At 67.3% G+C, this 107,956-nt stretch carries 113 protein-coding genes, 2 tRNA genes, 1 other RNA gene and 1 riboswitch (1 of these 117 cut by a window edge); of the genes, 62 read left to right on the forward strand and 54 right to left on the reverse strand.

Annotation, left to right across the window (positions count from 1 at the left end; genetic code table 11):
* Positions 1-216, forward strand: a 216-nt coding sequence (locus AC3A5T_RS08605; protein ID WP_487628205.1) for a hypothetical protein, incomplete at its 5' end; no start/stop codon positions are given.
* Between the two features lie 333 nt (positions 217-549).
* Here AC3A5T_RS08605 and AC3A5T_RS08610 read toward each other — a convergent pair.
* The 3 genes from AC3A5T_RS08610 to AC3A5T_RS08620 all read right to left on the reverse strand — a co-directional run bounded on the left by AC3A5T_RS08610 (position 550) and on the right by AC3A5T_RS08620 (position 4,733).
* The gene (locus tag AC3A5T_RS08610) at positions 550-1,272 is read right to left on the reverse strand and encodes a carbonic anhydrase (RefSeq protein WP_487628206.1); all 723 of its coding nucleotides are present in this window, start codon (positions 1,270-1,272) and stop codon (positions 550-552) included.
* A gap of 173 nt (positions 1,273-1,445) precedes the next feature.
* Entirely contained in the window at positions 1,446-2,546 is a 1,101-nt protein-coding gene (locus AC3A5T_RS08615; protein ID WP_232135726.1) for a Glu/Leu/Phe/Val dehydrogenase dimerization domain-containing protein, read from the reverse strand.
* 624 nt (positions 2,547-3,170) lie between these two features.
* A complete protein-coding gene (locus AC3A5T_RS08620; protein WP_487628207.1) occupies positions 3,171-4,733 on the reverse strand; it encodes a phospholipase D family protein in 1,563 nt (520 codons plus the stop codon).
* Positions 4,734-4,942: 209 nt separating this feature from the next.
* Between AC3A5T_RS08620 and AC3A5T_RS08625 the strand changes: the two genes are divergently transcribed.
* Both AC3A5T_RS08625 and AC3A5T_RS08630 read left to right on the forward strand, forming a co-directional pair.
* The gene (locus AC3A5T_RS08625; protein ID WP_487628208.1) at positions 4,943-7,012 is read left to right on the forward strand and encodes a C1 family peptidase; all 2,070 of its coding nucleotides are present in this window, start codon (positions 4,943-4,945) and stop codon (positions 7,010-7,012) included.
* Positions 7,013-7,497: 485 nt separating this feature from the next.
* Entirely contained in the window at positions 7,498-8,058 is a 561-nt protein-coding gene (locus tag AC3A5T_RS08630) for a DUF488 domain-containing protein (RefSeq protein ID WP_487628209.1), read from the forward strand.
* Between the two features lie 10 nt (positions 8,059-8,068).
* On the opposite strand, the gene AC3A5T_RS08635 is transcribed toward AC3A5T_RS08630, so the two are convergent.
* Positions 8,069-8,263: a hypothetical protein gene (locus AC3A5T_RS08635; RefSeq protein ID WP_232135723.1), complete on the reverse strand. Its 195-nt coding sequence runs from the start codon at positions 8,261-8,263 to the stop codon at positions 8,069-8,071.
* Positions 8,264-8,815: 552 nt separating this feature from the next.
* On the opposite strand from AC3A5T_RS08635, the gene AC3A5T_RS08640 reads away from it, so the two are divergent.
* The 11 genes from AC3A5T_RS08640 (at position 8,816) to AC3A5T_RS08690 (ending at position 21,043) form a co-directional block, all read left to right on the forward strand.
* Positions 8,816-12,547: a methylmalonyl-CoA mutase family protein gene (locus AC3A5T_RS08640; RefSeq protein ID WP_487628210.1), complete on the forward strand. Its 3,732-nt coding sequence runs from the start codon at positions 8,816-8,818 to the stop codon at positions 12,545-12,547.
* A gap of 59 nt (positions 12,548-12,606) precedes the next feature.
* Positions 12,607-13,719, forward strand: coding sequence for a ParA family protein (locus tag AC3A5T_RS08645; RefSeq protein WP_487628211.1), 1,113 nt, complete (start codon positions 12,607-12,609; stop codon positions 13,717-13,719).
* Positions 13,716-14,411, forward strand: coding sequence for a RelA/SpoT domain-containing protein (locus AC3A5T_RS08650; RefSeq protein WP_487628212.1), 696 nt, complete (start codon positions 13,716-13,718; stop codon positions 14,409-14,411). Before AC3A5T_RS08645 ends, AC3A5T_RS08650 begins: the two co-directional genes overlap by 4 nt.
* Before the next feature lie 102 nt (positions 14,412-14,513).
* Entirely contained in the window at positions 14,514-15,104 is a 591-nt protein-coding gene (locus AC3A5T_RS08655; protein ID WP_487628213.1) for a restriction endonuclease, read from the forward strand.
* Between the two features lie 419 nt (positions 15,105-15,523).
* Positions 15,524-16,012, forward strand: coding sequence for a hypothetical protein (locus AC3A5T_RS08660; RefSeq protein ID WP_487628214.1), 489 nt, complete (start codon positions 15,524-15,526; stop codon positions 16,010-16,012).
* A 177-nt stretch (positions 16,013-16,189) separates the two neighbouring features.
* Positions 16,190-16,468 carry a restriction endonuclease gene (locus tag AC3A5T_RS08665; protein WP_487628524.1) on the forward strand — a complete coding sequence of 93 codons (279 nt, stop codon included), beginning with the start codon at positions 16,190-16,192 and terminating at the stop codon, positions 16,466-16,468.
* Between the two features lie 5 nt (positions 16,469-16,473).
* Positions 16,474-18,102 carry a hypothetical protein gene (locus tag AC3A5T_RS08670; protein ID WP_487628215.1) on the forward strand — a complete coding sequence of 543 codons (1,629 nt, stop codon included), beginning with the start codon at positions 16,474-16,476 and terminating at the stop codon, positions 18,100-18,102.
* A 90-nt stretch (positions 18,103-18,192) separates the two neighbouring features.
* A complete protein-coding gene (locus tag AC3A5T_RS08675; RefSeq protein WP_487628216.1) occupies positions 18,193-19,089 on the forward strand; it encodes a restriction endonuclease in 897 nt (298 codons plus the stop codon).
* 60 nt (positions 19,090-19,149) lie between these two features.
* Complete coding sequence (locus tag AC3A5T_RS08680; protein ID WP_487628217.1) at positions 19,150-19,476, forward strand: hypothetical protein; 327 nt, start codon at positions 19,150-19,152, stop codon at positions 19,474-19,476.
* On the forward strand, positions 19,473-20,276 hold the full coding sequence (locus tag AC3A5T_RS08685; protein ID WP_487628218.1) for a hypothetical protein: 804 nt from the start codon (positions 19,473-19,475) through the stop codon (positions 20,274-20,276). Before AC3A5T_RS08680 ends, AC3A5T_RS08685 begins: the two co-directional genes overlap by 4 nt.
* Positions 20,277-20,509: 233 nt before the next feature.
* Complete coding sequence (locus AC3A5T_RS08690; protein ID WP_487628219.1) at positions 20,510-21,043, forward strand: hypothetical protein; 534 nt, start codon at positions 20,510-20,512, stop codon at positions 21,041-21,043.
* Positions 21,044-21,061: 18 nt separating this feature from the next.
* Here the strand turns inward: AC3A5T_RS08690 and AC3A5T_RS08695 are convergent, their stop codons facing one another.
* A complete protein-coding gene (locus AC3A5T_RS08695) occupies positions 21,062-21,304 on the reverse strand; it encodes a hypothetical protein (protein WP_487628220.1) in 243 nt (80 codons plus the stop codon).
* Positions 21,305-21,701: 397 nt separating this feature from the next.
* On the opposite strand from AC3A5T_RS08695, the gene AC3A5T_RS08700 reads away from it, so the two are divergent.
* The 5 genes from AC3A5T_RS08700 (at position 21,702) to AC3A5T_RS08720 (ending at position 26,149) form a co-directional block, all read left to right on the forward strand.
* Positions 21,702-21,971 (forward strand): hemolysin XhlA family protein, encoded by a 270-nt coding sequence (locus tag AC3A5T_RS08700; RefSeq protein ID WP_232135700.1) that lies wholly within the window; start codon positions 21,702-21,704, stop codon positions 21,969-21,971.
* Positions 21,972-22,071: 100 nt separating this feature from the next.
* Positions 22,072-22,752, forward strand: a complete 681-nt coding sequence (locus tag AC3A5T_RS08705; RefSeq protein WP_487628221.1) for a hypothetical protein — start codon at positions 22,072-22,074, stop codon at positions 22,750-22,752.
* Positions 22,753-22,952: 200 nt separating this feature from the next.
* Complete coding sequence (locus tag AC3A5T_RS08710) at positions 22,953-23,324, forward strand: YajD family HNH nuclease (protein WP_487628222.1); 372 nt, start codon at positions 22,953-22,955, stop codon at positions 23,322-23,324.
* A gap of 138 nt (positions 23,325-23,462) precedes the next feature.
* Positions 23,463-25,094, forward strand: a complete 1,632-nt coding sequence (locus AC3A5T_RS08715; protein WP_487628223.1) for a diguanylate cyclase domain-containing protein — start codon at positions 23,463-23,465, stop codon at positions 25,092-25,094.
* Positions 25,095-25,135: 41 nt separating this feature from the next.
* On the forward strand, positions 25,136-26,149 hold the full coding sequence (locus AC3A5T_RS08720) for an alpha/beta hydrolase (RefSeq protein WP_487628224.1): 1,014 nt from the start codon (positions 25,136-25,138) through the stop codon (positions 26,147-26,149).
* A 73-nt stretch (positions 26,150-26,222) separates the two neighbouring features.
* On the opposite strand, the gene AC3A5T_RS08725 is transcribed toward AC3A5T_RS08720, so the two are convergent.
* Positions 26,223-26,786 (reverse strand): FMN-dependent NADH-azoreductase, encoded by a 564-nt coding sequence (locus tag AC3A5T_RS08725; RefSeq protein ID WP_487628225.1) that lies wholly within the window; start codon positions 26,784-26,786, stop codon positions 26,223-26,225.
* Positions 26,787-26,876: 90 nt separating this feature from the next.
* On the opposite strand from AC3A5T_RS08725, the gene AC3A5T_RS08730 reads away from it, so the two are divergent.
* The 5 genes from AC3A5T_RS08730 to AC3A5T_RS08750 all read left to right on the forward strand — a co-directional run bounded on the left by AC3A5T_RS08730 (position 26,877) and on the right by AC3A5T_RS08750 (position 31,606).
* Positions 26,877-27,269 (forward strand): winged helix-turn-helix transcriptional regulator, encoded by a 393-nt coding sequence (locus AC3A5T_RS08730; RefSeq protein ID WP_487628226.1) that lies wholly within the window; start codon positions 26,877-26,879, stop codon positions 27,267-27,269.
* A 305-nt stretch (positions 27,270-27,574) separates the two neighbouring features.
* The gene (locus AC3A5T_RS08735) at positions 27,575-27,940 is read left to right on the forward strand and encodes a FecR family protein (RefSeq protein WP_487628227.1); all 366 of its coding nucleotides are present in this window, start codon (positions 27,575-27,577) and stop codon (positions 27,938-27,940) included.
* Positions 27,941-27,942: 2 nt separating this feature from the next.
* Complete coding sequence (locus tag AC3A5T_RS08740; RefSeq protein ID WP_487628228.1) at positions 27,943-28,554, forward strand: OmpA family protein; 612 nt, start codon at positions 27,943-27,945, stop codon at positions 28,552-28,554.
* A 43-nt stretch (positions 28,555-28,597) separates the two neighbouring features.
* Positions 28,598-30,706, forward strand: a complete 2,109-nt coding sequence (locus AC3A5T_RS08745; protein WP_487628229.1) for a CHASE2 domain-containing protein — start codon at positions 28,598-28,600, stop codon at positions 30,704-30,706.
* A 24-nt stretch (positions 30,707-30,730) separates the two neighbouring features.
* Positions 30,731-31,606, forward strand: coding sequence for a class I SAM-dependent methyltransferase (locus AC3A5T_RS08750; protein WP_487628230.1), 876 nt, complete (start codon positions 30,731-30,733; stop codon positions 31,604-31,606).
* Between the two features lie 39 nt (positions 31,607-31,645).
* On the opposite strand, the gene AC3A5T_RS08755 is transcribed toward AC3A5T_RS08750, so the two are convergent.
* The 3 genes from AC3A5T_RS08755 to AC3A5T_RS08765 all read right to left on the reverse strand — a co-directional run bounded on the left by AC3A5T_RS08755 (position 31,646) and on the right by AC3A5T_RS08765 (position 34,498).
* Positions 31,646-32,086, reverse strand: a complete 441-nt coding sequence (locus tag AC3A5T_RS08755) for an FKBP-type peptidyl-prolyl cis-trans isomerase (protein ID WP_487628231.1) — start codon at positions 32,084-32,086, stop codon at positions 31,646-31,648.
* 98 nt (positions 32,087-32,184) lie between these two features.
* A complete protein-coding gene (locus AC3A5T_RS08760) occupies positions 32,185-33,033 on the reverse strand; it encodes an ion transporter (protein ID WP_487628232.1) in 849 nt (282 codons plus the stop codon).
* A 139-nt stretch (positions 33,034-33,172) separates the two neighbouring features.
* Positions 33,173-34,498: a hypothetical protein gene (locus tag AC3A5T_RS08765; protein ID WP_487628233.1), complete on the reverse strand. Its 1,326-nt coding sequence runs from the start codon at positions 34,496-34,498 to the stop codon at positions 33,173-33,175.
* Positions 34,499-34,809: 311 nt separating this feature from the next.
* On the opposite strand from AC3A5T_RS08765, the gene AC3A5T_RS08770 reads away from it, so the two are divergent.
* The 4 genes from AC3A5T_RS08770 (at position 34,810) to AC3A5T_RS08785 (ending at position 40,364) form a co-directional block, all read left to right on the forward strand.
* Positions 34,810-37,143 carry a S9 family peptidase gene (locus tag AC3A5T_RS08770; RefSeq protein WP_487628234.1) on the forward strand — a complete coding sequence of 778 codons (2,334 nt, stop codon included), beginning with the start codon at positions 34,810-34,812 and terminating at the stop codon, positions 37,141-37,143.
* 119 nt (positions 37,144-37,262) lie between these two features.
* Positions 37,263-38,372, forward strand: a complete 1,110-nt coding sequence (locus AC3A5T_RS08775) for a DUF4474 domain-containing protein (protein WP_487628235.1) — start codon at positions 37,263-37,265, stop codon at positions 38,370-38,372.
* A gap of 340 nt (positions 38,373-38,712) precedes the next feature.
* Entirely contained in the window at positions 38,713-39,630 is a 918-nt protein-coding gene (locus AC3A5T_RS08780; protein WP_487628236.1) for an ATP-binding cassette domain-containing protein, read from the forward strand.
* The gene (locus AC3A5T_RS08785; protein ID WP_487628237.1) at positions 39,627-40,364 is read left to right on the forward strand and encodes an ABC transporter permease; all 738 of its coding nucleotides are present in this window, start codon (positions 39,627-39,629) and stop codon (positions 40,362-40,364) included. The genes AC3A5T_RS08780 and AC3A5T_RS08785 overlap by 4 nt, the downstream gene beginning before the upstream one ends.
* 45 nt (positions 40,365-40,409) lie before the next feature.
* On the opposite strand, the gene AC3A5T_RS08790 is transcribed toward AC3A5T_RS08785, so the two are convergent.
* Positions 40,410-40,841, reverse strand: a complete 432-nt coding sequence (locus AC3A5T_RS08790) for a VOC family protein (RefSeq protein ID WP_487628238.1) — start codon at positions 40,839-40,841, stop codon at positions 40,410-40,412.
* A 197-nt stretch (positions 40,842-41,038) separates the two neighbouring features.
* On the opposite strand from AC3A5T_RS08790, the gene AC3A5T_RS08795 reads away from it, so the two are divergent.
* The 6 genes from AC3A5T_RS08795 to AC3A5T_RS08820 all read left to right on the forward strand — a co-directional run bounded on the left by AC3A5T_RS08795 (position 41,039) and on the right by AC3A5T_RS08820 (position 46,675).
* On the forward strand, positions 41,039-41,857 hold the full coding sequence (locus tag AC3A5T_RS08795; protein ID WP_487628239.1) for a DUF5694 domain-containing protein: 819 nt from the start codon (positions 41,039-41,041) through the stop codon (positions 41,855-41,857).
* A 227-nt stretch (positions 41,858-42,084) separates the two neighbouring features.
* Positions 42,085-42,285: a hypothetical protein gene (locus tag AC3A5T_RS08800; RefSeq protein WP_332077102.1), complete on the forward strand. Its 201-nt coding sequence runs from the start codon at positions 42,085-42,087 to the stop codon at positions 42,283-42,285.
* 81 nt (positions 42,286-42,366) lie between these two features.
* Entirely contained in the window at positions 42,367-43,245 is an 879-nt protein-coding gene (yihG, locus tag AC3A5T_RS08805) for a 1-acylglycerol-3-phosphate O-acyltransferase, YihG family (RefSeq protein ID WP_487628240.1), read from the forward strand.
* Positions 43,246-43,376: 131 nt separating this feature from the next.
* Positions 43,377-44,699, forward strand: a complete 1,323-nt coding sequence (locus AC3A5T_RS08810) for a PQQ-dependent sugar dehydrogenase (protein WP_487628241.1) — start codon at positions 43,377-43,379, stop codon at positions 44,697-44,699.
* Between the two features lie 115 nt (positions 44,700-44,814).
* A complete protein-coding gene (locus AC3A5T_RS08815) occupies positions 44,815-45,690 on the forward strand; it encodes an ABC transporter substrate-binding protein (RefSeq protein WP_487628242.1) in 876 nt (291 codons plus the stop codon).
* Between the two features lie 31 nt (positions 45,691-45,721).
* Positions 45,722-46,675, forward strand: a complete 954-nt coding sequence (locus AC3A5T_RS08820; RefSeq protein ID WP_487628243.1) for a D-2-hydroxyacid dehydrogenase family protein — start codon at positions 45,722-45,724, stop codon at positions 46,673-46,675.
* 70 nt (positions 46,676-46,745) lie between these two features.
* Here the strand turns inward: AC3A5T_RS08820 and AC3A5T_RS08825 are convergent, their stop codons facing one another.
* The 5 genes from AC3A5T_RS08825 to AC3A5T_RS08845 all read right to left on the reverse strand — a co-directional run bounded on the left by AC3A5T_RS08825 (position 46,746) and on the right by AC3A5T_RS08845 (position 50,910).
* Positions 46,746-47,027, reverse strand: coding sequence for a hypothetical protein (locus tag AC3A5T_RS08825; RefSeq protein ID WP_487628244.1), 282 nt, complete (start codon positions 47,025-47,027; stop codon positions 46,746-46,748).
* 201 nt (positions 47,028-47,228) lie between these two features.
* Positions 47,229-48,071, reverse strand: coding sequence for a CHAD domain-containing protein (locus tag AC3A5T_RS08830; RefSeq protein ID WP_487628245.1), 843 nt, complete (start codon positions 48,069-48,071; stop codon positions 47,229-47,231).
* A gap of 62 nt (positions 48,072-48,133) precedes the next feature.
* Positions 48,134-48,424 (reverse strand): hypothetical protein, encoded by a 291-nt coding sequence (locus AC3A5T_RS08835; RefSeq protein WP_487628246.1) that lies wholly within the window; start codon positions 48,422-48,424, stop codon positions 48,134-48,136.
* The gene (locus AC3A5T_RS08840; protein WP_487628247.1) at positions 48,421-49,737 is read right to left on the reverse strand and encodes a TFIIB-type zinc ribbon-containing protein; all 1,317 of its coding nucleotides are present in this window, start codon (positions 49,735-49,737) and stop codon (positions 48,421-48,423) included. The genes AC3A5T_RS08835 and AC3A5T_RS08840 overlap by 4 nt, the downstream gene beginning before the upstream one ends.
* Before the next feature lie 21 nt (positions 49,738-49,758).
* Entirely contained in the window at positions 49,759-50,910 is a 1,152-nt protein-coding gene (locus AC3A5T_RS08845) for an SPFH domain-containing protein (RefSeq protein WP_487628248.1), read from the reverse strand.
* Between the two features lie 216 nt (positions 50,911-51,126).
* Here AC3A5T_RS08845 and AC3A5T_RS08850 point away from each other — a divergent pair, with 216 nt between their 5' ends.
* Positions 51,127-53,241, forward strand: coding sequence for a prolyl oligopeptidase family serine peptidase (locus AC3A5T_RS08850; RefSeq protein WP_487628249.1), 2,115 nt, complete (start codon positions 51,127-51,129; stop codon positions 53,239-53,241).
* Between the two features lie 61 nt (positions 53,242-53,302).
* Here AC3A5T_RS08850 and AC3A5T_RS08855 read toward each other — a convergent pair whose 3' ends face one another.
* From AC3A5T_RS08855 to AC3A5T_RS08875, 5 genes are all read right to left on the reverse strand, one after another.
* Positions 53,303-53,782 carry a VOC family protein gene (locus tag AC3A5T_RS08855; protein WP_487628250.1) on the reverse strand — a complete coding sequence of 160 codons (480 nt, stop codon included), beginning with the start codon at positions 53,780-53,782 and terminating at the stop codon, positions 53,303-53,305.
* Positions 53,783-53,848: 66 nt separating this feature from the next.
* Positions 53,849-54,196 (reverse strand): DUF3325 domain-containing protein, encoded by a 348-nt coding sequence (locus tag AC3A5T_RS08860; RefSeq protein WP_487628251.1) that lies wholly within the window; start codon positions 54,194-54,196, stop codon positions 53,849-53,851.
* Positions 54,189-55,877, reverse strand: a complete 1,689-nt coding sequence (locus AC3A5T_RS08865; protein ID WP_487628252.1) for a PepSY-associated TM helix domain-containing protein — start codon at positions 55,875-55,877, stop codon at positions 54,189-54,191. The genes AC3A5T_RS08860 and AC3A5T_RS08865 overlap by 8 nt, the downstream gene beginning before the upstream one ends.
* Positions 55,877-56,188 (reverse strand): iron uptake protein, encoded by a 312-nt coding sequence (locus tag AC3A5T_RS08870; protein ID WP_487628253.1) that lies wholly within the window; start codon positions 56,186-56,188, stop codon positions 55,877-55,879. Before AC3A5T_RS08870 ends, AC3A5T_RS08865 begins: the two co-directional genes overlap by 1 nt.
* A 49-nt stretch (positions 56,189-56,237) precedes the next feature.
* Entirely contained in the window at positions 56,238-58,406 is a 2,169-nt protein-coding gene (locus AC3A5T_RS08875; protein WP_487628254.1) for a TonB-dependent siderophore receptor, read from the reverse strand.
* Positions 58,407-58,746: 340 nt separating this feature from the next.
* Here AC3A5T_RS08875 and AC3A5T_RS08880 point away from each other — a divergent pair, with 340 nt between their 5' ends.
* The 3 genes from AC3A5T_RS08880 to AC3A5T_RS08890 all read left to right on the forward strand — a co-directional run bounded on the left by AC3A5T_RS08880 (position 58,747) and on the right by AC3A5T_RS08890 (position 60,449).
* Positions 58,747-59,325 carry a lipocalin family protein gene (locus tag AC3A5T_RS08880; protein WP_487628255.1) on the forward strand — a complete coding sequence of 193 codons (579 nt, stop codon included), beginning with the start codon at positions 58,747-58,749 and terminating at the stop codon, positions 59,323-59,325.
* 96 nt (positions 59,326-59,421) lie between these two features.
* Complete coding sequence (locus tag AC3A5T_RS08885; protein ID WP_332077127.1) at positions 59,422-60,015, forward strand: hypothetical protein; 594 nt, start codon at positions 59,422-59,424, stop codon at positions 60,013-60,015.
* A 158-nt stretch (positions 60,016-60,173) separates the two neighbouring features.
* Positions 60,174-60,449, forward strand: a complete 276-nt coding sequence (locus AC3A5T_RS08890) for a hypothetical protein (protein WP_487628256.1) — start codon at positions 60,174-60,176, stop codon at positions 60,447-60,449.
* A gap of 110 nt (positions 60,450-60,559) precedes the next feature.
* Here the strand turns inward: AC3A5T_RS08890 and AC3A5T_RS08895 are convergent, their stop codons facing one another.
* Positions 60,560-60,901 carry a nuclear transport factor 2 family protein gene (locus AC3A5T_RS08895; protein WP_332077129.1) on the reverse strand — a complete coding sequence of 114 codons (342 nt, stop codon included), beginning with the start codon at positions 60,899-60,901 and terminating at the stop codon, positions 60,560-60,562.
* 224 nt (positions 60,902-61,125) lie between these two features.
* Positions 61,126-61,848: an rRNA pseudouridine synthase gene (locus AC3A5T_RS08900; RefSeq protein ID WP_487628257.1), complete on the reverse strand. Its 723-nt coding sequence runs from the start codon at positions 61,846-61,848 to the stop codon at positions 61,126-61,128.
* 167 nt (positions 61,849-62,015) lie between these two features.
* Here AC3A5T_RS08900 and AC3A5T_RS08905 point away from each other — a divergent pair, with 167 nt between their 5' ends.
* Positions 62,016-62,504, forward strand: coding sequence for a hypothetical protein (locus AC3A5T_RS08905; protein ID WP_487628258.1), 489 nt, complete (start codon positions 62,016-62,018; stop codon positions 62,502-62,504).
* Between the two features lie 139 nt (positions 62,505-62,643).
* Positions 62,644-63,114: a YehS family protein gene (locus AC3A5T_RS08910; protein ID WP_232135638.1), complete on the forward strand. Its 471-nt coding sequence runs from the start codon at positions 62,644-62,646 to the stop codon at positions 63,112-63,114.
* Between the two features lie 18 nt (positions 63,115-63,132).
* Here the strand turns inward: AC3A5T_RS08910 and AC3A5T_RS08915 are convergent, their stop codons facing one another.
* The 7 genes from AC3A5T_RS08915 to AC3A5T_RS08945 form a co-directional block, all read right to left on the reverse strand.
* A complete protein-coding gene (locus AC3A5T_RS08915) occupies positions 63,133-64,350 on the reverse strand; it encodes a serine hydrolase domain-containing protein (protein ID WP_487628259.1) in 1,218 nt (405 codons plus the stop codon).
* A gap of 96 nt (positions 64,351-64,446) precedes the next feature.
* Positions 64,447-65,040 carry a tRNA (pseudouridine(54)-N(1))-methyltransferase TrmY gene (gene trmY / locus AC3A5T_RS08920; protein WP_487628260.1) on the reverse strand — a complete coding sequence of 198 codons (594 nt, stop codon included), beginning with the start codon at positions 65,038-65,040 and terminating at the stop codon, positions 64,447-64,449.
* 152 nt (positions 65,041-65,192) lie between these two features.
* Positions 65,193-65,345: a hypothetical protein gene (locus AC3A5T_RS08925; RefSeq protein ID WP_487628261.1), complete on the reverse strand. Its 153-nt coding sequence runs from the start codon at positions 65,343-65,345 to the stop codon at positions 65,193-65,195.
* Positions 65,346-65,478: 133 nt separating this feature from the next.
* Positions 65,479-66,306 carry a ParB N-terminal domain-containing protein gene (locus AC3A5T_RS08930; RefSeq protein ID WP_487628262.1) on the reverse strand — a complete coding sequence of 276 codons (828 nt, stop codon included), beginning with the start codon at positions 66,304-66,306 and terminating at the stop codon, positions 65,479-65,481.
* 171 nt (positions 66,307-66,477) lie between these two features.
* Positions 66,478-66,963 carry a DUF4126 family protein gene (locus AC3A5T_RS08935; RefSeq protein WP_332077137.1) on the reverse strand — a complete coding sequence of 162 codons (486 nt, stop codon included), beginning with the start codon at positions 66,961-66,963 and terminating at the stop codon, positions 66,478-66,480.
* An 85-nt stretch (positions 66,964-67,048) separates the two neighbouring features.
* Positions 67,049-68,005, reverse strand: coding sequence for a DMT family transporter (locus AC3A5T_RS08940; RefSeq protein ID WP_487628263.1), 957 nt, complete (start codon positions 68,003-68,005; stop codon positions 67,049-67,051).
* Between the two features lie 70 nt (positions 68,006-68,075).
* A complete protein-coding gene (locus AC3A5T_RS08945) occupies positions 68,076-68,819 on the reverse strand; it encodes a helix-turn-helix domain-containing protein (protein WP_487628264.1) in 744 nt (247 codons plus the stop codon).
* A 149-nt stretch (positions 68,820-68,968) separates the two neighbouring features.
* Between AC3A5T_RS08945 and AC3A5T_RS08950 the strand changes: the two genes are divergently transcribed.
* Positions 68,969-69,190 carry a hypervirulence associated TUDOR domain-containing protein gene (locus AC3A5T_RS08950; protein WP_487628265.1) on the forward strand — a complete coding sequence of 74 codons (222 nt, stop codon included), beginning with the start codon at positions 68,969-68,971 and terminating at the stop codon, positions 69,188-69,190.
* Entirely contained in the window at positions 69,187-69,516 is a 330-nt protein-coding gene (locus AC3A5T_RS08955; RefSeq protein WP_487628266.1) for a DUF3140 domain-containing protein, read from the forward strand. Before AC3A5T_RS08950 ends, AC3A5T_RS08955 begins: the two co-directional genes overlap by 4 nt.
* 38 nt (positions 69,517-69,554) lie before the next feature.
* Here AC3A5T_RS08955 and AC3A5T_RS08960 read toward each other — a convergent pair whose 3' ends face one another.
* The 3 genes from AC3A5T_RS08960 to AC3A5T_RS08970 form a co-directional block, all read right to left on the reverse strand.
* Complete coding sequence (locus AC3A5T_RS08960; RefSeq protein WP_487628267.1) at positions 69,555-69,926, reverse strand: hypothetical protein; 372 nt, start codon at positions 69,924-69,926, stop codon at positions 69,555-69,557.
* Positions 69,927-70,007: 81 nt separating this feature from the next.
* The gene (gene rlmF / locus AC3A5T_RS08965) at positions 70,008-70,970 is read right to left on the reverse strand and encodes a 23S rRNA (adenine(1618)-N(6))-methyltransferase RlmF (protein ID WP_487628268.1); all 963 of its coding nucleotides are present in this window, start codon (positions 70,968-70,970) and stop codon (positions 70,008-70,010) included.
* A gap of 95 nt (positions 70,971-71,065) precedes the next feature.
* Positions 71,066-71,554 carry a YaiI/YqxD family protein gene (locus tag AC3A5T_RS08970; RefSeq protein ID WP_487628269.1) on the reverse strand — a complete coding sequence of 163 codons (489 nt, stop codon included), beginning with the start codon at positions 71,552-71,554 and terminating at the stop codon, positions 71,066-71,068.
* A gap of 216 nt (positions 71,555-71,770) precedes the next feature.
* Here AC3A5T_RS08970 and AC3A5T_RS08975 point away from each other — a divergent pair, with 216 nt between their 5' ends.
* The 3 genes from AC3A5T_RS08975 to AC3A5T_RS08985 all read left to right on the forward strand — a co-directional run bounded on the left by AC3A5T_RS08975 (position 71,771) and on the right by AC3A5T_RS08985 (position 74,567).
* Positions 71,771-72,244: an FKBP-type peptidyl-prolyl cis-trans isomerase gene (locus tag AC3A5T_RS08975; RefSeq protein ID WP_487628270.1), complete on the forward strand. Its 474-nt coding sequence runs from the start codon at positions 71,771-71,773 to the stop codon at positions 72,242-72,244.
* Positions 72,245-72,452: 208 nt separating this feature from the next.
* Positions 72,453-73,823, forward strand: coding sequence for a putative bifunctional diguanylate cyclase/phosphodiesterase (locus AC3A5T_RS08980; protein WP_487628271.1), 1,371 nt, complete (start codon positions 72,453-72,455; stop codon positions 73,821-73,823).
* Between the two features lie 54 nt (positions 73,824-73,877).
* The gene (locus AC3A5T_RS08985) at positions 73,878-74,567 is read left to right on the forward strand and encodes a glutathione S-transferase family protein (protein WP_487628272.1); all 690 of its coding nucleotides are present in this window, start codon (positions 73,878-73,880) and stop codon (positions 74,565-74,567) included.
* Positions 74,568-74,596: 29 nt separating this feature from the next.
* Here the strand turns inward: AC3A5T_RS08985 and AC3A5T_RS08990 are convergent, their stop codons facing one another.
* The 8 genes from AC3A5T_RS08990 to AC3A5T_RS09025 all read right to left on the reverse strand — a co-directional run bounded on the left by AC3A5T_RS08990 (position 74,597) and on the right by AC3A5T_RS09025 (position 80,414).
* Positions 74,597-75,265: a TenA family protein gene (locus AC3A5T_RS08990; RefSeq protein WP_487628273.1), complete on the reverse strand. Its 669-nt coding sequence runs from the start codon at positions 75,263-75,265 to the stop codon at positions 74,597-74,599.
* Complete coding sequence (locus AC3A5T_RS08995) at positions 75,265-75,915, reverse strand: TenA family protein (protein ID WP_487628274.1); 651 nt, start codon at positions 75,913-75,915, stop codon at positions 75,265-75,267. The genes AC3A5T_RS08990 and AC3A5T_RS08995 overlap by 1 nt, the downstream gene beginning before the upstream one ends.
* Positions 75,916-76,055: 140 nt before the next feature.
* Complete coding sequence (locus AC3A5T_RS09000; RefSeq protein ID WP_487628275.1) at positions 76,056-77,153, reverse strand: zinc-binding metallopeptidase family protein; 1,098 nt, start codon at positions 77,151-77,153, stop codon at positions 76,056-76,058.
* A gap of 18 nt (positions 77,154-77,171) precedes the next feature.
* Positions 77,172-78,002 (reverse strand): transglutaminase domain-containing protein, encoded by an 831-nt coding sequence (locus AC3A5T_RS09005; protein ID WP_487628276.1) that lies wholly within the window; start codon positions 78,000-78,002, stop codon positions 77,172-77,174.
* A gap of 211 nt (positions 78,003-78,213) precedes the next feature.
* A tRNA-Val gene (locus AC3A5T_RS09010) sits at positions 78,214-78,288 on the reverse strand.
* A gap of 347 nt (positions 78,289-78,635) precedes the next feature.
* Positions 78,636-79,487: a hypothetical protein gene (locus AC3A5T_RS09015; protein ID WP_487628277.1), complete on the reverse strand. Its 852-nt coding sequence runs from the start codon at positions 79,485-79,487 to the stop codon at positions 78,636-78,638.
* Positions 79,488-79,518: 31 nt separating this feature from the next.
* On the reverse strand, positions 79,519-80,145 hold the full coding sequence (locus AC3A5T_RS09020; RefSeq protein WP_487628278.1) for a TetR/AcrR family transcriptional regulator: 627 nt from the start codon (positions 80,143-80,145) through the stop codon (positions 79,519-79,521).
* 11 nt (positions 80,146-80,156) lie between these two features.
* Positions 80,157-80,414 carry an acyl-CoA-binding protein gene (locus AC3A5T_RS09025; RefSeq protein ID WP_487628279.1) on the reverse strand — a complete coding sequence of 86 codons (258 nt, stop codon included), beginning with the start codon at positions 80,412-80,414 and terminating at the stop codon, positions 80,157-80,159.
* A gap of 141 nt (positions 80,415-80,555) precedes the next feature.
* On the opposite strand from AC3A5T_RS09025, the gene AC3A5T_RS09030 reads away from it, so the two are divergent.
* Complete coding sequence (locus AC3A5T_RS09030; protein WP_487628280.1) at positions 80,556-82,544, forward strand: SDR family oxidoreductase; 1,989 nt, start codon at positions 80,556-80,558, stop codon at positions 82,542-82,544.
* A 22-nt stretch (positions 82,545-82,566) separates the two neighbouring features.
* On the opposite strand, the gene AC3A5T_RS09035 is transcribed toward AC3A5T_RS09030, so the two are convergent.
* The 3 genes from AC3A5T_RS09035 to AC3A5T_RS09045 form a co-directional block, all read right to left on the reverse strand.
* On the reverse strand, positions 82,567-83,484 hold the full coding sequence (locus AC3A5T_RS09035; RefSeq protein ID WP_487628281.1) for a restriction endonuclease: 918 nt from the start codon (positions 83,482-83,484) through the stop codon (positions 82,567-82,569).
* A 196-nt stretch (positions 83,485-83,680) separates the two neighbouring features.
* Positions 83,681-84,283: a phasin family protein gene (locus tag AC3A5T_RS09040; RefSeq protein WP_487628282.1), complete on the reverse strand. Its 603-nt coding sequence runs from the start codon at positions 84,281-84,283 to the stop codon at positions 83,681-83,683.
* 71 nt (positions 84,284-84,354) lie between these two features.
* Positions 84,355-85,584 (reverse strand): patatin-like phospholipase family protein, encoded by a 1,230-nt coding sequence (locus AC3A5T_RS09045; protein WP_487628283.1) that lies wholly within the window; start codon positions 85,582-85,584, stop codon positions 84,355-84,357.
* A gap of 87 nt (positions 85,585-85,671) precedes the next feature.
* Here AC3A5T_RS09045 and AC3A5T_RS09050 point away from each other — a divergent pair, with 87 nt between their 5' ends.
* Entirely contained in the window at positions 85,672-86,391 is a 720-nt protein-coding gene (locus tag AC3A5T_RS09050; RefSeq protein ID WP_487628284.1) for a DUF8198 family protein, read from the forward strand.
* A gap of 1 nt (position 86,392) precedes the next feature.
* Here the strand turns inward: AC3A5T_RS09050 and AC3A5T_RS09055 are convergent, their stop codons facing one another.
* Positions 86,393-86,665: a polyhydroxyalkanoic acid system family protein gene (locus AC3A5T_RS09055; RefSeq protein WP_332077161.1), complete on the reverse strand. Its 273-nt coding sequence runs from the start codon at positions 86,663-86,665 to the stop codon at positions 86,393-86,395.
* Positions 86,666-86,770: 105 nt separating this feature from the next.
* Here AC3A5T_RS09055 and AC3A5T_RS09060 point away from each other — a divergent pair, with 105 nt between their 5' ends.
* Positions 86,771-87,574: an FHA domain-containing protein gene (locus AC3A5T_RS09060; RefSeq protein ID WP_487628285.1), complete on the forward strand. Its 804-nt coding sequence runs from the start codon at positions 86,771-86,773 to the stop codon at positions 87,572-87,574.
* 96 nt (positions 87,575-87,670) lie between these two features.
* Here AC3A5T_RS09060 and AC3A5T_RS09065 read toward each other — a convergent pair whose 3' ends face one another.
* Positions 87,671-88,360, reverse strand: coding sequence for a protein-methionine-sulfoxide reductase heme-binding subunit MsrQ (locus AC3A5T_RS09065; RefSeq protein WP_487628525.1), 690 nt, complete (start codon positions 88,358-88,360; stop codon positions 87,671-87,673).
* Positions 88,357-89,325 (reverse strand): protein-methionine-sulfoxide reductase catalytic subunit MsrP, encoded by a 969-nt coding sequence (gene msrP, locus AC3A5T_RS09070; RefSeq protein ID WP_487628286.1) that lies wholly within the window; start codon positions 89,323-89,325, stop codon positions 88,357-88,359. Before msrP ends, AC3A5T_RS09065 begins: the two co-directional genes overlap by 4 nt.
* Before the next feature lie 132 nt (positions 89,326-89,457).
* Here msrP and serC point away from each other — a divergent pair, with 132 nt between their 5' ends.
* Genes serC through aroA form a run of 3 tightly spaced genes read left to right on the forward strand, consistent with a single transcriptional unit; the run spans position 89,458 to position 93,039 of the window.
* Positions 89,458-90,558 carry a phosphoserine transaminase gene (serC, locus tag AC3A5T_RS09075; RefSeq protein ID WP_487628287.1) on the forward strand — a complete coding sequence of 367 codons (1,101 nt, stop codon included), beginning with the start codon at positions 89,458-89,460 and terminating at the stop codon, positions 90,556-90,558.
* Positions 90,551-91,729: a prephenate dehydratase gene (pheA, locus tag AC3A5T_RS09080; protein ID WP_487628288.1), complete on the forward strand. Its 1,179-nt coding sequence runs from the start codon at positions 90,551-90,553 to the stop codon at positions 91,727-91,729. Before serC ends, pheA begins: the two co-directional genes overlap by 8 nt.
* Positions 91,726-93,039 (forward strand): 3-phosphoshikimate 1-carboxyvinyltransferase, encoded by a 1,314-nt coding sequence (gene aroA, locus AC3A5T_RS09085; protein WP_487628289.1) that lies wholly within the window; start codon positions 91,726-91,728, stop codon positions 93,037-93,039. The genes pheA and aroA overlap by 4 nt, the downstream gene beginning before the upstream one ends.
* A gap of 163 nt (positions 93,040-93,202) precedes the next feature.
* On the opposite strand, the gene AC3A5T_RS09090 is transcribed toward aroA, so the two are convergent.
* A complete protein-coding gene (locus AC3A5T_RS09090; RefSeq protein WP_332077172.1) occupies positions 93,203-93,739 on the reverse strand; it encodes an energy transducer TonB in 537 nt (178 codons plus the stop codon).
* A gap of 82 nt (positions 93,740-93,821) precedes the next feature.
* On the reverse strand, positions 93,822-94,496 hold the full coding sequence (locus tag AC3A5T_RS09095; protein WP_487628290.1) for an energy transducer TonB: 675 nt from the start codon (positions 94,494-94,496) through the stop codon (positions 93,822-93,824).
* 137 nt (positions 94,497-94,633) lie between these two features.
* On the opposite strand from AC3A5T_RS09095, the gene serS reads away from it, so the two are divergent.
* From serS to AC3A5T_RS09115, 4 genes are all read left to right on the forward strand, one after another.
* Positions 94,634-95,914 (forward strand): serine--tRNA ligase, encoded by a 1,281-nt coding sequence (serS, locus tag AC3A5T_RS09100; protein WP_487628291.1) that lies wholly within the window; start codon positions 94,634-94,636, stop codon positions 95,912-95,914.
* 123 nt (positions 95,915-96,037) lie between these two features.
* Positions 96,038-97,039, forward strand: a complete 1,002-nt coding sequence (locus tag AC3A5T_RS09105) for a LysR family transcriptional regulator (protein WP_232135567.1) — start codon at positions 96,038-96,040, stop codon at positions 97,037-97,039.
* A 97-nt stretch (positions 97,040-97,136) separates the two neighbouring features.
* Positions 97,137-97,226: transfer RNA gene (locus AC3A5T_RS09110), tRNA-Ser, on the forward strand.
* 181 nt (positions 97,227-97,407) lie between these two features.
* Positions 97,408-97,917, forward strand: a complete 510-nt coding sequence (locus AC3A5T_RS09115) for a hypothetical protein (RefSeq protein ID WP_487628292.1) — start codon at positions 97,408-97,410, stop codon at positions 97,915-97,917.
* Between the two features lie 55 nt (positions 97,918-97,972).
* Here AC3A5T_RS09115 and AC3A5T_RS09120 read toward each other — a convergent pair whose 3' ends face one another.
* Together AC3A5T_RS09120 and mntP are read right to left on the reverse strand one after the other, a co-directional pair.
* Complete coding sequence (locus AC3A5T_RS09120) at positions 97,973-98,470, reverse strand: hypothetical protein (protein WP_487628293.1); 498 nt, start codon at positions 98,468-98,470, stop codon at positions 97,973-97,975.
* Between the two features lie 74 nt (positions 98,471-98,544).
* Positions 98,545-99,138, reverse strand: a complete 594-nt coding sequence (mntP, locus tag AC3A5T_RS09125) for a manganese efflux pump MntP (protein WP_487628294.1) — start codon at positions 99,136-99,138, stop codon at positions 98,545-98,547.
* Positions 99,139-99,154: 16 nt separating this feature from the next.
* Positions 99,155-99,319, reverse strand: a riboswitch (yybP-ykoY riboswitch).
* A gap of 200 nt (positions 99,320-99,519) precedes the next feature.
* Here mntP and ssrA point away from each other — a divergent pair.
* Both ssrA and AC3A5T_RS09135 read left to right on the forward strand, forming a co-directional pair.
* Positions 99,520-99,873: a transfer-messenger RNA gene (ssrA, locus tag AC3A5T_RS09130) on the forward strand.
* Positions 99,874-99,986: 113 nt separating this feature from the next.
* Positions 99,987-102,146 carry a CHASE domain-containing protein gene (locus AC3A5T_RS09135; protein ID WP_487628295.1) on the forward strand — a complete coding sequence of 720 codons (2,160 nt, stop codon included), beginning with the start codon at positions 99,987-99,989 and terminating at the stop codon, positions 102,144-102,146.
* 36 nt (positions 102,147-102,182) lie between these two features.
* On the opposite strand, the gene smpB is transcribed toward AC3A5T_RS09135, so the two are convergent.
* Positions 102,183-102,683, reverse strand: a complete 501-nt coding sequence (gene smpB / locus AC3A5T_RS09140; RefSeq protein ID WP_159681861.1) for an SsrA-binding protein SmpB — start codon at positions 102,681-102,683, stop codon at positions 102,183-102,185.
* 38 nt (positions 102,684-102,721) lie between these two features.
* Here smpB and AC3A5T_RS09145 point away from each other — a divergent pair, with 38 nt between their 5' ends.
* Positions 102,722-103,156 carry a type II toxin-antitoxin system RatA family toxin gene (locus AC3A5T_RS09145; protein WP_487628296.1) on the forward strand — a complete coding sequence of 145 codons (435 nt, stop codon included), beginning with the start codon at positions 102,722-102,724 and terminating at the stop codon, positions 103,154-103,156.
* Entirely contained in the window at positions 103,153-103,431 is a 279-nt protein-coding gene (locus AC3A5T_RS09150; RefSeq protein WP_487628297.1) for an RnfH family protein, read from the forward strand. Before AC3A5T_RS09145 ends, AC3A5T_RS09150 begins: the two co-directional genes overlap by 4 nt.
* A 20-nt stretch (positions 103,432-103,451) precedes the next feature.
* Here AC3A5T_RS09150 and AC3A5T_RS09155 read toward each other — a convergent pair whose 3' ends face one another.
* The gene (locus tag AC3A5T_RS09155) at positions 103,452-103,838 is read right to left on the reverse strand and encodes an outer membrane protein assembly factor BamE (protein ID WP_332077182.1); all 387 of its coding nucleotides are present in this window, start codon (positions 103,836-103,838) and stop codon (positions 103,452-103,454) included.
* A 133-nt stretch (positions 103,839-103,971) separates the two neighbouring features.
* Between AC3A5T_RS09155 and fur the strand changes: the two genes are divergently transcribed.
* Positions 103,972-104,376 (forward strand): ferric iron uptake transcriptional regulator, encoded by a 405-nt coding sequence (gene fur / locus AC3A5T_RS09160; RefSeq protein ID WP_232115395.1) that lies wholly within the window; start codon positions 103,972-103,974, stop codon positions 104,374-104,376.
* A gap of 36 nt (positions 104,377-104,412) precedes the next feature.
* Here fur and AC3A5T_RS09165 read toward each other — a convergent pair whose 3' ends face one another.
* Entirely contained in the window at positions 104,413-104,808 is a 396-nt protein-coding gene (locus AC3A5T_RS09165; protein WP_487628298.1) for a GFA family protein, read from the reverse strand.
* 4 nt (positions 104,809-104,812) lie between these two features.
* Entirely contained in the window at positions 104,813-106,480 is a 1,668-nt protein-coding gene (recN, locus tag AC3A5T_RS09170) for a DNA repair protein RecN (RefSeq protein WP_487628299.1), read from the reverse strand.
* A 146-nt stretch (positions 106,481-106,626) separates the two neighbouring features.
* Between recN and hrcA the strand changes: the two genes are divergently transcribed.
* On the forward strand, positions 106,627-107,667 hold the full coding sequence (gene hrcA, locus AC3A5T_RS09175; protein ID WP_487628300.1) for a heat-inducible transcriptional repressor HrcA: 1,041 nt from the start codon (positions 106,627-106,629) through the stop codon (positions 107,665-107,667).
* A 64-nt stretch (positions 107,668-107,731) separates the two neighbouring features.
* Positions 107,732-107,956, forward strand: the beginning of a protein-coding gene (grpE, locus tag AC3A5T_RS09180) for a nucleotide exchange factor GrpE (protein WP_487628301.1). It continues 306 nt past the right edge of the window; only the first 225 of its 531 coding nucleotides appear in the window; its start codon is at positions 107,732-107,734; the stop codon falls past the right edge of the window.

Below are 107,956 nucleotides of genomic sequence, written 5' to 3' on the forward strand. Positions count from 1 at the left end.
TCGTCGAGCGGATTCGATCTGCAGGCGAGCTTCACCGGTATCGAGGCGTGGGCGCCGATCGCAGGATTCGCACCGGCGCGCTCGGGTGGGCTCGTGGGTCTCGGCTTCGAATCCTGGCTGACGCCGCGTGCGCGGATGCTGCTGGGTGTCGATCAGCGCTTCGGTCCGCGGGGGAGCGACCGGATGGCGTCGATGCGGGTTGCGGTGGGGTTTTAGTTCCAATTGCGCCGAGAAAGGGCCACCTCCGGGTGGCCTTTTCTTTGAGGGTGCGATGCTGCGGAAGTATTGCTGCACACGGAATTTTTGCAGCACCTCTCCCTTTGGGAGAGGTCGACGCGCGCCGCGCGTCGGGTGAGGGCAAGCGAGCCACCAGCCTCGTGACTTTCGCTGGCGATCTTGCCGATGCAGTTTTCACGATCGATCGCAGGCGCAACCTACGTATTCTCTTTCCTTCTCCATCCCTCACCCGGCGCGCCTCGCGCGTCGACCTCTCCCAGAGGGAGGGGTGCTGAGCGGGAAGGGCGAGGCCGCGCATGAGCGCGCCAGCACTCAATGCGCGGCGTAATGGATCAGCGGACGTTCGTTGAGCGGCTGGACCTTGCGGTTGTTGTGGCTGTAGCGGGCATTGAAGCCGGCGATCTGGGTGGCCGACAGCGTCACAGGCGTGTCGAGCACATACCACTCGACGTTCTCGGTCAGCGGCGGGGTGGTGAGCGAGCCCAAGTAGTGGTGATAGCTCTTGTCGCGCGGCAGCATGATCGCGATGTCTTCGCGTTCGATCTCGCCTTCGCGTGCATCGCCGAGCGCTTCCAGCACTTCGCCGGCGAGTTTGTTGGCGTCGCCTTCGCGGTACATCACGCCGACCACAGCGAGACGGCCGTCCTTCGCCTTGAACACGAAGTGGCCTTCGAGCGGGAACGATTCGCCGTCGATCGTGTGTTCGCTCGCGGCGTGGAAGTGGAATTGCATCAGTTCGAAATGGCGTCCGCGGATCAGCGCGTCAGGGCCGTGCGCTTCCACTTCGACCGAATGGCCGTTGTCGACGACGCGCAGCGCGGCTTCGGTGTCGCGCAGTTCGATCGCCTGGGCTTCTTCCATGTCGCCTTCGGTTGCGACGGTACGTTGGATGTCGATCGGCGACTGGCCCAGCGACGCGGGGTACTGCCACGTCTCTTGCCGCTCGTAGTCATACTGCTGGGCGGACACGAACGCGGGTGCAAGCAACGCGGCAATGGCGACGACGAGGACGCGGGAACGGGACGAACGCAGCATCGAACTCTCCGGAAGGATGGCGTCGCGCGACGCCGGCGCGTCAGGCTACACCGGCGATTGTGATGCAGCGTATGCGCGGGTCGACATCGCCAGATCCGGCAAGCCACACGCGTCCCGCCAAGAAAAACGCCACCCGAAGGTGGCGTTTTCATGACAGCTGCGGGGCGGCCGGATCAGCCGCCGCGTACGCGGCCCTGGAAGCGGGGCTGGGCGCGGCCCAGCGGCAGCTTCAGCTTGCCCATGGTCTCGATGCGTTCCTCGGCGAGCCGGTCGGCGGCCATGTAGGTCGGCACGCCGTCGCGCTCGGAGATCTCGAAGATGCGCGTCAGGTTGTGGTAGATCGTGCGCATCATGCGCATCGCGCGTTCGCGGTTGTAGCCGTCGATTTCCAGCGAGATGTTCATCACGCCACCCGCGTTGACCGCGTAGTCGGGCGCGTAGAGGATGCCGCGCTTCTCCACTTCGTCGCCGATCGCGTTGTTGGCGAGCTGGTTGTTCGCCGCGCCGCAGATGATCTTGGCCTTCAGGCGCGGCAGCGTCTTCTCGTTGACCGTGCCGCCCAGCGCGCACGGCGAGTAGACATCGGCGTCGACATCGTAGATCTCGTCCAGGCCCACGGCCTCGGCGCCGTATTCGCCGACCGCACGTGCCACGCGATCCTTGTTGATGTCGGTGACGAACACCTTCGCGCCGCGCTCGGACAGCAGCTTCACGAACTCGATGCCGACATGGCCCAGGCCCTGCACGGCGTAGCTGTAGTTGCCCACGTCCTCGTTGCCGAACTTGCGGTTGAGCGAGGCCAGCAGGCCCTGCATCGTGCCGTAGGCGGTGAACGGCGACGGATCGCCCGAACCACCGTGGACCTGGTGCACGCCGGTGACGAACTGGGTCTCGCGATAGACGAGTTCCATGTCGTTGACGTCGATGCCGACGTCCTCGGCGGTGATGTAACGGCCGCCCAGCGACTCGACGAACTGGCCGAACGCGCGGAACAGGCCTTCCGACTTGTCGGCGGCCGGGTCACCGATGATCACGGCCTTGCCGCCGCCGAGATTCAGGCCGGCGACCGCGTTCTTGTAAGTCATGCCGCGCGACAGGCGCAGCACGTCGTTGAGCGCGTCCTGCTCGGAGTCGTACGGCCACATGCGGGTGCCGCCCAGCGCCGGACCCAGCACGGTGTTGTGGATCGCGATGATCGCCTTCAGACCCACGTCCTTGTTGTGGCAGAACACGACCTGCTCGTGGCCGTAGGTGTCGAGGTGCTCGAAAATCATTCAAAACTCCGTCACGGGCGTTGGGCCCGACGTCTGGTGGCAGGAGGCGGCGTGGGGGCTGTGCGGGTCGGTCTAGGCGACCGGATGGGTCCGGCAGGGCCGCAGGGTGTGAGTGACCGCGGCATTTTACGCCCCTGTCCGGGCAATTGGTTGAAGGTGCAACTGCCGGGTCGGAAGGGCTTCAGGATCAAGTGGTTGCGGGGGGTTGGGCGTTGTCCGCTCGGCTCGCTAAAGATCTGGTTGACTGCAAAGCCGTCTGGGTCGCGATGTGCTTGGAGCCGTCATCCCGGCGAAGGCCGGAAAGGCTCTACAACAGCGCGTAGCGCTGGTCATCCAGCGGCTTTCACTCTGCTGACCTCACGAATCTGCGGGCAGCCTTGCCGCCTTATTCAAACACCGCTCGGCTGCTGCAACCGGCTATCAAGTCACTGGATGACCAGCGCTACGCGCTGTTGTAGAGCCTTTCCGGCGTTCGCCGGGATGACGAGCGCAAAAAGGCGACGCCCTTACAGGAAGACGATGTCCTTCCAACTCGCCTGTCTGCGGCTCGCATAGCCTGACGGTTCGCCCCCACCCAACCCTCCCCCGCAAGCGGGGGAGGGCTTCAAGCGGCAGGGGCGAGCGCTACAGCTGCGACTCGATCGGCAGCCAGCGCACCACGCTCGCGCTCACGCGTTGCAGACGGGTGCTGTCGGGCTCCCGCTTCAGGGGGACGGGCGGGTCTTCGGCGCGGTCGAGCCAGCGCGTGTCGCCTTCGCCGTTGAGGTAGACCCAGTAGCTCATGCCGGGCGCGGTCAGGTGCCGGTATTCCTCGAACAGGGCGGCGCCCAGTGCGGGGTCGTCGAACAGCACGCCCATCTCGGTGTTGAGATTGGCCGAGCGCGGGTCGAGGTTGAACGAGCCGACGAAGCCGCGCCGCCCGTCGACCAGGATCGCCTTGGTGTGCAGGCTGGCGCCGCTGCTGCCGAACAGGCTGCTCGCGGCTTTCGCTTCCGCCTGGCTGCGGGCTTCGAACAGATGCACGCCGCCTTCGAGCAGCGTCGTGCGGTAGCGCACGTAGCCACCGTGCACGGCGACCACGTCGTTCGCCGCCAGCGAGTTCGTCACCACCGACACGTGCACGCCGCGCTGGGCGAGGTGGACGAGTCCCTGGGTGCCCTGCACGCCGGGGACGAAGTAGGGCGAGATCAGCAGCGCGGACCGGTCAGCCTCGACGATATCGCCGACCAGACGTTCGACCAGCCAGTCCTCGCGATCGTCGCCGCGCCATTTGATCGGCGGGTCGGACAGGATCTGGATGTCCTCGCTCCAGATCGGCGTCAGGGCCTGCGAGAAATAGCCGCGCACGCTTGGGGAGAGTTCCATCGCGTCCAGATACCGGCGTGCTTCCGCGCTGCCCGCTTCTTCCTGGATCTGTGCCAGCACCGCGCGGATCGTCGATTTGGGCTTTCGGTTGAGCGCCTCGATCGGAATCGCCGCTTCGCTGTTCCAGAAGTCGTCGAAGATCGCGCTCGCATCCGCCACGGCCGGGCCGAACAGCACCATGTCGAGGTCGTGGAAATTGAACTCCTCGGCCGCGCTGAAATACTCCACGCCCACGTTGCGCCCGCCGACCACCGCCACACGCCCGTCGGCGATCCACGCCTTGTTGTGCATGCGGTGGTTCACGCCCCAGGCGCGCTGCACCATTTCCAGCAGGCGCATCACGCCGGTGCGGTTGCGGAACGGGTTGTAGACGCGCAGCTCGATGTTCTCGTGCGAGTCCATCGCCAGCAGCGTGGCGTCCATTTTTCCGATGCCCATGTCGTCGAGCAGGATGCGCACGCGCACCCCGCGCTCGGCGGCCTTCCAGGCTTCGTTGGCGAGCATCCGGCCGGTCAGGTCGTCGTGCCAGATGTAGTACTGCAGATCGAGACTGCGCCCGGCCTGGCGGGCGGAGATCGCGCGGGCGGCGTAGGCGTCCACGCCGTCGGGCAGCATGATCGCGCCGGTCTTGCCGGCGTGGCGCGCCAGGAGCGGCGCCAGTTCGCGGTCCAGCGGCGTGGCGTCATCGGACAGGGGCAGCGTCTGGCTCGGCCTGCCGGTCGCCGGCGGCAACAGGTGGTCGGCCACGAAGATGCTGCTCACCGCCATCACCAGCAGGGTGAACAGCCCCCAGCCGATCAGCTTCTTGACGCGCTTCTTCATGTGCAAGGGCTCGAGGTCATCCGGACAAGCATCGCAGATGCGCCGCCTGCGCGCCTTCGCACACCCCGTCGCGGCGGTTGCGACCGTGACGGCGCAGCCTGGACGCCATCGCGACCGTCATTGATCCGTTGCACACTGCGGCGGGGGATCCGTCGCTGTCCGCCCGGCAGGCCCGGGCGCGTTCGATATCTGCGAACCACGGAGGCTTCATGGCAACCAGGAAGACCACGCGCAGCGCGGCGCGCAAGGCGATCACCCCGCGTCTGCTCGATGCACGTCCCGACACCGCGGACTTCCGCGACCGCATGTTCGAACCCACGCTGGTCGATGTGCCCAGCGAGATGCCGCTGTCGCGATTCGTCGCACTGCGCGTGCCGGTGCTCGACCAGGGCGAGGAGGGCGCCTGCACCGCCTACGGTCTGGCGACAGTCGCGCACACCTTGCTGCGCCGCCGCCGGCCCGACCCGGTCACGCTGCGCATGAGCACGCGCATGCTCTACGACATGGCCCGCCGCTACGACGAGTGGGAAGGCGAGGACTACGACGGCTCCAGCTGCCGGGGCGCGATGAAGGGCTGGCACCGCCACGGCGTCTGCGCCGAAGATTGCTGGCCCGATGCCGCAGGCCCGCTGCACGAGGTCTACACCGAAGAACGCGCGCGCGCCGCGCAGGAACATCCGCTCGGGGCCTACTACCGCGTCAACCACAAGGACCTCGTGGCGATGCACGCCGCGTTCGCGGAAGTCGGCGTGCTCTACGCCTCGGCCGCCGTGCATGCCGACTGGATGACGCCGCCGGCATCTGGTGTCATCGAGTGGACCGAGCAGCCGATCGCCGGCTACCACGCGTTCGCGATCGTCGGCTACGACCGCGACGGTTTCTGGATCCAGAACTCCTGGGGCACCGGCTGGGGCAAGCGCGGTTTCGGATGGATCAGCTACGACGAATGGCTGCAGCGCGGCACCGATGTCTGGGTCGCGCGCCTCGCCGTGCCGGTGCGCCTGCAGCGCGTGCAGGCCGTGGCCGCCAGCAACTCGGCGCTGGCGCGGCAGTCGAACGGCTACTCGCAGGCCGACCTGCGCCCGCACATCGTGAGCCTCGGCAACGACGGCCGCCTGCGCACCAGCGGTCGCTTCGGCACCAGCCAGGACGCGGTGCGCAATCTCATCCGCGAGGATCTGCCGCGCATCACGCAGGACTGGCCGAAGAAGCGCGTGATGCTCTACGCGCACGGCGGCCTCGTGCCGGAGCAGGCCGCGATCCAGCGCGTCGCCGATCTGCGCGAGTTGATGCTGCCGCAGCAGATCTATCCGCTGTGCTTCGTCTGGAAGACGGACTTCTGGAGCACGCTCGGCAACATCCTTCGCGATGCGGTGCGCCCGCGCAGCGAAGGCCTGATGGACAAGGCCAAGGGCGTGCTGCTGGACCGCATCGACGACACCATCGAACCGCTGGCGCGCGCGCTCGGCGGCAAGGCGATGTGGAACGAGATGAAGGAGAACGCGCTGCTCGCGACGACGGCCGTCATCCGCAACGGCGATCAGCTCACCGAAGCCGGCGGCGCCGCGCAGGTGGCGCGCCTGCTCGGCGAATGGATGCAGGCCGATCCGGGCGTCGAACTGCATCTCGTCGGCCACAGCGCCGGCTCGATTCTGCTCGCGCCGCTGGCGCAACTGCTCACGGCCGACGGTCTCGTGTCCACCGGCCCAGCCGCGAGCATGCAGGGTATCGGCCAACGCATCGCCAGCCTCAATCTGTGGGCACCGGCGATGACGATGGCGCTGTTCGAACAGAGCTTCGCGCCCGCGCTCGCTTCGGGGACGATCGCGCACGCCGGGCTGTTCACCCTGAGCGATCGCGCCGAACAGGACGACCACTGCGCCCGCGTCTACAACAAGTCGCTGCTGTACCTCGTCGCCCACGCGTTCGAGGAACGCGCCCGCAGCTGGGTACGCCGCGAGCACCGCAACGGCACACCGCTGCTGGGCATGGCGCGCTTCATCGAATCGAACAGCGCGATCCGCGACCTGCTGGCGACCGGCAAGCTCGACTGGATCCAGGCCCCGGTGCAGGGCGATCCCACGCATGCGGCGGATGGCAGTGCGTCGACGAGCCACGGCGGCTTCGACGATGACCCCGCGACGCTGCAGGCCACGCTATGCAGGATCCTAGGCGAGCGCAGCACCACGGCGCCGGTGCGGATTCACCGGTCGGAATCAGGGCTGGCGGATTGCCGGGCGCGGTTGAGTGAGGCGTTGGAGCCGGTGGGACGGGGGTGATTCGGGCGGTCTGACCCGGTGCACGACTCTCTGGGGCCCGGCGTGACCAGACATGCGTCTGTTGAGAGCCGCCGTGGGGCGGGGTGAGAGGTGGTTATCTGGCGCTTGAGCCTTCAGAGCGAAGATCAACTGGATGACCAATCCTTCAGCTGTCGAAAGGTTTTTTCGCGTGCGATTGGATGACGGTGTGAGGTCTGCGTGCCCCGGTAGCGCCGCACACTGCGCGAAAGTCAGAATGGATCCCAGCTTTCGCTGGGATGACGGGCCAAAGCGGCAGTCTTCCGCTTAAGCCGTCGCCCCAGCGGAAGCTGGGGCCCATTTTGATCTTTGTGTGCAGATGCATCGGCGCACGGCGTTCGCGTCAAGAAGCAGGAAGATTTGTTCGACGTCGATCAATGTACGTCGGCCATCGCAGCTCATCTGACTGACGCCCGCCAAACATATCGTCGAGTCAAATGGCACACCCGCAAAAGATCTCCCTCGCCGTGCCCAGTCCCTTTCCACGCCCCAACGCCGACACCCTCTGGACCATCGGTCACTCGACGCGGTCCTGGGACGATTTCCTCGCACTGCTCATCCACTGGCGCATCGAGGCCATCGTCGACGTGCGGCGGTTTCCCGGGTCGCGCCGCTATCCGTGGTTCGCGAGCGAAACGATGGCCGAGCAGTTGTCGGCATCGCACATCGACTACCACTGGCTCCCGCAGCTCGGCGGTCGTCGCCGCGCGCAGCCCAACTCGCCGAACGGCGCCTGGCGCAGTGCCGCGTTCCAGGGCTATGCCGATCACATGACCAGCGACGAGTTCGCGGACGGTCTGTCGCAGACGCTCCCCGTCGCCGCGCAACACCGCACCGCGCTGATGTGCGCCGAGGCGTTGTGGTGGGGCTGCCACCGGCGCCTGATCGCCGATCTGCTGACCCATCGCGGTGTCGAGGTCTGCCACATTCTCGATATCGGCAAGGTGCAGCCACACGTGATGCATCCGGACGCGCGGCCCGCGGGCGCGAATCTCGTCTATCCGCCGGCGCAGGCCGGGTTGTTCTGAGGCGGGTGGATCAGGGCGTGTCGAGAGAAGCCTGCAACGCGGTCGCCAATGCGGCATCGCCGCTGACCAGATCGGTCCAGCGCAGCTCGAGGCCCTTGCGTTTTCCCTTGGGAACGAGCTTCAGGCCATCGGGATCGATGGTGAGCGAGTAGGCGTCTTCGCCGATACGGACTTCGCGCTTGAGGGGCTTGTCGAGTGGGGTCATGGGGACGCTCCGAGAGGCGGATCTGGATGCTGCGCCTGATGCTGTCGAGAGCAGGCAAGGGTGGCGGCGCCCCATGTCCGTGCGGAAGGCGCTGGGCCCAGGCGTGCGCCGGGGCGACGGGATGGTTTTTGGGTTTTGCCGATACCGCGATTAGCTGATACCTGGCCGCATGCCGATGCAGTGAGGGTGCTCCTACGAACGATCGCACGTTCCGAGGGCGCGGCGCCCCGGCGCGAGCTGAAGATCAAGAAGATCAAAATGGGCCCCAGCGTTCGCTGGGGCGACGGCTGAAGATCCCCAGTGCGAAGCCGTCATCCCAGCGAAAGCTGGGATCCATTTTGATTTTGTGCGCCACGCTCACAGGGCAAAGTAGGCGACCTCAAGACCCGTCGCCCCGGCGCACGCCGGGGCCCAGCGACTCTGCGCTCCAGCCCGACCAGCCGAACACCCCACAAACCCCGAAAAATGCCGCACCGCAGCATATTTTCAGCCGAAACAGCTCCCCGGCCACCGCTACAATCGACGCATCTTTTGTCCCCGCAGGAGCGCGCCATGAGCACGCCGGCCAACCAGCTTCCCGACCGTCAGCCCGAATCTTCCCCGCTGCGCTTCGTTACTGCCGCCAGCCTGTTCGACGGGCACGACGCGGCCATCAACATCATGCGGCGGCTCATCCAGTCGCAGGGCGCGGAGGTCATCCATCTGGGCCACAACCGCAGCGTCGAGGACGTGGTGCGTGCGGCGCTGCAGGAAGACGCCGACGGCATCGCGCTGTCGAGCTATCAGGGTGGGCACGTCGAATACTTCAAGTACATGGTCGACATGCTGAAAGAACGCGGCGCCGGCCATATCCGCGTGTTCGGTGGCGGTGGCGGCACGATCACGCCGGAGGAAATCCGCGAGCTGCAGGGCTACGGCGTGGAGCGCATCTATCACCCGAACGACGGCATGAAGATGGGCCTCGTCGAAATGATCGAGGACGTCGTCAACCGCGCCGCGACCGCGCGCGATGCCGCTGTCCGTGACGATTCCAGCCACGCGCCCGACATCGACGACGAAATCGGCCTGGGCCGCGTGCTGTCCGCGCTCGAGGACGGCAGCATCGGCGAGAACGAACTCGCCAAACTGCGCAAGACTTGGCAGCTGGCCGGCGGCAAGACGCCGGTCATCGGCATCACCGGCACCGGCGGCGCGGGCAAGTCCTCGGTCACCGACGAACTGCTCAATCGCTTTCTCGCCAGCTTCCCGCAGATGCGCATCGCGGTGATCTCGGTCGATCCCACGCGTCGTCGCAGCGGCGGCGCGCTGCTCGGCGACCGCATCCGCATGAACTCGCTGCGCAGCCATCGCGTCTACATGCGCTCGATGGCCACGCGTCGCCAGAACGTCGCCACCAATGCGGTGCTCAAGGACTGCATCGGCTTCCTCAAGAGCCTCGCCTATGACCTGGTGATCGTGGAAACCGCCGGTATCGGCCAGTCGGATTCGGAGATCGTCGATCTCGTCGATTTCCCGATGTACGTCATGACCAGCGACTACGGCGCGGCCAGCCAGCTCGAGAAGATCGACATGATCGATTACGCCGAGCTGATCGTCCTCAACAAGTACGACAAGCGCGGCGCCGAGGACGCCCTGCGCGATATCCGCAAGCAGTGGAAGCGCAACCGCGTCGCGTTCCAGACCGCCGATGCCGACGTGCCGGTGTATCCCACCATCGCCAGCCAGTTCAACGATCCGGGCGTGACCTGGATGTTCGACAACCTGTGCCGCCTGCTGCGCGAGAAGACCGGCGCCGGCAACGCAGGCCAGTGCAGCTTCCAGCCCGGCCTCGACACCTCGCTCAAGGAACCGCGCGCCACCGTGCTGATCCCCGGCGCGCGCGTGCGCTATCTGGCCGAGATCGCCGAATCCGGCCGCCGCATCAACAGCGACATCGAGCGCCAGGCCGAAGCCGCCGATCGCGCCCAGGCCATGTGGCAGGCGCTGCAGGAACTGGGCGACGCCCAGCTGCCGAAGGCGCTCGATCTCTACCACTCCGATGACGTCGCGCCCGAGCGTGCCGCCGCGCCTGCGCCCGTCAACGGCGCGGGTGGCGTTGCGCCTGCCGCCGTCGTCGACAGCCCATCCCCCGCAGTCCCCGCCGACCCCGTCCAGGCCGGCACCGCGCCTGACCCCAACACCGCGCGCGAACTCAGCACCTCTCCCTCCGGGAGAGGTCGAGCCGCAGGTGCGGGTGAGGGAGGGGCCTTCGCAGCCACCCCCGTCGACCGCTCCCTCCTCACCCTGCGCCAGCGCTACAACGACGCCATCCAGGCGCTCAGCAGCGAATCGCTGAAACTCCTGCGCGACTGGCCGCAGCGCCTGAAGTCCATCACCGACGAATTCACCGAGTACCAGGTGCGCGACAAGTCGATCAAGGTCGACAACTACCGCGACTCGCTGAGCCACCAGAAGATCCCCAAGATCGCCGCGCCCACCTACAAGAGCTGGGGCGAGCTGCTGACCTTCCTGGGCAAGGAAAACCTGCCGGGCAGCTATCCCTACACCGGCGGCGTGTACCCGTACCGCCGCACCGGCGAAGACCCGATCCGCATGTTCGCGGGCGAGGGCACGCCCGAGCGCACCAACCGCCGCTTCCATTACCTCTCCGTCGGCCAGCCGGCCGCGCGCCTGTCCACCGCCTTCGACAGCGTCACCCTGTACGGCGAAGACCCCGCGCCGCGCCCGGACATCTACGGCAAGATCGGCAACTCGGGCGTCAACATCCCCACGCTCGACGACATGAAGAAGCTCTATTCCGGCTTCGACCTGTGTGCGCCCACTACGTCGGTGTCGATGACCATCAACGGCCCCGCGCCGATGATCCTGGCGATGTTCATGAACTGCGCCATCGACCAGCAGGTGGAGAAGTACCTCAAGGCGGACGACGCCCGCTGGCAGGAGGCGGAAAGCCGTCTCGCCAAACTCTTCGAAGGCCGCGAGCGCCCGCGCTATCACGGCGAGCTGCCGCCCACCAATGACGGCCTGGGCCTGGGCCTGCTGGGCGTCTCCGGCGACCAGATGGTGGACGCCGACACCTACGCCGACATCAAGGCACGCACCCTCGCCACCGTGCGCGGCACCGTGCAGGCCGACATCCTCAAAGAGGACCAGGCCCAGAACACCTGCATCTTCAGCACCGAGTTCGCGTTGCGGATGATGGGCGATATCCAGCAGTATTTCGTCGATCGCAAGGTCCGCAATTTCTACTCGGTCAGCATCTCCGGCTATCACATCGCCGAAGCCGGCGCGAACCCGATCAGCCAGCTCGCTTTCACCCTGAGCAACGGCTTCACCATCGTCGAGTACTACCTCGCGCGCGGCATGCGCGTGGACGACTTCGCGCCCAACCTGTCCTTCTTCTTCTCCAACGGCATGGACCCGGAATACACCGTCATCGGCCGCGTCGCCCGCCGCATCTGGGCGCGCGCCATGCGTGAGCGCTACGGCGCCAACGAACGCAGCCAGATGATGAAGTACCACATCCAGACCAGCGGCCGGTCCCTGCACGCGCAGGAGATCCAGTTCAACGACATCCGCACCACCTTGCAGGCGCTCTACGCCCTGTTCGACAACTGCAACAGCCTGCACACCAACGCCTACGACGAGGCCATCACCACGCCCACCGAAGAAAGCGTGCGCCGCGCCGTGGCCATTCAGATGATCATCAACAAGGAGATGGGGCTCAACTTCATCGAGAACCCCTGGCAGGGCAGCTTCGCCGTCGACTACCTCACCGACATCGTGGAAGAGGCCGTCTACAAGGAGTTCGAAGCCATCAGCGAGCGCGGCGGCGTGCTGGGCGCCATGGACACCATGTACCAGCGCGGCAAGATCCAGGAAGAGTCCATGTACTACGAGCACAAGAAGCACGACGGCTCGTTGCCCCTGGTGGGCGTGAACATGTTCCTGCCCAAGGAACACGCCGGCGAGATCGCCACCGAGATCGAGCTGATCCGCAGCACCGAAGAAGAGAAGGGCCAGCAGATCGAGAACGTCCGCAACTGGCAGCAAGGCCGCAACGCCCTCGCGCCGAAGGGCGAGACCTCACACGCCCATCAGGCCGATGCCGACGAACAGGCGCCGATGGTCCACGACGGGCACGGTCTGGCGTATCTTCAGAACGCCGCGCGGGAGCGGCGGAACGTGTTCGAAGCGCTGATGGAAGCGGTGAAGACGCATAGCCTGGGGCAGATCAGCCATGCGTTGTATGACGTGGGTGGGGAGTATCGAAGGAACATGTAGGCAGTAGCGTCGGAAAAGGTGCTGCGGTAGTTGTTAGGAAACTAACTCTTGGACGAGTAATGAAAATAGTCTCGGTATTTAATAATAAGGGTGGTGTCGGCAAGACAACGCTTACCTATCATCTGGCGCATGCGCTCGCTGAGAAAGGTAATAGGGTTCTGTTAGTGGATGCTGATCCGCAATGCAATCTAACGATATACTCAATGTCCGTCGAAGATATCCATGGAATATGGGAGGCGGAAGACGAGTGTATCGGGATGGGGGTGAGCGAATTCTCGAAGAAAAAAGGTTTTTCGAACTTGGCATCGCTGCAGAAAAGTGTTCGATCGCTGCATTTTCTCTTGCAGCCGACGATAGATGGTGTTGGCGAGTATGAAAAGCTTCCTCCGCCTAAAAAAATAACCCCGTCGCTTCATATAGTCCCCGGAAGGCTTTCTCTTCATGAGTTTGAAGAGAAGATATCCTCTCGCTGGAGTGATGCGTACAGAGGCGACTCTCTTGCAATCCGCACCGTGACTAGGATTAGAAACATCTGCGAGGAGTACGCCAAGAGATACAAGTACGACTACGTAATAATCGACACATCGCCTAGTCTTGGTGCGATGAATAAAACCATCATATCTACTGTTGATGGGTTTATAGTTCCGGCTGCCCCGGATATGTTCTCGCTATATGGGATTAGGAATATCGGGGCGAGCTTGAACAAATGGAGAGAGGAGTTCTCAATTATATACAAACTCATCTCCAGCGAGAAAAGAAAACTTTTCCCGAAGGACTTTGTTCAGTTCCTCGGATACACAATATATAACGCAAAGAAGTACACAAAAACAGATACGAAGTGGAACCTCGCTCAAGCACATCTTAAGTACGCACTTCAAATTCCGACAATCATCAATAAGTACATTGGTGAAGATTTGCGGGAGGCAGTTCCGGGTTCCGAAATAGCTGAGCCAATCGGAGGTGAATCGATTATGCATAGTCATAATACTTTCCCCGCCATGGCTCAGCACTATCGAGTCCCTATGTGGCAAATCCCATCGCTTAAGAAGATAGACAAAGATGACAGAAATACCGTAAACGGTCAGCGATCTGGGATTATCGAAACGCAGGAGCATTATTCGGAATTTGCTGATTCGCTCATCGAGAGAATAAATAGGCTGGAAGCCAAATGACTACAGAGGCGGAGATTGAGGCCATTGTCGAAAAGTACAGGGACAAGAAGAAGGTTATCGGGCTTTTTCTCGATAACGTCGAAGGCGCGTTCCGTACAGATATCGGTCTGAATGATGGGGTGCCAGCTCCTATCCATTCTATGAAAAAAAGACTGAAGGACGAGGGGCATCTCAAGAAAAAAGTGGCAAAGAAGATTGCCGACGGCGTGAGGGATATTAGCGCTGAGAATTTATTCTCACAGGTAACCGATCTTGCAGGGCTGCGCGTTCTGCATCTGTACCAAGATCAATTTGAATTTATTCATAATTTTATTGCTCAAAAGGTTAAAAAGAAAACTTGGAAGCTAGTTGAAAGGCCTGTTGCGTACACTTGGGATCCCGAGTCGATAGAGTATTTTAAGAAGTTCAAGCTAAGAACTGAGCTGAAGTCTTCTTACTACACAAGTGTTCACTACTTGGTCTCGCCTGGTAATGACGAGGATAACGAACTCGTTTGTGAGATTCAGGTGCGAACTCTGTTCGAAGAGGCTTGGGGAGAAATAGATCACTCCATCAATTACCCGGACCGGACGACCAAGCTGGCGAGTAAAGAACAGTTGCGCGTTCTGTCGAAGCTCGTTTCTACAGGATCAAGGCTCGCTGACTCCATATTCAAGGTCCATCTACAGCCGGAAAATCGTGAAGAGGGATAACTTGATCGGGGGAAGACGTCAGATTCACCTATCCAGGATGACGCCGCGCGAGCGGTGACGTAGGCCAGTCAGGGGGACGGCATGCGACAAGGATTGAAGCGGGTGGCGCATCGCCGTGACGATGCGCTGACAGGGGTGCGGTGGGACCGGCTGGAGCATCTGCTCGCCGCGTACTACCGGGATGCGGGGTATCAGGTCACGCACGTGGGAACGGGCGGTACTGACGGCCGGTTCGACGGCGGTGTCGATCTGGAGCTGCGACGCGACGGGCGGCTGTTGCTGGTGCAGGTCAAACATTGGAACGCCTGCCAGGTGCCGCACAACGACGTGCATCAGCTGATCGGCGTAATGGTCAATGCCGGAGCCGACGGCGCCATCGTCGTGACCAGCGGCGAGTTCACCCGCGCCGCTATCGAGGCCGCCACCAGAAACGACCAGGTCCAGCTGATCGACGGCGATGAACTCCGCGCCATGCTCGGCCCGCTGCCGAACGCGCCGCTTGCTGCAACCTGCACCGCAGACACGCTCGCCGCCCAGGTCGGCGAACACCTGTTGAACGCCGCCCTCGGCCGTGCCGTGCCTGCCGGACGCAGGGCTGCGAAGTCGTATGCAAACGCCACCGGCATTGCGCTGCTGCTGAAGTTCGCCGCGCTTTGTAGGAATAACGGTGCCAGGTTCACTTATCTAGGATAACGCCGCGCGAGCGGCGACGTAGGCCAGTCAGGGGGGACGGCATGCGACAGGGATTGAAGCGGGTGGCGCATCGTCGGGACGATGCGCTAACAGAAGTGCGGTGGGACCGGCTGGAGCGATCTGATCGCCGCGTATTGCCGGGAAGGTGGCCATCAGGTCAAGGATCTGGGGACGGGCGCATCGGCGGGACAGCTCGATGGCGCGTGGACTTGAAGCTGTGGAGTGGGGCGGCGAAGTACGTCTTCATTCTGAGACATTTTTCTCGCGCTTAGCCGTGGCGACGGCCTACGTGCCGCTCCCGAAGCAACTTGTGCGTCCTGCCTGAGGCCAAAATACGCTTAACTGCTTCGTCATCAGAGAATTCAGTTGTCACTGTGTGGAAAGCAAACATTAAAAGGGGTTGAGTGATGGTGGCTCTGATGCATCTTCTGGATCGAGTGGAGAAATTTAGAGGTATTGCATATCTAGCTATTGTCAGCAGTGTTGTTGCGCTTCCTTTTCTAGTAGTTATGAAGTTCAGGCCCGATCTTGTCCTGGAGCTTGACGGCTTTAAGTTGATTATACTTGTCTTGTCGATCGGCCTCCCTCCTTTTTTTGTAGCTGCTATATCGTTCATGGCGTCGGATGTCATAGAATCTTTGGAAAGGGTTGATTTGGATAAACTCGCTCCTGCGTGGCTACTAGGTGGCGCGGTTGTTTGTCATGTATTGCACCCGTTGGCATTTCTGATTGGCGGTGGATCTCTTACAAATTATTTGTCCTGGCTCGCGCTTTTAAGCGCTGTTGGTTTAGCGCTTCTTCTTTTCTTGGGGCTAGCTTTAAGGTTAGTACGCAGAACAAAAGTCAGCTCGCGAAAGAATGCTCAGGATATTGGTAGCATCCCGGGAGATGCAGGCGTCAAGAGCTGACGTTGATAGATTGGAGTTACCGGATAACCGGGATCAGGTTCACTTATTTAGGATGACGCCGCGCAAGCGGCGACGTAGGGCGGTCAGGGGACGGCATGCGATAGGGATTGAAGCGGGTGGCGCATCGTCGAGACGATGCGCTAACAGGGGTGCGGTGGTACCGGCTGGAGCGATCTGATCGCCGCGTATTGCCGGGAAGCGGGCTATCAGGTCGAGCACGTGGGAACCGGCGCATCGGCTGGTCGGTTCGATGGCGGCGTCGATCTGAAGCTGCAGCGCGACGGGCGGGTCGTTCTGGTACAGGTGAAGCACTGGAACGCCTACAAGGTGCCGCACAACGAGGTGCATCAGCTGACCGGGCTACAGGGAAAGCGCGTCACGAGCGTGGATGTGTCGCCCGCTGATGGACGCCCGCTCAAGAGGCGGGTTTCAAGGAATTCTCATCAATGGAGTTGAAGCGCATGAATGAGCGGCTCGCTTTCACTTGCAGTCCATCCGGATCCCGATCCGGCTTTGCACGCATCGCACAGATTGCATTGGCCAGCGTTGTGCTCATGGTCGGTACGTTTGGACCTGCATCCGCCGGTCCGCAGGCGCTGCCTGCGATTCCCGAAACGCCGCGCGATGCGCAGTTCGTCGGTGTGCCCGGGGCATGGCGCGACTACCTGATTGGCGTGCGCGCGGCCCGGCAGATCGAGGCGCCGTTGGCACGGTGCCTGGCATGGCCCGATCTGCCAGACAATCAATGGCCTGAAGGTCACGCGGCGGCGCACTGCCGGTATCACTTTTCCGACGGACCGTCGCCCACGCAGGCAGCCGCGCTGCTCGAGGCGGGTGACGTGCAGACGCTCGAACGCCTGATGGCTGAGATGGCGGCCGGGCACGGTCAGCGCGAAGACGCGGAGCGCGTGCATACCTTCTTCCACGATCTGGCGGACATGCCCGCCGCGGCGCGCGATCGGCTGACGTCTCGCTGGGTGGACGCCGCGCCGCGGAGCGCATACGCGGCCATGGCGCGTGGGCGTCACTTTGCGAAACAGGGATGGGAGGCGCGCGGCACTGCATTGGCGCCCCAGACGAGCGAGGCGCAGTTCGCCGGCATGCGGGCCGGTTTCATCGAGGCGATCCCGTTCTACCGTCGAGCCGTTGAGCTCGATCCTGATCTGACGCACGCGTACATCGGCATGATGGAGATTGCGAAAGCCGTGTCGGATGCGGAGCTCGAAGCCTGGGCCTTCGCGCGCGCGCAGCTCGCGGGCCCGGCATGCGCAGAAGTCGCGGTTTCACGAATGGGAGCGCTGCAGCCTCGATGGGGTGGTTCGCTGCAGGAGATGGAGCGTTACGCGGAGATGTTGTCACCGCGGGCCACAGCATTTCCGCTACTGGCCAATTCGCTGGTCGAGCCTTACAACGAGCTGACGCTCAGGGAAATCGCCGCCAATCGATACACACAGCAGGCGGCGGATATCGCCGATGTGGCAACGCGGATGGCATCCAACGAGGACGCACTCGCGCGTGCAGCGCAGTTGAGCATGCATCGATCCGACGGGTCGCCGGTCGATGACGTGAAGGGACTTGCGTTGTTGCTGCAACGTGAGCGGTTTGAACACTTGACGCCCTGGCAGGCGCGTGAAGTGGCAAGCAGGCTGCTGCGCGTGGAGCCGGAATGGACGTACGCAACGATCACCGATGCCGTCGCACGCGATCCCGAGAGCGCGTATGGCCACTATCTGTTGGGCGCCGCCAGTTACAACGTGGGCAGGTTCGAGCAGGCGGATCGGCATTATCAGCTCGCCCGCCTCGACGTACGCCAGGAGCAGACCGTGCTCCGCGAACTCGTAACGATGTGGATGTTCGACGCCGGCTTGCCGGCCGACGCGGCAATGGCCAAGGCAGGGCCGTACCTCGACACGTTGCTGGCGAAGTTTCCCCGCGACGGTCGTGCGCACCTGTGGGAGTGGTCACGGCGCGAGTATTTCGGCGAACCGCCTCCGCGACAGTGGTTTCTGGATTTCCTTGCGGTGGCCGATCCGAAGGATCCCGTCCAGGTGCAGGCGATTGAGACCATCAAGCGGAAACTCGCCGAGTAAGGCCGATCTCCGCATGAGGCATCGAACAGGGCAGCTGCACGCACCTAAAAGACGCCGCGCAAACGACGACCAGTCAGGCAGGGAGACGGCATGCGACAGGGATTGAAGCGGGTAGCGCATCGCCGTGACGATGCGCTGACAGGGGTGCGGTGGGACCGGCTGGAGCATTTGCTCGCCGCGTATTACCGGGATGCGGGCTATCAGGTCGAGCACGTGGGAACCGGCGCATCGGCTGGTCGGTTCGATGGCGGCATCGATCTGAAGCTGCAACGCGAAGGTCGGGTCGTGCTCGTGCAGGTCAAGCACTGGAACGCCTACAAGGTGCCGCACAACGAGGTGCATCAGCTGATCGGGCTGATGGTCAACGCGCGCGCCGATGCCGCGATCCTCGTGACCAGCGGTGAGTTCACCAAGGCCGCTATTGAGGCGGCGACCCGCAACGGGCTGGTGCAGCTGATCGACGGCGACGAACTCCGCGCCATGCTGGGGCCATTGCCGGAAGCGCCGCCCGCAACACGCACCGCCGACAGTCTGGCCGCGCAGGTCGGAGAACATCTGCTGCACGCTGCAATGGATCGCGCCTTGCCGGCTGGTCGCAAGGCGGCAACGTCCTGGGCCAAAGCCACCGCCGCGACGCTGGCGCTGAAGGGCTTTGCCCTGGTCGTGATGTTGCTGGTCGCCTACCAGGTCATCCAAGCGCTCAGTCGGAATCTCGACCAAAGCCTGCAGGCCGTCGGCCGACCTGCGACGGCGGCCATCCAGCGTCCCGTACCTGCGCCGCAGTTCGTGCCGTCGCGCTCGGCCGTCGCGTCTACGCCTGCAGTCGCGAGCTTCTGCATCGATCATGATCCGCGCACTGGTGCCAGCGTCGACCGCTGCGCCGAACACGCCGCACGCCCGAAACCGAGCCTTGCAGAAGTGCGCGAGTCGCAGCGCAAGGCAGATGCCGCGATGGAGGTGCTGCGCGCTTCGACACCCGAAATGTGAGAACGGACTCCGCGCCTCCGGTTCACCGGGCGCATCACAGCACTTCACCCAGGAAACGCAATGAACGCACATGCAGAGCAGGGTCACATCGCAGCATCCTCGGCCACGGAGGGCCGTGGCGCCATCGGCAAGTTCTTCGACACGTTGGTTGGCACGATTTTCATCGTGCTGCTAGCCGCTGGCTTGATTGCGCTGACCTCAACGTGGCAATCGAGCGATCTTCTGTTTGAGGGCGCGGATCGCGTGCTGGTTACCCGGACCAGCTGGTGGGGGTTGCAGCGCGAGGTGACGGTTCTCGAGGCGTCCCAGATCGACGGCTGGACCATCCTCAAAGAGAACGGCGATCGGGTTCCGATGCGCAGCCAGTCCATGAGGCTCCCCAGATGATGGGATTGTCCCGCGTTGATCAGTCCGCTGCGCTCGCTTGCCGGCACGTGCGCACGGCGATTCTGGTCGGGGCACTGCTGGTGTGCTGGCCCGCGCTTGCCCGCGACGATTCGAAGATCAGCGATGCGGACGCCAACGCATCGGCTGAAGCGTCAGGCCGGACGATCTACACGCATTACCGCGCGATCGAAGCGGTGCGCGCGGCGATGGATGCCGACCAGACCATGCGCGAGGACGATCGCGTGGCAGGTGAGATCACCCTGGGCTACGGGGGGCAGATCCACGTCACCGTGCTGGATGACGCATCCGCTGCGCTCTATCGGGCAGCGGTCTCGACCGACGGCGTACTCGCGGCGCCAATCGAGGCACTGCCGGCTCCGGCCGGGCTGTCCTCGAATGAGCGGGCTGCCGCGCAGGCCCGCACGACGGCATTGGCATTCGATTCGCCGCGATGCGGGGAGGCTTACGACACGGTGGTGCTGCCGTCGAGCGTGGAGGCGCAGTGGGTGGCCTTCTTGATTCCGCGACCTTCGCAAGGCGTGGTGCGGCTGGGCGGCTCGACCCGTGTGGAAACGGAAGGCGATGTGGCGACGGCGTGGCGCCCCTACACGCGGAGCTGCATTGATCTCAATCCGGCACCCAACGCGGTCGCCATGATCGTCACGCATCTGCTCGACCCGACTCCGACCGAGATCCACGTGTTCTGGAGTCTCTGGAAGGGGAAGCCGTTCTACGTCACCACTGTAAAGAACGGCCTCTGGAAAGTTGAAGACGGCCGTATCACCGCCGTCGAAGACTGATCGGCTTTGTTTTGCGGCCGAATCGATTTGACTCACCCATGCCGTATCCAGCAACGGGGTCAAGTTCACTCATCTAGGATGACGCCGCGCGAGCGGCGACGTAGGCCGGTCAGGGGACGACATGCGGCCGGCAATATAGGGGGCAAGTCCACTTATAAGTAGTGAGCCACTAGCTTGAATCACGTGACCTAAATGCTTTGCTCAACCGGGCCAAACTAGAACTGAGCCAGCACATGCCTAAGTTCAAAGCCTTTGCGCATCGAAAGTTGGATGTCATGGAGATCGCGCTCTACCTCTACCTCGCGGCCGCTATCGCGATGCCCGTATTGGGCATCGACCTGACCGGTCTTGTGCACGAAGCACTGCTCCCGGATCAAGCGAGGTTCCAAGCTCTTTGGTCGCGAAATCGTGCCCTCGACTACATGCCAAGCTTGTTCTTTGGGATGTTTTTTCTGTATGTGCCGGTGCTGCTTGCAAATCTTGCATGGTTTCGAAGGCGCTTGACCTGGACCGCTCCCAGCACGGTGCCAATGGAGTATTGGCGGCTGTCGTTGGCGTGTTTGGTTTTGGGCGCAGGCGCGCCGGTGATGCTGTTTCTGGCGCTTGGCGTCGGTTCGGCAACCAGTTTAAGAACGGCCGCGTTTCTTGAGTTCGCATCGCGTAGTGATCTAACTGTGGCAGCAATTTTCTTTCTGACTTTCTGGATATCGGCGCTGCTTCTTCCCGGGGCCTATTTCTTTCTCAGATTGGCTCGGTATTACCGATGACAGCGGGCAAGAACGAGGTCAGGTTTCTTTATCCGTCTCGGTTGGTCGAGGAGCAGGTCGGACGCCTGCGAAGCGCTTCGTCTTGACTTCGACCATGGTGCGGAAGTCGTCGCGGCCCCAAGCGCGCTGTTGCTGCAGGTAGTCGCGGATCGCGGTGAGGTCCTCTCCGGTCACAACTTCATCGAGCATGTCCTGCCAGCGTCGTACGCGAACGAGCGGATCGGAATCGAATGCCAGCCATGCCGGGTGGGGCGTCAGCATCGAACCGTTGCGTGGGCCCAGTGGGCAGCGCAACTGGACCAGCGCCAGGCGGCCGCATCGTCGGTGATTCGGGCGCGTACCGGATTGAGTTCGATGTAGCGCTGGCAGGTCAGCACGCAGCGCGCCGCCCCGGGTGCGGCGCGTGCATCGGTGAAATCCGCAGAGGGCTGGCCGGTCGAACGATCGGAGAGTCGCGGAAGTGACCCTGACCCCGCCTAGCTTCCTGTCCGAAGCACACAACACAACACGTTATTTCCAGCATCTAGGGCACGCCCTAGGTCAGTCATCAGGCAAATTTCACATCTCGTCCACGTACTCCAATTTCGCCTGAAGACGCGCGGAATCTGCGGCAAAAACGCCGCTATATTCCGGACTCCCCCGAAGCAGGAGAACTGAAATGTCGCTCATCCAACAGCATAAGAAGACGGCACAAATGGTCGGCGTGGCACTGGTCGCGGCCGTGGGGCTTGGTGGCTGTGCCACGTACAAGGACGACTTCGCACGCATCGATACGCGCCTCGATACCCTCGACTCGCGGGTGCAGGGTGCGGCCCAGAGCGCGGAATCCGCCAACCAGTCGGCAACGCAGGCCAATCAGCGTCTGGATACGATGGAACGTCGCGTCCAGCAGCTGGAAACAGCGCCGCGTCGCACGCCGCGCGGTTGATCTGATCGGACCGGGACCCGTTGGCCTGCCGGCTACGGGTCCCGGTGTGTCACCCGTCTTTTCGAGGAGTTGTCCCATCGCCACGTCCACACAACCTGCGATGCGGGTCTTCCACGCAGCGCTGTTGCTCGCGTTGTCATCCGCCAGCGTCGGCGTGGCCATGGCCGAGGACGCCGTGGCGCCACAGGCCGCCTCGGCCAACCAGCTTCCGCCCGGCCAGGCGGTCTCCGACACGGTGATCGAGCTTGCGGGCTGGGTCATCGCCGCCAATGACAACCACGGCTATCCGTTCATGGTGATGGACAAGGCCGCAGCGCAGGTGCTGGTGTTCGGCGGCGACGGCAAGCTGCAGGGCGCAGCGCCCGGGCTGTTCGGTTCGGCGGTTGGCGATCATGCGGCGCCCGGCATTGCCGGTCTTGCGCTGCGCGAAATTCCGGGGCGGGATCGCACCACGCCGGCCGGTCGTTTCTTGGGTGGCTATGGTCCGTCGATTGACGCCGGGCGCGTGCTCTGGGTGGACTACGATTCGGCGGTCTCGCTGCACCCCACCGCGAGTGGCACCCCGGCCGAACGACGCGGGGAACGCCTCGCATCGCCGACGCCGGACGACAACCGCGTCACCCACGGTTGCATCAACGTCGACACCGGCTTCTACGAGCTGGTTGTCCAGCCGACATTCGAGAAGGGCGGCGTGTTCTACATCCTGCCGGACAAGGATTCGCTGGCGGAGACCTTCCCGGATTTTGCGCAGAGTCGCGAGGCGGGGAAGGGCGGCGACTGATTCGGACAGCTGTGCGTGGTGTTTGGCGCAATTTAAGAACGATCGCGATCGACTTGGCGTAAAGCACCACGCGGATTGGGGCCGCAGGTCTCCGAAACGATCGAGCGCAATTCGCAGGGCATGTGTGAGAACGCGCTGCGTCGGAACGCAGTTCCGCAGAACGCGTGAACCTGGCGCCGTTGCGGCGCTAGACTCCGCGCATGCCTAGTCCCGACCCGTCCAAGCTCGATCGCATCGTCGCGGAGGCCCGCCGCAGTGCCGAGCAGCGCAACGCCGGCTATCGCGAGCGGGCGCTGAAGATGTACCCGTGGATCTGCGGCCGCTGCGCGCGCGAGTTCACGCGCGTCAATCTGCGTGAGCTGACGGTGCATCACCGCAACCACAACCACGACGACAATGCGGCCGATGGCAGCAACTGGGAGTTGCTTTGCGTGTACTGCCACGACAACGAGCATTCCCGTCAGCTCGACCACACCGGCGTGAGCGCACGGAACGCGGAGGATGCGCCCGCCGCGGCGACGTCGAACCCGTTCGCGGATCTGAAGGCGCGGCTCGAGAAAACGCGCACCTGAGTACATCGCGCTCGCCGCGCGGGAAAGCGACTGCTGCGAAATCCCGGATCAGCCGGGTTGAGTGGATCCCAGGCGTCGCGGTTCCCGGGTGCGCGTCGCTGGACCGGGCGTGCGTCCTTCGGTGACCATAGCGCGCCCATGCCTGCCGATCCCACGCCGTCCGCGCACCTGCTGCGCCTGTTGCCCGACGCGGTCGTGCAGACGGATGCGCGCTGGACGGTCACCTATCTCAATCCCGCCTGGCAGACGCTGACGGGCCACGCGGTTGCCGATGCGCTGGGCAGCTCCCTGCTGGATTTCGTGCACCCCGACGACGACCCGACGCTGCGTTCCGGCATGCCGGTGTTCCGGCTGCGGCTCGCGGACGGGACGTATCGATGGATGCGGCTGCAGTTGCAGCCCGAGACCGATGCGGCGGATCGGGTGATCAGTCGTCAGGGCGTGCTGCTGGAAGTGGCCGATGTCACCGAGCAGGTGCTGGTGGAAGTGCGCCAGCGCTTCCTGCGCTTGCTGGAGACCATCGACGGCGTGGTCTGGGAAGCCGAACGCGGTGTGGGCAACACGTTTTTGAGTCCGCAGGTCGAACGCTTGTTCGGCTTCACGGTGGAGCAGTGGCGCGCCGACCCGGGCTTCTGGCGCTCGCGCGTGCATCCCGACGATCTGCAGGCGGCACTGGCGATCGACAACGCCGCCTACGACGCGACGCACAGCTACGCGTACGAGATGAGTTACCGCCTGATCACGCGCTCGGGCGAGGTCGTCTGGGTGCGCGACCTGTGCCGGACGGTGGTGGAGGCGGGGCGCCCGAACCGCATGATCGGCCTGATGATCGACGTGACCCGGCAGAAGCAGGCCGAGCTCGAACTGCTGCGCTCCGACGAGCGCTACGCGCTGGCGACGCGCGGGTCCAACGACGGCATCTGGGACTGGGATCTGCGCACGGATGTGCTGCACGTGTCCGGACGCTTCAACGGCATCCTCGGGCTGGACGCGACCGGACCCGTCCACGCGGACGGCTGGCACTTCCTGCAGTCGCGCATCGATCCCGACGATCGCGCACGCGTGGAGTCGGCCTACCGCCGGCATCTGGCCGGAGACAGTCCGAACTTTTCCGTGGACTTCCGCGCCTGGCACGGCTCGGGGCGTCTGGTGTGGGTGAACTGGCGCGGCGTGGCCCGTTTCGAGGACGGTGTCGCGGTGCGCATGGCGGGCTCGTTGAGCGATCTGGCCGAACGCGGCAGTTCCTACGACGCGCTGACCAATCTGCCGGGGCGGCCGCTGTTCCGCGATCGTCTCGATCACGCGATCGCGCTGCACCGCGAAGGGCTCGCGGCGGGCGAGGGTGCAGCGGCGCAGAGCCACACCACGATGTTCGCGGTGCTGATGCTCGATCTCGACGGGTTCAAGGCGGTCAACGACACCCACGGCCACCACGTCGGCGACCAGTTGCTGCAGCAGGTGGCGCGACGGCTGGAAAGTTGCGTGCGCGCGGTCGATCTTGTCGCGCGCATGAGCGGTGACGAGTTCATCGTACTGCTGGAGTCCGTCGATTCCGCCGGCGCAGCCGAACGCGCGCGGCAGATTGCGACGGCGCTCGCGTTGCCCTACACGATCGGCGCGACCGCCGTGCACAGCAGCGCCAGCATCGGACTGGTGAGCAGCCATCCCCAGTTGGCGACCAGCGACGACTATCTGCGCGCGGCAGATGCCGCCATGTACGAGGCCAAGAGCAGTGCCTTGGGGATCAGTGTGTTCGAGGCGGGGCAGTAACGGTGCCGGGGTCGCTTGCAAGGTTGCGAAAGGAGGGTGCAATGAAACGTGCAATCCGGATTCTGCTCGGGTTCGGCGGGGCGATGCTCGCCAGCGTGCTGCCGGTTTATGGCACAGCGCAGGTAGTACCGGGTGCGCCTTCAACTGAAGTGCCGGCGCCCAACGGCACGCAGGCGGCCGCGCCATCGATGGCGTACTGGCGGGAGGTGCCGCTGTGGCCGGACGATTCGCCGGTGCTGCAGGCGGGGATCGCAGCGCTGGCGCACGAGTCGTGGGCGCTCACCCATCCCAGCATGCTCGTCTACCGGCAGGCGGCGCGTGTACCGGGTGCCGCCGTGCTCGTGTTTCCGGGCGGTGGTTACAAGGCGCTGGGCATCGGCCCGAACAGCAGCTTGGGGCTGTACGGATCGGATGTCTGCAAGTGGCTGATCGATGCCGGCATCACCTGCGTGCTCGTGAAGTACCGCGTGCCCAACACGGGTTGCAACTGGAACCCGGTGACGAAGCGGCACGAGTCGCCGGCCATTCCGATGGCGCTGCAGGATGCGCAGCGGGCGATGTCGCTGGTCCGCCATCACGCGGCCGAGTGGGGCGTCGATCCGGACCGTATCGGCGTGATGGGTTTCTCCGCCGGCGGCAATCTTGCCGTGCTGTCGAGCACGGCGTTCGCATCCCGCACGTATGCACCGGCCGACGCCGCGGACGCGGTCAGCCTGCGGCCCGACTTCGCGATTCCGGTCTACGCCGGACACATGACGATGGAACACAAGAATCTGCGGCCCAAGGATTCGCCCGCGGCGCGAGCACTCAATACCGACATCGTGGTGTCCGCAGCCGTGCCGCCGACGTTGCTCATCCACGCGAAGGACGATGCCGTCGACCCGGTCGCGTATTCGGAGGTCTACGACCAGGCGTTGCGCGAGGCCGGTGGGAACGTGACGCTCATCCGCTACGAAACCGGCGGTCACGCGTTCGGCGTGCGCCGGAACGGCACGGACAGCGACCGGTGGACGCAGGATGCGATGCGCTGGCTGGATGACATCGGCATGCGGTAAGCGGTGAGTACGCTGGTGCGATGCGTTCGTCACCGCGCCAGCTTCGATGCGCGTCCCACTGGCGCGTCCTGCTTCAAGCCGCCAATGCGTCGATCGACGACCGGGCATCTGCCATCGCCGCGTCTTTCGCATCCGGCCCCAGCAGCAGGCCTTCGGCGATGACGAACTCGGGCGAGATGCCGATGAAGCCGAAGATCGTCCGCAGCCAGTTCTCGGTGTGTTCCTGCCCGGCGGCAGGCGCGTCTCCGGCGTAGCGGTTGCCGCGCGCGATCGCGACGATGACGCGCGTGTCGCCCGCCAGCCCCACCGCGCCAGTCTCGCCGTAGCGGAACGTGCGGCCCGCGACCAGGATGCGATCGATCCAGGCCTTGAGCTGGCTGGGCACCGCGAAGTTGTACATCGGCGCACCGATCACGACGATGTCGGCGGCCAGGAACTGTGCCAGCGCGGAATCCGGCGCATCGGCCTCGGGGGCGGCGGCCAGGGTGAAGTGGTCGAGCGGGTCGGTGGCCAGGTCGCGGTAGGTGATGGCGAGCGTGGGATCAGCGGCCTTGAGCCTTGAGACGATGTCGGCGGTGAGTCGGCGGCTGACGGAAGCGTCGCCGGTAATGGCGCTGTCGAGATGCAGTAGTTTCATTGTGTGCCTCGGTTACGATTTGTGCCCGGGGCGACGATGCGCTACAAGATGAGCCTCCACAAGACGGCACACGCCGGTAACCGGAGGCACATGGGTGTGACCGACCCGCCCGCACACACCGTCGAAAGCTGCATGCACGTCAGCGACGTGCTGGCGCGTGTGGGCAGCAAGTGGAGCATCCTCGTCATCGCGAAGCTCGGGCAGGGGCCGCAGCGCTTCAACGCACTCAAGCGCGAGATCACCGGCATCTCGCAACGCATGTTGACGCTGACGGTGCGTGGCCTGGAACGCGACGGGCTGATCCTGCGCACCGTGACCCCAAGCATTCCGCCGCGGGTGGATTACGCGCTCACCGATCTGGGCCGCTCGCTGCTGGCGCCGGTGCAGGCGCTCGGGGAGTGGGCGATTGCCAATCGCGCGGTGGTCGAAGCGGCGCGGCACACGTTCGATGCGCAGCATCCGGACGCCGGCAGCCACGACTGAGCGGTCGGCGCGCGCCGACGATGCGTGCGGGCAGAATCCGACGCCCGGTCAAGTCGTTCGCGATTGCGCACGCCGGTGAAATCGTCATCACAAACGGCCTCTGTAGCATCCTGCTCCGCAGCCGTTAACGATTTCAAGACGGTGCTGCATGGCTTGGGGAACGGGCCACGCGGCACCGCCCGGCGCGCTGCCGCCGACCGGGCGTACACACAATCAGGGGAACACCGATGTCGAAGGTATTGGCTTTGCTGGCTGCCGCATGGCTGGCGTGCAGCGCTTTGCCCGTCTCCGCGACGGATCAGCACGTGGGACTGGTGAAAGGCGTCTCCGGCAGCGTCAGCATCGTGCAAGCCAGCGCCACGCGCGCCGCGGAAGCGGGCACCCAACTGCAGGTGGCCGATCGCATCGTCACGGCGCCGGGTGCGACGGCATCGATCGTGTTCCGCGACGGGACGATGCTCACGCTCGGCGGCGGCGCGGATGTCCACGTGCGCGACTACGTGTTCGAGCCGAAGGCCAACCGCTACGCGTTCTCGGTCTACATGGGGCAGGGTTCGGCGATCTACGAGTCCGGCAAGATCGGCCGCCTGGCGCCGGAGTCGGTGAAGGTGGAGACGCCGCAGGCCACGGTGGGCGTGCGCGGCACGCGGTTTCTGATCGAGGCGAACTGAGCATGGCGAACGTCTGCCGCGGCCAATGGCACGTCTTCGTGCTGCTCGTGATGGCCGCATGCCTGTCCGCCTGTTCCGCTGCGCCCACGCGCGTGACCCTGCTGCCCGACCAGGACGGCAAGGTCGGCGCGGTAGTGGTGCACAACGCGCATGGACAGCAGCGGCTCGACCAGGCCTACGGCCGCGTCGACGCCGGCACGTCGGCTGCGCCCGCGCAGGCGAAGGCCGACTCGCGCGAGGCCTTCGAGACGAAACACCGCGCGCTCCTCGATGCGCAGCCCACGCCGCCGCTGAGCTTCGTGCTGAATTTCCTGTTCGACAGCATGGAGCTCACGCCCGAGTCCCGGCGGAAGCTGCCCGAGGTGCTGGAAGCGGTGCGCAACCGCCTGCCGACCGAAGTCACGGTGTTCGGCTATGCCGATTCCGCCGGCGCACCCGCCTACAACCTGCAGCTGTCGGCCGAACGCGCACGCGCGGTGGCCGCGTTGCTGCGGAAGATCGATCCGGAGCTGCCGATGCAGCTGGACTGGTTCGGCGACAAGTCGCCGCTGGTGCCCACGCCGCCCGGCAAGCCCGAGCCACGCAACCGTCGCGCGGAGATCCTGATCCTGTGAGGCAAGCGGCCATCCGGCCCGAGGCACGACCGGAGCGCATGCGATGCGCCGTGTAGACGCGCGCGCCCAGCCGCCGGGCATCGCGGCCGGACAGAGTCGGCGGCAGGACCTGCTGTTGCTGGTGCTCGGCGTGTTGATCGCCGTGGCGATCGGCGTGGCGGGGCTGCTGCGCGCCGCACCGGTCGAACGCCTCGACAACGCCGCGCTCGACACGTTGATGCGTGCGACCGCGACCGGCATGCCGGCACCGGACACGGTGGTCGTCGACATCGACGACGTCAGCCTGTCGGCGGTCGGCCAATGGCCGTGGCCGCGCTACCGCCTCGCGGCGCTGGTGGAGCGCATCGCCGCCGAGCGCCCGTCGGCGATCGCGCTGGATGTGCTGCTGCCCGAGGCGGACCGGGTGTCGCTGGCCGACATCCAGAAGACCTTCCAGCGCGATTTCGGCCTCGATGTCGCCATCACCGGCGTACCCGAAGGCCTGCTCGACAACGATGGCTACCTGGGCCAGGCGATGGCTGATGCCGGCGTGGTCGGCGCGCGCTATTTCTACTTCGATCACGGCACCGGCGAGACCACGCCCACGCGTCCCGGCGTGGGGTTCGAGGGGGCGCTGGATACGCTGGCGCTCGACAGCGCACATGGCGTGCTGGACAACGTCGACGCGATCGGCGCGCAGACCCGCGTCAGCGGCTTCGTCAACATGCAGGTCGACGGCGATGGGGTACTGCGGCGCCTGCCGCTGCTGATCGAGTATCGCGGCGTACTGCATCCGAGCCTGGCGCTGGCCACCACGATGCAGGCGTTGGGCGTGTCGTCCGGCGAAGTGGTGACCGGTCGCGATGGCCCCTCGCTCGTGCTTGGATCGCACGTGGTGCCGATCGATCGCAGCGGCGATGCGCTGCTGCGCTTCGATGGCCCGCCGTCGGACTACGCCAGCGTCTCGGCCGTGGACGTGCTGGCGGGACGACTTGCACCGGAATATCTGCGCGGCAAGGTGGTCGTCATCGGGTCGTCGGCCGTGGGCCTGGGCGATCGCCACGTCACCGCCTTGAGTCGCGCGTTCTCGGGTTCGAAAGTGCAGTCGGCGCTGATGCAGAACATGTTCGAAGGGCGCGTGTTGCGATCGCCGGAGTGGGGCGCCGGCGCGGCGCTCGCGCTTGGACTGGTGATCGCGTTGCTGCAGGGCGGTCTGCTCGTCGCGGGGCGCAGCCTGTTGACGGTGGCGATCGTGACGCTGGGCATGATGCTCGCGCTCGGCGCACTGGCGGTCGCCGGTTTCAAATCCTTCGGCCTCGTGCTGCCCGTTGCCGCGCCTGCGCTGGTCGGGTCGACCGTGCTGATCGCGGCCTCCGTGATCCGGTTCTGGGCGCAGCAGCGCCATGCGCGGCGTTGGCGGCGGCAGCTCGAGAACGCGCGGCAGGTCACGATCGAATCGATGTCGGCGGTCGCCGAAACGCGCGACCCCGAGACCGGTGCGCACATCAAGCGCACCCAGCACTACGTGCGCGCCATCGCGCAGCGCCTGCGCGACACTGGCCGCTACGCCGACGTGCTGACCGACGCCTACATCGACCTGCTGTTCCTGTCGGCGCCGCTGCACGACATCGGCAAGGTCGGCGTGCCCGACCACATCCTGCTCAAGCCGGGTCCGCTGACCGAAGCGGAATGGGTGTTGATGCGCCGGCATGCCGAGTTCGGTCGCACCATCATCCTCAGCACGTCGCGCCATATCGAAGGCGACAACTTCCTGTCGGTGGCGGCGGAGATCGCGGCCACGCATCACGAGAAGTGGGACGGCTCCGGCTACCCGGCCGGCCTGAAAGGCCCGGCGATTCCGCTGTCGGGCCGCATCATGGCGGTGGCCGACGTCTACGACGCCCTCGTCAATCGACGCTGCTACAAGCCACCGTTCCCGCACGCGCAGGCGATGGCGATGATGGGCGAACTGCGCGGCGCGACCTTCGACCCGGCCGTGCTCGATGCCTTCTTCGAGATCGAAGACGAGATCACCCGCATCGCCGGCGAGTTCCGCGACGAGGCCGCAGCGGCGGCGGCCGGTGGCGGCGCGCATGTCGGCAGCGATGCGTTCTACGACGGCTCGGACGCCGGCCTCGGCTTTGCGACGCCGGCGTTGGCGGTACAGGACTGACGGTCCGGCCGGTGCCGCGCCGGCGTGGATCCGCGCGGCGAGCGGCATGTGCGCGACGCAAACGGCATCACCGCGCAATGGCGGCCTCGGGTGCAGGCTCGAATCCTCGGCATCACCGCAGCTGACCGGAACCCTGCCATGCGCCAGATCACGACATTCGCGCTACTCACGCTGATGGTGTGCACGGGGCCGGCGTGCTCTGCGCCGCCGCCTGCGCAATCGACCGCAACACCGACCGCCGCAGCCGTTGCCGAGAACGCGCCGACGTACGGTTCCGTGCGACGCAGCGCGGACGGCATCGGCAAGACCTATCAGGGGCGCGAAATTTCGGCCGTCATGGGCTGGCAGGGCGCCGCGTGGCTGGAGCGCGAGGAACGCGAGCGCGAGGAGCGCGGCAGCCTGCTGTTGCAGGAACTGGCGCTGGAGCCGGGCATAGCGATCGCGGATGTCGGCGCGGGCACCGGCTACTACGCGCGTCGCATGGCGCCGTTGGTGGCGCCCGGCGGCACGATCTACGCGGTGGACGTGCAGCCGCAGATGGTGGCGATGCTCACACAGCTGGCCGCACAGCCGGGACTCGACAATCTCGTGCCGGTGCAGGCCAGCGCCACCGATCCCGGACTAGCGCCGGAGTCGATCGATCTTGCGCTGATGGTCGACGTCTATCACGAGCTGGAATACCCGCACGAGGTGCTCCAGTCGCTGGTGCACGCATTGCGGCCCGGCGGGCGAGTGGTGTTCGTCGAGTACCGCGCCGAAGACGACGACGTGCCGATCAAGCCGCTGCACAAGATGAGCGAAGCGCAGATCCGCAAGGAAGCGGCACTGCATCCGCTGGTCTGGGAGCGCACCGCCGACATATTGCCGTGGCAGCACGTGGTGGTGTTCCGCAAGCGCTGAAAACCGCGCGGTCCCAGCGCGTGCGGATGCGCACGTCGCTTACTTGCGCACGTCCAGCAATTCCACCTCGAACACCAGCGACGCGCCCGGCGGAATCACGCCGCCTGCGCCGCTGTCGCCGTAGCCGAGCCAGGCCGGAATGTGCAGCTCGCGCGTACCGCCCGGCCGCATGCCGGCGACGCCTTCGTCCCAGCCGCGAATGACGCGACCGGCGCCGAGTTCGAACACGAAGGGCTGGCCGCGATCGTGCGAACTGTCGAACTGCGCGCCCCGCTTGTCAGTGGCGTTCTGGTCGTAGAGCCAGCCGGTGTAGTGCACGGTGACCGTATCGCCGGTTGCCGCAGGCGCGCCGTCGCCCGCCGTCACGTCGATGCGCTGCAGTTCGGGCACGTCGCCACCGGTGTAGGGCGGCGGGCTGCCGCAAGCGGCGAGCAGCAGGACGGACAGGCAGACGATGTGGCGGAGCGATCGGCGGGTCATGGGATTCGGCGTTGCGGACAAGCCTGGCAGGGTAGCCCAAGGCGACGAACACGATGCGGTCCCGTCCACGCACGTGCCATCAACATTCCCTCGACGCATTAGTGCGATCCGCGCGTTTCCAGCAGCGCACGCAGCTCGCGGATTTCGCCACGCAGTGCGCGCACTTCCGTCTGCAGTTCGGCTTCGATGTGATCCTGGGTGCGGTCGATCGCATCCAGCGTGTCGTCGTGCTCCGCCTTCGATACGGTCTGCATCGCATCGACGATGACGCCGATGAAGAGGTTGAGCATGGTGAAGCTGGCGACGAGGATGAAGGGAATGAAGAACGCCCAGGCGTAGGGGAACTCGGCCATCATCGGACGCGTCGTGCCGGTGGACCAGCTGTCGAGCGTCATGATCTCGAACAGCGAATACAGCGAGCGGCCGATATTGCCGAAACGATCCGGATACGCGCCACCGAACAGGTTGGTCGCGATCACCGCGCACACGTAATAGATGATCAGCAACACCGCGCCGATCGACAGCAGCCCTGGCACGGCGCCGAGCAGGGCGCCGACCACGCGGCGCATTGACGGCACGATGGTCAGCACGCGCAACACGCGCAGCACACGCAATGCACGCAGCACCGAGAACGGGCCGGTGGCCGGTACGAGCGCGATCGCGACGACGGCGAAGTCGAACAGGCTCCACGGATCGCGGAAGAACTGCGCGCGGTGCACATACAGGCGGATCGCGATCTCGATGACGAAGACCGTCAAGATCGCGCTGTCGACGGCGCGGATCACATCGCCGGCCGCGGCCATGATCCCCGGCGAGGTTTCCAGGCCCAGCAGCACGGCGTTGACGATGATCAGCGCCAGAATGCCCGTCTGCACGCGCGGGTGGACGATGCAGGCGTGCAGTCGGCCACGCAGGCCGGAATGCGGAAATGGTCGGGTCTCGCGCATGGCGTCTCCAGAAGGCGCGGTGCGAAAACCGGCGGGTCGGAACGGACAACAGAGCGGACCCATTGGAATGTCGCATCGGCGATGCGTCAAGTTCGCGGGGGCACCTGCAACGTCCTTTCGCGCCTGTATCTGCACCCGGTCAGCGTGGCGATGCAGACGCCTCGCGCACAAGCGTCATGTCGCCTGCGCGCGGTCCGGGCGCCACGTTCCAGCGCGGCGCCAGGGTCAGCGTCCAGCCTTCGCCGCGTCTGCCATCCCCGTCGCGCGGCAGCGCCACGGTCGCACGCGTGTAATCGGCGTGGATCAGCGCCGCACCGCCCTCGACGACGTCGAGCGCGCCCCAGGTGTCGGTCAGCCGCAGAGTCGGGTAGACGGTGCCGATGTCGTCGAGCGCGGCAAGCGTCTGCGGATTGAACTGGACATTCATGTGCTGCAGCGGCAACACGAGCACCGGGCCGTCCACGATCGTCGCGCGCCAGTGCGACACCCGGGCCAGACGCTCCCGGTCACGCGCGTCCTCAGCGCTGCGCAGGCTGCCATCGGCGTCGTAACGGCGCTGGCGGGCATCGAGATCGGCGAGCGCCGCGACGTCGATGCGGAGCGCCTGCGCGAGCAGGATGCCGAGGTCGGCATCCGCGCCGAGTCGGCTGCGCCACACGGGATCGGCGTCGTCGAGCAGCAGTCCGTAGGCCGGACCGCTGGCATACGCGAACGAACGCACGAAGCTGGGTGCGCCGATGAACCGGGCGAGGTCGAAAACGGCGAACGCGCGGCGCTCCTCGTCGCGCGCCAGGCCCAGGCGCACACCGGTGTACTCGGCGATGCCTTCGTTGATTTCTAGCGCCGCTTCTTCAACGGCCGCATCGGCGAACAGACGACGGCGTTCGGCGCGGAACGCGAGCGCATCGCCGACGTGCGCACGGCGGACATCGGCGTCGACCGCCAGCGCCGCACGGGCGAGCGCGCGCCATTCGAGTTGCAGCAGATAGCGGCCGTCCCGCGTGTCGAGATGGCGGTTGCCGGCTTCTTTGCGCGTGAGGCCGAGCGTCGGCTGGATGCGGTGGAACATCTCGTGCATCAGCAGCACGCGCAGCAGGCTCGATTCCAGCGGCACTGGCCACAGCAGTTGCGTCCAGTCCGAGCCCGACCACTCCACGCGCGTATTCGCGAGAATCGCCGTCTCCGGCAACGTGCCGACGAAGACGCCCTCCTGCTCGACGAGCACACCGCCGGGATCCTGACGGTTCGCGATGACCGCACGATCCGCGGGATCGACGACGAGGATCGGGCCGCACAGCGATTCGCCCCACAGCGTGCCGCCGTCGCGCTCGCACAGCGTGTCCGCCGTCTCGAAGACGCGAACCGCGCCGTCGCGATCGGGCGCGGCCTGCACGGGCGGCGCGACGGCGCACGCCAGCAGGCACGTCAGGGCGGCAAGGGGATGCAGCGGATGCGGACGGGACATGGCGTTATCGTGCGGCGTGGTCGTGCGGAGCATAGCCAAGCCGAGCATCCTGATAGAAGTGCGCGCGGGTAGAGGGATCACACCGCACGTCGTCGCGGCGTGCCCTGCTGCTGCAAGGCATGCAGACACCACGCATGTCGTACGTTCGGCACATCGCAGCATGCCCGCTTTCGGTTACGGTGCCGGACACCCTTGATTACCGGGAATTCCGCGCAATGGCGTCAGCAATGTTCCGTTCGATGGTGTCCTGTATCGCGCTCGTTCTGCTGCCCGTGGTGGGCGCAGCGGCGTCATCGCACTCGCAAGCAGAGATGTCGGACGCCTATGCCCGAGCTGCGCGTGTGCTCGACGGCAACCTCGCCGGCGAGATGCGCAATGCGCGCGTAGTGCCGCACTGGATCGAGGGTGGCGACCGCTTCTGGTACCGGCGCGACGGCGCTGATGGTGTGGAATGGGTGATCGTCACCGCATCGACCGGCGAACGCGTGCCCGCCTTCGATGCAGGACGCCTGCGGGAGGCGGTCGTGCGCGCGGTGAATGGCACCGCGCTGCCCGATGACCTGCCGGTGACCGGCATCACTGCGACGGATGTCACGCTCACGCTCGCGGGTCGCAGCGTGCGTTGCATGCTGGCGGATTACGTCTGCACCGGTACTGCAGTGCCTGCGACGCCTGGTGTCCTGTGGTCGCCGGATGGCGAGCACGGCGTAGTCGTGCGCGAGCACAATTTGTGGCTGCAGTCGCGCGACGCCGCCAAGCCGGTGCAACTGACCCACGATGGCGTCGAACATTTTGCGTACGGCACGCCGCCGGGCACGTCGCTGTTCGCGATTCCACGCATGCGTGCGCGCCAGCCGCTGCCGCCGTCCGGGCTGAATTGGTCGCCAGACGGCAAGCGCCTGATCAGCCTGCGCGTCGACGAGCGCAATGTGCGGCCGTATCCCTTCGTCGAATCCGTGCCGCAGGACGGCAGCCACGGTCCGAAGCTCTGGTTACCGCGGATTCCATTGCTCGGTGATGCCGAACGCGGCATGCCCGAGGTCGTGGTACTGGACGTCGCGACCCGGGCTGCAACAGCCGTGCGGCTGCCGGATGGCTGGCAATTCGCGCAGACCGTTTTCCACTGGTCCCAAGACGGTCGACGCGCCTGGGGCCTCGCCGCGACGCGCGCGCAAAGTGAGATCGCACTGGCGGAAATCGATCTGATCAACGGTGCAGTGCGCCTGGTCGTGCGTGAGCAGACGCAGGGGATCGGTCGCTTCAATGCTTTCGTCTACAGCCCGCCGAACGTGCGGATTCTCGAAGACAGCAACGAAGCGGTGTGGTTCTCCGAACGCGACGGATGGGGGCAGCTCTATCTGTACGACCTCGCGACCGGCGCGCTGACGCGCCAGCTGACCAGTGGCCAGCGCACGGTCCGTGACCTCATCGACGTCGACGTGGCGCAGCGACACCTGTTCTTCACTGCAGGCGGCACCGACGCGGATCCAGATCCGTACCAGGTGCATCTGCACGCGGTATCGCTCGATGGCGGCGCGGCGCGACTGCTCACGCCGGAAGCGGGCGTGCACGCCGTCGGGCGTACGCCGATCGGCAATGGCGTTCCCGGCTCCGGTTCGACTGCGGGCCTGTCGCCCGATGGCAAATGGCTGGTCGACACCTGGTCGAGCTTCGAGCAGCCACCGGTGACGGTGCTGCGTTCGGCGGTGGATGGCCAGGTGGTGCGCACGCTGGAAACCGCTGACGTGTCGGCGCTGATCGACGCCGGCTGGCGCGCGCCGACGCGGGTCAAGCTGCTGTCCGCCGATGGCCGTACGCCGATCTGGGGCTCGGTCTACTTCCCGCGCGACATGCAGACGGGGCTCAAGTACCCGGTGATCGATGCGATCTATGCCGGGCCCCAGGTGATCAACGCTGCGCCGGCCTACGAGGAAGCCGTCGCCGCGTTGAATCCGCGTGCGCGGGCCAGCCTGGCGGAACTCGGCTTCATCGTGGTCACCATCGATGCACGCGGCACGCCCGGCCGCTCCAAGGCCTTCAACAATTTCAGCTACGAGGCATTCGCGGAACCGGCGCTTGCAGACCACGTCGCCGGCATTCGCCAGCTGGCCGCGCGCTACGGCACCTTCGATCTCGACCGGGTCGGCATCTACGGCCATTCGTTCGGCGGCTACACGTCCGCGCGCGGCATCCTGAGCTATCCGGATTTCTTCAAGGTCGCGGTCTCCTCTGCCGGCCCGCACAATTTCCAGGGGTTCTACTCGGTCGAAGGCCTGTTCCCGGCACCTGATTACGGCAATGGGCGCGTAGCCGCGCCCGATCCGCAGGCGATCCCGCTGAACTACGCGCCGCTCGATTCGTTGCCGCTGGCGTCGCAGCTCAAAGGCAAACTGCTGCTGGTCTACGGTGAGCTCGATGAGAACGCGCCACCGACCACCACCCTGCAGCTGATCGACGCGTTGACCAGGGCCAACAAGCCGTACGACCTGCTGTATCTGCCCAACCGCGACCACGGCTTTTTCCGGACCGACGCGTACTACACGCAACGGATGTGGGATTACTTCGTCGAGCATCTGCTGGGCGAGACGCCACCGACCGACTTCACGCTGGAACTGAAAGCGCCGGTGTCGACCAGCGGTTTCTGACTGGTCGGACGCGACGGGGCAGAAGATGCATCCACTCGGGCGGTCTAGGGTCCGCCCGAGTGATGCACCGTCGCGCGCAACGCTACGCTCGACGTGTCGCCGCCTGTTGGACCGTCCCCATGAATGCGATCGTTGATGCCGTCCGTGATTTCGTCCAGACGACTGCCCAGACCTACCAGAGCGCTGTCCAGCCCAGGATCGATGCGCTGGGCGAGGCTTTCGGACAGATGGTGGAGGACGCGGTGGTCAGTGGCGTGCAGTCGCTGGCGTCGGATCCTCTGGGTTACGCCGTTGACGCCTACCTGCTTCCGCCCACAGTCGCCGCGACAGTGTTGGCGCCCGCGTTCGAAGTCGGCGCCGCCGTCCACCAGGCCGGCGGTCCCGGCGCGGTGGCTTTGAATCTGGCACTCCACGGGCGCAATGAGGCCGTGCGCATCCAGCATGAGCTGCAGCAGAATCCGGCCGGCTTCGTCGACTGGCTGCTGGGTCCCGAGGGGCCGAAGGTCTCCGACGTCACGGCGCAGGTGCCGGGTCTTCAGAGCGCGATCGGCAATGCGATGGACATCGCCATGGGCAACCGCTGGATCGCGGGGCCGGTGGGACAGGCGTTCGGCTTCGAATACGACGCGCGCAACGACATCTACACGACCAACGAAACGTCGATCCAGAGCTACGGCGGTTTCCACGACATCTACGACCAGGCCGGCAAGGGACTCGGCATGGATCTCGACGAGAGCGTCATGATTTTCACCGTCGGCGATGTCGAATACCGGCTGGAGCTGTGGAAGGGGGATTACGGCGCAGGCGGGGCATTCGGTGGCGAGATCGCGCTGTACACCAACGGTGCCGGCGATCGTGGCGCGCTGGGCGATCAGCTCGAAAAGATCGACGGGTACTACTCGGCCGCGAATGGCGACAACCAGATCGGCATGTCGCAGACGATCTACAACACCGAGACCGGCGAGGTGTATTTCACCAGCACCGGCGATGAAACGCAGTTCTGGAATCTCGCGATCCGCACCGATCCCGCTGTGAACCACGAGAACCTCGGCCAGCGTGGCGAGCTGACCCTGCCTGCGGACATGTCCCCGGGCGAGCAGTCCGCACTGGCGGATGCGATCGTCGAACAGCTGGAAAGCAAGGACGGCATCGAGGACGTGCAGGTCCAACAGAATGCGGACGGCTCGACCTCGATCTCCTACGACTGGAGCGGCGAAGGCGATCGCTGAGTGGAACCCGGCGCGCTGGCGCCAGTTGCGAACGCGTTGAGTCAGCAATGACTCGGCCGGATTGACGCGCCGGATGTCGACTCGGCATCCATCAGACCACCTGCGGCTCCTGTATCGATCGAACCCCGGCGCTTGGCGCAGGTGGGTTCTGCAACTGTGCACTCGCCCATCGATCTGCGGATTGCACGCCTCCAGCGAATGCGTCATCGACGTGTGTCCAGACGGACCTGCAGACGGGGATGCCGCACGCGATGAACCAAATCCCGCACGCGCGGTCTGATCTGGTGCCTCGCATGCGTGAGGCCTCTGATCTGTCGTGTCCACGGAAGGATGTGCCTCCATGTCGCTTGCGATCGAACTGCGTGCCGTCGACAAGTCCTTCGGGCACCACCCTGTGCTGCGGCAACTCGATCTGCAGGTGCCCGAACGCAGTGTGTTCGCGTTTCTCGGCAACAACGGGCATGGCAAGTCGACGACGATCCGCCTGATCGCCGGTCTCGCGCATGCCGATGCCGGCAGCGTGCAGGTGCTGGGCCGCGACATCCGGCGCGAACGGGTACAGGTGCTCGCCGACATGGGCTGCCTGATCGGAGCCCCCAGCGCGTACCCCAATCTCACCGCCCACGAATTCCTGTCGATCGCGACGCGCCTCAAGCGTCTGCCCGCCACCGAGATCGGCCGCGTGCTGGACGTCGTCGGGTTGCAAGTCGACCGGCGTCAGCGCATCGCGCATTTCTCGCTCGGCATGAAGCGGCGGCTCGCGCTCGCGTTCGCGCTGGTCGGCAAGCCGCGCCTGCTGGTACTCGACGAGCCGAACAACGGCCTCGATCCGGACGGCATGCAGGACATGCGCCGTCTGCTGTCGACACTGCCCGAGCGCGCCGGCTGCACGATCTTCTTCTCCAGCCATCTGCTGGACGAGGTGGAGAAGACCGCGACCCACATGGCGGTGCTGCGATCCGGCTCGGTGCGGCTGCAGGCGTCGATCCGCGATCTGACCCGTGCATTGCCCAGTGTGCTGTCGCTGGATGTCGATGCGCCGGCGCGCGCAGCCGCCGTGCTGCAGGCCGGTGGTCACGCGGCCGTGGTGGACGGGGCAGGGCGCGTCGCGATTGCGGAGGTGACGCGCGAGGCTGCCGGGCAGGTGCATCGCATGCTGGTGGACGCGGGCCTCACGTTGTTCGAGTCGGTACACCGCAAACCGAGCCTGGAGCAATGGTTCCTGGACACCGCGGGCGCCGAGGGCGACGCGCCATGATCGGTCAGCTGTTTCTGGTCGAGCTGCTGAAGATCCGGCGCTCGCTCGTGCTCGTGATGACCCTGGTCTGTCCGCTGGCGATCGTGGGTTTCATGTTCCTGATGACGCTGCGGGCGTGGGACCCGCCGGAGATGACCGGCGCGGACATGGCGCGGTTCTGGTCGGATGTCGTGTCGACCTGGGCCTACTTCATGCTGCCGCTGTTCGTCGCGCTCGTCACGAGCCTCATCCACGGCCACGAGCATCGCAACCAGACATGGCGGCTGATGCTCAGCCTGCCGATCGGTGTGGACACGCTCTACATCGCCAAGGCGTTGCTGGCGATCGCACTGACGCTGTGCGCCCACGTCATCCTGCTGGTGTCGATCGTGCTCGCGCTCTGGGCGTTCGGCCGGGCCGGCTACGACCTGACCGGCGCGTTCGACCTGCGCTCGTGGCGCGTGCTGTGGGCCCCGGCCGTGGCCGCGTTGCCGATGCTGGCGATCCAGCACGGTCTGGCCTGGCACTTCCGCAGCCTCGTACCGCCGTTGTCGATCGCGGTGGTCGCCACGTTCGTCGGCATGGAGCTCGCCGCGACCAGGCTCTGGGTCTGGGTGCCCTGGAGTTACCCGACGGTGTCGATCACCGCGCAGACCGTCGAGGCGCAGCGGCTGGCGGTGCTGTTGTCGCCGGTGATCGGCGCGGTGGCGTTCCAGCTGGGTCTTCGCCAGCTGCGACGGCAGGAGATCGTCTGACGGGCGTTCCGGACCGTGGCCGCGCGCGGCAATCCGCGCTGTCGATCAGGCCGGTGTCGACGGATTGGTATTCACCATCCACGGCACGCCGAACCGGTCCACCAGCGCGCCGTATCCGGGCGACCAGAATGTCGCCGCGAAGGGCATGACGGCACGGCCACCTTGGCAGAGCTGTTCGAACCAGCGCCTGGCCTCTGCGATGTCGTCGGTGTGCAGGCTGACGTCGAAGCCGTTCTTGGGCTTGGCGATGTTTGATGCCCAGGCCACATCCATGTCGGCGCCCATCAATGCCTGATCGCCGATTTCCAGCCAGCAGTGCATCAGCCAGTCCTTGTATTTCGCGTCGGTGATCGGCATGCCGGGCGGCGCGTCGCCGTAGGGATACGCGGCCGTGATCCTGCCGCCGAGCACCTGGGCGTAGAACTCGAATGCTTCGCGGCATTGCCCCTGGAAGCTCAGGCTGGTGACGAGTTTCATGTCCGCGTCCTCGAGTGTCGATGGTGTCGGAATCGCCCGTGTACGCCCGGCAGCGTGAGCGATGCGCGAACGCTGCCCCATGCCCTTGGATCCCGCGACTTCCGGCATGTGCGCAGTCCGGGTGCGCATCGTAGGTTGGTCCCTGCCGGACCCGTTGCACGGTGCAGACGGGCCTTTGCCGCCGACGGAGCTGCCCGATGTCATTTCGATTGCCCTGCGCCGCACTCCTGATCGCCACCGCCGCAGTTTGCGCGGACGCCCACGCGACGCCGCCGTCGCCCGAACCGGCCAAGGTGATGATGCTGGGCGTGTTCCACTTCGAGAATCCCGGCCTGGACGTGGTCAAGTCGGAGGTCGTCGACGTCACGACTGACGACAACCAGGCGTATCTGATGGGCCTGGCGACGCGCATCGCGGCGTTCCATCCCACCGATGTGCTGGTGGAGTGCGAACCGTCCGCGCAACCGGAACAGGACGCCGCCTACGCCGCGTGGCGCGACGGGACGGCAGCGCTGACCGTCGACGAGACGCAGCAGATCGGGTTCCGTGTGGCGAAGGCGGCGGGCCTGCCGGGCGTGACCTGTTTCGACGAGGGCGACGTGCACTGGAATGGCGAACCGCTGTTCGCGTACGTCGATGCGCATGCGCCGGCGCAGAAGGTCGCCATGGATGCGGTGTTCGCAGCGCTGTCGGCGCGCACGACCCGCGAGCAGACCACGCTACCCTTGCACGAGCTGCTGCGTCTGACCAACGATGCCGAACGCGATCGCGAGAACAAGGATCTCTACCTGTTCACCAACGCCGTCGACGCCGGCGGCAGCTTCGTCGGCGCCGATGCGGCGGCGAGCTGGTGGCATCGCAATTTCCGCATGTACGCCAACGTGCAGAAAGTCGCGGCGCCCGGTCATCGCGTACTGGTGATCGCCGGCGCCGGACACACCGCGATCCTCAAGGATCTGCTCGCGATCGACGGCGCGCGGCAGGCCGAGAATGTCACCGGCTATCTGATGCCCTGACCGCTCGCGCACCGTCTCCAGACCGCTTCGGGTGCCGCCGCGCGCCGCGGGCGTGTGCGTACCCGCATGCCGGGACTCGCGATGCGCCGCTGCGGACGTCACCGGCGCAGGTCTGCCGGGCGCGTCGCGCACGCAGCCCGGCCACGCCACGCACGCGCCAGCCGCGTATCCTGTGCGCCGCACGCGCCCGGCAGGGCGCGCGCGGATCAGACCTGAGGATGTGGACGATGGCCCGAATGAAGCGCGACCCGACCCGGGAGCGGAACCTGACGCACGATTACGCCAAATGGCTGCTCAACGAGAAGCGCGAGCGGACCGATGCCAACGGCAAGCTGTTCGCGCGGACGCACACCACGCGCGGCCGCCGCTTCCACGGCTACAACGAGGAAGAGGTCTGCAAGATCATCGGCGTGGATTTCTACGGCTGATCGCCCGGCCGGCGGCGCGATCGCGCAACGTCGCCCCATCTCTTCGCTCTCCTTCGCCCTTTCTTCGAATTGTCCCGTCCGATGACCTCGCTCCGCGTTGCGTTGATCTTTCTGGCCGTCGTGGCCAATACCGTCGTACACGTGCCGCTGCTGCTCGCGGCCGCCCTGGTCAAGGCGGTGCTGCCGTCCGCGCGCCTGCGCCTGGCCTGCAATTCGGTCCTCACCGGGCTGACCGAGCGCTGGATCGCGGTGAACACCTGGCTGGTCGACCGCTACAGCGGGACGCGTTTCGAGGTCACCGGTCTGGAGGGGCTGCAAGCCGATGGACACTATCTGGTGCTGGCCAACCACCAGAGCTGGGTCGACATCGTGGTACTGCAGAAGGTGTTCAACCGGCGCATTCCGCTGATGCGGTTCTTCCTGAAGCGGCAACTGTTCTGGGTGCCGCTGCTGGGCCTGGCGTGGTGGGCACTCGATTTTCCGTTCATGGGCCGCCACACGCGGGCGCAGATCGTGCGTAACCCGGAGCTGGGACGCCGCGACATGCAGGCCACGCGCCGGGCCTGCAAGAAGTTCCGCGACATCCCGGTGTCGGTGATGAACTTCGTCGAAGGCACGCGCTTCACTCCGGAGAAGCACGCGCGCCAGGATTCACCGTACCGGCATCTGCTCAAGCCCAAGGCGGGCGGCGTGGCCTACGTGCTCGACGCGATGGGCGATGCCCTGCACGGCATCATCGATGTGACGATCGCCTATCCCGGCGGCCGCCCGACCATGGTCGACCTGCTGGCGGGCCGCGTGCCCGCCGTGCACATCGACGTGAAGCAACGCCCGATGCCCCACGACATTCTCCGCAGCGGAGACAGTGAGGATCGCGCCAAACGCGCCCGGTTCCAGCAATGGATCAACGCGATCTGGCAGGAGAAGGACGAAGCGCTCGCCCAGGTTCTGGAACGCTGATCGCGCACTGTCGCGGCATGAACGGGATGCGGCGCGGACGTGCGCCGTTCCACGCACCCACCACGCAGCCAGAGGGCACGTCCTTGCCGGCGTCTCCATCGAGCGTCTGGCCCACAATGCGCGGATCCACGATGCCGGGAATCGATGTGCTGCGAACCCTGCGTGTCTGCTTGCTGCTGGTGCTGTGCGGGTTGCCCGTGCTGGCCTGCGCCGCGCGCGAGCGCCACGCGGTCGACGCGGGCACCTGCGGCGGCTATCCGCGCCTCGCCATCGAGACGATGCGCGGCATGTGCGCGGGACTGGTGGTCGGGCCGACGACGGAGGCGCCGTCGCGCACGCTGCGGCTGCCGCGCTCGCTGCTGCAGCTCGATGCCGACACCTGGCTGGTCACCGATCTGGGCGCTTGGGACGGCACGCGCGGCAGGGTGTGGCGGCTGCGCACCGGCGCGGATGGCGCGGTCGAGGTGCAGCCCGTGCTCGACGGCCTGCATCTGCCACACGCGATCGCACGCGGCCCGGATGGCCGCGTCTACGTCGGCGAGATGAGCCGCATTGTCCGCTTCGATCCCGATGCGGAGAGGCCGGGCGACACCATCGAAGACGTGATCGGCGGCCTGCCCGACAACCGCCTGCACGTGCATCGCCATCCGTTGTCCAAATTCGTGTTCCTCCCCGATGGCGACCTGCTGGTCAATGTGGGCGCGCCGAGCGATCAGTGCACCGGCCCCGATGCGAAAACGGCGTCGGGCCTGTGCGCACAGAGCGAGGGCGCCGAGGATGCCGCGAGCCTGCGCCGGTATCGCTACGACGGCGACGGGCGCTGGTCGTCGGACTACACCGTCTTCGCCCGTGGATTGCGCAACGCGCTGGCGCTCGCGGTGCATCCGTCGGGCACCGTGTTGCAGGGCGAGAACAGCTACGACTTCGACAGCCGCTGGTCGCCGTTCGAGGAACTCAACATCATCGAGGCCGGACACCATTACGGCTGGCCCTACTGCGCCGACACCGCGCAGGCCACGCCCGCGTGGCGCGACAGGGCCGACTGGTGCCGTTCCGACGCGCACACCGCGCCTGCGCTGTTGCTGCCGCCGCATGCCGCGCCGCTGGACATGCTGTGGTACGAGGGCGCGATGTTTCCCGCGTTGCAGGGACGGCTGCTGATGAGCTGGCACGGCCATCGCTCGGTGGGCGGCCGCATCGCGAGTTTCGCGGTCGATGCGCGCGGCGTGCCGACGCCCGATGCCAATCCGCGCTTTCCGGTCTACGGGCAGGGCATGCGCGCCTACGGCGCCGGCCCTGCGGCCACGCCGGTGGTTCTGACGCCGGGCTGGGGCCTGAAGCGCGGCGTGCGCCCGCAGGGCTCGCCGGTGGGTCTGGCGGTCGCCCACGATGGCGCGATCTGGGCGACGGACGATCGCGCGGGCCTGGTGATCCGGTTCGCGCGGGACGATTGAGCGCGCGGCGCGGAGGCGTCGCGGCGGTCCCGATGTCATCCCGCATCGTCATCGTGCTGCCCACGGACGCACCGTCGTCTAGTCTGTGCAGCCCGCATTCGACCGAGTCGTCACGATGAAGCTCCAGCTGTCCCTCGAGTGGTTCCTCAATCCCGACCATCTGCCGCTGATCGCCGGCATCCAGCTGGGCTGGTATCGCGAGGCGGGCCTCGAACTCGAGCTGCTGGTGCCCGACGATCACTACGACGGACTGGCGGCGACGGTCAGCGGCGACGTCGCGTTCGCGTGCAACGAGCCGCTGCACATGATCGATGCGGACCGGCCGGGCCTCCGGGCGCTCGGCTGCTTCTTCGAGACCGATGGCGGCATCCTGCTGCAGCGGGCAGCAGGGCAGCGGCTGCTCGAAGGCGGCACGGTCCGGCTGGCGTCGCCGGTCGCGGGCGGCGTGACGGATGCGATCGCCGTCGAGATCCTGTCGCGCTGGTGCGTGCAGCAGGGCGCGGCGTTCGATGCGTCGCAGGTCGTGATCGAGAGCGCGGGCTTCGAGCATCTCGCCAACCTGCGTGCGGGCTTCGATGGCGCATGGCTGTGCTTCGCCAACTTCGAAGGTGTCGAAGCGCGGCTCGCGGGGCTCGACACGCACTTCATCGCCACGCACGAGGTGGGTCTGCACAACTTCTCGGCGCTGGAACTCTTCACCTCGCAGGCGTTCCTCGCCGAACATGCCGACGTGGTGGCGACCGTGACGCGCTTGATCGGGCGCGGCGCGACGCTGTGCCGCGACGATCCCGCGCAGGCCGCTGCGCTCTGGTACGCCTACAGCGGCACCGAGGCCACCGCGCTGATGGACGCGATCATCGCCGACACCTGTCCGCGTCTGGTCGGCCCCATGCAGCGCGATGCCGGCCGCTGGCAGGGCATGTGGGCCCAGTTCGACCGGCTGGGGCTGAGCCAGGTCGATCGCGCCGGCTACGCGGCGCTGTACGCATGATCCGTGCGCCCGCGATGTCTGGCGCGCGCGTATGAAGATCGCGATCCTCGACGACTACCAGGACGCCGTGCGCCGGCTCGACTGCTTCCGGCTGCTCGATGGTCATGACGTCACCGTGTTCAACCAGATACTCGAAGGCGATGCACTGGCGGACGCGCTGGCCGGCTTCGATGCAATCGTGCTCATCCGCGAGCGCACGCGTATCGACGCCGCACTGCTGGCGCGGTTGCCGGCGCTGAAGGTGATCTCGCAGACCGGCAAGGCCGGTCGACACATCGATCTCGCCGCGGCCGCGGCGCGCGGCATCGCCGTGCTGGAAGGCGAGGGCGATCCGACCGCACCGGCCGAGCTGACCTGGGCACTGGTGATGGCGGCCTATCGCCGCGTGCCGCAGTACGTCGCGCAGCTGCAGGCCGGCGTGTGGCAATCGAGTGCGACGCAGCCCGGACACGAGCGCATCGGCCGCACGCTGCACGGCGATGTGCTCGGGATCTGGGGCTACGGCAGGATCGGCCGGCTCGTCGCCGGCTACGGCAAGGCATTCGGCATGCAGGTGCGCGTCTGGGGGCGTGCCGGCAGTCTGGAAAGGGCGCTCGCTGACGGTGTCGCCGTGGCCGAATCGCGCGAGGCGCTCTTCGCGCAGGCCGATGTGCTCTCGCTGCATCTGCGTCTCGACGATGCGACGCGCGGCATCGTCACCGGTGACGACCTCGCGCGCATGAAGCCGACCGCGTTGCTGGTCAACACGAGCCGCGCGGAACTCGTCGAACGCGGCGCAGTCGAGCGCGCGCTGCAGGCCGGCCGACCGGGCTTCTGGGCGCTCGACGTGTTTGAGCAGGAGCCGCTGCCGGCGACCTCACCGCTGCTGCACAACGACGCGGTGATCGCGACGCCGCATCTGGGCTACGTCGAGCAGAAGAGCTACGCACTGTATTTCTCCAGTGCGTTCCGCAACCTGGTCGCGTTCTTCGCAGCGCGCCGCTGATCCGCCGTGATCCGCACAAAAGAAGCCCCGCAGTGCGGGGCTTTTTTCTGGCTCAGATGCGTGCGATGACTCAGCCCGCAGGCAGCTCGCACTTCATCTTCCCGTCCACGTAGTAGGGCTTCGGGACGTCGGGATTCTCGCTGGTGCGTTCGAACACGACCTCGAACGAGTCCACATCGGGCGTGCCCTTGCGGTCGGTGCAGGCGGCCTGCAGCTTCTCTTTGACCGCGGCGAGACCGGCGTCGCGATTCGCCCCGTCGGCGCTGTTGGTCAGGTTGACGACTTCGGCGAATGCCTGCGGGCTGATGGCCAGCAGACAGCTGGCGAGGGCGACGATGTGCACGTGCTTCATGGCATCTCCTTGAGGTGGTGGTGATCCGGAATCCCGTCGCGACACCGCGGCAATGGCCGGTTCGCGGACCGCCGTATCCTAAGCCGCACCGGTGAACATCCCGTTCTCGGCTGCACGCGACCGGCGCCGGCGCGTATCACGCGCATGCGCTCAGATGCCGCTACGCCACGCCGCATGGCGTCGACGCCAGCTGCCCGCGAGCTACGCGGGCGAGTCCGCATAGAGCCGCGTGCCCAGCGCGTGCGCGCGACTCGCCAGTGCGCGCTGCTGTGCCCGGAGGGGCGCCTCCAGTGCAGCGACGACGCCGGCGTCCACGCCTGTCATCGCATGCAAGTGGTCGGCCAGCACCGCGAGGTCGTGATGCAGGCCGAGCGTGTCGCCCAGTTCCGTGGCGCAGACATGGATCGCGCGCATCGGGCCGGGCCACACCGGTTGCAGCAGACGCAGGTGGAAGGCGTGGTCCTTGGTGCGCTTGCGCCAGTCGTGGAAGGCCTCGTCTTCGCCGGTTTCGCCGGCCGCGCGCATCGCCTTGCGGGCACGACGGTAGCTGGAGGTCAGGCCTGCCTCGAACGCCTCGAATCCGTCATCGGCGAGCCGCCAGGTCGCGATGCGCAGTAACGCAGCCTGCAGTTCCGATTTCGCCGCATCGAGCAGGGCGTCGGGATCGTGTGCGGTCTCGACCACCTTGCCGTGCTGCACGAGCAGCTGTCGCACGGAGCCGACCGCGTCCGCGTGCGCTGCCCCGGCATGCGCGGCCACGCGTTCGAAGGTCTCGATCAGTACATCGGCATCGCGCTTCGGGCCGAGCGGCGCCGCGATCCTGCGGAAGGCCGCGTTCTCGTCCCGGTATCCGCCGAACGATGGACGCACCAGACGCAGCAGGCCCCGGATCTTCTTGATGCGTTTGCGCACGTCGTGGATGGCACCTGCGGTGTCGACCGCAGCCGTGTCGACGCTGCGGATCGCCGCCTGCACCTGCTCGCGCGCGATACGGCGCAGCGACGTCCGCGCTTTCGAATCCCTGCGTCTGATGCGATACGCCATGCCACGCTCCCGTCGTGCGGAGATCCAGCACCCGTGACACGCACGCACGGGTGTCCCGGGCGCTAGCCTTCGGGCGGCCCGTCGTCCACGTTGCGCACAACTTCGCCCGGCACGCGCCGCACCCGCGCCCGATAGGCGCCCACGTTGTTGCCCTGGATGCGCGTGGCCTGCGTGCCGGTGATGGTGCCGACCTTCGCGTCGTTGCCCGTCACCGGCTTGGCGTCGATGCTGGTCTCGCGTTCGAAGGCGTGCGATTTGTCGGTGTTGCGGTAGAACCGGTACAGCGCCCAGTACAGCGCGGTCGCACCGGCGGGGCCGGAGAGCAGCAGCCACAGTCCACTGTCGTCGCTCATGACATGCCCACCAGAATCATGATCGCGATGCCCTCGATGAAGGTGCCGGCGGTCAACGCGGCCAGCAGCAGTTTCCACTGCTGCACGGGCACGCTGCCCATGGTTTCGCCGGTGCGGCCGTTGACCGCGATGTAGTGCAGCAGGCCGCCGTTCCGGCCGGGCTGGTGATACGAGTACAGCCAGACCGGCAGGTACATCGAGACCCAGCGCGTGCCGTGCACGTCGAGCTGTTCCTGCTCCCAGCGCACACCGCGATCAAAGCGTCGCGTCGTGCCTTCCACCTGCGCGCGCGCGATCGACAGCAGCTGGTCTTCCAGACGCGGCTGCAGCTGCTGCACGTTGCTGTTGCGCTTCTCGGACGTGAAACCTGAGAGGTAGGACGCGTTCCACTTCACCGCGTTCTTGGTGTCGAACGGCAGGATCGTATTGATGATGTTGTTGGTGTTGACGTTGACGTCCAGATTGCCGCGCTCGGTGGACGATTCCAGCGGCAGGTCGTCGACGGTGAACTCGACGTGGCGTTCGATCTGGTAGACGTCGGCGTCGTAGTACGTCTTTTTGTTGTTGTTCGTGCCACGCGTGTACTGGCGCGTCTTGATCTCGCCCTTGCCGGCCACCGACGCGCTCGCGCTGCCGTCGACGATCATGTAAGGCAGGTAGACGCCAACCACGTTCTCCGGCGTGAACTCGTCCTTGAACGCCTTGAGCGCGAACATCCGCCGCTTGTCGACGAACTGGCGGATGCGCGCGACCGCGTCGTCCTTGCGGATGTGGAACGGCAGTACCGCGTCGGGCACGGCGCCGTTGGCGATCTGCTCGTTGACGCCGAACACGTGGCGGCACCAGTGGCAGCGCGCCGTCATCGTGCTTTCGGTATTGACCGTCACTTCCGCGCCGCAGCCGGCGCATTTGAAGGTCATCAGACTCGCGGCATCGGCCTCGATGTCGCGCGCGCCGGACGCGATGACAGTGCCGCGCAGATCGGCGATGCCCTCGCCGAATCCGAAGGCTTCCTCGACGCGCTCGCCATGCCATTCGTTGCGGCAGTACAGGCACACGAGGATGTCGGTGCCTGCGCGCTGGCGGATGTCGGTCGCGCCGCACTTCGGGCAGCGGTTGAGGCCGTCCTTCAATTCCTCGGCGGACGTATCGATCGCCAGCGGATCGGGCGCCTCGAGTTCGTCCCGGATCGGGCCGGGCAGCGTGGCCGGATCGACCGGCAACGTGCCCGGCAATGGCGGCACGTCACGCGGCGAACCCGGGCCGTCGACGGGACGCGCCGGCAACGGCGGCGGCAACTTGGTGTCGGACATGGGCGCGGTCGGTCGGGCGGCTTACAGGCCCAGCGCCTTGGCCTTGAGCGCGTCGTAGTCGTCCTGGGTGATCAGGCCGAGGTCCAGCATCTCCTTGGCCTTCTTGAGCTTGGCCACCGGATCGTCGGCCGCGGGTGCGGCCGGTGTGGCCGGCTGCTGCAGGCTGCCGATGCCGCCGGCCATGCCGGACGCCATGCCCAAGCCCACGAGGCCCGCTGCGCCGCTGTGCTCGCCGGCAGACTGCATGCCCTGGGCGACACTCGCCTGCAGGTTGGAATTGCCGCGCGAGCCGGCAAGGGCGTCGGCGCGCTGCACGGTCTTGAGCAGTTCGCGGGTGTTCGCGTCGTACTCGATCGAGACGATGGCGGTCTTGACGATGGCCAGGCCCCGGTCGGACTTCCACTGGTAGCCCTGCTCGACGGCAGCGGAGAGGCTCTGCGCGAAGCCCAGCGAATCCTGCTGCAGCTTGGTGATGCGATTGCCCTTGCCGGGATCGTTCGTGTACAGACTGAAGGCCGGTGCGAGCGAGCTCACGACTTCGTTGAACAGCTGGCTGGCGGCGGCGTTGTCGATGTCGGTGAAGTCGAACACCTGGCCCGGCGCGAGATAGCTCGCCGGCACGAAGTTCTTCACGAACAGGATCGGGTCGACGATCTTCAGCGTGTAGGAACCGCGCGTCAGCGCGCCGACCTGCGTGCCGAGGAAGCCGTCGTCCCAGTAGATCTCCGACTGCGTGCCGAAGCGGTTGTCCGGCAACTCCTTCAGCGAGACGAAGAAGGCCGCTTGCTGGCCGCCGGGCTGGCCGCCGAACTTGAAGCGTTCCCAGCTCTGCTTGATCAGTGGGCTGACGATGCCGTCGCCGGCGAAGATCGACTGCGAATTGATGTCTTCCGAGCGCCACTCGTAACCGCCCGGCTCGGCGACGAAGCCGGTGATCGCGCCGTCCTGGAACAGCAGCAGACCATAGCCTTCGGGCACGACGATCTTCGAGCCGTTGCTGATGATGTTCGACGAACCGCGCGTGTTGGACCCGCGTCCGGCATTCGTGCCCTGCGGCACAGCCGCGAACAGCGCCGCCGTCGACGGCAGACCGGTCGGCACCGTCAGGAAGTCCTTCCACTGGTCGGCCAGTACGCCGCTGACCGCACCCGACACCGCCTGTACGAGACCCATGGCAATTCCCTTCAGTTCGTGGCCGGGCAGGGTGCCCGCCATGTCGGCGGATCATAGCGTCGCGACCGTAAGGGGTTGCTAGTGCTGGTCGTCATGACGTGCGCGGTTGTTGCCGCCACCCGCCCGCGCGCGCCCGCCGCCGGTGTCCGGTGCGTGGTGCGCATCGCGTTTGCCTCCTGTCGAGCACGCCACCGCGGCGCTGCAGGAGTCCAACGCGTGAACGCTGCCTATTCGATCCTGCCGCTGTTGCTGGGCGCCGCCATCGCCCACGCCGCGCCCTTGCCGCCGGCGCCGACCGAAGGATTCGTCGAAGACCGCTTCGGACATGACATCGACGATCCCTATCGCTGGATGGAAGATCCGGCGCAGGCGGCAAAGCTGCAGGCGTGGATGACCGAAGCTGGCGCGGCGACGCGTGCGCGGCTCGATGCGCTGCCCGAGCGCGCGGCGTTCGAAACCATGCTGCGGGCTGCGACGCGCGCGGGCGTGTCCTACGGCGACACGAAATCCGCCAGTGGTCACCTGTTCTTCCTGCAGCGTGATCCGGGCGCGGCCGTGCCCAAGCTGGTCGTGCGCGATGGCGCCGGCGAGCGCGTGCTGCTCGATACCGCGACCCGCGCAGGCGCGACGCAGGCGATCGCCAGTTACGCGCCGTCGCCCGACGGCACCCTGGTGGCGGTGATGGTGGGCGAGGGCGGCGGTGAACTGGGGCGCTTCGCGATTCTCGATGTCGCCGACGGACGCGAGCGCTACCGCCTCGACGGCATGACCTTCGGCGACTTCGAACTGTTCTGGCTCGCGCCGGATCTCGTCGCCTACACGCGCATGACGCACGCGCCCGACAGCGGCGTCGATCCGCTGCTGGACACGCAGGCGATGGTAGTCGCGCTGACGCCGCAGGGCGCGGTGGAGCGCGTCGGCCTCGGCAATCGCCTCGAAGGCGGGCCGACGTTCGCGCCGGAAGAGTTCCCGGTGATCATCGGGCCGGGCCATGGCGATCTGGTGTTCGGCTACGGCTTCGGCGCCCGTGCCGATGCGCGCGTGCTGGTGACCTCGCTGGCCGCACTGCGCGCGGGCACGCCGACGTGGCGGCCATTGGCGGACTACAGCGACCAGCTCGCCACCGATGCGCTTGTCGGCGAGACCGACTACTACTTCGTCAGCACCCGCGAGGCGTCCAACGGTGCGCTCTACCGCCGCGAGGTGACCGGCGATGCGATCGGCACGATCGAGACCGTGATGCCCGCAGGCGATCTGATCCTGTCGGATCTGGTCGCCACGCGCGACGGTCTCTACGTGATGGGCACGCGCGACGGCGTCTCGCAGGTGCTGTATCTCGCAGGCGGCGACGGCACACCGCAGGCGGTCGCCTTGCCGTTCGAAAGCGAGCTGCTGGACGCCTCGGCCGATGGCGACGGCGGATCGATGGTGTTCGGCCTGCGCGGCTGGACCACGACCACGCGCGCATTCCGCGCGACCGGTGGACGCATCGACGCACTCGGTCTGGATTCGGCGACCTGGGCGCCGACGCAGGCCTTCGTCGCGACGCGTGCGGAAGCAGTGAGTCGCGACGGCACGCGGGTGCCCATAGTCGTGCTGCGCAAACCGGGCGCGGCGGATGCGCCGGTGCCGACGTTCGTCGAGGGCTACGGCAGCTACGGCGTGCTGACCACGTCGCCGCTGAGTTCGCCGCTGCTGGCGCCCTGGGTCGAGCGTGGCGGCGCCTTCGTATTCTGCGGCACGCGCGGCGGTGGCGAGCGCGGCCGCGCCTGGCATGACGCCGGACGCGAGGCGCACAAACCGAACGCGCATGACGATCTGGCCGCGTGCGCGCAGCAGGCGCAGGCCATGGGCGTCGCGTCGCCGGCGACCACGCTGGTCATGGGCACCAGTGCCGGCGGTCTGCTGGCGCCGGCGACCGCGATGAAACATCCCGAACTGTTCGCCGGCCTGATGCCGCGCGTCGCCGTGCTCAATGCGAGCCGTCTCGAAGCCGCGCCGAACGGGCCGAACCAGTTCGCCGAGATGGGCGACCCGCGCACGCAGGCCGGATTCGAGGCGCTGCTCGCGCAGGACGCCTACGTGATGCTCGAGGACGCGCGCGATCTGCCCGACACGCTGATCACCGTCGGCATGAACGACACCCGCGTGGTGCCGTGGATGGCGGCGAAGTTCGCCGCGCGTGCGAGCGCGAAGTTCGGCGACCGGCGCGACATCCTGTTGCGCGTCGACACTGCGCAGGGCCATGGTATCGGTTCGTCGCAGGACAGCCAGGTGGCGGAACTCGCCGATGCGTTCGCCTGGGGCTGGGCGCAGGCGACGTCGCCCTGAGACTTCGGTCGCGCGCGTTGCGTGGAAAGCGCAACGCGCGCCGATCGATCGATGGTCCGCGTCAGCCGCGGACCGCCGCTTCGATCGCGGCGACGTCGATCTTCCTCATCGTCATCATCGCGTCGAAGGCGCGACTGGCCGCTGCGCGGTCGGGACTCGTGTAGGCCTCGGTGAGCACGCGCGGGGTGATCTGCCAGTTCACGCCCCACTTGTCCTTGCACCAGCCGCACTCGCTTTCCGCGCCGCCGTTGTCGACGATCGCGTTCCACAGACGATCGGTTTCCGCCTGGTCGTCGGTGGCGATCTGGAACGAGAACGCTTCGGTCTGCGGAAAATGCGGGCCGCCGTTGAGCCCGAGGCAGGGGATGCCGAACACGGTGAATTCGACCGTGATCGGCACGCCGGCCTTGCCGTCGGGATAATCGCCCGGCGCGTGATGCACCGCCTTGACTGCGCTGTCGGGAAACGTCTCCGCGTAGAACGTCGCCGCGTCGAGCGCGGTGCCGTCAAACCACAGGCAGATCGTGTTCTTCGGAATCATGGCCGGGACCCTCGTGGACGGTGCATCCAGCAGGCCACCGGACCGGTTAAGCCGGCGTGCGCGGGCTCAGCGCGTTGCGGCGGTATTGGCGATGCCGATCCATGGCGCCAGCAACGCCAGCCAGCGCGCGCGCCAGGCGAGCGCCATCGCGGTCGCGAATGCGCCGCCGGCTAGGGACATCACCCAGACCAGTGCGGCCATCGAGGCGTGATCGCTCGCCAGGCACAGCGCCAGCGACGCGGCGAGGGCGACCGCGCCCAGCACCCGCAGCACGCGCGTATGTACAGGCGGGACCGGCGCGCCCCAGACCTGCTGGCCGTGCGCCGGCATTGCCAGCGCCAGCCAGGCCATGCCGACGAGGCTGGCGAGCAGGGCCGCGCCCAGCAGCCAGGCTGCGTGCGAGGCCTCATGCATGGGCGGCCTCCCGGCGCGGGTCTTCGACGTCTGCGGTTGCGGCGGCGCGACGGCGCAGGTGCAGGCCGGTAACGCCGGCAATGGCGGCGGTCGCCAGCAGCGCGAGATCGAGGCCCGCCACGGGCCAGTAACCGGCGCCGAGCGTGCGCAGCAGATGGTCGCCGGTGGTGATCCAGTTCAGGCCGACGGCCGCGAGTGCCAGCACGACGATCGCACCGCACTGTTCGCGCCAGGCCGGGTTCGCCAGACCACGCGCGACCGGCGCGCTGCGCAGACCCGCATGGAGCAGGGCCAGTGCCCAGGTGCCCCAGAACGCGTAGCGCTCGAAGTCGCCGCGCGCCGGCAGATCGTCCGGCAGCAGGCGGTTGGCGACGAGAATGCCGAGCGTCGCCGCGACCATGCCGGTGATCATCGTCACTGCCAGCGCGTCGACGATGCGCGCGCCCTGGCTGGCCTGTTTCGCATGCTGGCGCTTGCGCTTCTCGACGAAGAACACGAAGCCGGTGGCGATGCATACCGCGCCCAGCAGACCGCCGAGCACGTACAGCCAGCGCAGCAGCCAGTGGCGGAAATGCTGCAGATGCAGACCGGTCAAGAATTCGGCGACCTTGCCGACCGGCGTGGCCACGGGATCCTCTCGGATCAGTTCGCCGGTGGACGCCTTGAAGTGGATGCCCTGGCCGACCAGCGCGATGCGATCGGTGCCCGCGCGGTACACGCTGACGTAGCCGTTGGCATCGCCGACGTGTTGCAGCACGAGAAAGCCCACATCGCCGGCCATGTCGCGCGCCGCCCAGCGGCGCTGCGCCTCGGCGACCATCGCGTCCACGTTCGCCAGGCCCGCGGGCACACCGGCGCGCTGGTGCGGCAGGCCGAGTTCGCTCGCTTCGGTCGCGGCATGCAGATCGTGCAGGTCGTGCAGCTGGGTGTGGCCGACCGGGAAGAAATACGTCGCCGAGAAGATCACCAGACCGGTGAACGCGAAGAAGAAGTGGAACGGCAATGCGACCACGCCGGTGAGGTTGTGCAGGTCCAGCACGCTGCGCAGACCGCCCTTGCCGGGCCGGAAGGTGAAGAGTTCGCGGAAGAACTTGCGGTGCATCACCACGCCGCTGACCAGCGCGGCTAGCATCACCAGCGCCGAGAAACCGACGACCCAGAACCCGAGATTCTTCCAGTCCAGCGTCAGGCTGTAGTGCATCGGGTAGAAGAAGCCGCTGCCGATCTTGAGCCGGTCGTCGGGCAGCGCGGTGCCGTCGCGCGGATCGATCGTGCCGAGGGCGAAGATCGCCTCGTCGGGATCCTTCGCGCCCGGCACCTGGAAACCGGCGAACAGCGCCAGCACCGGATCGCGATGCGTGGTGTAGGCGCTCCAGTTGGCGACGGTGTCGAAGTGCTCGGGCATCGGCCCGTCGACGCGCGGGCGCATCGCATCGATTGCCGGCTGCGTGGGCTGCATGCGTTCGAACGCCGGTCGCAGGATCTGCTCGAAGGACGGCATCGGCTGCGGTTCGAAGCGCGTCGACGGAATCGCCCAGCGGTCGATCTCGCGATCGAACACCGACAGCGCGCCGAAGAAGAACGCGGCCATCAGCACGAAGCCAAGCACCAGGCCGAACCACGTGTGCAGCCACGCCATCGCCTGGCGGAAGCTCTGCGTCACCATGCCCTGGGCGGCCATCAGACGATGCTCGCCTGGACCAGCGAGGCGACGCCCGCCAGCAGTGCGCCACCACCGGCCAATACGCCCCACGCCAGCACGAGCCGGCGCGTGGCGAACGTCCACAGGAACACCGTCAGGAACACCAGCAGGCCGAGCGCGCTCGCCAGGAACTCCGCGTCGTGGAAATCCACGCCCGCCTTGAACATCAGCGCGGCGCCCGCGGCGATGAAGCCCCAGGTGAACGCGTAGCCGCCGAACACGGCGGCGCCGATGCGCGCGGCGAGACGCAGGCGCGGGGCGGGGGACGAAAGCATGGCGGCGTTGGACATGGCGGCTGCGGTGTCGGGGGAGCGGGGCGCGTGGATCAGCACATCCTGATCAGAAGCGGTAGTTCAGGCTCAGCGTGTAGTTGCGCGGTGCGCCGTAGTAGCCGCTGTAGCGCAGCGTGTTGATGTAGGTCTCGTCGACGACGTTGTTGACGTTGAGACGCAGCGTGGCGTTGGGCTGGAAATCCCAACCGACGAAGCCGTTGAACACCGCGTAGCTGTCCTGGCGCACGGTGAAGCCGTTGCTTTCGACGTTCGAGATCGCGCTCTGCCAGCGCCCGCCGATGCCGAACGACAGCGCGGTGTAGCTGGGCACGCGCGCGCTCAGCACGAGGTTGGCGGTGCGGCGCGGCACCCAGCGGTAGGTATCGTCGCCATCGGCGCCGGTGAGCTTGAGCGCGGTGTAACCGGCGACCAGATCCACGTGTTCGCTCAGGCGGCCGGTGGCTTCGAGCTCCACGCCCTTCGATTCGACGTCCACGCCTTCGTAATAGAACTGGCCCTGGTCGTTGTAGCCGGCGCCGGTGGCGAGGCCGCTCTGCTCGGCGCGGAATACCGCCAGCGTGGTCAGCAGGCGCTTGTCGAGCCAGTCGGCCTTGACGCCCACTTCGTAGTTCGCGCCCTTGGTCGGATCGAGATAGCCGCCGTCGGCATCCGACTGGCTCTGCGGCTGGTAGATGTCGGAGTAGCTGACGTAACCCAGCACGTTCGGGCTGAAATCGTAGGTCAGGCCGGCGTAGGGGCTGGTCTCGCTTTCGGTCTGGTCGAACGCGACGCCGTAGTTCGCGCCGTCGCGGTGGTACTCGGCGTAGTTGAACCCGACGACGGCCTTGAGGCGATCGGTGAACGACAGACGCGTGGCGCCGTAGGCGCGCTTGAGGCGTTCGTCGAGCGTGCTGTAGACCGAGCTCTCGCCCCACAGCGGTTCGGGCACCACGTTGCCCGCCCACGGGAAACCGGGCATTTCGATGTAGCCGCAGGGCGCGCCACTGCACAGTGCACCGGCGAACTGCGAGTTGATGTTCTCGCTCTGCGACCAGCCGACGCCGAGCATGACTTCCTGGTCGCGGCCCCACATCTGGAAATGGCCGTTGAGCGTGGCCGAGACCAGATCGGCTTTCAGCTCGTCCTCGCCGCCCCACGGATAGCCGTACAGGCCGAGGTTGGTGCCCGGTTCGAGACCGGTGCCGTTGAGGTCGGTCGCGTAGAACAGGCGGTCGTCGTTGCGCACGTCGCGGTGGTTGTAGGCGAGCTTGAGCTGCCAGTCGGCGCCGAGCTGGTGCACGTACTCGGCGAACGCGGTCTGGCTGGTGGTGTCCCAGTAGGTCCAGTCCTGCGTGGTCGACGCGCCGCGATCCCAGCGCGCCTGGGTGCCGTCGCTGTACATGAAACCGAGCGCGCCCCACATGTTGCCGTTGGTGCGCGCGTCCTGCCACGAGTAGCCGAGCGTCAGCGTGCCGTTCTCGCCGATCTGGCCGTCGACGACGCCGTAGACGAAGTCGCGACGGTCGTCCTTGCCGCGGAGCCAAGAATCGCCTTCCTCGTGCGCGGCGACGATGCGGCCGGCCCAGGTGCCGTCGTCGGTGAACGGCGTGGAGTAGTCCACCTCGCCGCGCGTCGTGCCCCAGGAGCCGTAGCTGATGCCCGCCGAGCCCTCAGCCTGGTTGGTCGGGCGCTTGCGCACGTAGTTGATCGTGCCCGCGGCATTGCCCACGCCGGTTAGCAGACCGTTGGCACCGCGGATCACTTCGAGCTTCTCGTAACCGAAGGTGTCCATCGCGCCGGTGACGATGCCCCAGCCGTTGGGCAGGCCGACGCCGTCGATCTGGGTGTTGGCGATGTCGAAGCCGCGCGCGGTGTAATTGCTGCGGTTGGTTTCCCACTCCTCCACCTGGATGCCGGTCGCCAGGCGCAGCGCCTCGTTGAGGCTGTCGGCGCCGAAGCGCTGCATCTGTTCGCTGCTGACGACGCTGATCGACTGCGGCGTGTCCTTGATGTCCAGATCGAGGTTGGTCGCACCGTTGCTGACGCGGCCCGCGCGCTGGGCGACGACCAGGATCGCGTCGAGATCGGTCGCGCTCGCACCGGATGCGGTCGCGGCGGCGCTTTGCGGTTCGGCGAATGCGGCGGCCGAACACAGCGCGAGCGCGATGCCGCAGGCGAGCGGGGAGGTCTTGCGGGCGGAGCGGAAACGCGACGCGACGGCATGCGAACGGAGCATGGAAATCTGGGCCTTCGAAAACGGACGGATGAAACGGACGTGGCGCGATTCCTTTCGGGGCGCGGCTCACGGTCCGGACGGGCAGTCCGGCGGAATCCAACCGGAGATCCCGGCGTCGGACCTCGGCGGCAGCGCGTCGGCGCGCCTAAGGTCCGGCACCGCGCCCATTCCGCGGGCGTCAATGAAACTGCGCGTGCATTAGATGCGAATGGATGTCATTTAGCAACTCGTTCCCAATCGCGCGCGCCCTGTTCAGGAAAGGGCGCGTTGGATCGCAGCGCCTCACGTCGCCCGCACGCCACGCAATCGGAGAATCGCGCTTTGCATCCGGAGTGGCTCCATGCGTCTGCCGATTGTTCCCCTGCTGATTGCCGCGGGCCTGTCCGCACCTGCCGCCGCCGACGCGGCGCGCCCGCCGCCCGAGCCGAACACACCCGTCGCCGCCGTCGATCTCGCGCGTTACGCCGGTACCTGGTACGAGCAGGCGCACTTGCCGATGTTCTTCCAGCGCAAATGCATCGCCGACACGACCGCCCGGTACACCGTCAACGCGGATGGCACGGTCGGCGTATTGAACCGCTGCCGCACGAAGGACGGCAGCTTCAACGAAGCACGCGGCGTCGCGCGCGTGGTCGACGGGAAGACCTCGACACTGGAAGTGCGGTTCGCGCCGCAGTGGCTGTCGTGGCTGCCGATGGTGTGGGGCGATTACTGGGTGATCGCCCTCGACGAAGCGGAGTACCGCTGGGCAATGGTCGGTTCGCCGGGCAAGGACTATCTGTGGATCCTGTCGCGCGAGCCGCAGCTCGATCCGGAGATCCGCAACCGGCTCATCGACCGAGCGCGCGCGATGGATTACCCGGTCGACAAGCTCGTCGACACACCGCAGCGAACGCAGGATGCGACGCCTTCCGGTTGAGCCGCATCGCCGCATCGGCGGTGCGCCGACATCGACCGGAATGTCGCGCATGATCTTCACGCGGCCCGCGGTCACGAACAGCGAGAGTCGCCGCCCATGACGCGCCTCATCGAACGCCTTTTCGCCGCCGGCTATCTCGCCGTGATCGCCTTGTTCCTGTTCGCCGGCGCCGCGCTGGTCGGGCTGGCAGCGATCGAGATGTGGCAGGCGCTGGTGCCGTCGCAGTCGATGGATCTGCGTGGACGATTCGACTCCGTGCTCGACGCGATCGGCATCGTGACCATCGCGCTGGTCGCGTTCGAACTGGCGCAGACGGTCTTCGAGGAAGAGGTGCGGCGGGAGGTCAAGATCAGCGGGCCGACGCGCGTGCGCCGGTTCCTGTCGCGCTTCATGGTGGTGCTGGTGGTGGCGCTGTCGATCGAAACCCTGGTCGCCGTGTTCCGCCTGCTGCACGAAGCGCCGGAACAATTGCCGTACGCCGCGGCGATCGGCGCGACCGCGGCCCTGCTGCTCGTCGGCTGGGGCGTGTTCCTGCGCCTCAACCGCAGCGTCGAGGAACTCGAACCCGAGGCCATGGCAGCGGCGAAGGACGAAGACGGCGACGTGGAAGCCGACGCGGACGAGACGCCCGCACCGAAGAAACCCGCGGCGCGCCGGCGGACACCGCCGAAGGCGCCTGCGGCGGGCTGAGGCGCGACGCGACGGCGACACCGGGACGTCACAAAGCGGTCCCGGTCACGGAACGAACATCGCGTCGCGTTTGAACGCGCGTGTCTTACCGATGATTAACACCACGGTCGCATCGGAATGGAAAGGTCCGGGTTCCTTCCCGACGCGTGGAGTTTCCGATGAAGAAGTGGGCCTTGTCCGGCGTATTGCTGCTGACCACGGTGGCTGCCAGCACGACCGCATCCGCAGCGCGCCATCACTTCGATGTGATCGGCGAGTCGTACGGCCGCAGCAGCGAAGAGGCGATCGACAACGCCTGGCGTGACGCCGACGAGCAGTGCTACCGCAGCTGGGGCCGTTCCGACCAGGACATCACGGTGCTCGAGGTCTGGGTCGATCCGGACACCGGCTATCCGCACGCACGCGTGTCGCTGGGCTGCACGGTCGACGACTGACGGCCTGTTCCCACGCATGCGAAAACGCCGCCGGTGATGGCGATCTCCATCTCCGGCGGCGTTCTGCATGTCGTCTGCATCCGCGAATGCGTCGCGGACATCCAGGACCTTCAGATCACGAACGCACGCAGCTCCGCCATCTTGCCGTCGTGGAACCGCCATGCATCCGAGTAGGCGTGACGCGTCTCGGTGCCGTCCGCCGTTCTGACGGTGATGCTGCCCAGCGCGATCACGAAGTCTTCTTCCGCGATGAGGTGATCGACGGTGAACACCGGCGGCTCGACGTAGGCGTCCGTCATCCACGCGCGCACCGCCTCCTTGCCGTCGAGCGTGGACTCTCCGACCGTCGTCCACTGGATGTCGTCGGTGCAATACGCCAGGAATCCGTCGATGTCGCCGCGCGCGATCGCCGCATTGGCCTGCCGCAGAGAACTCTTGTGCTGATGGGACATGGCGGCGCTTCGGTCGACGTGGGAGATCCGACGATACCGGCAGCCGGGGCTGCGCGGGTGAAGCGTCGCAGGCGGGACTGCGCCTGCATTCAGGCGCCTGTCGCGCGCGTGCCTGCGGTCGCAGACGGAACGGGATGGCGTGCCGCTCGGGCGCACGCGCCAGGCCGAATCGCGGGGGCGTCGCAGGCGCGGCTTGGCCGGACACGCGCGACGACGCGCTGCGATCAGAAGCGGTCTTCCACCGGCATGTAGCGCCATGCGCCGACCGGCATCTTCGCCAGCGACACGCGGCCGATCCGCAGGCGCCGGATCCACACCACGCCGAGCCCGACCTGCGCGCACATGTCGCGCAGCTGGCCCGGCCGCACGCCCTTGATCGCGAAGCGCAGGCGCACCTCGTTCTGCCAGCTGACCTTGCACGGCGGCAGCGTGTGGCCGTCGTACTGCAGGCCGTGCTTGAGCCGCTGCATGCCGTAGAACGGCATTTCGCCGGTGACTTCGACGACGAACTCCTGCTCGATGCCGTCGAGGTCTTCGGTCAGCCGCCGCCACACGCGGCCGTCCTGGCTCAGCACCATCAGCCCACTGGCGTCAGCTTCCAGCGGCGCGAGCGGCGTCAGTCGATGGAAGTGCCGCTGCAGCAGGCGTACCTCGGTGGGGTCTTCGCTCCAGCGCGTGCTCGCATCGACGTAGGCCAGTGCGGCGTCGGATGTGGCGAATGCATCGAGACCGGCCGGCTTGTGGAACAGGATCGTCGCCGGCTCGGCGACCGCGAGGCGCGCGGCGGCGTCGAGTTCCACGGCCTCGGTGGTCACCATGTGCTGCGGCATGTCCACGACGCGGCCATCGACCGACACCCAGCCGCCCTCGATGTACTGCTCGGCTTCACTGCGCGAGCAGCGGGCGAGTTCGGAGACGCGTTTGGCCAGTCGGACGGGGGCGGACATCGGGTAGCGCCGTGATCGGGGCGGGCAGTGTAGCGAGCGGGGCAGGTCGGCGCGTTCGGCGGACGCGGTACCGCTGGCGTGGCAATTGGATGGATGATGCAACGAAGGCGGACCGGCTGCGGCGCGGTCCGCGTCGTTCTGACCTTTTCGAACCGGAGTGCCTGGCGATGCGACGGACGATGGCGGGTGTAAGGATGGCGGCGGTGATCGCGCTGGCGATCCCGGCATGGGCGCAGGCAGACGACGGCGCGCGGCTGCTCGGCCTGTGGTCGGTCGACGTGACGCAATTGCCGATGCCGCCCGAGGCACGGCCGCAGCGGGTGACGGTGGCGCTCGACGAGGCCGCGGCGGGCGCGTTGACGATCCGGGTCGAGATCGTGCCGGCCGAAGGCGCAGCGCGCATCTCCACGGCGACCGTGCCGCTTGATGGCAGCACGGTGCCGATCGAGGGCGACACGCTGGAAGCCGATGCGATCGCGGTCAAGCGTCCCACCGGCGACGTGCTGACGATGGCGCTGGCGAAGCAGGGCGTGCCGGCCTCGACGCGGATCTATGCGGTCACGCCGGACGGCGACCAGATGATCGAAACCGCGGTGCATTTCGGCGCCGACGGCAAGGCGGTGATGCGCACGTTCCGGTTCGATCGCGTGCGTTGAAGCACTGGAGGACGGCGGTGGTCGGACGTGCGCCCACCGTCGTGTCCTGAAGCGCCGCGTGCAGGATCGCGTGTGCATCCGGGGCGCACCGGTCGGGAGCGGTAGAATTGCGCCTCTTCCGAACCGCCCTGTTGGATCGATGATCACCAACGACGTCCTGCGCAGCATCCGTTACATGCTCGACCTGAGCGACCAGAAGGTCGTCGATCTCGCCAAGCTGGTGGATCCCGACTTCGCCCTCGACAAGGACGACGTGCGTCCGCTGCTGTTGAAGGAAGACGAGCCCGGCTACGTGGCCTGCAGCGACAGCGTGCTCGCGCACGTGCTCGACGGCCTGATCGTGCACCGCCGCGGCCGCGACGAGCGCCAGGCCGCGCGCCCGGTCGAGTCGCGCATCAGCAACAACGTGGTACTGAAGAAGCTGCGCGTCGCGTTCGAGCTGACCGACGTCGACATGCACCAGATCTTCGCCGACGCGGGTTTTCCGATCTCGAAGCCCGAGATGTCGGCCCTGTTCCGCCAGGCCGGACACCGCAACTTCCGTCCCTGCGGCGATCAGCTGCTGCGCAATTTCCTCAAGGGTCTGACGATGCGGGTGCGCGGCGGCTGAGCGGCGGCCGCGCGACGCTCAATCGATCAGCTGCGTCTTGCAGTTCGTCGACGTGAAGTCGCGCATCAGTTCGGCGTGCGCGAACACGGCCTGCAGGATCTCGTTGTGGGCCTTGACCGTGCCCTCGCCCGAGGTTTTGGTGAACACGATCACGCCCAGACGGCGGTCAGGCGTGGCCAGCATCTCGGTCTTGACGCCCGGATCGCTGCCGCCGTGCCCCACGTAGCGCGTGTTGAACATGGTCTGCCAGAACAGCCCGGAATTCTTCTCCGCAACATTCATGTTGTCGGGCGCGGTGTCGGCGGTGAACTGCAGGCGCAGCATCTCGTCGACCGACGCGCGTTGCAGCACGCGCGCGCCGTTCCACTCACCGCCTGACAGCAATGCGGCGAATAATTTCCCAAGGTCGTTGACCGAGGTGCGCAGCCCGCCATCAGGCCAAGTGGTGAGCGCGTAGGGCTGGATCGGGATCGCGATGCCATCCTGCGACACGTAGAGCGTGGCGTCCTGCGCCGATGCGCCATCGGCAAGGTGCCAGCGGGTGTCGCGCATATCCAGCGGCTCGAAAAACTGCGCCCGGGTATAGGCATCGAGCGTCTGGCCGGTCGCGCGCTCGATCGCGTAGCCCGCCAGCCCCGCGCCGATGTTGGAGTAGTCGCGATGCGTGCCGGGCGCGACATCGAGGAAATTCTCCGGCGCATAGTCGGCGCCGCCGGGCACCAGATATCCGACGAGGAAATCGCCGAGCGACTGCGGCGCATCGCGACCGAAGTGGTAGGTCGCGGCGTAGACAGGCCAGCGGTCGGTCAGTCCGGAGGTATGCGTGGCGAGCTGGCGCAGCGTGATCGGCGCGCCGGGGCGATGCGGATTGTTTACGGCGAACGGCAACACCGTATCGATGTCGGCATCCAGCGACAGACGTCCCTGTTCGACCGCGCGCATCATCGCCGCGCCCGTGATCGTCTTGCTGATCGAACCGATGTTCATCACGGTGTCGAACCGGAATGGTCGACCGGATTCACGGTCTGCGTATCCGAAGCCGGTTCGCCAGACGAGCTGGCCATCGAGGATCACCGCGGCGCCTGCACCGACGATGCCGCCCTCGGCCATTGCGGCCGCGATGCGAGGCTGGGTGGGGTGGATGCCGCCGTCGAGGTAGCAGGGTGCGCCCGCGATGGCTGGCGCGATCGCGCACAGACAGGCGAGCAGTGCGAGAGCCGAGGCGTAACCTGGCATCGGGTATCTCCGTGGACGCGGTCATCATGCCTTGTCCCGCGTGGGAGAGCGGCCACGCCCCGAGGGCGCCGGCAGTGCCCGCTGCCTATAGGGGCGTCAGGCCTGATCCAGCTCGTAATGGATCAGCACCACGCATTGCGAGGCGAACAGCATCTTCGGGCCGAGCGCGATCTTCCGCGCGCCCATGCGCTCGAGGCCGGGAATCGTCTTCTTCGGCATCGGGATGTGGTCGGTCAGCAGGAAACACGGATTGTCCGTGAACACCTGCTCACGGATCGGCGTGCCCTTGCGATCCATCAGGAACAGCTGGTGGTCTTCGGACAACGTCTGCACCAGCCGCTCGAAGCTGGTCGTCCGGACCTCGACGCCCGGTTCCACCGGACGCGTCTCGTCCTTGCCCATGCCGCGCGAAGCATCCAGCGCCCTGGCGATCTTGCCCAGCAACGCGCGCTCGTCGAAGCCGCCGATGTCGTGCATCGCGTTGACGTCGAAGCGGATCGTGCGGGAGAAATCCCGGGTGCTTTCGAGCACCAGATAGACGGTGACGTCGGGCCGGTGCGACTGCGCGACGAACATGGCGTTCATCAGCGTGTGCGCGAGGATCTCGGTGTGCGCGTCCTGGCCGACGGCGGCCAGCAATGCCTGGCTGTCGGTGGGCGCGGCGCGTGCCCGGAGTACGAAAGTTCGCATGCGTGTCGAAACGGTCCGTCGGCCGGTGCGGTCCCGGCGATTCGCCGCGCATTGTCGGTGGAAACCCGAATGCGGGCGAGTGCGGCGGCGCTCGGGCGAGATCGCGTCGTCCGCAGGCCGTACCGGGCGGCGCGTGCCGCCCGGCGCTGCGATCAGGCCGGCTCGGAACCGGACTCGGGTTCCGGCTCTGCGGTGCCCTTGGCGGCCTCGCGTTCGGCGCGCTTCTTCGCGTCCTTCTCGTCCTGCTTCTTCTTCTTGGCGAGTTCGCGCTGACGCTTTTCGAACGAATAGTTGGGCTTGGCCACGGAAACTCCCTTGGATTGAGCGGGCTAGTGTCTCATCCGGGAGGCGGTCGCATCCAGTTTCGCCATTCAGGATCGGAATCGGGCCCGCCGCGCGTTGAACTGCGGATCATCACTGCGCGACCGTGCGGCGCGGTCAGCCGCGCAGTCGCACGATCTGGTTCTGCAGCGTTTCGATCTGGCCGCGGAGATCCTCGTTCTCGCGCTCCAGCTCGGCGACGCGTCGCTGCAGCGCTTTCGCATCCGGCGCGGGCGCGGCGCCTTCGTCCGCCGCGTCATCGGCGGTGCCGGACTTCGGGCGCTTCTTCGCATCGCGGGCGCGCTTGGCGGCCTGCTTGAGTTCGGCCTTGCCGGCCTGGGCGGCGCTGCGCTGCTCGTCTTCGGGCAGGCTGGCAACGGCCGCGGCTGCGCTCATCGAGATCGCGCCGGACTTGAGCGCTTCGACCAGCTCGGGCGTGGCCTGGGCGTGGATGCGCTCGATCATCGCCACCTGGTTGCTGCTGAGCTTGGCTTCGCGCGCGAGTTCGGCGCGGCTGACCTGCGCGGGCGCGTCGTCCCACGGCGGGCGGTCCCCGGTGTCCTCGACCGGCGCGTCTTTGGCGGGTGCGGTTTCGAGCGCAGCGATGCGCTGCGCCTGCTGCCGCGCGGCGACGATGTCGCGCTTGCGCAAGGCCAGCACGCCGCGCTGGTAGTCGGACACGCTGCGGCGGCCGAGATGCTGTTCGATCATCCACAGATGCACGTCCTCCATCGACTGGAAGCGCGTGTTCTGGATCGTGTTGAACGGGATGTCGTGCTTCTGGCAGATGCCGTAGCGGTTGTGGCCGTCGACGAGCACATCTCCCCACAGCACCAGCGCATCGCGGCAGCCTTCGGCGAGCAGGCTGCGCTCGAGCGCCTCGTATTCGTCGGTGGTCAACGGATCGATGTAGGCCTTGAGTTCTTCGAGAACGACGATGTGCATGCGGGACGACCACGACCGGGGGGCGCGCATTGTAGGGGCGCCCGTTCGCGGATGTTGAGACTTGCGCGGCGCCGGTTCCCGTGCGTGCGTACCGCCCCTGGCGCTGCCCACGGCGATGCATCACGGCGCGCGCGGTGCGCTGGAGGCGCGTCGCCACGCGCTTCGCATCGATCAGCGGCGCAGCAGACCCCGGCGCTTCTTCGGCGCCGCGCTGCGGGCGATCAGCGTGGCGCTGCCGACGGTGATCGCATCCTCTACCGCGCCCGTCGTCTTCTGTCCGAACCTGCGCATCGCGCGGATGCGCAGATCGAACGTGATGTAGGCCATGCCGACCGCGGCGCCGGCGCCGAGCACGGCCGCCAGCGGGCGCTGCTCACGCGGGGCCAGCGCCATGCCGGCGATCGCGCCGGTGACGATGCGTGCCAGCATGCCGGCCGGCACGATGCGGTCCGGCGCGTGTTCCATCTTGTCGCCGGCGAGTTCGCCGGCGGCGAGCAGCTTGGCGCCGGTCGAGGCCAGCCGGTTCGACAACAGACGCGGCGCACCGTTGCCGCGGGGCAGGGTGCCGTTGCAGGCGGCGTTGGCGACCGTGGCCAGCGGCGTCATCGCACGCATGCCGGCTACGGCGCCCATCAGGATCGAGTGGATCAGTGCCATCGGGAGTGTCCATCCGCTGTCCGCGGATGCGGACCGAACCGGATCAATGCCAGCGCGGCAGTGAATCCGGTGTCGTCGCGTGCACTCAGATGCTGCCGGTGGCGATCGGCGCCGCGCGGTTGCGGTGCGCGGCGAGGCAACTGGCGACGCTGGCGACGACCAGCGCGAATGCGATCGTTTCCAGCAGCGTCGGCAGGCGCCCCTCCCACAGGAAGGCGTAGACCAGCGCGAACAAGGTTTCGAACAGGATCATCTGGCCCACCAGGGTCAGCGGCAGCAACCGGCTCATGCGGTTCCACAGCGCATTGCCGAGCATCGACGCGAACAGTGCGACGCCGGCCGACACGCCGAGAAACAGCAGCCATGCGGACGGTGCGTGCGCGTCGCGATGCAGCAGCAGCGCGAGCGGCACCAGCAGCAGCGTCAGCGCGCAGGTGACGATGCCGGTGAGCAGGTTCCATTCGTGCACCGATACCTGTGGCAGCCGCGCGAGCCAGCGGCTGTTGCTCACCGCGAAGCAGGTCCACGAAGCGAGCGCGCCGATGCCGCACAGCAGGCCGAGCAGTTGCCGGCCGACATCGCCGTCGGCAGGCATCGACAGCGCCTGCCAGCCGATGCACACCGCGCCCGCCGCGCACAGCAGAAGCGAGGGTGCGAGCCGGCGCAGGGGCACCGCGCCCCGGTCGCGGCTGCCTATGATCGTCACCGCCACCGGCAGGAAACCGATCACCAGCGACGTCATCGCGATGCCGCCCAGCTGTACCGCGCTCGCCAGCAGCACGTAGTAGACGACATTGCCGCTCAATGCGAGCCAGACAAGCGCCCAGCCGTCGCGGCGCGTCAGCCGCGTGCGCAGGCCGCGCCAGATCGGCGCGAGCAGCAGCGCCGAGAACAGGCCGTAGAACACGTACCGCCCGATCGCCAGCTGCAGCGGTGCGAAGTCGCGTGCCAGTTCCGGCGCGAGAAACACCAGCCCCCACAGCGCGCCCGCGCCGATGCCGCAGGCGATGCCAACGAGGGTGTTGCTGTGTGTGCCCGACATGCCGGTCTCCGCGATGCCGGTGCAGCGTACGGCGCGCGCCGGGCGCCGTCTTGACCGGGGCTCTCGTGTTTCAGGCCCGGGCTCTCGCCTGGCGCCGCCACTGCGCCGGAGTCGTGCCGGTGGCGCGGCGCATCGCCCGGGTCAGCGCGCTCTGGTCGGCGTAACCGCACAGGCCGGCGAGTTCGGCGATCGGCAATGCGGTCTGCGCGAGCAGGTGACGCGCACGCGCCAGACGCACGCCGGCCAGCCAGGCCCGCGGCGTCTGTCCGAGTTCCCGCTGGAACACCGCGTGCAGCCGGCCCGCGCTGACGCCGATCCGCCCGGCCATCGACGCCACCGTCCAGGCGCGACCGGGGTCCGCCTCGACGATGGCCTGCAGCCGCGCGAGCCGCGGGACCGGCCGCGCATCGTCGCCGAGCAGCGCATCGACCAGCAGCGGCATCCACAACCGCATCCGGTGTTCGGGCACCGCGCCGCGCGCCGCCTGCAGGCCCATGTAACCGACCAGATTGATCGCATCGGGCGACAGGGCGATGTAGGGCCGCCGCGCCAGTCGCGCCATCGCGTCGTCGTCGAGCGCACCGGTGTGCAGGTCGAGAATGATCGAGCGGTTGGCGACGCGGCTGACCTGGTCATGGCGCGCGCCGCTTTCGACGAAGGCAGCCGCGTGGCGGTCGAGTCGTGCCTCGCGGCCTGCGATGTCCATCGCCAGTTCGCCCGTCAGCGGCAGTACCAGCTGGGCGAAGTCGTGGCGGTCGACGGTGCTGTCGGCACCGTAGGAGCGGATGGCGATGGGGCAGGGCGACAGGCACATGGGCGTGGGCGCCGGGGCAGGACCGGCGCACATGCTAGCAGCGGGGTCACGGTGCGCACGGCAGCCGTTCGCTGAATCCCCGACCTTCACTCCCGCCGCGCACAGGGGCGTGGACGCTGTGCGCCCCAGCATCCGGAGAGGCGCCGACGATGACCGGCACACTGAAGAAGGGCACCGCGGTCGAATGGCAGACACCGCAGGGCAAGACGCGCGGCAAGGTGGAGAAGACGCTGACCTCGGATACGACGATCAAGGGACACAAGGTCTCGGCCTCGAAGGCGGACCCGCAGTATCTGGTCGTCAGCGACAAGACCGGCGCGAAGGCCGCGCACAAGCCGGCCGCCCTGAAGCGTGCAGGCAAACGCGCATGAAGGACGCGGACCGCGAGACGCTGGACGCCTTCCGTGACGCGGTGAACATGGCGCCGGCCCGGCTCGAAGCCTGGCTCGACACCGATGCGTCACGCGCGGTCGGCGACAAGGGCGAGGATGGCGGTGAATCGGTGGGGCACGCGTCCGGTCGGCACATCGTCCGGCTGCTGCGCAAACGCCAGGACGACTACACCGCCGACGATTTCGCGCACATGCGCAAGGTCGTCGGTTACGTGCATCGGCATCTGGCGCAGCGGCCGAAAGGTGACATCAGCGACACGCCGTGGCGGCATTCGCTGATGAACTGGGGTCACGATCCGGCGTGAGTGGGAAACGCGTTGCCCATCTCGATCGATGGACAGCGTCAGTGCGAGAACGGCGCCTGCGAGCCGTCTCCGGCGCCGTCCCAGCGGCCAGAACGCTCGGCCTGTGGGCAGATGCGCAGGTAGGTGAAGTAGGCGGCGATCTCGTCCATCGTCCAGCCGCGTTGGTAGTAGCACCAGGTGATCGGAACGGGGCAGTAACCCGGCGAGGGTCTAGGCAGCGACCGCGTGTAGTCGGCGACGGGATACCAGGCGCGCGGACTGTGCCGCATGCCGTGCCGACAGAACACGAAGGGATCGCCCGCCCGCCACATCAGCCCCTGCTCGCCGGTCTGGTCCTGCGCGCGGCCGTGGCCGGGCACCAGTGCAGCGGCTGCCAGCAGAACCGTGTACCAGCGCGGGCGGATGGCCATGGGTCGGGTCTTCCGGAAACGGGAGGACCAGCCTAGGCAGCGCCTGCCGTGGGCCGCGCCGGGACTCGCCCGGCACGCATGTCAGGGCTTGCCGTGGCCTGGCGTCGGATGTGCCGGGGCACGCCACCATTCACGGCGGGCGTCGGTTCCCTGGAACGTCCACGCCAGGAACCGGCTCTGCTTGTTGCCCTGCGCCATCGCCACCTCGCGCACGTCCACTGCGCCGGCCTTGCGCAGCTCGGCGCGCAGGCCCGGCAGATGCGCCGACTTCGAAACCAGGCTGCTGAACCACAGCACGTGCGAACCGAAATCCACGCTCTCGCGGATCATCTTGCGCACGAATCGCGCTTCGCCGCCCTGGCACCAGAGTTCGCCGTCACGGCCACCGAAGTTCAGCGGCAGCTTGCGCGACGCCCGCGGCGGACCGTCGGAACGCACCGCCAGGTTGCGGCGCTTGTCGCGGCCGCTGCGGTTGGCCTCGGCCGCCGACGCGTGGAACGGCGGGTTGCACAGCGTGGCGGCGTATCGATCCCCCGGACGCAACACCCCGTGGAACAGATGGCCGCGCAGCGTCTGTGCACGGACTTCGATCGCACCGCCGAGCTGGTTGCCGCGCACGATGGAATCGGCGATGCGCACCGCGGTTTCGTCGATGTCCGAACCGATGAAATGCCAGCCGTATTCGGTGTGTCCGAGCAGCGGATAGATCACGTTCGCGCCTGTGCCGAGATCGAACAGACGCACGTCGTCGCCGCGTGGAATGTCGCCGTCGCGATCGCCAGCGAGCAGGTCGGCGAGCCCATGGATGTAGTCCGCGCGACCCGGCACCGGCGGGCACAGGTACGCTTCCGGAATGTCCCAGTGCGCGATGCCGTAATCGGCCTTCAGCAACGCCTGGTTGAGGAAGCGCACCGCGCGCGGATTGGAGAAGTCCACACTGGTGTCGCCGGCAGACGTGCGCACGAGAAAGGGTTGCAGCGCAGGCGTGACCCGCGACAGCCGCTTGAGGTCGTATCGACCCTGGTGGCGGTTGCGCGGATGCATCCGTTGCGGTTCGGTGGGGGATCGGGGACGTGACATGCCGCTATTGTGGACCGCACGGACGCTGCGCAGTGAAGCGACGCGCGCGTCGATGTGCATCAGCGCCGCGCGTTGCGCCCGGCGATCCACTGGTCCAGCCGGCTGGCGAACGTCTGCCGGTCACGTACGTGCAGCGCAGCGGGGCCACCGGTCTGCACGCCGGCGCCACGCAGTTCATCCATGAAATTCCGCATCGACAGGCGCTCGGCGATGGTGTCGGGCGTGAAGCGTTGCCCGCGCGGATCGATCGCATCGGCGCCACGTGCGAGCACGCGCGCGGCCAGCGGGATGTCCTGGGTGACCACGAGATCGCCCGGGCGCGCACGATCGGCGATCGCGTCGTCGGCGACGTCGTAACCGCCGGAGACCTGCAACGCGCGGAGGTAGCGCGATCCTGGCGTGCGCAGCCACTGGTTGGCCACGAAAGTGACGTGGACCTGCGCGCGCTGCGCGGCGCGGAACAGGATCTCGCGGATCACCACAGGGCATGCGTCGGCATCCACCCAGATCTGCGGCGGCGCATCGGTGTCGGCGTCGTCTGCGTGCATCGTCGTCCGTTCGAAATGTGGTGGAAACGCGGCGATTCCGGTCGTGTGCCGCGCGCCTGTGAAGTGTACGGACGTCGAACGCGACGGGCGCCCGGTTTGCGCGCAACGGGTCCGGCCGGGATCGTGACCGGCGTTCCATCGCTGCTGCACCGTGCGTTCTACCGGTGCCTTCTGCAGCATTTCCCTTCGTTCCATTCCCATCCAAGGAGTTCGTCCATGGAGATCGCCGCTGCGCGCGTCGCCACGTTCCACTACACCCTCACCGACGACGACGGCACCGTCATCGACAAGTCGGCCGAAGCCAATCCACTGCCGTATTTCCATGGTGGCGGCAACATCGTGCCGGGCCTGGAGCAGGCGCTGGAAGGCCGCAAGGCCGGCGATACGCTCAAGGTCGACGTGAAGCCCGAAGAAGGCTACGGCCTGCGCAACGACAGCCTGGTCCAGGCCGTGCCGCGCCAGGCGTTCCAGGGCATCGACACGATCGAGCCGGGCATGCAGTTCCAGGCCCAGGGCGGCGCCGGTCCGATGCTGGTGACCGTGGTCGAGGTCGGCGACACCGAGGTCAAGATCGACGGCAACCATCCGCTGGCCGGCAAGACCCTGCACTTCGCGATCGAGATCGTCGCCGTGCGCGACGCGACCGATGCGGAGAAGGAAGTCGGCCAGGTCCTCCAGCAGGCTGCCTGATCGCCTGCGCCGTCCCGGTGCAGTGCGCCGGGACGGCGCGAACGGACACACCCGGCGCAGTTCGCGTGCGCCCGGTCCGCGGATGTGGCACGCCGCGCCTGAACGTGCCGCGATCTACGGCTGCGGATTTTTCTGAAACTGCTGCGCCCGCGTGCGTCGTCCACCCACCCGGCTACCATCGACCTGAACGGGGGAAGGGATGGCCGAGATGGAATCCGCCAGTGCATCCGGGGGAAGCGGAGCAGGCGACGGACTCGAAGCGCGGCGCAACCAGCGTGCGCTGCGTCTGCTGTTCGCGACCGGCGCGATCATGCTGGCGCTCGGTCTCGGCTGGAGCCTGTTCTTCTTCAGCCAGGGCGCCGGGCTGGTCGCATCGACCGAAGCCGTGCTGGCGCTGCTGGGCATCGCGGTGATTCTCGCCGCGCGCCTGCGCCACGTGCGGCTCGCGTCGTGGATGGCCTTCCTCGGCTTGTTCGCATTCGTGTGCCTGTTCTCGGCGCGACTCGATGTCCACACCGGCGACATTCCGCGCACGACGCATCTGTTCCTGCTGGTGCTCGCCGGCGCCGCCCATCACGTGTTCCGCAGCGAGCGCCCGTGGCTGCGCTACGGCTGCGTCTGCCTGTTTCTCGGCGCGTTCGTGGTCTTCGCGGCGATGCCCGAGGGCGTGCCGGCGCGCTACGCGATTCCCGACGAGCTGCGCCGCGCCGGCATCTGGATCAACCTGCTGACCGTGGTCGCCTGCCTGCTGGTGGTCATGCATCTGCAGGAGAGCGACAGCGCCGCGCACCGCGCGCTGCACCGGTCGCTGCGCGATGCACTGGCCGCACGCCGGTTCGTGCTGTTCTACCAGCCGCAGATCGATGCCGGCGGCCGCATCGTGGGCGCCGAAGCACTGCTGCGCTGGGACGATCCCAGACGCGGGCTGGTGCCGCCGGCCGAGTTCGTGCAGGCGGCCGAGGACACCGGTTTCATCCTGCCGCTCGGGCAATGGGTGCTGGCCGAAGCCTGCCGGCAACTGCAGGTCTGGGAGGCCGATCCGGCGCTGCGCGACGTGCGGCTGTCGGTCAACGTCAGCGGCCTGCAACTGCGGCAACCGGATTTCGCCGCGCAGGTGCTCGACACCCTCGCGCGTACGGGCGTGGCATCCGACCGGCTCGCGCTGGAGCTGACCGAAAGCGTGCTGGTGCACGATGTGGCCGAAGCGGCCGCCTCGATGCGCGCGCTGGGCGCGGCCGGTGTGCGCCTGTCGCTGGATGATTTCGGCACCGGTTACGCCTCGCTGTCGTCGCTGCGCCGGCTGCCGTTCTCGGAACTCAAGATCGATCGCGCCTTCGTCGCCGAGGTCGTCCGCGACGCGCACGCGGCCAGCATCACCCGCAACCTGCTGCAGCTCGGCATCGATCTGGGGCTGGACGTGATCGCCGAAGGCATCGAAGACCCGGCGCAGTTCGCCTTCCTGCAGGGGCAGGGCTGCCGGCTGTTCCAGGGCTATCTGTTCGGGCGCCCGATGCCGGTCGCCGCATTCGAAACGCTGGTGCGCGAGGCCATGCCGGCGCCCGCTGCGGCATTCACCTGATCCTACGCACGACCGTCGCAGCCTGCGCGCATCCGACGCACGGGGGGGGCGGGCATGATCCGGATCACCGCGATGAAATGGGCGCCGCCGTTCGCGGCGGGACAGGTACGCGACCATCGCGTGCGCTGGGTGCTGCGCGAGGTGGGCTGGCCCTACGAAGTGCGCCTGCTCGATGCGCCGGGCATGAAATCCGCGGAGTACCGGCGCGCGCAGCCCTTCGGTCAGGTGCCGGTGCTCGAAGAAGACGGCCGGCCGCCGTTGTTCGAATCCGGCGCGGTCGTGCTGGATGTGGCGACGCGTGCGGGACAGCTGTTGCCGGCCGATCCCGGCGAGCGTGCGCTCGTGACCTGCTGGGTCATCGCGGCGTTGAACTCGATCGAGCCCTCTCTGATGAACGTCGCCGAGGTCGCGTATTTCACGAAGGACCCGGCGCAGAAAGCAGCACGTCGCCCGGTCGTCGAGGCCGCCGCGCGCACGCGCCTGCGCGAACTGCAGGACGCGCTGGGCACGCGGACGTGGATCGTCGGCGACGACTTCTCGGTCGCCGATCTGATGCTGTCGTCGGTGCTGAAGATCGCGCATCGGCTGGAACTGCTCGATGGCCTCGAGGCGCTGCAGGCCTACACCGCGCGCTGCTGGGAGCGGCCGGCGCATCTCGAGGCGATCGCCCAGCAGTGCGCGACGATCGATGCGCACCAGCTGCAGGACATGCATTACGAGGCGCTGAAACAGAAGCAGGCCTGATCTGAAGATCGGGCCGGTTCTCGCCGCAGTCAGTGCCCGGCCGCGTCCAGTCCCATCTGCCAGAAATCGGCTTCCAGCCGCGATGCCTTGCCGAACAGCGCGGCGAGTTCGTCGAAGCGGCCCGGACCGAGATAGCGCGCGCCGAGATCGTCGAGATGGCGCGAGGCATTCGCCGCGACCTGCTGGTAGGCGTCGCCGGCGTACTCGCCGATCCATTCGCGATACGGATGTCCGGCGAGCGCATCGACACCGGCCGGTGCCAGCGCGCGGCCGATCTCGGCATAGCCGAGCACGCACGGCGCGAGTGCGACATGCAGATCGAGCAAATCGCCGGACATGCCGCAATCGAGCACGAAGCGCGTGTAGGCGACCGTGGCCTGATGCTCCGGCGCGGCCTCGATATCGGCCGGCGACAGGCCCCAGCGTTTGCACAGCCGCACGTGCAGATCGAGCTCGACGTCGACGATCGCCGACAGCCCGTCCTTCGCGGCGCGCAGATCGGCGAGGGTGCGGCTCTTGTAGGCGGCCAGCGCATTGGCGCGCGCGAACTGGATCAGGAACAGGTAGTCCTGCACCAGATACGTGCGGAATGCGGCTTCGGGCAACGTGCCGTCGCCCATGCCGCGCACGAAGGCGTGATCGACATAGCGTGCCCACTCGCCGGGCGCAGCGGCCTTGAGCCGTTCGAACAGCGCCATCAGGCGATGCCATCCGCATAGGCGGCATCGAAGAACGCGAGTTCCAGATTCACCGCGCGCCGGAAGAAGTCCTGCGCCAGCGCCGCATCGTCGGGGCCGACGCGGTCGAGCTCGGCCCGCAGGAACGCGACGAACTCCACGAACATCGGATTGTCGTGCAGCGTGACCCACTCGGCGTGGACGAAGTGCGTCGGCAGCGGGCGCGGCACGCGCTGCGCCCAGTCGAGATACAGGCCTTCGGCGACGTTGAGTACGGCGAGCGTCGCGGCGTAGGAGCGCGTCGCCGCGGCCTCGCGCATGAGCGCCTTGAAGCCCGCGGTCGGCGCGGTATCGGGTGCGCGGGTCCGCGTCTCGGTATCGACGCCCAGTGCTTCGAAGGCGCGCAGGAAGTAGGTGTTCTCCTCGCCGCAGACCATGCCGGTGAAACGACCGAGCACGAGCCGCGATTCGAAGCGGTCGCTGCTGGCGATCGCTGCGCCCAGCAGCACCAGGAAGCTGTCGAGGAAGCGATGGTCCTGGATCAGATAGGCCGCCATCACGTCGTCGGCGATCCGGCCTTCGCCGAGCTCGGACACGAAGCGGTGTTCGACGGCGCGGGTCCACGTGGCTTCACAGGACTGGCGCAGGGATTCGCTGAAACGCAGGGTCATGACAACTCCAGGACAGGGCGCGCAGGCGCGGAAGGCGGCGCGCGTTGCGGCGTGCCCCGTCTCGCTGGCGAGACGTGATTGTGGTGCAGCGCGGCGTGTGCGTCCAAGTCGACGCGACGCATCGGATGCGGTTGCCGCCCTCAGGACGCGGCGGGCGTCGCCGGTCGCGCAGCAGCCGAGCGGCGGGCGCGCCGGATCAGGCCATGGATGTAGGCCATCTTCTCGACCACGGGCGGCGCGATCACGAACGGATAGATGTCCGGATGACCCATCGTGCGGTTGAGGCTGTTGATCGCCCAGGTCAATGGCAGCCAGGCATCGACCAGACGCTGGATGTCGGCGACGCGATGCGGATCGAACGACAGATCGGTTTCCATCGACGGATCGTCGGCCACGTCCGGTGCGATACGGATGCCGAACGCCGACGCCATCTCCAGCGTGTCGACGATGTGCAGATAGTGCGCCCAGGTTTCAGCCCAGTCTTCCCAGGGATGCATCGTCGCGTACGGGCTGACGTGCGCGGCCTGCCAGTCGTTGGGCGCGCCGTGGTCGTAGTAGAGCTGCAGGGCATCGCTGTAGCTGCGACGGTCGTCGCCGAACAACGCGCGGCAACGCGCGAGTTCGTCCTCACCGGCGTCGCGCACCAGCCGGTCCCAGTAGTAGTGGCCGATCTCGTGCCGGAAATGGCCCAGCAGGGTGCGATACAGCTCGCCCATCGCGATGCGCGTCGCCTCGCGCGCGGCGTCGTCTGCCTCGGCCAACGCGATCGTGATGTGGCCGTTGTCGTGGCCGGTCATCACCTTGGGGCCGCTCTTGGAATCGGCCAGGAAATCGAACGACAGCGGCTGCGGATCGCCGCTACCCGGCGCGGGCGTCGGCAACTGCAGACGCAGCAGGGTGTAGAACAACCGGCGCTTGGCCACCTCGATCTTCTGCCAGTCGGCGAGGCGCTCGGCATCGCCCAGATTGGGGATCGTGCGGTTGTGCCGGCAGGCGCGGCAGTAGCCGTGCGGATCGCTGGTGGGCAGCAGCCAGTTGCAGGCCGAGTGCGAGGCGTTGCGGCAGAACTTGAAGCGCGCCCCGGGCCGCGCGGGCGTGACCCATTCGCCGGCATCGAGATCCAGCGCCTCGAGCGTCAGCGTCTGCGGCAGGAAGCCCAGCGTCTTGCCGCATCGCAGGCATGCGGTGTTCTCGAAGTACAGCACCTGCTCGCAATGCGAGCATTTGAACAGTTGCATGGCGGGAGCGCTCCGGGATCAGGCCGCGTGGCCGAGATCATCGTCGAACGTGCGAGCGGTCTGGGATTCGAGATCGGCCCACACGCGCAGCGACAACGTGCGCAATGGACGATAGCTGGTCAGGAACGCCACGTCGGCAGCATCGCGTCCGTGCGCGATCACCACGCGGCCGCCGCGCGGGGCGGACTGGGTGGCGTCAAAGGTGTACCAGGCGCCGCCGAGGTAGGCCTCGAACCAGGCGTGCATGTCCATCGGCTTGAGGTCGTGCAGCCAGCCGACGACCATGCGCGCCGGAATGTCGAGCGCGCGGCACAGGGTGATGCCGACGTGGGCGAAGTCGCGACACACGCCCGCGCCGTGCGCGAGAGTGTCCTGCGCATCGGTGCTGGCGTTGCTGACGCCGTAGCGGTACTCGAGGTGCGCAGCGATCCAGCGACGGATCGCCTCGGCCTGGGCATAGCCCGGCGCGGCGTCGCCGACGACGGTGCGCGCCTGCTCCCACATCGCGCTGCGGTCTGACGGGCAGTAACGGCTGGGCAGCAGGAATTGCAGGGTATCGGCCGGCAGCGCGCCGGGATCGACCGCAGGCGCGTCGGGCGCGACCCGGATGTCCGGCGTGGTGTCGACGGTGGTGTCGATCCGAACGCGGGTCAGCCCCTTGGGCACCACGAAGCGCTGGCAGCGGTTGCCGAAGCTGTCGACGTGCTCGTCGAACCCGTGGCTGCGCTCGAAGCCCGAACGATCGTTGATGCGCCACTTCGCGACGCCGTCGCGCGGGCGCAGCATCGCGATGACCGGGCTGGCGGTATCGGTTTCGATCGAGAGTTCGCAGCCGGCCTGGACACGCATTGCGGGGGGATCTTCCTTGGAGGTGCGCCAAAGTAGGCGCGGGGTCGTGCAGCGGACGTGGAGAGCGCCGGTTCAACCGGCGCACGATACGTAGCGCAACACAGGGATGTGACCGTCGATCGCGGACGGCGAGGGAGCGCGTGCAGTGCTGGAACGCGCACGTACGAAAAAGCCGGCGCTCGGGCCGGCTTTCTCGCACACGCGTGGTGTCTGGTGGGCGGTACAGGGATTGAACCTGTGACCCTTGCCGTGTGAAGGCAATGCTCTACCGCTGAGCTAACCGCCCGGATCGTTCGGAGGGGCGGGCAAACTGCCTGGGCCGTCTCCGCAGCGCTGGACCCGCAAGGGGTGGCGCGATCGGGACGCGAATTCTACGGGTGATTCGGCTTGGCGACAAGCGGGTGTCGCGGGTGGATTGCGGGACGAGGTGCCACGCATTCGGCGGCATGCCGAAAACCGGAATCCGTCATCCCGGCGTATGCCGGGATCTAGTGCCTGTATGCGGTCGGAAACCAGTCGCGTCCCGGGCCAGCGTCGCTGGGCCCCGGCCTGCGCCGGGGAGACGGGTTCTGATGTGGCTGGCGAGTGTGAGCAAGCGAGGCCTTCGGCCCGTCATTCAAGCGACGCGATCCGTCACTCGATCTGCTCCGCCGCATATGCCGCGTCCAGCGCTTCCATCGCATCGGCCGGCTTCAACTTGGCCGCTTTCTCGTACGCGGCAGCCGCCGCCGCTTCCTGCTTGTCGCCGTGCAACAGCATCAGCACGTTGCCGTGCTCGATATGGGCGATCGGGGACTGCGGCGTGAGCTTGAGTGCGGTCGCGATGTGCGACTCGGCTTCGGCCGCCTTCGCGCCGTAGGTCAGGCCGCCAATCATCGCGCCGATCTTGTCGATGATCTCGGCGTGGTACAGCGCCAGCGCGGTATGCGCTTCGGCGTGCTTGGGCGCGAGTTCGAGCGCGGTGTGCAGCGAGTCGCGGACCTTGCCGGCGATGCCCTGCTTGAGCGCCTTGGCGATGCTCAGGCCCTGGCTGTAACGGCCCAGCGCGTAGGCGCGGCGGTAGTGGCTGTTGGCATCGTCGGGCAGCGCGGCGATCGCGGTCTCGGCGATCGTGGCGGCCTGCTCGTAGCGCTTGAGCTGTTCGGCCTCCGAGCTCACCAGATGCGTGGCGTGGATGCCCAGCGCCTTGACTGCCACCGATGCGCCGACGGGACCGAGCGCACTGCCCGCCTCGAAGGCGGTCTTGAAGTCGCCGGCATGGAACGCGCGCCAGGCGTCCTGCAATGCAGTCGCGAGCGCCGCCGCGTCGAGGCCCTTGGGTGCCGCCTTGCCGGCGGCATCGATCAACGCCTGTGCGCGTTTCGTATCGGGGAAGGGTTCGGCATCACCCGCGTGCAGCCGCGGCCAGGCTTTCTTCAGGGTGTCGCCGGAATACGCGAACGCGTCGGACGGGTGGTGAAAGGGCGCCCATGCGGACTTGGCCATCGTGGTCTCTCGAAGTGGCGCGGTCGCGCCGTCAGTGGGTGTAGGCCTGGACCAGCGCGTTGAGGTGCACGCGCTCGGCATCGCGCAGCGCAGGCGAGAGCAGCATCATCACCTGCACGATGCCCTCGCGGATCGCGACCTGTTCGTCGCGGTCGCCGCGTGTGGCGCTGTAGTTGAGCCAGAACGTGGCGACGACGATGAGATTGGTCGCCGCCGCGTCGATCTCGGCTGGTGAGGCGCGCAGGATGCCGGCGCGTGCGAGTCCCGCGATCACTGCGTGCGCGCGCTCGCTGGCTCGGCGCAGGATGCGCGAGAAGCGCACGCGCAGACGGCGGTTGCGGCTGAGGATCTCCAGCAGGTCGCGGTAGAGGAAGCGGTAATCCCAGATGCACTCGAACACCAGGTGCAGCTGCAGCCAGATGTCCTCCAGTTCCGGCAGGCGACCATCGGGCACCACGAGCGCGTCGTCCATGCGGGCCTCGTAGCCCGCGAACAGCTGCTCGATGATGTCGTCCTTGTTGCGGAAGTGGTAGTACAGATTGCCGGGGCTGATCTCGAGCTCGTCGGCGATGTGGTTCGTCGTCACCCGCGGCTCGCCCTGGGCGTTGAACATCGCGAGTGCGCAATCGAGGATGCGTTGCCGGGTGTCGCGGGCCATCGATGCGCGTGTCAGCCCGTGAGCTTGTCGACCAGCGCGATGTACTGCTGCATCGCAGCAGTCTTTTCCGTCCCGGACAGCTTGGCCCAGGCTTCGTACTTGGCGGTGCCGACGAAGTCGAAGAAGCCGGGCTTGGGACAACGCACGTCACCCTCCGATCCCTGCTTGTACAGCGCGTAGAGCCGCAGCAGCGTGTCGTTGTCGGGCCGCTCGTCGAGCGCCTGCACGCGTTGCGCCGCAGCCTCGAACGCCTGTGTCACGTCTGCCATCGTCACCCTCCCGAAAAGCCGGCCGCCATCACAGCACCGTCGTCGCGGCAAGGCAACCGGGGCCGATTGTGGGCGGCACGCGGCTCTGGCACCGTAGCCGCGGGAGGACGCCCGGCACCGCGGGCGCCGCGGAGGGATGCGATGGCTTACTTCGTGACGGGTGCGACCGGTTTCATCGGCCGACACCTCGTGGGCAACCTGCTCAAGCGCAAGGGCACGATCCACGTGCTGGTACGCAAGGACTCGAGAAAGAAGTTCGACGCGCTGGTGCGCGAACTCGGTTGGGATGCCAAACGCCTGTCGGTGATCGAAGGCGACATGACCGCCGCGCGTTGCGGCGTCTCGGCCGCGCAGTTGCGTGCGCTCAAGGGCAAGGTCAAGCACTTCTTCCATCTCGCTGCGGTCTACGACCTGACGGCGTCGCTGGACGCGCAGCGCAGCGCCAACATCGACGGCACCCAGCATGCGCTCGATCTCGCCGCCGCGATCGAGGCGGGATGCTTCCACCACACCAGCTCCATCGCCGCCGCCGGTCTGTATCCGGGCATCTTCCGCGAGGACATGTACGCCGAAGCCGAGGGCCTCGACGACCCGTACCTGCGCACCAAGCACGAGTCCGAAGGACTGGTGCGGCGCGAGACGCGCGTCAAGTGGCGCATCTACCGGCCGGCGATGGTGGTCGGGCATTCGAAGACCGGCGCGATCGACAAGATCGACGGGCCGTACTACTTCTTCACTCTGATCAAGAAGCTGCGCGACGTGTTTCCGCCGTGGATGCCGATGCTCGGCATCGAGGGCGGGCGCATCAATATCGTGCCTGTGGATTTCGTCGCCGATGCGATGGATCACATCGCGCACAAGCCGCGGCTCGATGGCCACACCTTCCACCTGACCGATCCCGAACCGCTGCGCGTGGGCGAGGTGCTGAATCTGTTCTGCCGCGCTGGCCACGCGCCGGAAATGACGATGCGTCTCGACGCGCGGATGTTCGCGTTCGTGCCGCCGTCGATCCGCGGCGCGGTGGGCGCGTTGCCGCCGGTGCGTCGCTTCGTCGGCATGCTGCTGCGCGATTTCCGCATCCCGAAACAGGTGATGAAGTTCATCACCTATCCCACGCGCTTCGACAACCGCGAGGCCGAACGCGCACTGCGCGGCAGCGGCATCGAAGTGCCGAAGCTCGAGGGCTACGCCTGGCGCCTGTGGGATTACTGGGAGCGGCACCTCGATCCGGATCTCTTCATCGACCGCACGCTCAAGGGCAAGGTGCGCAACAAGGTCGTGGTGATCACGGGTGGCTCGTCCGGCATCGGTCTGGCGACCGCGCAACGCGTGGCCGAAGCCGGCGCGGTGACGGTGATCGTTGCGCGCCGCGAGGAGGAGCTGTTCGCCGCGCGCGATGCGATGAAGGCGGCCGGTGGCAGGGTATTCGCCTACACCGCCGATCTGGCGGATCTGGCCGACTGCGACAGGCTGGTGCAGCAGGTGCTGGCCGAACACGGTCACGTCGACATCCTGATCAACAACGCCGGCCGTTCGATCCGGCGTTCGATCGAGCTGAGCTACGACCGGTTCCACGATTTCGAGCGGACGATGCAGCTCAACTACTTCGGCAGCCTGCGCCTGATCATGGGGTTCATGCCGTCGATGACGAAGCGCCGCAAGGGCCACATCATCAACATCAGTTCCATAGGCGTGCTGGCGAATTCGCCGCGTTTTTCGGCGTATGTGGCGTCGAAGGCGGCGCTGGATGCGTTCAGCCGCTGCGCGCAGGGCGAGCTGTCGGGCAAGGGCATCAGCTTCACGACGATCAACATGCCGCTCGTCGCCACGCCGATGATCGCGCCGACCAAGATGTACGACAGCGTGCCGACGCTCACGCCCGACGAGGCGGCGGGATTGCTGGTCAAGGCGATCATCGAAAAGCCCAGCCGCATCACGACGCGCCTGGGCGTGTTCGCGGCGCTGGTCAACGCGGTCGCGCCGAAGGCCTACGAGATCGTCATGAGCACGGCGTTCGAACTGTTCCCGGATTCGGCTGCGTCGAAGGGCGACCGCTCGGCGCTGCGCGACGAAACGCCGAGCCAGGAACAGATCGCGTTCGCCGCGATGATGCGCGGCGTGCACTGGTAACGCCGCAGGCAGTGCCGGCGCTTCAGAAGCTCCGGCACTGCAGGAAGCGGGTCTGCTGCCCGCTGTCGGCTGGCGGCGTGAGCTGCAGGCGCGACGAGGTCAGGTCGGGATGGCGCAGCACCAGGGCGCAGATCGCATCGACGCTGGCCTGGTCGTCTACGCGGGCGACGAAGATCTGCAACGTCGAACCGGTCGCCCAGATCGCACGGTCGACATCGGGCAGGGTGCCGAGCGCACGTGACAGATCGCTGCGCTGGGTTTCGATCGGCGCATGCGGCGGCGCTTCGATGCGGACCGGCGCGGCGGGTGCGGTGTCGGCGTATGGCGTCGCAGCGGCCGCGTTCGCAGCAGGCGCGGCATCCGGCATCGCCAGAAACACGGCCACGCCGGCCAGCAGCGCGAACAGCCAGCCGAGCAGCACGCGCTGACGGGCGACGGCGCCGGTCTTCGCACGGATCGCGTCGAGTTCGCCGGCCGGCATCAGATCGCGCAGTTCCGGCCACAGAGTGGCGCCGTCGAGCAGTTCGATGCGTTGCTTGCCGGCCGCGCCGCGGGCCTCGGCGTCGATCCTGCCCTGCGTCACCAGCAGGCCGCCGGCGGCGCTCTTGAGCAGTACTTCGCTCGACAGTGCCTGCACCGCGTTGCGACCCAGTACGTAGGTCGACGCGTGCTTGCACGACAGCAGCCAGCGCGCGCCTTCGCGTTCGAGCATGTAGTCGCGGTCGCCGGACAAATCTTCCAAATCCACCACCTGCACGTAGCCGCGACGGCGCAGCGCCTGCAGCACCATGCCGATGAAGCCCCGCCAGGAGATCGCCGAGAGCGCGACGATGCCCGCCGCGGCTTCGTCGCGACGACGCTGGAAGGTCAGGAAATAGAACGAGGCCGCACATCCGATGGCGATCGCCACTCCGATTGCGGCGATCCACTGCGTGGTCATGCCGGTGTCCGTGTCCGCTTGCAGGGCGGCAGGATACCCGAGCGCGACGCCCGATCCGCGTCAGATCGGAGCGGACCGTCGCTCGAAGCCCTCCCCCGCAAGCGGGAGAGGGTTGGGTGGGGGGCACACCATCAGAACTGGGACAACCGGTCGGCCAACAGGCGCCGCCGTTCCCCCGAGCCAAACTCCCGAACGATCAGCCCGCGTTCGCGGCCTTCTTCGTCGCGCGCTTGGCCGGCGTCTTCGCCGTCTTCGTGGCCGCCTTGCGCGGTGCCGCCTTCTTCGCAGGAGCCTTCTTGGCGGGCGCTGTCTTCGCGGCTGCCTGCGTCGCCTTGCGCGCCGGCGCGGACTTCCTGGCCTGCAGCGCCGCGGTCAACGCATCGACGCGCCTGCTGAGCGATTGCACATCGTCACGGCCCGGCACGCCGAGCTTGACCAGCGCACGCTGCACGCGGTCTTCGAACACCTTCTCGAGACGATCCCAGGTGTCGGCCGCGCGATCGCGGGTCTGGCCGACGCCGGTCTCCACCGCGTTGCGCACCGTGCCCGCACGCGTGTTGGCGTAGGCGCGCGCGGTCTTCTCCAGACCCGCGCCTTCCTTAATCAGGCCATCGAACAGGCGCGTGCCTTCGGCCTGCGCGCGGCCGAATGCGCCGACGCCGGCCAGCCAGATCTGCTGTGCGGACTCGCTGATCGACTTCGACAGTGCTTCGCCGCTGGCGGCATCGCCCTTGGCGGGCCTGGAACGCGGGGCGGACTTCTTCGTGGCTTTCTTCGCGGTCTTCTTGAACGTGGCCATCGGTGTCTCCGGACGTGGTGGACAGGACGATCGCAGCCTCATGCGGCGATCTGGAGGTTTCACACCAGCGCTCAGCGCGGTGGCATGTCGATCAGGCGTTCGACATCATCGAGCGCGCGGTGCAGGCGTGCGGTGGTTTCGGTGCGCCGCGTGCGCCGCGGCGGCAGGCCGTCGAGCAAGGTGCGGTCGACGTCGGCGAGGATCTCCGGACGCAGGCCGATGCCGTGCGCGCCGAGTACCGGTTCAAGTTCGGCCGCGCGGTTGCGCAGATCGTCCAGCGTCTGCCGGTACCCGAGTGCGCACACGCGATGGCGCGTGGAGAAGCTGAAGGCGTTGAGAAAGAACAGTTCCGAGGCGCCGTCGCCGGGCTCGAACACCAGCTGGTCGACATCCGGATACTGCTGCGCGTACTTCGCCAGTCCGACCTGCATGCGCGACTGCAGCAGGGTGCGGAAGGTCTGCGACAGCACCGCCGGCAGGCCGCCATCGGTCAACGGCCGGCTGCGGCGCTTGCGCCGCGCAGTACCCGCCGGGCGATCGGTGTAGGGCACCAGCGGGTTGAGCCCCAGCATCAGATCGATGTCGCGCTCCAGCAGCACGGACGCATGCATCGTGCGGCGCAGCGCGCCATCGACGTAGTCGCGGCCGCCGATGCGCACCGGCGGATACAGGCCGGGCAGGGCGGCGCTGGCCTGCACGGCGCGCGAGATCGGTACCGCTGCCAGATCGCCGCTGCCGAACAGCGCAGCTTCGCCGCTGTCGAGATCGACGGCGACCACGTGCAACGCCGCTTCCAGCGCACGGAAATCGTTGCTGCGGCCGCGACGCGAGAACACTTCGGCGAGGAAACGCTCGACGCCGCGATTGTCGAACACACCGGTCGGCACCGCACCGCCGAACAGCGCAGCCCGCGTGGCGCCGGGCAGCAGGCTGCGGCTCCAGTCCATCGCCAGGCGCGGCAGGCCGGCGATGCGGCGCGCGTACTCGCCGAAGGCCGGACGCAGGAAGTCTTCGGCGCGGAATTCCAGATCGTCGCTGTCGCCGGTGATGAAGGCGCGGCACATCTCCTCGACATCGAGCCGGTTGGCCAGGCCCGCAGCGAGAAACGCGCCGCTGCTGATGCCCACGTAGCTGTCGAGCCGGGTCAGGTCGAGACCGTCGAGCGCCTCGTCGAGCGCACGCAGCGCGCCGAGTTCGTACATGCCGCCGATCGGGCCGCCGCCGGCGATGGCCAGGCCGATCTTCGGTGCGCGGGTCGATGCGCGGGTGCGACGGTGCCGGGCGGGATGCAACGACAGCATGGCGAGGCCTGCAGGAGGGTCTGTCCGAGTCTAGCCAGCCGGTGTTGAAGGATTGCTCCAGACGCCGCCAGCGTCGAAGATGCGCCGATGACGGCATCCGACATTTCCGCCCGCCTCGCGCGACGGCTGGCGTGGCACCAGGCCCTGCATGATCCGGATTACGATCCGCGCGCCCGCTCGCACTGGCTGGCCGAACTCCGCCGCTGGCAGGCCGCGCGCCTGCGCGTGAGCTTCGCGCATTTCCTCGAAGATCCGACGCGCGCGCCCGCCGCCACGTTCTTCCTGGGCGACGTCTACGGCGATCGCGACTTCACCCGGCGCGATGCCGACATCGCCCGCATCCTGCCGACGATGCGCCGGTTGCTGCCTGCGCGCCTGCTGGAGACAGTGGCTGATGCGATCGAACTCGGCGCGCTGAGCCAGGCGCTGGATCTGCACATGGTCGAGGCCCTGCAACGCTTGGCGCCGCGGCGCCGCAAGCTCGACGATGCGCTCTACGCGCAGGCCTATCGGGACGTCGGCCGCGCGGGGCTGCGCCGGCGTCAGGTGCGGTTGATCGGCCGCGTGGGACGCGGCTTCGGCAAGGCCTTGAAGATGCGCGGCGTATCCGCGCTGCTGGCGTTCTCGCGCGGCCCGGCCCGGCTCGCGGGACTCACCGAACTGCAGGGCTTTCTGGAGCGCGGCTACGGCGCGTTCGAAGCACTGGGCGATCCGGACGCGTTCGTCGCCGAGATCGAGCGCGACGAGGGCGAGGTGTCGCGGCGTCTGTTCGCCGGACACCCCGCGCCGTACGCGCTCGACGACTAGCTCAGAACTTCTCGGACAGCACCCGGCGGATCTCGGCCTCGATCGGGCCCTGCATCGCCGACAGCAGGAATCCGAGCTTCGCGGTCACGTGCAGGCTCTGCGGCAGCAGCGCGATCGCGCCGTCGACGCCCGAGCGGCTGAAGTTCAGCGTGTCGCCGTCCCAGCCGTACTTCATGTCGAAGCGCTCGGAGAGCTTCTTGGCGACCGCTTCGACCGCGGTGCGGGCCTTGGCCGGCGACAGCGAGTGGGGATGGGTGATGTCGATACCAGCCATGCGAGGCTCCGCGGGTTGTCGTGGACGCGCATTGTGCGTCGCTGGGGCGCCGTGACCAAGTGACGGCGCGTGCAGCCGCGCAGCCTCGTGCTAGATTGCCGCCGCATGACTGCGCTCAAGCTGCGATTCCCCACACCCGACGAACCCGAACTGCCGCTCGACATCGGCGTGCACGGCATCGGCCGTGGGCGCGCCGGCGCACTGGCGCCGGTGGCCGACGGCGGCGAGCCGAGCGTGCGCTTCTGCGTCGATCGGCGCGGCGTGTGGCTCACGGTCAGCGAGGGCGTGCAGGGCGTGCACGTCAACGGCCGCCAGGTGCGGCGCATGGCGATGCTGCGGACGGGTGACGCGATCTTCGTCGACGGCCACGAGCTGCGGCTGGTGTCGACAGCGCCTGTCTCGGCGATCGCGCCGGCGCACGATTCCGACGATGCGGGCGGCGGCGATGCCGATCCCCGCATCGTGCTGCGCGGCGTCGGTGGTCGCTATCACGGCCGCAGTTTCACCCTCGACCGGCCGCGTCTGGTCGGCCGTCATGCCGAAGCCGACATCCGCATCGACGAACCGGGGTTCTCCGATCGCCATGCGCGCCTGGAACGCGTCGGTGCCTTCGTGCGGTTGACCGATCTGGGTTCCGCCGACGGCAGCGTGGTCAATGGCGAACCGACGCGCGACGCGGTGCTGCAGGCCGGTGACCAGGTCGTCTTCGACGCGCACCATCGTTTCGTCGTCGAAGCGCCCGCGCGCGCCGGCCACAGCGCCGGTTACGACCGAGCCCCCGAACCGCAGGCGCTCGTGGACGATTCACCGCAGCGGCGTGGCGGCGGACTGCCGCTGCCGTGGCTGTTGCTGGCGGCAGTGGTGCTGGCGGGCCTGCTCAGCGCACTGCTGCTGTTCGGCGCGGCCTGATTCCTGGAACACGGAGGACCGGCATGGGCAGTTTCAGCATCTGGCACTGGCTGATCATCCTCGGCGTACTGGCGGTGCCGGTCTTCGTGGTCGGTGTCATCGTCTGGGCGTTGCGACGCGGGCGCCGGCAGCGCTAGCCAAGCGCCGCTTCTGCACCGCCTTCCACACCCGCCAGCCCAGCAGCACCGCGAGAATGCCCGCGTACAGCGCAGGCTCGCGCCAGTCCGATTTCACGATCCACCAGAAATGCAGCACGGCGAGCGCGGCGATCGGATAGATCGCCTTGTGCAGCTGCCCCCACTTGCGACCTAGGCGCCGCATCCAGCCCTTGGTCGACGTCACCGCGAGGGGCACCAGCAGCAGCCACGCGAGGAAGCCCACGGTGATGAACGGGCGCCGCGCGATCTCAGTCGCGACCTGCGACAGATCGCCGACCAGATCCAGCGCCAGCCACACGCCGAAGTGCAGGCTGGCGTAGACGAACGCATACAGGCCGAGCATGCGCCGGAACCGAAGCGCCGCCGTCCAGCCGGTGATCTGACGCAGGGGCGTGATCGCCAGCGTGATCAGCAGCAGACGCAGCGCGCCGATCCCGAGCTCGTGTTCGATCGCGACCACCGGCTCGGCGCCGAGTACGTCAACGTTCGCGCCGCCCAGTACCTGCCACACGCGCCAGCCCAGCCACGCCAGCGGCGCCAGACAGATCAGATGCACCAGCGTCTTGGCGGCGATGATCGCCGGCGGTGTCGCCGGTCGGGCCGGGCGAACCGCCGGTGCGGCCTTCAGTACCACTTGCGCAGATCCATGCCCGAGTAAAGCGACGCCACCTGGTCGGCGTAGCCATTGAACGGCCGCGTGTCGATACGGTTGGCGAGCAGGCGGTTGCCGCTGCCGGCGATACGCCGCTCAGTCTTCTGGCTCCAGCGCGGATGGTCGACCGCCGGATTGACGTTGCTGAAGAAGCCGTATTCCGACGGCTGCAGATCGTTCCACGCGGTGCTGGGCATGCGTTCGACGAAGCGGATGCCTACGATCGACTTGATGCTCTTGAAACCGTACTTCCACGGCACGACCAGCCGCAACGGCGCGCCGTTCTGCTGCGGCAGCGTCTTGCCGTAGAGGCCGGTGGCGAGGAAGGCCAGCGGGTGCATGGCCTCGTCGATGCGCAAGCCTTCGCGGTAGGGCCAGTTGATAGAGCGGAACCGCAGGCCGGGCATCTGCTCGCGATCGGCCAGCGTGGTGAATGCGACGTACTTCGCGTTGGCGTTGGGTTCGAACTTGCGCAGCACCGAGGCCAGCGGCACGCCGCTCCACGGGATCACCATCGACCAGCCCTCGACGCAGCGCAGCCGGTAGATACGCTCCTCGTTGGCCACGCCGCGCAGCAGGTCCTCGAACGACACGCGCCCGGGCTTGGCGCACTCGCCGCCGACCTCGACCGTCCACGGCGAGGTGCGCAGCGTCTTGGCCGCGCGCGACGGATCGCCCTTGCCTGTGCCGAACTCGTAGAAGTTGTTGTAGCTGGTGATGTCCTCGAAGCGCGTCAGCGGCTCGTCGGTGCGGAACCCGCTGCGCGCCTGCGCGGGGGTGACACGCGTGGTGGAGGCCGGCGGCGGCTCGGCTTCGGCGCACCCCGCGAGGGTGAGCGCGGGCGCCGCTGCCATCAGGGCCAGCAGGCGTCGCCGGTCGCGATAGACGGCCTCGTCGGTGACTTCGGACGCCCGGATCCGCAACGCATCGCGCAATGACATGTGGGACTCCTCGGCGCGGCGCGCCTGCTGTGGACCAGTGACATACGTTGCCAGCGCAACCATCGGATGCACGTCAAACTGTTGCGCTGCGGCATACTTGCCGGCCCCGAAATCCGTTCCGTGGAGTGTTCAATGGCGCGTGCTTACAACTTTGCCCCGGGACCGGCGGCCCTGCCTGAAAGCGTGCTGAAACAGGCGCAGGCGGACATGCTGGAGTGGGGCGATGCCGGCGCGTCGATCGTCGAGATGAGCCACCGCGGACCGGAGTTCATGGAGGTCGCCACACGGGCCGAAGCCGATCTTCGCACGCTGCTCGGTGTGCCCGATGACTACGCGGTGCTGTTCCTCCCGGGCGGCGCGACGACGGCCCAGGCGCTGCTGCCGCTGAACTTCGCGAACCAGGGCGACACGGTCGATTACGTCGTCACCGGCCACTGGGGCAAGACCGCGCTCAAGCAGCTCACCCCGGCGGTGTCGGTGAACATCGCCGCCAGCGGCGAGGCCGACGGCTACCGCACGATTCCCGCCCGCGACTCTTGGCGACTGACGCCGGGCGCGGCCTATGTGCACATCACCGCGAACGAGACCATCCACGGCGTCGAGTACCGGCCGGCCTGGGGCGAAACCGCGCCCGACACCGGTGATGTGCCGTTGTTCGCCGATTTCAGTTCCAGCATCGCGTCCGAGCCGATCGACATCTCGCGTTACGGCGTGATCTACGCCGGCGCGCAGAAGAATCTCGGGCCCGTCGGCATCTCGGTCGTCATCGTGCGCCGGGCGCTGCTCGAGCGCGCCGGGATGCCACGCGCCGACATCTTCAATTACGGCTCGCAGCTCGCCAACGACTCGATGCTCAACACGCCGCCGACCTGGAACTGGTACGTGGCCGGTCTCGTGTTCCGCTGGATGCTCGACGAAGGCGGCACAGTGGAATTCAACCGCCGCAGCGACGAGAAGGCGGCGCTGCTCTACGGCGCGATCGACGGCTCGGGCGGCTTCTATCGCAACGACATCGATGCCGCCGTGCGCTCGCGCATGAACGTGCCGTTCTTCCTCGCCGACGAAGCGCGCAACGCCGCGTTCCTCGACGGCGCGCGCGAGGCCGGCTTGATCGGTCTTAAGGGGCATCGCGTGCTCGGCGGCATGCGCGCGTCCATCTACAACGCGATGCCGGTGGACGGCGTCCGCAGCCTCGTTGCCTACATGCAGGATTTCCAGAAGACCCATGGCTGACTCGAAGAAGAAGACCCCGGTGGCCGCGCAGGCGAAGAAGCCGGCGGGCACGAAGGTCGACGCGGTGAAGGCCGCTGCCACCGCAGGCGTCGCCAGGCCCGATCTCGATGCGGTGCGCGCACAGATCGACGGTATCGACCGCCAGATCCAGACCCTCATCGCCGAGCGCGCGCAGTTCGCGCGCCAGGTCGGCAAGGCCAAGGGCAAGCTCGCCGCGGCCGTCGACTATTACCGGCCCGAGCGCGAGGCGCAGGTGCTGCGCCGTGTCGTCGACCGCAACGACGGCCCGCTGTCGGATACCGAACTCGTGCGCCTGTTCCGCGAGATCATGTCGGCGTGTCTCGCGCAGCAGGAACCGCTGAAGATCGGCTATCTCGGGCCGGAAGGCACGTTCTCGCAGCAGGCCGTGCACAAGCAGTTCGGCCATTCGGCCAAGGGCCTGCCGCTGGCGAGCATCGAGGAAGTGTTCGACGAGGTCGCCGCCGGCAATGCCGATTTCGGCGTGGTGCCGGTCGAGAATTCGGGGCAGGGCACGATCCAGTCCACGCTCGACATGTTCCTGACCTCGCCGCTGAAGATCTGCGGCGAGGTGGAACTGCGCGTGCACCAGTACCTGCTGTCGCGCACTGGCCGCATCGAGGACATCGAACGCGTCTATTCGCACGGCCTGTCGCTGGCGCAATGCAAGCAATGGCTGCGTGAGAACCTGCCGGGTGTCGAAAAGCACGCGGTGGTCAGCAATGCCGAGGCCGTACGCCGGGCCAAGAAATCCGACGATGCGGCGGCAATCGCCGGCGAGAACGCGGCGCACGTCTACGGCATGCAGGTGCTCGCCGGTCCGATCGAGGACCGCAGCGACAACACCACGCGCTTTCTGGTGATCGGTCGCGGCGCGTTCCCGACCTCGGGCAACGACCGCACGTCGCTGATGGTCTTCATCCGCGACCAGCCCGGCGCGCTGTACCGCATTCTCGAGCCGCTGGCGCGTCGCGACATCAGCATGAATCGCATCGAATCGCGTCCTGCGCACGGTGCGCTGTGGCAGTACGCGTTCTTCATCGAGGTCAACGGCCACGTCGACGAATCGCCGCTCAAGGACGCGCTGGGCGAGATCGACGCGTTCGCCGGCGAGGTGCGCGTGCTCGGTTCCTACCCGGTCGCCGTGCCGTGAGCGAGGCGTCGTGGATCGCGGCGCCGGGCGCGCCGCTGCGTGGTGAAGTGCGGGTGCCGGGCGACAAGTCGGTCTCGCATCGCGCGATCATGCTGGCCGCGCTCGCCGACGGCACGTCGCGCATCGAAGGTTTTCTCGAAGGCGAGGACGCGCGTGCGACCGAAGCGATCTTCCGCAGCCTGGGTGTCGCGATCGACACGCCGGCGCCGGGTGTGCGCGTCGTCCACGGCGTCGGCATCGACGGCCTGCGCGCGGCTGAAGGTCCGCTCGACTGCGGCAATGCCGGCACCGGCATGCGTCTGATCGCCGGTCTGCTCGCGGGCCAGGCCTTCGACAGCACGCTGGTCGGTGACGCATCGCTGTCGAAGCGACCGATGCGCCGCGTCACCGAGCCGCTGGCGCAGATGGGCGCCCGCATCGACACCGGCGACGGCGGTGTACCGCCGCTGCACGTGCACGGCGGCACGCCGCTGACGGGCATCGAATTCGACAACGTGCTCGCCAGCGCGCAGGTGAAATCCTGCCTGCTGCTCGCGGGTCTGTACGCCGATGGCGAGACCATCGTGCACGAACCGCGGCCGACACGCGATTACACCGAGCGCATGCTCGCCGCATTCGGCTTGCCGATAGAGTTCGCACCGGGCATCGCGCGTCTCAGTGGCGGGCATCGCCTGCGCGCGACGGACGTGCGCGTGCCGGCGGATTTCTCGTCGGCCGCGTTCTTTCTCGTCGCCGCGTCGATCGTGCCCGGTTCCGATCTGCTGCTGCGCCGTGTCGGCATGAACCCGCGTCGCACCGGTCTGCTGCACGTGCTGCGCCTGATGGGCGCGGACATCGTCGAATCCGGAGCGGGCGAGGAGGGGGGCGAGCCGGTCGCAGACCTGCGTGTGCGCTACGCACCGCTGCACGGCATCGACGTGCCCGAGGCCCACGTGCCGGACATGATCGACGAATTCCCGGCGCTGTTCATCGCCGCGGCCTGTGCCTCGGGCGTGACACGGGTGACCGGCGCGCACGAACTGCGGGTCAAGGAGTCGGACCGCATCGCGACAATGGCCGCAGGCCTGCGCGCGCTCGACGTCGAGATCGAGGAAGCGCCCGATGGCGCGACGATCACCGGCCGCGCGGATGGCGTCGGTGGCGGGCGCGTCGACAGCCATGGCGACCACCGCATCGCGATGTCGTTCGCGATCGCCGGCCAGCGCTCGCGCGGCGAAGTCGTCATCGGCGACACCGCGAATGTCGCGACCTCGTTTCCGGGATTCCTGGAGCTGGCGCAGACTGCCGGCTTCTCGATGCGCAACGCCTGACGCCCGAATCGAGCAGGGCTTTTGCGGGAGCGCGCTTGCGCGCGATGGGCGGCGCCGATTCACCAATCGCGCGCGCTTCCACAGGTTCCGGATCGTCCAAAGAAAAACGCCCGCATTCGGAAGATGCGGGCGTTGCGTTTTCAGCGCGTTTCGGACTGCGTGATCAGCCTGCGTCCTGCAGCGTGAACTCGATCGGCACGCGGACCGCGCTTGCGGTCGGCTTGCCGCCCTTGATCGCCGGTTCGAACTTCCAGTCGCGCACCGCCTGCTGCGCGGCGCGATCGAGGTCGCGTGAACCGCTGCGCTTCTCGACGGTCACGTCCGTGGCGTTGCCGTTCGCGTCCACCTGCACCAGCAGGATCAGCGACCCTTCTTCGCGGCTGCGCGCGGCGGCCGGCGGGTACGGGATTTCCGGCTGCGCGACCGGGCGGGCTTCGCGATCGGCGGGGCGGGCGGGCGTCGTGTCGGCGCGTGGCGTGGTGCGGGTCGCAGGCTCTCGTTCGGCGGGCGGCGCGGCCGGGTCGTCGATGACCGGCGTCGGCGGCAACTCGGGCGTGTCGGTGGTGCCGCGCTGGGTCAGCGCATACCAGCCGAGTGCGACGAGCACCACGAGCAACAGGATCCACACGAGCGGGCTGGAACCCTTGCGCGGCGGTTCCTGCGGCGGCGGATCGATGGGACGCTGCACCGGGTCGTTCATGGCCGCACCTCCTTACCTGAATGGGTGCGGCGAGCGTCCCACGCAGGATGTGGACGCGATGTGCAGTGCGAAAGCGCCGTGCTCAGCCGCCTTCGGGCGCGAACGAGAACGGAATCCGCAGCTCGCCGGCGACCGGCTGGCCATCTCGCATCGCCGGTTCGAATCGCCAGCGACGCACTGCGGAGACGGCCGCGCGATCGAGACGTCGATGCTGGCTGCTGCTGACGACGTCGACGCCCTCGACGCGACCATCCGCGCCGACCTGGACCCGCAACAGCACATCCCCACGCTCGCCACGCCGCATCGATGCCCGCGGGTATTCGGGCTGCTGGGTGGAGACCGGGCGCGGCACGCTGCTCGGCAGATCGGCGGCCGCGGTCGTGACCGGCGGGGCGGGCGCCTGGTCCACGGGCGCTGCGACAGGTGCGGGCGGCGGCGCGCTCTGCGGCACGTGCGCATCGATGCGCACCGGCGTGCGCGTGTCCTGCGAACTGGCGTAATCGAAACCCCGATCGGTGCTGCCGGCGGCGGGCAACGGCGCGGGCAGGGGCGTCATCGCGCGGTCGCCGGCGACTGCCGGAATGTCTTCGCCATCGCCACCGGCATCCGTCGACGGACGCGCCAGCCACAGCAGCGCGAACAGCAGCAGACCGGCGACGCAGCCCCCGGCCACGAACCACCACGCGCGTCCGCTCGGCATCACGTCGCGCAGCGTGCGGCGCAGGCGGACGGACAAGGGCGGGGACGAAGCGGACATGGCGGGCTCCTCGACGTGGCGCCGCATTCTTGCACACGCTTTCGCGCCGACTGTTCGGCGCGCGGACGCAGCGGGCGCGCCCCGCGGGAATCCGGGCGATAATGCGGATTCCGTTATCGATAAGCCGAAGCCCCGCCATGCTCGATCCCAGCCTTCTGCGCCAGCACGTCACCGATACCGCCGCGCGCCTGCGCGAGACCCGCGGGTTCGAACTGCCGGTATCGCGGATCGAATCGCTCGAAGCCGAACGCAAGCAGATCCAGGTGCGCACCCAGGAACTGCAGAACCTGCGCAACACGCGCAGCAAGGCGATCGGCCAGGCAAAGGCGAAGGGCGAGGACGTCGCGCCGTTGCTGGCCGAGGTTGCGGGGTTCGGTGATGAATTGAAGGCCAGCGAAGCACGTCTGCTCGAGATCCAGGCCGATATCGAAGCGATCGTGCTCGGGGTGCCGAACCTGCCCGATGCAGGCGTGCCGGTGGGGCGCGACGAATCCGGCAACGTCGAAGCGTCGCGCTGGGGCAGCCCGCGCGCGTTCGATTTCGAGGTCCGCGACCACGTCGCGCTCGGCGAGCGCCATGGCTGGCTCGATGCCGAGACGGCAGCCAAGCTCAGCGGCGCGCGTTTCACCGTGCTGCGGGGAAAGCTCGCGCGCCTGCATCGCGCACTTGCGCAGTTCATGCTCGATCTGCACACCAACGAGCATGGCTACGAAGAAACCAGCGTGCCGCTGATCGTCAACGCCGACACGATGCGCGGCACCGGCCAGCTGCCGAAGTTCGAGGACGACCTGTTCGCGACGCCGTTCGGCGACGAGACGCGGTATCTGATTCCGACCGCCGAAGTGCCGTTGACCAACATCGTGCGCGACACGATTGTCGAGGCCGATCGCCTGCCGCTGCGCATGAGCGCGCATTCGCTGTGCTTCCGCTCCGAGGCCGGCAGCCACGGCCGCGACACGCGCGGCATGATCCGCCAGCACCAGTTCGAGAAGGTCGAGATGGTGTCGATCGTGCGCCCCGATGACAGCGACGCCGAGCTCGAGCGCATGACGCGCTGCGCCGAAACCGTGCTCGAACGGCTCGGCCTGCCGTACCGCAAGCTGCTGCTGTGCACCGGCGACATGGGCTTCGCCGCGCGCCGTACCTACGATCTCGAAGTCTGGCTGCCGTCGCAGGAGACCTATCGGGAAATCTCGTCCTGCTCGAACACCGGCGACTTCCAGGCGCGGCGCATGCAGGCGCGCTGGCGCAATCCCGAGACCGGCAAGCCGGAACCCGTGCACACCCTCAACGGGTCGGGCCTCGCGGTCGGTCGCACGCTGATCGCCGTGATGGAGAACTACCAGCAGGCCGACGGTTCGATCGAGCTCCCCGAGGCGCTGCGGCCGTACATGGGCGGCCTGTCGCGCATCGACTGACGCCGCCTCGGCTGCATCGTCGTCCTATCTGGAACGAGTGGCAGCGGTAGACGCTGTCTGTTGCGAAATTGGAATAAAGGTGATGGAATATCGCGGATTGTTCTGATAGCGAGGTTCCCCCACATGCAGGATCTCAACGATCTGTACTACTTCGCGATGGTCGTCGAGCACGGTGGCTTCGCGGCTGCCGAACGTGCGCTCGGCATTCCGAAATCGCGCCTGAGCCGCCGGATCAGCCAGCTCGAAACCGAGCTCGGCGTGCGTCTGCTGCAGCGTTCCACGCGTCGGTTCGCGGTCACCGATGTCGGCCAGAGCGTCTTCCGCCATGCGCAGTCGATGCTCGCCGAGGCGACCGCCGCGCGTGAGGTGGTCGACCGCCTCAGCGCCGAGCCGCGCGGACTCGTGCGCGTCAGCGTGCCCGTGAGCATCGCCCAGCAGTCGATTCCGCAGATGCTGCCGGAGTTCCTCGCGCGCTACCCGCAGGTGCGCGTGCAGCTGCACGTCAGCAACCGCCGCGTCGACGTCATCAACGAGGGTTTCGACGTCGCGGTACGCGTGCGTTCCAAGCTCGACGACGACGGCAGCCTGGTGATGCGCAGCTTCGGCCAGATCCAGGAACTGCTGGTCGCCAGCCCGGGTTATCTCGACCGCATGGGCCGCCCGAAGGATCCCGACGAGCTCGACCAGCACACCACGATGAGCATGGGCGAGGACGAGGTGAAGCAGCGCTGGGACCTGCAGGCCAACGATGGCACCACGCGCCGCGTGGAGCTCAAGCCGCGCGTCGCCGGCTTCGATTTCCCGATGCTGATGGCGCTGGCCAAGCAGGGCCTCGGCATCACGATGCTGCCCGAAACCCTGTGCGCCGAGGCCGTGCGCAACGGCGAACTCGAAGTCGTACTGCCCGACTGGCACCTGCCGCAGGGCATCGCCCACGCCGTGTTCGCCTCGCGTCGCGGCCTGCTGCCGGCGGTGCGCGTCTTCATCGATTTCCTCGCCGAGAAGCTGCCGCCCCTGATCGAGGCCTCCAGCCTCGATTGCCGCAACTGCGAGAAGAAGCCGATGCCCGGCGCCATCCCGCCCCCGCGTATCTCCACCGCCGCGGTGCGTGCGACAATGGCGTAATCGCGCCACGCCACGCGATCACGCGTGGCGTTTGTTTCGACGTTTGGCGGCCAGCCGTAATCGCGTCAGCGGCGCAAGTGATGAAACGAGACACATCGGAGAGATGGCCGAGTGGTTTAAGGCAGCGGTCTTGAAAACCGCCGAAGGGTCAAACCTTCCGTGGGTTCGAATCCCACTCTCTCCGCCAATCTCGTCCCGCACTGCATACGCGACGTTGCTGCAGCTGCATCTCGCGACCCGTCTGGCCTCTTCCCATGTTCCGTTTGTTGCCGCCACGCGGTGACGGTAGCTGCTGTTTCGCCAATCGGCGCTTGCGTTCTGCCGCCGCTGGAATGCGACAGGACAATCTGCAGCTCAGGAGGAGCGACATGAAGCGCACGGAATCAGTGTGGATCGCGATCGCCGTGATGGGTGCGATCGGAGCAGGTGTCGACTGGAACGAGGTGCGCCGTGGATACGATGCCGCGCGCGCATCGCATGCATTGCCGGTCGCGGCGCCATCCAGCCCGCCGGCCGGGTCATCCGCGTCGACGGGCGCATCGCCACCCATCCTGGATTCACAGCCGCCTCTTACAGGCGTCGATCAAAGCCAGACTGTGTCAGCAGAGCAGGGCGCCTCTCCCGCGAACACGAAGCGCCTGCTCGCACGCGCACTGGTGCTCGACCATCTGCGCAATCCCGCCACGGCCGAGTTTCGACACGAGCGGGTATTGCAGAACGGCGAAATCGTCTGCATGGAGGTCAATTCGAAGGATGGCTTCGGCGGTGATGTCGGCTACACGCAGGCCGTGGTGATTTCGCGGCCCGGCGTCGCGCCGGTCGTCTGGGTCGACGACGCGCGCCAGCACGTCGCGCGCGCTGCGTGCGAAACGGCGTAGTCACAGCTGGATCCGAAGCGTCAGCCGAAGCTGGCTGCCGTGTCGATCGCTGCGCTCAGCTCATCGCAGCCGGGTCGCCGTACGGCAAATGCAGCGCGCCCGCGTCGCGCAATGCGGCCTCGGCACCTGCCAGCGTGTCGCCCTCGCCATCGATCACCACCAGCACGCGACCTGCTTCGATCTCGCCCTCGAATTTCTGTCGGATCGGATCGGGCAGGGAGGCGCCGACCAGTGACGATGCCCAGGTGCCGACTGCCGCGCCCCCGAGGGTCGTCAACGCGACGCCCGCGAGTGTCAGCCCGAGCGGCGGCACTGCGACCGCGACCAGCCCTGCAAGCAGACCCGTCGCGCCACCGATGCCTGCACCGCGCACGGCGGCGTGCTTGAAGTCGGTCGGCGCTTCCTTCTGGTGTTCGGGCATTGCGTCGAGTTCGACATCACCGCGCGCGATGAGCGAGATGTCGTTTTCGGCGATGCCCGCTTCACGTGCGGCACGGACCGCTGTTTCGGCAGCTTGCAGGGACGGCGTGCTGTAGACGCGACGGACTTTCATGGTCGGCTCCGTGCCTGGCTGGCGTGGCGCGAGCATCGGTCCGCGCGCGTCAGGCGACCGTGAATCGACTGCAGTCAGCCGATCCCGATACCGCCCGCCTTGCCCGACAGGTGCTCGTAGAGGATCACGCTGCCGATGACGATCAGGATCAGGCCGCCGACGATTTCCGCGCGTTTGCCGACGATCGCGCCAAGTGCGCGGCCGAGCATGATCCCCGTCGTCACCATGACCAGCGTGCAGACGCCGATGACGGTCGCGACCAGCAGGATGTTGACGTCGAGAAAGGCGAGGCCCACGCCGACCGCCATCGCGTCGATGCTGGTGGCGAAGCCGGTCGCGGCGAGATTCCAGAACCCGTGTGGGCGTGCGTCGCCTTCGGCATCGTCGGGCGCGTCCTTGCGGAGGCCGGCGAGCACCATGCGGATGCCGAGCGCGCCGAGCAGCACGAATGCGATCCAGTGATCCCACGCGGTGACGTAGGACGACGCTGCGAGGCCGAGCGCCCAGCCGATCAGCGGCGTCACGCCTTCGATGACGCCGAAGATCGCGCCGGCGCGCAGCGCTTCGGGAAACCGCGGCTGCTGCATCGCCGCGCCCTTGCCGACGGCGGCCGCGAATGCATCGGTGGACATGGCGAAGCCGATCAGGACGATCGATAGAAAGGACATGCGGCAACTGCTTCGGGTCGGGCGGAGACGATGCACGGCACGCCGGCACGCCCAACCTCCGTAGCGCCGATGCACCGCTGGTCTCGCCTACCTGGACTGGTTGCCTGCACCACGATCATGCGGATCGAGTGTGTTGATGCAGGCGCTTCCGCGATGCGGAAGCCGGCTACTCCCCAAGGGGACGCGCATGCTATCAGCGCGCTTGGAACAACGCACACGTATAGCAGATGACATGATCGCGAGGGTCGCCGGACGTGCGTTGCACGCAGCGATCACGATGCGGAAAGCGCAGGTGAACCGGAAGCGCGGCGCACCGTGTCCGTAGTTGAGATACGCCGCATCGGCCCTATACTGGCCGGGTCAGAGCGACTTCTGACTCCCGGGGGTGCCCAGGCTTCGACGGGGGTTGCGAAATTGCCTGGTGCATGCCGAGGGGGCGACTTTCCTCGTTAATCCAGTAGCAAACTTTTAGTTGCCAACGACGACAACTACGCTCTCGCCGCTTAAGGCGTAAGCCCCGAACCTACTTGTGCCCGTGCTCGTAGATGTAGGGTCATTATCACGGAACCGGCTGTGATGGCTGCCTGTCAGTCACGGCTTAACCAAAGCAGGCTGGTCCTGGGGTGCGCTTCGCACACCGTGCTGCCACAGGGCGAGATCCAACGGTGAGCTAAGCATGTAGTACCGGGGATGGAGTGCCTTCGGACGCGGGTTCGATTCCCGCCACCTCCACCATATGTCGAGAAACCGGGCCTTCGGGCCCGGTTTTTTTTGGTCGATGCGTGCGCGCTCGTTATGCTGTCGTGATGGCCGCGTCCACGCCACATCCGCCCGTCCCGCCTACACGTGTGCAGTCCGCCTGGCGGTTGCGCCGGAGCCATGTGCTCGCCGGTCTCGTCTTGCTGGGCTCGCTGTTGATGGTGGCGCTGTATGCGCGAGGCGCCGGGGAGCGCGAGCGCCGACTGGCGGAGGCGAGTTTCATCGCCGACGCCGACCAGTTGGCCGAAACCGTGCGCCAGCGGCTGCTGCAGTACGAGCTCAGCATCCGCGGCGGCGTGGCGCTGCACAGCGCGGCGGTGGAAACGCCGACCGCACGGCAGTGGCGCGGCTATGTCGAAGGTCTGGATGTCCGCCGCCAGTTGCCCGGCATGATGGGGATCGGCTACGTCGCCTATCTCGATCCGCGCTCGCTGGCCGAACTGCAGTTGCGTCAGCGTGCGGCGGGCGAGGGCCTGTTCTCGGTGACGCCGCGTGGCGTGCGACCGCATTACGGCGCGATCCTCTATTTCGAGCCCGAGATCGACTCCAGTCGACTCGCCATCGGCTATGACCAGTACAGCGATCCGACCCGCCGCGCCGCGATGGACGCGGCGCGCGACAGCGGCGAAGTGCGGTTGAGTGCGCCGGTGCGCCTGCGCCAGTACGGGCGCGAGGGGCAGGCGGGTGTACTGCTGTTCGCGGCGGTGTATCGCACCGCGCGGCTGCCGGTGTCGCAGGCCGGTCGCGAGAACGCACTGGTGGGCTGGGTATACGCGCCGTTCCGCACCGCGGAGTTCATCGACCGCTCGATGATCGCCGTGGACCGCAATCTGGCGTTCCGCATCGTCGACGTCAGCAATGGCGCGGAGACGCCGCTGCTGGCCTCCAAGGGCTGGGTCGACGACCCGTCGGGCGATACCCGCGTGCTGCACACCGTGACCCAGCAGCTTTACGGCCGCAGCTGGCGCTACGACTTCCAGCACGTCGGCCCGCTCACGTCCGCCGGCATGCGCGAACTACAGGCCACGCTCATCGCAGGCGTGGTCGCATCGCTGTTGCTGTTCGCGGTGGTGATGACGCTGGCGCAGACCCAGTCCCGCGCCGAGACGCTCGCGCACCGGCTCAGCGATTCGTACCGGCGCAGCGAACAACGTTTCCGCAATGCGATGCAGTACTCGGCGATCGGCATGGTGCTGCTCGATCGCAACGGGGCGATTCTCGAAAGCAATCCGGCGATGGCCGAGATCGCCGGCGTCAGCCAGGCGACGTTGAACGGCACGCTGATCGCGAGCTACTTCGCGGATGCGCACGACGACGTCACGCGTACGCAGGAGATGCAGGCCCTGCGCGAAGGCGTACATCGCAGCACGCGCAGGCTGCGACGCCACGATGGCGACATCCGCGAGGTGCATCTGGCCTCGACCCTCATGCCCGGCGACGACGGCAGTGACGTCGCGCGGCTGGTGCAGGTCGACGACGTGACCGAGCGCCTGCGCGCGGAGGCGCAGGTGCATGCGCTCAACCGCACGCTGGAGTCACGCGTCGAACAGCGCACGCGCGAACTCACCCAGGCCAATCACGAGCTCGAATCCTTCGCCTACATCGTCTCGCACGACCTGCGTGCGCCGCTGCGCAGCATCGACGGGTTCGGCCGCATCCTCGCCGAGCGCTACCACGCGATCATCGATGCACAGGGGCAGGATTACCTGGCGCGCGTGCGCAACGCGGCTTCGCGCATGGATGAGCTGATCGATGCACTGCTGAAGATGTCGCGGATCAGCCGCGGCGAGTTCAAGCGTGCGCCGCTCGACCTCACGCGCATAGCGGGTGATGTGCTGTCGGAACTGCGGCAGACCGAACCCGGCCGCGAGGTCGCGGTGCGCATCGCGCCGGGCCTGCAGGCCGACGGCGATCCCGCGCTGGTGCGCAACCTGCTCGAGAACCTGCTGGGCAACGCCTGGAAGTTCACCGCGAACACCGCGCGCGCGACGATCGAGTTCGGTGTCGAGCCGGGTGGCGTGTTCTACGTCGCCGACAACGGCGCCGGGTTCAACGCCGACTACGCGGGCAAGCTGTTCCGCCCGTTCCAGCGTCTGCATCGCGACGACGAGTTCAAGGGCCACGGCGTGGGGCTGGCCTCGGTGCGGCGCATCGTCGAGCGCCACGGCGGCACGATCGACGCCACCGGGCGACCCGATGGCGGTGCGACGTTCCGCTTCACGCTGGCGTCGGTCGCGCAGCGACGCTGATCAATCGCGCGTCCTCATGCGCGCGACTTCGAGGGATCAGGCGTTCTTGTTGTGGGCCCGCATCGCGCGCTGCTTGTCGCGCGCCCAGTCGCGATCCCGCGCGACGTCACGCTTGTCGTGGCTCTGCTTGCCCTTCGCCAGCACCACCTCGGCCTTGACCTTGTTGCCCTTCCAGTACAGCGCAGTGGGCACCACGGTGTAGCCGTCGCGCTGTACGCGGCCGATCAGCGTGTCGATCTCGCGCCGGTGCAACAGCAGCTTGCGCGTGCGATGCGGATCGGCGATCACGTGCGACGAGGCCTGGCTGAGCGGCGTGATCTGCGCGCCGATCAGGAACAGCTCATTGTGCAGCACCATCGCGTAGCTTTCGCCGATGATCGCGCGGCCCGCGCGGATCGCCTTCAGCTCCCAGCCCTGCAGCGCCAGGCCCGCTTCGAAGCGGTCTTCGAAGTAGTACTCATGGCGCGCGCGCTTGTTCAGCGCGATGGTGCCCGTGCTGTTTGCCTTATCCTTGTCCTTGCCGCTCTTCTTGCTCATCCGTCCATTGTCCCTGAAGCAGGTCCCCCAGGCGAGTCATGCCCAAGATCGAACGTAGTGCCCTCGTCGGGCAACCCGCCGAGCGCATGTACGCGCTGGTCAACGATGTCGCCGCCTATCCCCGCCGCTTCGCCTGGTGCGATGCCGCGGAGATCCAGGAGGCGACCAAATCGCGCATGGTCGCGCGTCTGGATCTGGGCCTCGGTGCACTGCGCACCTGGTTCACGACCGAGAATACGTTGTCGCCACCCGACACCATCGACATGCAGCTGCGCGACGGTCCATTCAAGTCGCTGCACGGCCGCTGGACCTTCCGGACGCTCGGCGACGGGGCCTGCAAGGTCACGCTGCTGCTCGAATTCGAACCCAAGAGCCGCTTGATGCTGCCCGCGCTCACCCTCGGTTTCAAAGGCCTCGCCGACCGCATGGTCGACGATTTCGTGCGGGTGGCCGAACACGAGACCGCTGCGTGAAAGCGGTACGCGTGGTCCGGGCCCGGCCCGGGCACCACGATGACTGGACACTGCATCTGGAAGATGCGACGACCGTCGCCGATGCGATCGATGTCATGCGCCGGACCGCACCGACCGCGCTCGATGCGGTCGCCGGCTATGCGGTGTTCGGTGTCAGGGTGCAGCCATCGACGCTGCTGCGCGATGGCGATCGGCTTGAACTGCTCGAAGCGCTGCAGGTCGATCCGAAGGATGCGCGCCGACGCCGCGCGGCGGCGAGTCGCGGCGAGGGCTGAACCTGCGGACCAGCGTCCGGTCAGCGGCGCTGGTTGCCCTTCTCGCGCGGCAGATTGCCGAACTTGCGCATCTCCGCGGCCAGTTCCTCGTCGCGCTTCGGGAAGTACTCGCCTTCCCAGCGTGCGAGCTGGTCGTTCTCGAAGAACAGGGTGAAGTTCTTCACTTCGGTCCGGCCACGACGGTCCACGCGCTGCGAGGCGGTGTAGTCCCAACGCTGGTGGTGGAAGGGGTCGGCGATCGACGGCGTGCCCAGCAGCGCCTCGACCTGCGCCTTGCCCATTCCGACCTGCAGCTGCTCGACCGCAGCGCCGTCGATCAGGTTGCCCTGGTAGATCGGCTGCTTGTACAGCAGGCCGCAACCACTGATGGCGAGGGCGAGAACCGGAACGAGAAGAAGCTTGTGCATGTCGTGGGTGACGGCCTGGAATGACCGGCCGATGATACACTGCGGGCCACGCCGCAACCGCGATCCAGGCAGCTGGCGTTCAACCGCCAGTGGTATGCCGGCCCGTTTTTCGTCGGCCCGTCCGGAGACACTCATGGAATCGCTCGACCTGCGCAAGGCCGGCCTGAAAGTCACCCATCCGCGGATGCGGATCCTGCAGTTGCTCGAGCAGCGCACGCCGCGCCAGCACCTGACCGCTGAAGCTATCTACCGCCAGCTGCTGGAGCAGGGCGACGAGATCGGCCTGGCCACCGTCTACCGCGTCCTGACCCAGTTCGAGGCCGCCGGTCTCGTGCTCAAGCACAACTTCGAAGGCGGCCACGCCGTCTATGAACTCGACCGAGGTGGACACCACGACCACATGGTCGACGTGGACAGCGGCAAGATCATCGAGTTCGAGAGCGCCGAGATCGAGGAACTGCAGCGGCAGATCGCCGACCAGTACGGCTACATCCTCGAAGAACACTCGCTGGTGCTCTACGTCCGCAAGAAGCGCTGACGCATCCCGGGCCGGCCGCCGCTCCGTGCGCGGTGGTCAGTATTCGTGGCGCATGTCCTCGCCGAGCGTCAGCCAGGCGTGCATGCGTTCTTCGTAATACGAGACGTCCGGAGCGGGAAATGTAGGATCGGCGAACGCGCCGACCGGAATCGCGACCAGGTCGGGCATCGCGTCCACGACGTAGAACACCGTCGATCCGCACTGCGGGCAGAACGATGCGCGCATGCGACCGCCGCTGTCGCCGATACGTATGTATTCGCCGTGCGTGCCGTGCACCTGCGTGGCCGCAGCCGGGAACCGTGCCTGCACGCCGAACGCGCTGCCAGTGCGACGCTGGCAGTCCAGGCAATGGCAGACGGATACGCGCACCGGCGCGCCGGACACGTCGATCCGCAACTGACCGCAGGCGCAACGGGCCGTGCGCGGGTCCATCGCGTCAGACCATGCCCTGCAGCAGCTTGCGGGCCGCGGCCCGCGCTTCCTTGCTGACGTCGACGCCGCCGAGCATGCGTGCGAGTTCCTCGGTGCGCTCGCCGGTATCGAGCAGGCTGACCCGGCTTTCGGTGGCGCCCTCGGCGCTGGATTTGTGCACGCGGTAATGCGTGTGGCCCTTCGAGGCCACCTGCGGCAGATGGGTCACGCACAGCACCTGACGGCTTTCGCCAAGTGCACGCAGCTTGCGGCCGACGATGTCGGCAACCGCGCCGCCGATGCCCGAATCGACTTCGTCGAACACCATCGTCGGCACGGCGTCGTGGCCGAGCGCGGCGACTTCGATCGCCAGCGAGATGCGTGACAGTTCGCCGCCGGACGCGACTTTGCGCAGCGCACGCGGCGGCTGACCGGCGTTGGCCGACACCATGAATTCCACGCGCTCGGCGCCCTGTGGATCGGGCCGCGTGGTCTCGACCGGTTCGATCGCGACCTCGAACACGCCGCCGCCCATGCCCAGCTCGTGGATCAATGCAGTGGTCGCGCTCGACAGCGCCTTGGCCGCCTTGCGGCGCGCCGCGCCCAGGCGGTCGGCGGCGGTGCGCCAGCGGCCCATCGCGGCTTCGATCTCGCCGTCGAGCTGTTTCAGGCGTTCGCCGGCGCCATCGAGTTGATCGCGTTCGCCGGCGAGGCGCGTCTGCACGTCGATGAGTTCTTCCGGCGTCACCCGATGCTTGCGCGCGAGTTCGTGCAGGCGGCCGAGGCGCTGTTCCAGCGTCTCCAACTGCTCGGGATCGATGTCCAGATCGTCGCGGACCTGGCCCAGCAGCAATGTGGCCTCGTCGAGCTGGATCGCGGCGGCGTCGAGCATCGCGTCGACCTCGCCCAGCCGCGGCTCGTGCGCGCGCATCCGCGCCAGATCGTGACGCAGCGCCTGCAGCGCCTGCGGCAGGCCGAGATCATCGTCGCCGCGCATGCGCTCGAGCGCCGCATCGCAGGTCTGGATCAGGCCGGCCGCGTTCGCGTGCCGGCGATGGCTGGCGAACAGATCGGCCACCGCATCGGCGGCGAGCGCTTCACCGTCGAGTTCGTCGAGCTGGTGCTGCAGCCAGTCGCGGCGCTCGGCGACATCGCCGATGCCGACCAGCGCATCGCGCTCTTCGTGCAGCGCACGCCAGGTCTGCGCGGTCGCGCGCACTTCGGTGAGTAGTGCGCCATTGCCGGCCTGGGCATCGAGCAGCGCGAGCTGGCTGCCGCGGGCGAGCAGGGCCTGGTGTTCGTGCTGGCCGTGGATCTCCACCAGATGCCCGGCCAGTTCGCCGAGCTGGGTGATCGTCGCCGGCCGGCCGTTGATCCAGGCACGCGAGCCGCCATCGGCGCGCAGGGTGCGGCGCAGCTGGCAGGTGTCACCATCATCGAGTTCATGTTCGCGCAGCCAGCGCAGCGCGGGCGCGGCATCGTCGAGCGTGAACTCGGCATGCAGTTCGGCGCGTTCGGCGCCATGGCGCACGATGCCGCTGTCGGCGCGTTGGCCCGACAGGAAGCCCAGCGCATCGACCAGCAGGGATTTGCCGGCGCCGGTTTCGCCTGAGATGACGGTCAGGCCGGCGCCGAACTCCAGATCCGACTGGCTGGCGACGGCGAAATTGCGGATGGCGAGATGGGTCAGCATGGGTGCGGATTGTGCCTTGAGGCGTTGCGGGCGAGTAGATCGGCGAGAGGATCTGCATTCGACGGTGCGCTGAATACCGCGCGTCCGTCTCACGGCCGGAGAATGCGGCGCTTGCATCGCCCACAGGCGCACCGTATACCGCCCGCATGTCATCCGATCCCCGCCACCCGCTCGATCCGCGCGCCAGACAGCTGTTGCGCACGCTGATCTCGCGGCACATCCAGGACGGCGGTCCGGTCGGATCGCAGACCCTGGCCCGGCATGCGGGCCTCGATGTCAGCGCGGCGACGATCCGCAACATCCTGTCGGATCTGGAAGACGCCGGTTTGCTGGCCTCGCCGCACACCTCCGCCGGCCGGGTGCCGACCGCGCAGGGATATCGCGTGTTCGTCGACTCGCTGCTGCAGGTCAAACCGCTGCGCGCGCAGGAGATGGAGCGGCTGCGGGGGGAGCTGGGCGGCGGCGGGCAGCAGTCGCTGCTCGGCAGCGCGTCGGAACTGGTGTCGGCGATGACCCACTTCGTCGGCGTCGTGTCCGTGCCGCGACGCGAGCAACTGGCCTTCCGGCACATCGACTTCGTGGCGCTCGATGGCCAGCGGGTCATGGCGATCATCATCTTCGCCGACCATGAAGTGCAGAACCGCATCCTCCAGACCCGCCGCAGCTTCGAGCCCGCGGAGCTGGAACGCGTAGCCAACTATCTCAACCAGCAGTTCGCCGGGCGCCCGCTGGGCGACATCCGCGCGGCGCTGGTGGAGGAGTTGCGCAACGCCCGCGACGAGATGGAGGCGCTGCTGTCGCAGACCATGGAACTCGCCGAACAGGCGCTGGTGCCCGGCGACGACGACATGCTGCTGGCCGGGCAGAACCGGCTGATCGGCGTGCAGGACCTGTCCGATCTCGACCGCCTGCGCGAACTGTTCGAGGCCTTCGCCCGCAAGCGCGAGATCCTGCAGCTGCTCGAACGCACGATCCGCGCGCCGGGCGTGCGCATCTTCATCGGTGAAGAAACCGGCCTGGCGCCGCTGGAAGGCATGTCGCTGGTGACCGCGCCCTATGGCGCCGGGGGCCGCACGCTGGGCGTGCTGGGCGTGATCGGGCCGACGCGCATGGCCTACGAGCGGGTGATCCCGGTGGTGCAGGCGACCGCGGCCGTGCTCGGCGCCGCGCTGCAGCCTGAACCTTGAATCGCCGAGGGGCGGCCCCATAGCTGGTGCCGTCGGCGGCCAGACGACCGCCCCGGAACCCGACATGACCCAGCAGCACGATTCGCAGTCCCCCGATTTCCACGAGACCGACGGCCCGGACGTGGCCTCGGTCGAGCAGCAACTGGCCGACCAGGTCGAGCGCCTGACCGGCGAGCTCGAACAGCTCCGCGCGCAGGTGCTGCTCGAACGCGCCGATCTCGAGAACCAGCGCAAGCGTCTGGCCCGTGAGGTCGAGAGCGCGCGCCGCTTCGCCAACGAGCGTCTGCTG

The sequence above is a fragment of the Luteimonas sp. Soil_C_16 genome, assembly GCF_057657295.1.

What these genes read in the sequence shown, in the direction of transcription:
- AC3A5T_RS08610 (WP_487628206.1), bottom strand. Translation starts at nt 1,272, where the DNA reads ATGCTGCGTTCGTCCCGTTCCCGCGTCCTCGTCGTCGCCATTGCCGCG.
- AC3A5T_RS08615 (WP_232135726.1), bottom strand. Translation starts at nt 2,546, where the DNA reads ATGATTTTCGAGCACCTCGACACCTACGGCCACGAGCAGGTCGTGTTC.
- AC3A5T_RS08620 (WP_487628207.1), bottom strand. Translation starts at nt 4,733, where the DNA reads ATGAAGAAGCGCGTCAAGAAGCTGATCGGCTGGGGGCTGTTCACCCTG.
- AC3A5T_RS08625 (WP_487628208.1), top strand. Translation starts at nt 4,943, where the DNA reads ATGGCAACCAGGAAGACCACGCGCAGCGCGGCGCGCAAGGCGATCACC.
- AC3A5T_RS08635 (WP_232135723.1), bottom strand. Translation starts at nt 8,263, where the DNA reads ATGACCCCACTCGACAAGCCCCTCAAGCGCGAAGTCCGTATCGGCGAA.
- AC3A5T_RS08640 (WP_487628210.1), top strand. Translation starts at nt 8,816, where the DNA reads ATGAGCACGCCGGCCAACCAGCTTCCCGACCGTCAGCCCGAATCTTCC.
- AC3A5T_RS08645 (WP_487628211.1), top strand. Translation starts at nt 12,607, where the DNA reads ATGAAAATAGTCTCGGTATTTAATAATAAGGGTGGTGTCGGCAAGACA.
- AC3A5T_RS08650 (WP_487628212.1), top strand. Translation starts at nt 13,716, where the DNA reads ATGACTACAGAGGCGGAGATTGAGGCCATTGTCGAAAAGTACAGGGAC.
- AC3A5T_RS08660 (WP_487628214.1), top strand. Translation starts at nt 15,524, where the DNA reads ATGCATCTTCTGGATCGAGTGGAGAAATTTAGAGGTATTGCATATCTA.
- AC3A5T_RS08670 (WP_487628215.1), top strand. Translation starts at nt 16,474, where the DNA reads ATGAATGAGCGGCTCGCTTTCACTTGCAGTCCATCCGGATCCCGATCC.
- AC3A5T_RS08675 (WP_487628216.1), top strand. Translation starts at nt 18,193, where the DNA reads ATGCGACAGGGATTGAAGCGGGTAGCGCATCGCCGTGACGATGCGCTG.
- AC3A5T_RS08680 (WP_487628217.1), top strand. Translation starts at nt 19,150, where the DNA reads ATGAACGCACATGCAGAGCAGGGTCACATCGCAGCATCCTCGGCCACG.
- AC3A5T_RS08685 (WP_487628218.1), top strand. Translation starts at nt 19,473, where the DNA reads ATGATGGGATTGTCCCGCGTTGATCAGTCCGCTGCGCTCGCTTGCCGG.
- AC3A5T_RS08690 (WP_487628219.1), top strand. Translation starts at nt 20,510, where the DNA reads ATGCCTAAGTTCAAAGCCTTTGCGCATCGAAAGTTGGATGTCATGGAG.
- AC3A5T_RS08695 (WP_487628220.1), bottom strand. Translation starts at nt 21,304, where the DNA reads ATGCTGACGCCCCACCCGGCATGGCTGGCATTCGATTCCGATCCGCTC.
- AC3A5T_RS08700 (WP_232135700.1), top strand. Translation starts at nt 21,702, where the DNA reads ATGTCGCTCATCCAACAGCATAAGAAGACGGCACAAATGGTCGGCGTG.
- AC3A5T_RS08705 (WP_487628221.1), top strand. Translation starts at nt 22,072, where the DNA reads ATGCGGGTCTTCCACGCAGCGCTGTTGCTCGCGTTGTCATCCGCCAGC.
- AC3A5T_RS08710 (WP_487628222.1), top strand. Translation starts at nt 22,953, where the DNA reads ATGCCTAGTCCCGACCCGTCCAAGCTCGATCGCATCGTCGCGGAGGCC.
- AC3A5T_RS08715 (WP_487628223.1), top strand. Translation starts at nt 23,463, where the DNA reads ATGCCTGCCGATCCCACGCCGTCCGCGCACCTGCTGCGCCTGTTGCCC.
- AC3A5T_RS08720 (WP_487628224.1), top strand. Translation starts at nt 25,136, where the DNA reads ATGAAACGTGCAATCCGGATTCTGCTCGGGTTCGGCGGGGCGATGCTC.
- AC3A5T_RS08725 (WP_487628225.1), bottom strand. Translation starts at nt 26,786, where the DNA reads ATGAAACTACTGCATCTCGACAGCGCCATTACCGGCGACGCTTCCGTC.
- AC3A5T_RS08730 (WP_487628226.1), top strand. Translation starts at nt 26,877, where the DNA reads ATGGGTGTGACCGACCCGCCCGCACACACCGTCGAAAGCTGCATGCAC.
- AC3A5T_RS08740 (WP_487628228.1), top strand. Translation starts at nt 27,943, where the DNA reads ATGGCGAACGTCTGCCGCGGCCAATGGCACGTCTTCGTGCTGCTCGTG.
- AC3A5T_RS08745 (WP_487628229.1), top strand. Translation starts at nt 28,598, where the DNA reads ATGCGCCGTGTAGACGCGCGCGCCCAGCCGCCGGGCATCGCGGCCGGA.
- AC3A5T_RS08755 (WP_487628231.1), bottom strand. Translation starts at nt 32,086, where the DNA reads ATGACCCGCCGATCGCTCCGCCACATCGTCTGCCTGTCCGTCCTGCTG.
- AC3A5T_RS08760 (WP_487628232.1), bottom strand. Translation starts at nt 33,033, where the DNA reads ATGCGCGAGACCCGACCATTTCCGCATTCCGGCCTGCGTGGCCGACTG.
- AC3A5T_RS08765 (WP_487628233.1), bottom strand. Translation starts at nt 34,498, where the DNA reads ATGTCCCGTCCGCATCCGCTGCATCCCCTTGCCGCCCTGACGTGCCTG.
- AC3A5T_RS08770 (WP_487628234.1), top strand. Translation starts at nt 34,810, where the DNA reads ATGTCGGACGCCTATGCCCGAGCTGCGCGTGTGCTCGACGGCAACCTC.
- AC3A5T_RS08775 (WP_487628235.1), top strand. Translation starts at nt 37,263, where the DNA reads ATGAATGCGATCGTTGATGCCGTCCGTGATTTCGTCCAGACGACTGCC.
- AC3A5T_RS08780 (WP_487628236.1), top strand. Translation starts at nt 38,713, where the DNA reads ATGTCGCTTGCGATCGAACTGCGTGCCGTCGACAAGTCCTTCGGGCAC.
- AC3A5T_RS08785 (WP_487628237.1), top strand. Translation starts at nt 39,627, where the DNA reads ATGATCGGTCAGCTGTTTCTGGTCGAGCTGCTGAAGATCCGGCGCTCG.
- AC3A5T_RS08790 (WP_487628238.1), bottom strand. Translation starts at nt 40,841, where the DNA reads ATGAAACTCGTCACCAGCCTGAGCTTCCAGGGGCAATGCCGCGAAGCA.
- AC3A5T_RS08795 (WP_487628239.1), top strand. Translation starts at nt 41,039, where the DNA reads ATGTCATTTCGATTGCCCTGCGCCGCACTCCTGATCGCCACCGCCGCA.
- AC3A5T_RS08800 (WP_332077102.1), top strand. Translation starts at nt 42,085, where the DNA reads ATGGCCCGAATGAAGCGCGACCCGACCCGGGAGCGGAACCTGACGCAC.
- yihG (WP_487628240.1), top strand. Translation starts at nt 42,367, where the DNA reads ATGACCTCGCTCCGCGTTGCGTTGATCTTTCTGGCCGTCGTGGCCAAT.
- AC3A5T_RS08810 (WP_487628241.1), top strand. Translation starts at nt 43,377, where the DNA reads ATGCCGGGAATCGATGTGCTGCGAACCCTGCGTGTCTGCTTGCTGCTG.
- AC3A5T_RS08815 (WP_487628242.1), top strand. Translation starts at nt 44,815, where the DNA reads ATGAAGCTCCAGCTGTCCCTCGAGTGGTTCCTCAATCCCGACCATCTG.
- AC3A5T_RS08820 (WP_487628243.1), top strand. Translation starts at nt 45,722, where the DNA reads ATGAAGATCGCGATCCTCGACGACTACCAGGACGCCGTGCGCCGGCTC.
- AC3A5T_RS08825 (WP_487628244.1), bottom strand. Translation starts at nt 47,027, where the DNA reads ATGAAGCACGTGCACATCGTCGCCCTCGCCAGCTGTCTGCTGGCCATC.
- AC3A5T_RS08830 (WP_487628245.1), bottom strand. Translation starts at nt 48,071, where the DNA reads ATGGCGTATCGCATCAGACGCAGGGATTCGAAAGCGCGGACGTCGCTG.
- AC3A5T_RS08835 (WP_487628246.1), bottom strand. Translation starts at nt 48,424, where the DNA reads ATGAGCGACGACAGTGGACTGTGGCTGCTGCTCTCCGGCCCCGCCGGT.
- AC3A5T_RS08840 (WP_487628247.1), bottom strand. Translation starts at nt 49,737, where the DNA reads ATGTCCGACACCAAGTTGCCGCCGCCGTTGCCGGCGCGTCCCGTCGAC.
- AC3A5T_RS08845 (WP_487628248.1), bottom strand. Translation starts at nt 50,910, where the DNA reads ATGGGTCTCGTACAGGCGGTGTCGGGTGCGGTCAGCGGCGTACTGGCC.
- AC3A5T_RS08855 (WP_487628250.1), bottom strand. Translation starts at nt 53,782, where the DNA reads ATGATTCCGAAGAACACGATCTGCCTGTGGTTTGACGGCACCGCGCTC.
- AC3A5T_RS08860 (WP_487628251.1), bottom strand. Translation starts at nt 54,196, where the DNA reads ATGCATGAGGCCTCGCACGCAGCCTGGCTGCTGGGCGCGGCCCTGCTC.
- AC3A5T_RS08865 (WP_487628252.1), bottom strand. Translation starts at nt 55,877, where the DNA reads ATGGCCGCCCAGGGCATGGTGACGCAGAGCTTCCGCCAGGCGATGGCG.
- AC3A5T_RS08870 (WP_487628253.1), bottom strand. Translation starts at nt 56,188, where the DNA reads ATGTCCAACGCCGCCATGCTTTCGTCCCCCGCCCCGCGCCTGCGTCTC.
- AC3A5T_RS08875 (WP_487628254.1), bottom strand. Translation starts at nt 58,406, where the DNA reads ATGCTCCGTTCGCATGCCGTCGCGTCGCGTTTCCGCTCCGCCCGCAAG.
- AC3A5T_RS08880 (WP_487628255.1), top strand. Translation starts at nt 58,747, where the DNA reads ATGCGTCTGCCGATTGTTCCCCTGCTGATTGCCGCGGGCCTGTCCGCA.
- AC3A5T_RS08885 (WP_332077127.1), top strand. Translation starts at nt 59,422, where the DNA reads ATGACGCGCCTCATCGAACGCCTTTTCGCCGCCGGCTATCTCGCCGTG.
- AC3A5T_RS08890 (WP_487628256.1), top strand. Translation starts at nt 60,174, where the DNA reads ATGAAGAAGTGGGCCTTGTCCGGCGTATTGCTGCTGACCACGGTGGCT.
- AC3A5T_RS08895 (WP_332077129.1), bottom strand. Translation starts at nt 60,901, where the DNA reads ATGTCCCATCAGCACAAGAGTTCTCTGCGGCAGGCCAATGCGGCGATC.
- AC3A5T_RS08900 (WP_487628257.1), bottom strand. Translation starts at nt 61,848, where the DNA reads ATGTCCGCCCCCGTCCGACTGGCCAAACGCGTCTCCGAACTCGCCCGC.
- AC3A5T_RS08905 (WP_487628258.1), top strand. Translation starts at nt 62,016, where the DNA reads ATGCGACGGACGATGGCGGGTGTAAGGATGGCGGCGGTGATCGCGCTG.
- AC3A5T_RS08910 (WP_232135638.1), top strand. Translation starts at nt 62,644, where the DNA reads ATGATCACCAACGACGTCCTGCGCAGCATCCGTTACATGCTCGACCTG.
- AC3A5T_RS08915 (WP_487628259.1), bottom strand. Translation starts at nt 64,350, where the DNA reads ATGCCAGGTTACGCCTCGGCTCTCGCACTGCTCGCCTGTCTGTGCGCG.
- trmY (WP_487628260.1), bottom strand. Translation starts at nt 65,040, where the DNA reads ATGCGAACTTTCGTACTCCGGGCACGCGCCGCGCCCACCGACAGCCAG.
- AC3A5T_RS08930 (WP_487628262.1), bottom strand. Translation starts at nt 66,306, where the DNA reads ATGCACATCGTCGTTCTCGAAGAACTCAAGGCCTACATCGATCCGTTG.
- AC3A5T_RS08935 (WP_332077137.1), bottom strand. Translation starts at nt 66,963, where the DNA reads ATGGCACTGATCCACTCGATCCTGATGGGCGCCGTAGCCGGCATGCGT.
- AC3A5T_RS08940 (WP_487628263.1), bottom strand. Translation starts at nt 68,005, where the DNA reads ATGTCGGGCACACACAGCAACACCCTCGTTGGCATCGCCTGCGGCATC.
- AC3A5T_RS08945 (WP_487628264.1), bottom strand. Translation starts at nt 68,819, where the DNA reads ATGTGCCTGTCGCCCTGCCCCATCGCCATCCGCTCCTACGGTGCCGAC.
- AC3A5T_RS08950 (WP_487628265.1), top strand. Translation starts at nt 68,969, where the DNA reads ATGACCGGCACACTGAAGAAGGGCACCGCGGTCGAATGGCAGACACCG.
- AC3A5T_RS08955 (WP_487628266.1), top strand. Translation starts at nt 69,187, where the DNA reads ATGAAGGACGCGGACCGCGAGACGCTGGACGCCTTCCGTGACGCGGTG.
- AC3A5T_RS08960 (WP_487628267.1), bottom strand. Translation starts at nt 69,926, where the DNA reads ATGGCCATCCGCCCGCGCTGGTACACGGTTCTGCTGGCAGCCGCTGCA.
- rlmF (WP_487628268.1), bottom strand. Translation starts at nt 70,970, where the DNA reads ATGCATCCGCGCAACCGCCACCAGGGTCGATACGACCTCAAGCGGCTG.
- AC3A5T_RS08970 (WP_487628269.1), bottom strand. Translation starts at nt 71,554, where the DNA reads ATGCACGCAGACGACGCCGACACCGATGCGCCGCCGCAGATCTGGGTG.
- AC3A5T_RS08975 (WP_487628270.1), top strand. Translation starts at nt 71,771, where the DNA reads ATGGAGATCGCCGCTGCGCGCGTCGCCACGTTCCACTACACCCTCACC.
- AC3A5T_RS08980 (WP_487628271.1), top strand. Translation starts at nt 72,453, where the DNA reads ATGGAATCCGCCAGTGCATCCGGGGGAAGCGGAGCAGGCGACGGACTC.
- AC3A5T_RS08985 (WP_487628272.1), top strand. Translation starts at nt 73,878, where the DNA reads ATGATCCGGATCACCGCGATGAAATGGGCGCCGCCGTTCGCGGCGGGA.
- AC3A5T_RS08990 (WP_487628273.1), bottom strand. Translation starts at nt 75,265, where the DNA reads ATGGCGCTGTTCGAACGGCTCAAGGCCGCTGCGCCCGGCGAGTGGGCA.
- AC3A5T_RS08995 (WP_487628274.1), bottom strand. Translation starts at nt 75,915, where the DNA reads ATGACCCTGCGTTTCAGCGAATCCCTGCGCCAGTCCTGTGAAGCCACG.
- AC3A5T_RS09000 (WP_487628275.1), bottom strand. Translation starts at nt 77,153, where the DNA reads ATGCAACTGTTCAAATGCTCGCATTGCGAGCAGGTGCTGTACTTCGAG.
- AC3A5T_RS09005 (WP_487628276.1), bottom strand. Translation starts at nt 78,002, where the DNA reads ATGCGTGTCCAGGCCGGCTGCGAACTCTCGATCGAAACCGATACCGCC.
- AC3A5T_RS09015 (WP_487628277.1), bottom strand. Translation starts at nt 79,487, where the DNA reads ATGGCCAAGTCCGCATGGGCGCCCTTTCACCACCCGTCCGACGCGTTC.
- AC3A5T_RS09020 (WP_487628278.1), bottom strand. Translation starts at nt 80,145, where the DNA reads ATGGCCCGCGACACCCGGCAACGCATCCTCGATTGCGCACTCGCGATG.
- AC3A5T_RS09025 (WP_487628279.1), bottom strand. Translation starts at nt 80,414, where the DNA reads ATGGCAGACGTGACACAGGCGTTCGAGGCTGCGGCGCAACGCGTGCAG.
- AC3A5T_RS09030 (WP_487628280.1), top strand. Translation starts at nt 80,556, where the DNA reads ATGGCTTACTTCGTGACGGGTGCGACCGGTTTCATCGGCCGACACCTC.
- AC3A5T_RS09035 (WP_487628281.1), bottom strand. Translation starts at nt 83,484, where the DNA reads ATGACCACGCAGTGGATCGCCGCAATCGGAGTGGCGATCGCCATCGGA.
- AC3A5T_RS09040 (WP_487628282.1), bottom strand. Translation starts at nt 84,283, where the DNA reads ATGGCCACGTTCAAGAAGACCGCGAAGAAAGCCACGAAGAAGTCCGCC.
- AC3A5T_RS09045 (WP_487628283.1), bottom strand. Translation starts at nt 85,584, where the DNA reads ATGCTGTCGTTGCATCCCGCCCGGCACCGTCGCACCCGCGCATCGACC.
- AC3A5T_RS09050 (WP_487628284.1), top strand. Translation starts at nt 85,672, where the DNA reads ATGACGGCATCCGACATTTCCGCCCGCCTCGCGCGACGGCTGGCGTGG.
- AC3A5T_RS09055 (WP_332077161.1), bottom strand. Translation starts at nt 86,665, where the DNA reads ATGGCTGGTATCGACATCACCCATCCCCACTCGCTGTCGCCGGCCAAG.
- AC3A5T_RS09060 (WP_487628285.1), top strand. Translation starts at nt 86,771, where the DNA reads ATGACTGCGCTCAAGCTGCGATTCCCCACACCCGACGAACCCGAACTG.
- msrP (WP_487628286.1), bottom strand. Translation starts at nt 89,325, where the DNA reads ATGTCATTGCGCGATGCGTTGCGGATCCGGGCGTCCGAAGTCACCGAC.
- serC (WP_487628287.1), top strand. Translation starts at nt 89,458, where the DNA reads ATGGCGCGTGCTTACAACTTTGCCCCGGGACCGGCGGCCCTGCCTGAA.
- pheA (WP_487628288.1), top strand. Translation starts at nt 90,551, where the DNA reads ATGGCTGACTCGAAGAAGAAGACCCCGGTGGCCGCGCAGGCGAAGAAG.
- AC3A5T_RS09090 (WP_332077172.1), bottom strand. Translation starts at nt 93,739, where the DNA reads ATGAACGACCCGGTGCAGCGTCCCATCGATCCGCCGCCGCAGGAACCG.
- AC3A5T_RS09095 (WP_487628290.1), bottom strand. Translation starts at nt 94,496, where the DNA reads ATGTCCGCTTCGTCCCCGCCCTTGTCCGTCCGCCTGCGCCGCACGCTG.
- serS (WP_487628291.1), top strand. Translation starts at nt 94,634, where the DNA reads ATGCTCGATCCCAGCCTTCTGCGCCAGCACGTCACCGATACCGCCGCG.
- AC3A5T_RS09105 (WP_232135567.1), top strand. Translation starts at nt 96,038, where the DNA reads ATGCAGGATCTCAACGATCTGTACTACTTCGCGATGGTCGTCGAGCAC.
- AC3A5T_RS09115 (WP_487628292.1), top strand. Translation starts at nt 97,408, where the DNA reads ATGAAGCGCACGGAATCAGTGTGGATCGCGATCGCCGTGATGGGTGCG.
- AC3A5T_RS09120 (WP_487628293.1), bottom strand. Translation starts at nt 98,470, where the DNA reads ATGAAAGTCCGTCGCGTCTACAGCACGCCGTCCCTGCAAGCTGCCGAA.
- mntP (WP_487628294.1), bottom strand. Translation starts at nt 99,138, where the DNA reads ATGTCCTTTCTATCGATCGTCCTGATCGGCTTCGCCATGTCCACCGAT.
- smpB (WP_159681861.1), bottom strand. Translation starts at nt 102,683, where the DNA reads ATGAGCAAGAAGAGCGGCAAGGACAAGGATAAGGCAAACAGCACGGGC.
- AC3A5T_RS09145 (WP_487628296.1), top strand. Translation starts at nt 102,722, where the DNA reads ATGCCCAAGATCGAACGTAGTGCCCTCGTCGGGCAACCCGCCGAGCGC.
- AC3A5T_RS09155 (WP_332077182.1), bottom strand. Translation starts at nt 103,838, where the DNA reads ATGCACAAGCTTCTTCTCGTTCCGGTTCTCGCCCTCGCCATCAGTGGT.
- fur (WP_232115395.1), top strand. Translation starts at nt 103,972, where the DNA reads ATGGAATCGCTCGACCTGCGCAAGGCCGGCCTGAAAGTCACCCATCCG.
- AC3A5T_RS09165 (WP_487628298.1), bottom strand. Translation starts at nt 104,808, where the DNA reads ATGGACCCGCGCACGGCCCGTTGCGCCTGCGGTCAGTTGCGGATCGAC.
- recN (WP_487628299.1), bottom strand. Translation starts at nt 106,480, where the DNA reads ATGCTGACCCATCTCGCCATCCGCAATTTCGCCGTCGCCAGCCAGTCG.
- hrcA (WP_487628300.1), top strand. Translation starts at nt 106,627, where the DNA reads ATGTCATCCGATCCCCGCCACCCGCTCGATCCGCGCGCCAGACAGCTG.